Origin of the sequence: Mycolicibacterium vinylchloridicum, assembly GCF_013404075.1 — a bacterium.
Classification (GTDB): Bacteria; Actinomycetota; Actinomycetes; order Mycobacteriales; family Mycobacteriaceae; genus Mycobacterium; species Mycobacterium vinylchloridicum.
On record NZ_JACBJQ010000028.1, the window covers coordinates 1 to 85,264 of the forward strand.

Sequence of the window (85,264 nt, forward strand, 5' to 3'; positions counted from 1 at the left end):
CTTCGTCTCCGGCTTCCTTCCCACCCCACCTCACAGTGACGCAGTTGCCATCGACTCGGAGTTAAACCACCTTCACCTCCAGAGGACTCACACCTCCAAGCGAATGCCCATGCTGGGCGTACAACGAAAACCCCGCGGGCGCACGCCCGCGGGGTTTCGCTTACTGCTGATCCTTTAGACGTCGAACCGATCGGCGTTGGACACCTTGGCCCAGGCCGCGACGAAGTCCTTGACGAACCTCTCCTTGTTGTCGTCCTGGGCGTAGACCTCGGCCACTGCACGCAGCACCGAGTTCGAGCCGAACACCAGGTCGGCAGCGGTCGCCGTCCACTTGGCCGCACCCGTCGCGCGGTCAGTGCCTTCGTAGACGTTCTCGGAGCTTTCCGACGGCTTCCACACCGTGCCCATGTCGAGGAGGTTGGTGAAGAAGTCGGTCGACAGCACGCCGACCCGGTCGGTGAACACGCCGTGCTTGCTGCCACCGTGGTTGGCACCGAGCACCCGCAGGCCGCCGATGAGCGCGGTCAACTCCGGTCCGGTCACACCCACGAGAGAGGCCTTCTCGATCAGGAGTTGCTCCAGGGGAGCCTTCTCGCCGGCCCGCGCGTAGTTGCGGAAGCCGTCGGCCCGCGGCTCGAGCACCGCGAACGACTCGACATCGGTGTCTTCCTGGGTGGCGTCGCCGCGGCCCGCGGTGAACGGCACCGTGATCTCGACGCCGCCGTCCTTGGCGGCCTTCTCGATCGCGGCATTGCCCGCGAGCACGATGACGTCGGCCAGCGAAACCTGGTTGCCGCCGGCGGCATTGAAGTCGGCCTGGATCTTCTCCAAGACCGGCAGCACCTTGCCGAGCTCGGACGGCTCGTTGGCCTCCCAGCTCTTCTGCGGCTCCAACCGCAGCCGCGCGCCATTGGCGCCGCCGCGCTTGTCGGTGTTGCGGTAGCTCGACGCGGACGCCCACGCGGTCTTGACCAACTGCGGCACCGACAGGCCCGCAGCCAGAACTGCGCTCTTGATCTTGGCGGCGTCAGCGTCGTCGATCAGCGCACCTGTGGCGGCGGGAACCGGATCCTGCCACAGCTGTGGCTCGGCAACCCACGGCCCGAGGTAGCGGCTGATCGGACCGAGGTCGCGGTGCAGCAGCTTGTACCAGGCCTTGGCAAACGCCTCGTTGAGCTCCTCGGGATGATCGAGCCAGCGACGCGTGATCGCACCGAACTCCGGATCCTCACGCATCGAGACGTCGGTGACCAGCATCGTGGGCTTGCGGTTCGGACCGCCGAAGGGATCGGGAATGATCGCCTCGGCGTCCTTGGCCTGGAACTGCCACGCACCGGCCGGGCTCTTGACCAGCTCCCACTCGTAGCCGTAGAGGATCTCCAGGAACGAGTTGCTCCACTTGGTCGGCGTGGGGGTCCAGACGACCTCGAGACCGCTGGTGACGGTGTCGCCGGCCTTGCCGGAACCGAACGGGCACTTCCAGCCCAGGCCCTGCTGCTCGATCGGGGCACCCTCGGGCTCGGGGCCCATACCCTCGTCGGAGCCGGCACCGTGGGTCTTGCCCAGCGTGTGGCCACCGACGATCAGCGCGGCGGTCTCCTCGACGTTCATCGCCATCCGGCCGAACGTCTCCTTGATGTCGACGGCGGCCTTGATCGGATCTGGATTACCTTCGGGCCCTTCAGGATTGACGTAGATCAGACCCATCGTGGTGGCGCCGTACGGCTGGGCCAGGTCGCGCTCACCGGAGTAGCGCTTGTCGGTGCCCAACCACTCGCCTTCTTCACCGAAGAGGATCTCCTCGGGCTCCCAGACGTCGGGGCGGCCGAAACCGAAGCCGAAGGTCTTGAAGCCGGCCGATTCCAGTGCGACGTTGCCTGCGAACACCAGCAGGTCGGCCCAGGAGATCTTGTTGCCGTACTTCTTCTTCACCGGCCACAGCAGCCGACGGGCCTTGTCCAGGTTGGCGTTGTCCGGCCAGCTGTTCAGCGGGGCGAAGCGCTGCATGCCCTGCCCGCCGCCACCGCGTCCATCGAAGATCCGGTAGGTGCCTGCGGCGTGCCAGCTCATCCGGATGAACAGGCCGGCGTAGCTGCCGTAGTCGGCGGGCCACCAGTCCTGCGAGGTGGTGATCACCGAGAGCACATCGGCCTTGAGCGCCTCGGGATCGAGCTTGGCGAACTCGGCGGCGTAGTCGAAATCGTCACCGAGCGGGTTGGAGTACGGCGAGTGCGGATGCAGCTTGGAGACGTCGACCTGATCCGGCCACCAGTCCTGGTTGGTCAGCGGCGCATGCGCTTTCGGCGTCGGCGCGTCGATGACCGGATTTTCGCTCTCGGACACTTTTTACCTTTCCATTCCATATCTCATTGGTGATTTGGGCTGTGATCACTGGCGTGATCAAGAAGGTTCTTTCGTCGTGCAGTCGGGACACAGGCCCCAATAGACGACCTCGGCCTCGTCGAGGACGAAACCGTTGTGATCGGACGGCGTCAAACACGGTGCCTCGCCGACCGCGCAGTCGACGTCGCCGATGACACCGCAGGAGCGGCAGACGACGTGATGGTGGTTGTCGCCGACGCGGGATTCATAGCGGGCCACTGAGCCCGACGGCTGGATGCGCCGCACCAGACCTGCGGCGGTCAGCGCGTGCAGCACGTCGTAGACCGCCTGGCGCGAGACATCGGGAAGGCCAGCGCGGACGGCCCCGAAGATCGTGTCGGTGTCGGCGTGCGGGTGGGCGTGCACCGCCTCGAGTACCGCAACGCGGGGCCTGGTCACCCGCAGCTGCGCTGTCCGCAGCTGGTCGGCGATATCCGACATCGAGGTCACGGTGAGATCGTCGTCCCTTTTCTGGAATCAGTCAAGAGTTGACCGAAACCATATCCGAAAACGCTGGTCAGGGGTTTTTAGTCGGCTGATTGCTCGGGTTCACAGTGGGGTTCATCGGGGTCACCGGTCCCGGGCTGAAGCTGTTCCCGCCGGGCAACGAGCCCTTGCTGGTCGGCGAGAGCGAGGGTCCGGTGGTCGTGGTAGAAGCCGGCTCCTGACTCTCGGCTCCGCACGCGGTGAACACCATGACGCCGGCAGCGGCCGACGCCACCAGACACATCGCCCGGATTCGATTCCGACCCCTCATCGCTGACCCCTCGAACGCGTACGCACATAGTCGCGGTACCAACCGAAAGTTACCCTCTCACGGCTGTGCGCAACGCGCTTTGCGCGCCGCGCTCTCGGCGCGACGTGAGCCGCCGACCGGGCTTTCTGTATGGTGATCGGCGGATCGCGTCCGGCGGCCATCCCGGCTCGAACCGGGGATCCAGTCGTCTCGTCAGGAGCAGTTTCGTGCCCCTCAACACCGTCGCGCTCGAACTCGTGCCGCCCAATACCGATCGCACCCCGGACGAGGTCCTGGAGGAGGCGCACAAGGTCGTGCTGCTGTCCTCGGAGACCGGCCTCGACGGCCGGATCGGCCACGTGATGATTCCCGGGATGATCGAGGAGGACGGCGACCGCCCGATCGAGATGAAGCCCAAGCTCGACGTGCTCGACTACTGGTCGCGCATCTCGCCGGTACTGCCTGGTATCCGCGGCCTGTGCACCCAGGTCACCGCGTTCATGGACGAGCCGACCTTGGTCAGCCGGCTGACCGCCCTGTTGGACGCGGGCATGGAAGGCGTTGCCTTCGTGGGTGTTCCCCGCACGATGAACGACGGTGAGGGCGCGGGCGTCGCGCCCACCGACGCGCTGACGATCTTTTCCGGCCTCGTCCCCAACCGGGGCGCGATCCTGATCCCGACCCGCGCCGAGGAAGCCGGCCGGTTCGGCTTCAAATGCGGCCGCGGCGCCACCTATGGCATGACGCAACTGCTGTACTCCGACGCGATCGTCGGGTTTTTGACCGAGTTCGCCGCCACCACCGACTACCGCCCGGAGATCCTGCTCTCGTTCGGCTTCGTGCCGAAGGTCGAGACCCGGGTGGGCCTGATCAATTGGCTGATCCAGGATCCGGGCAATGCGGCCGTCGCAGCCGAGCAGGATTTCGTGCGTCAGCTCGCCGACAGCGACCCGGCGGTCAAGCGGCGCCTGCTGGTCGACCTCTACAAGCGGGTCGTCGACGGCGTCGCCGATCTCGGGTTCCCGTTGAGCATTCATTTCGAAGCCACCTACGGCATGTCCCGGCCGGCCTTCGAGACCTTCGCGGAGATGCTGGCCCACTGGTCGCCGGCGGGGTCTAACTCGTAGTCCGGTGAAGGCACTGATCGATTTCGACCGCGCACGGGTTTTCGCGATCCCGGCACGCGAGGACTATCCCGGCTTCCCCGCTTGCGAGGGGATGCTCATCGAAGGCCCGCAAGGGTGGGGTGAGTTCAGCCCGCCGCGCGCGAGCGACGACCTGATGGCGGCGCGCTGGCTGACGTCGGCCATCGAGGGCGGCACGGTCGGCTGGCCCGATCCGGTTCGCGGCCGGGTCGCCGTGGCAGTGGCGATCCCCGCGGTGGACCCGCAGGTGGCGAGCGAGATCGCCGCAGGCAGCGGGTGCGGAGCGGCGGATGTGCGCGTCACCGGGCAACCCGGCGATCTGTCCCGTCTGGAGGCCGTTCGCGCGGCGCTGGGCACCTCCGGCTCGATCCGCTGTGTGGTCGAAACAGCCTGGGACGTCGATACCGCGGCCGAGCTGATTCCGGAGCTGGACCGGGCGGCTGCCGGGCTGGAGTTCGTGCAGCAGCCGTGTGCGACGACGGCGGAGTTGGCGGCCCTGCGTCGCCGGGTCGATGTGCGGGTGGCGGCCGACGTATCGACCCTCGGAGCCGACGGGCCGGGGCTGCCGGAGATCGCCGATATCGCGGTCCTGACAGTCGGCCCGCTCGGCGGTGTGCGGCGGGCGTTGCGGTTCGCCGAACGCATCGATCTGCCGTGCGTGGTGTCGGCGGCGGTCGGGGCGTCGGAAACCAGCATGGGGCTGGCCGGGGGACTGGCGCTGGCCGGTGCGCTGCCTGAGGTCTCCTTCGCCTGTGGGCTCGGGACCGCCGCGGCACTGGTCGGCGATGTGGTGTCGCCGGGCCGGGTCCTGACCCCGGTCGAGGGTTATCTACCGGTGGCCCCGTCGGCGCCTGGCCCCGACGCCGAACGCGTTGCGGAGTTCGCACTCGACGATCCCGAACGGATCACCTGGTGGCGGCGGCGCCTGAGTGCCGCGCGAGAGCTTCTCTAGAAAGCGGCGCAGCCACCGGGCGAGACGGCGGCGTTCTGACTCGCTCCGCTCAACGTCGCGGACGCCACGCCGCGACGGCCAGGCCGATTCCGATCAGCGCGATGATCGGCCCGAGCACCGACCACGTCGTGGTGTTGCTCATCGGGCTGCCCTGGACCGCGCCAAAACCCTGCAGCGTGAACAGCAATCCGAACAGCGTGACCAGCACGCCCACTACACCGACGACATGTCGCATGGTCAATTCCTCTTTCCGGTCGGCATGGCCGCGGACACCGCCCGCATGACGGCCCGTTTCATTTTCGCCGCACCAGATCCGGCGGTGGCACCGAGAGTGGATCGATTCGGCGGATCCAGTTGCAGCGCATCACCTTCGGTGATCCGACCGGCTCGGGTGATGTTGCCGTAGGCACCGAGGCAGCGTCGTGAATGGGCGGCGATGGTGCGGGTGATCTCCTTGTCCCGCTTGAGTTCGGGCTGTTCGTGGGACGGCATGACGCAGCGGATGGTGGGGATCAGCGGCTGCAGTTCGGCGCGCGGTGCGTGCAGCGTGCCGCCGCACCAGTCCCACTCCGGATGCGGCGATGCGCCGGGGGAGTCGACGACGATCGTCGGGCGGAATCGCCGGACGTCGAAATCGGAATCCGGCGCCAGCGCGGCCATGGCGGCCAGGCTCTGCTCGGTGATGATGTGGATCGGGTAGGCGTCGACGTAGCTGCCCACGGGCGTGGCGTAGCGGCTGATCTCGGCGAGCTTGCGGACCGGGAACATCGACAGGTCGGGCAGCGGTTCGCCGTCCTCGAGGCCGAAGACGGTCCGCAGGTCCGTTTTCGTGGCCATCGGCCCACGGTATTGGTCACGGCGATCGATCGGCGGCAGTGGCCGAAGTTCGACCTCCCGGTCGAGGTAGCGCGAGAGTGCTTGATGGACAACGGGATCGGAGCTGGTGACCTCGGTGCCGTCGGGGAAAGTGATGACGACTTCCGGGGCGTTGCCCGGTCCGGCGTCCGGTGGCGGTGCCTGCGCGTAGCGCGCCGTGAGCCAGAGCAGACCGGGCAGCCGCTTGGCGCTGGTGGTCGCGTCGAGTTCGACGTCGCGAACGGCCCACGTGCGGTCGGCGTGCAGACCGAGCTCGTCGATCTCCGCCTCGGCGAGCTGCTCGCCGAGCATCGATTTCACCGGATAGCGCCAGATCGAGGTGATGCGGCCGGCAGGGATCATCCACCCAGAGTAGGACTTCACTGCGCCGGAGAGCGATGCAGCGCACGCGACGCGACGACCGCCGCGACCAGGCTGCCCACCAGCCACACGGCGAGCACGATGAACGGCAGCGGTCGCTGGTTGTGCGGGAAGTAGGTCGCCGCATGGATCGCCGACACCGTCGCGCCGCTGGGCAGCGCGTGATTGAAGAACGCGAACGGCTGGGGCAACAGCGAGGCCGACACCGCACCGCCGGACGAGGTGTTGCCCAGCAGGATGAACACCAGCCAGGTGGGAATGATGGCCCAGCGGTGGATCAGCACCAGCATGGCCGAGTTGAACGACGCGGCGATTGCGATCTGTATCGAGGTCAGCAGCCACAACTGGGGGAACGGTGTGCTCAGCGCGCCGAGGACCGGCCCGGTGACGGCCGACAACGCCAACCCACCGACGACGGCGAGCGCCGCCAGGCAGGCCAGCCAGCGCCGCAAGTTCAGCGTCTTGACGTTGGCCCGCAGCTGGAACATCGTGATGAAGCCCAAGATCGTGGCGGCGATGACGAGATAGAACGTGGCCAGCCCGGCCGGATCCGACGGCGGCAGCGGATGCAGGTCGACGATCGGCAGGATGAACGGTCCGGGCTGGGTCTGGTCGAGCTGAATCAGTGCGCGGGTACCCGACGGGTCGCTGGCACTCGACAGCAGCAACTCCGGCCTCGATGCCGTGGCATCGATGGCGGCGATGATGCGCTGCTGGTTGATGGCGGTGACGGCTTCGTCGCGGGTTGCGTACTGATGGACGTCGAACTCGCCGGAATTCTTGTGCAACGCAGCCACGAACGGCGCCGTGACAGCCGTCGAGCCGACCACCCCGACCGGAAGGTTGCGCGGGGAGGGACGGCCAAGCGCGACGGTGTAGGCGGCGGCGAAGCTCGACGCCAACACGATCGCGATCGCGATGACGGTGGCGGCCTTGCGGATCTCCATCGGGATGCGCGCAATCGAGGGCCCGGCCACACGGGCACTCTACGGTTTGACCGCCTGCAGCGTGTAACTCAGCGGCAGCCGGTCGCCGTACTCGTCGAGTCGCCACTCACCGTCGTCGCCGGTGTGCATGCGCCCCGGTAACGCCTCCCAGGGCACCGAGTCATGTTCGACGAACATCGTCAGTCGCAGACCGGTATCCAGCAGTGCGGTGATGATCTCGCCCACGCCGTGGTTCCACTCCCGCGATTCGGTCGTCGCGAAGACGGCGTCGGTCTGCACATACGTCTCGGATGCGTCGAACCTCATCGGCTCGGCGTGTTCGAAGTACGGGTAACCGAGCGTGATCACGTCGGTGCGCTGCTCGTCGACCGCCCACAACACCGGGTGGCCCTCACGCAGGAACAGCCGACCGCCCGGCCGGAGCAGATCCGCGACTACCCGGGCCCAGCGCGCCACATCGGGGAGCCATACCAACGCCCCCACGCCGGTGTACACCAGGTCGAAACCGCCCTGACCGAGAACGCTTGCGGCGCTGTACACATCGGACACGACATAGTCGACGTCGAGTCCGGCCCGCGCGGCGATCCCGCGGGCGATGGAGATCGATGCCGGGGAGAAGTCCAGGCCCGTCATGCGTGCGCCGAGCCGGGCCAGCGACATGGTGTCCGTGCCGATGTGGCATTGCAGATGCACGGCCCGCGCGCCGGTGATGTCGCCGAGCCGGGGCAGATCGAACCGCACCACCTCCGACAAGGCAGCGGGGTCGCCGATCAGCTTCTCGACCGCGTAGTCGGGCGAACTGGCGTGCGCCGGGGCGCGCTCGTCCCACAGCGCGCGGTTTACCTCGCGGTGTTCGCCGAAGCCGTCCGCAGGCACGCCCGACAGTATCGCCGAGTTACAGCTTCACCGGCATCGCCCCGACATGCCAGATCTCGTCGGAGTATTCAGCGATCGCCCGATCCGAGGAGAACTTGCCGCTGCGGGCGGCGTTGAGAATCGACATCCGCGACCAGGCATCGGAGTCCTGCCAGGCGGCACTGACCCGTGCCTGGCAGTCCACGTAGGAGCGGTAGTCGGCGAGCACCAGGAACGGGTCGTGGTGAAGCAGGTTGTCGACCAGCGGCCGCAGCACTTCGGTGTCGCCGTGGGTGAAGGTGCCATCGACGATCAGTTCGAGAACTTCGGCCAGTTCGGGGTCGCGCTCGACGAAACTGGTCGGCCGATAGCCGTCGGCCTTGAGTTGCTCCACCTCATCGACCGTGAGGCCGAACAGGAAGAAGTTCTCGGGGCCGGCTTCCTCACGAATCTCGACATTGGCGCCGTCGAGCGTCCCGATCGTCAACGCGCCATTGATCATGAACTTCATGTTGCCTGTGCCCGAGGCTTCCTTGCCCGCGGTGGAGATCTGCTCGGAGAGGTTGGCCGCCGGATAGATCAGGTGGGCGTTCTTGACGTTGAAGTTGGGCAGGAAAACCACGCGCATGAAGCGGTTGACGTCGGGATCGTTGTTGACGGTGGCGCCGACGGCGGTGATCAGCCTGATCATCCGCTTGGCGATGAAGTAGCCGGGTGCGGCCTTGCCGCCGAAGATGAACGCGCGCGGCGCGATCGCGAAGCCGGGGTTGCGCTTGAGCCGGTTGTACAGCGTGATGATGTGCAGCACGTTGAGGTGCTGGCGCTTGTATTCGTGGATGCGCTTGACCTGGACGTCGAACATCCAGGTCGGGTCCAATTCGATCCCGGTCGTGGAATGGACATACTCCGCGAGTCGACTCTTGTTGGCACGCTTCATGTTTCGCCAGCGCTCCCGGAAGGCGGGGTCGTCCACATAGGACTCCAATTGGCGCAGCTGCTCCAGGTCGGTCAGCCAGCCGTCGCCGACGGTCTCGTCGAGCAGGGTCCGCAGCCCCGGATTGGACAGTGCCAGGAAGCGCCGCGGGGTGACCCCGTTGGTCACGTTGCCGAACCGCTCCGGCCACATCTCGTAGAAGTCTTTCAGCACACTGGCTTTCAGCAGTTCGGAGTGAAGCTCTGCCACGCCGTTGACGGCGTGGCTACCGACTGTGGCCAGGTGTGCCATCCGCACGCTCTTGCCGCCGTCCTCGCCGATCAGCGACATCCGCGCGACGCGCTCCTCGTCGCCGGGGAACACCGCACGCACCTCGTCGAGGAAGCGGTTGTTGATCTCGTAGATGATTTCCAGGTGCCGGGGCAGGGATTCGCCGAAAATCCCCAGCGGCCAGGTCTCGAGCGCCTCGGGTAGCAGCGTGTGGTTGGTGTAGGCGAACGTGGCGACGGTGATCTCCCACGCTTCGTCCCAGCTCATATGGTGTTCGTCGATCAGCAGGCGCATCAGTTCGGCGACCGCGATCGACGGGTGGGTGTCGTTGAGCTGGATGGCCCACTTGTCGGGCAGGGCGCTCAAGGGCAGCCGGGCCCGCTCGGTGTGGATGCGAAGGATGTCCTGCAGCGAGGAGCTGACGAAGAAGTACTGCTGCTGCAGCCGCAGCCGCTTGCCCGCTTCGGGCTCGTCGTTGGGGTAGAGGACCTTGGAGATCTTCTCCGAGAGCACCTCGTCCTCGACGGCCTTGTAGAAGTCGCCGGTGTTGAACGCGTCGAGCGCGAAGGACGACACCGACCGGGCGCTCCACAGGGTCAGCGTGTTGCAGGTGTTCACGCCGTAGCCCTGGATGGGGGTGTCATACGAGACGCCCTTGATCACCCGCCGGGGGATCCAGCGGACCCGATGGTTGCCCGCGACGTCCTCGTACTGCTCGGTGTGGCCGCCCCAGTTGACCAGGTAGCTCGCGTCGGACTTGTCGATCTCCCACGGGTTTCCGGCGACCAGCCAGTTGTCGGTCTTCTCGACCTGCCAGCCGTCCTGGATCTCCTGGTCGAAAATGCCGAACTCGTAGCGGATTCCGTACCCGATCGAGGGCCGCTGGAGCGTGGCCATCGAGTCCAGATAGCAGGCGGCCAGCCGGCCCAGGCCACCGTTGCCGAGGCCGGGTTCCTCCTCGCAGGCCAGGATCACGTCGAGGTCTTGACCGAGGGCCGCCAGGGCTTCGCGCGCTTGCGCCTCGATGCGCAGGTTGAGCAGGTTGTTGCCGAGTTGCGGTCCCATCAGGAATTCGGCGGACAAGTAGCACGTCACTTTCGCGGGGCCGTGCAACAGATCCTGGGTGGTGGCCATCCATCGCTGCTGCATGCGGTCGCGCACCGCCAGGGACAGTGCCCGGTAGTAGTGCTCGGGGGTCAGCACGCTGGGCGGCCGGGCGATGGAGTAGGCCAGGTGGTCGGCGATCGCGCGGTGCAGCGCGTCCGCGGAAAGCCCGGTGCGGCTGTGCTCGTGCGGTCGCGTCTCGCCGGCGACGTCACCCGGGACGTTGTTCACGACATCCGTCATTGTCTACTCCTGCTCCCAGACCGCTTCTCGATCCGCCACGAGGACACGAAGTCTGACACCGCCGTATTTCGGCAAGGCGAGGGCAACGAGTCGCTCCCGTGAACTATCGCGCATCAACGTGTGCGCCGCGCGCCGAGCAATCTCTACGATCGCGGGCATGACCACACTCGCGAACCGGCCGAACACCGCGCTCCTGGTTGTCGACGTGCAGAACGACGTCGTGGCCCGCGCCCACGCCCGCGACCGGGTCGTGGCGAAGATCGCCGGGCTGGTGGACGGTGCGCGCCGAAGCGGGGTTCCGGTCGTCTGGATCCAGCACGCCGACGCCGATCTGCCGACGGGAAGCGAAGGGTGGCGCATCGTGGCCGAACTGGTGCCCGCCGACGGCGAAGCCCTGGTGGCCAAGAACTACGGCGACGCCTTTGAAGACACCACCTTGGAGCCGACGCTCGCCGAGCTCGGAGTCGGGCATCTGGTGGTGGTCGGGGCCCAGACCGATCAGTGCGTCCGGTCGACGATTCACGGCGGGTTCACGCGCGGGTACGACGTCACCCTGGTGGCCGACGCACACACCACCGAGGACCTGTCGCAGTGGGGTGCGCCGCCACCGGTGCAGGTGATCGCCCATACCAACCTCTACTGGTCGCACCAGTCGGCGCCCGGACGAACGGCGCGCACGCCGATGACCGCCGAGGTGGTTTGGTAAACCGTCATCGCCGATCGAGCCAGCGCTATACAGTTTCTCGAAGTTGTTCACTGCCCTGCGTTGCGGCCACCGCAAGATCGGAAATGACAATGACGTCGACAGTGCAATCGGGCGACCAGCTCGCCGGCTTGGCGCGCGGAATGCGCGAGCTGGTGGTGGCGCAGGCCGGTGAATCCGAGCAGCTGCGCACCATCGCCCCGGCGGTGGTCGACGAGATGTGGGCCAGTGGTCTGATGTCGTCGTTCAACCCCGTCGCGGCCGGCGGTGTCGAGCCGTCGTTCGCCGAGATGATCGAAACCTGGATCGAGATGGCCTGGCAGGACGGGTCGTTCGGCTGGATCGGGATCGCCAACCTGCCGTCGTCGTTCGCCGCCGGCGCCTACCTGCCCGACGAGGGTTTCGCCGAGGTGTTCACCGCCAACGACAACCGCGTGACGATGGGCGGCCAGTTCTTCCCCAACGGCCAGGGCGCGAAGGTCGACGGTGGTTACCGGCTGACCGGCTCGTGGAGTTTCGGCTCGGGCACCGGCCATTCGGAGTACGTCTGCGCCGGGTTCTTCCCGATGGTGGACGGCCAGCCGGTGATGGGCCCCGGCGGACTGCCCGACATGCAGGTGGCCGTCATCCCGCGCGACGAGATCGTGTTCAAGGACGGCTGGCATGTTCAGGGGCTCAAGGGAACCGGCTCCTACGACTACGGCGTCGAGGATGTGTTCGTGCCGTCCGGCCGGACGTTCCCGCTGTTCTCTCACGTGCCGTACCGGGGGAGCTCACCGGCCACCCGGATGGGCCTGATGCCGGTGACGGCGGCCGGCCACGCGTCGTGGGCGCTCGGGGTCGCCAAGAGCATGCTCGACGATGTCGAGGAGCTGGCGGCCACCAAGTTCCGGATGAGCGATATGGCCTCGCTCGCCAGCCGGCCGACGTTCCAGAAGGGCCTGGCCCACCACGTCGCGGCGTGGCGGGCGGCGCGGCTGCTGGTGCTGGACGCGTTCGGCACCGCCGAGGCCGCGGTGGCCGCCGGGAACGATCTCACCCCGGCCCTGCGCGCCGACATGCGCGTGGCCGCCGTGTATGCCACCGACATCGCACGCGAGGCCGCCGAATGGGCGCACCTGGCGGCGGGCACCACGTCGATCCGGGAGGGCAGCCGTCTCGAGCGCGCGTTCCGCGATATCTACACCGGCACCCAGCACGCCTTCATCAGCGAGAAGGTCGCCATCGACGTCGCCCAGATCTGGCTCGGCATCATCGACGACCAGCCGGGGCTGTGAGGCCGCGCTCGGCGTTTCGCGCGCGGCGCCGCAGCGGCCGCATTACAGTCCAAAAGTTATGACAGGTTGGTCCGATCCACGGCTGCCCAGCGCCCAGACGACCAGCCCGCGACAGCTCAAACGGATGAGCCGCGACTTCGCCGGCGTCGGGGTCGGGATTCCGCCGGAACGACTGCAACAGATCGCGATGGGCGGCACTGCCACCGACGACGAACTCGTCGACGTCAGCTTTGCGCTGACCGCGACGGCCCTGCTCAGCGAGAAACGCCGATCCAAACGCGGCCGCGCACAACGCATGTGCGTACGCGGGTTCATTCTCGTCGTCACGATCCTCATCGCGATCAACGTGCTGCTGTGCCTGGGGTGGATGCTGTTCGTGCTGACCCAGCACACCACGCCCTACTAGGCCGCCGGGCCTGCTCTCAGCCGGTCACAAACCCGTCGGCGACATCCAGCGCCTTGTCCAGGATGGCCAGGCCCTCAGCCACCTGCGCGTCGCTGATGTTGCATGCCGGGACCGCGTGGATCCGGTTGAAGTTGGCGAACGGCAGCAGACCGCCGGCCTTACAGGCGGCCAGCACGTCGTTCATCGCGGGGCTCGAGCCGCCGTAGGGTGCCAGCGGTTCACGGGTCTGCGGATTGGCCACCAGCTCGATGGCCCAGAACACACCCAGTCCACGGACCTCGCCGACCGACGGGTGGCGGGCCGCCAGCTCGCGCAGACCCGGGCCGAGCACCTGCTCGCCCAGCCGGGCGGCGTTGTCCACCATGCCCTCGTCTTCCATCGCGTTGATCGTCGCGACCGCCGCACCACAGGCAAGCGGGTGCCCCGAGTAGGTCAGCCCGCCCGGGTAGGCACGCTCGGCAAACGTCGAGTAGATCGCGTCGTTGATGGCCACGCCGCCCAGGGGCACGTAACCCGACGTCACGCCCTTGGCGAAGGTCATCAGGTCCGGAACCACGTCAAAGTTCTGGATTGCGAACCACTTTCCGGTCCGACCGAAGCCCGCCATCACCTCGTCGGCGATGAACACGATGCCGTGGCGATCACAGATCTCCCGCACGCCGGCCAGGTATCCGGGCGGGGGCACCATGATGCCGGCGGTACCCGGCACCGATTCCAGGATGATCGCGGCGATCGAGGCCGGCCCCTCGTGGGCGATCAGCCGCTCGAGGTAGTCCAGGGCGCGTTCGGATTCCTGCTGTTCGTTCTCGGCGAAGAACGACGACCGGTACAGAAACGGCCCGTTGAAGTGCACGACACCGGAGCTGGCGTAGTCGTTCGGGTAGCGCCGCGGGTCACCGGTCAGGTTGATCGCGGTATCGGTGCCGCCGTGGTACGAGCGGTAGCGGGAGAGCACCTTGTAGCGGCCGGTGCGCAGGCGCGCCATCCGCACGGCGTGCTCGACGGCGTCGGCGCCGCCGTTGGTGAAGAACACATGGTTCAGGTCGCCAGGGGTGCGCTCGGCGATCAGCCGCGCCGCTTCGGAGCGGGCCGCGTTGGCGTGCTGCGGCGCGATCGTGCAGAGCTTGGCCGCCTGCTCGGCGATCGCGGCGACAACCTTCGGATGCTGGTGACCGATGTTGGTGAACACCAGCTGCGAGGAGAAGTCGAGCAGCTTGTTGCCGTCGCCGTCCCAGACGTAGGACCCCTCCGAGGCGACGATCGTCATCGGCTTGATCTGCGCCTGCGCCGACCATGAGTGGAAGACGTGCGCCCGGTCGAGCTCATAGGCCCGGGCGGCTTCGGCACGGGCGCCCTCGAGGTCCAGCCCGTTGGGCAACAGGTGGGATGCAGTGGTCGTCATGCGTGCCTCTTTCGAGCTCAGTGGTTCTGCGGGAAGCCGAGGTTGATACCGCCATGGGAGGGATCGAGCCACCGCGTGGTGACCACTTTGCCACGGGTGAAGAATCCCACGCCTTCGGTTCCGTGGGCGTGGGTGTCACCGAACAGTGAACTCTTCCAGCCGCCGAAGCTGTAGTAGGCGGTCGGGACCGGGATCGGCACGTTGATGCCGACCATGCCGACCTCGACTTCGTTCTGGAAGCGCCGCGCCGCGCCGCCGTCGTTGGTGAAGATCGCGGTGCCGTTGCCGTACGGGTTGGAGTTGATCAACTCCAATGCTTCGTCGTAGGTGTCGACGCGCACCACCGACAGCACCGGACCGAAGATCTCGTCGGTGTAGACGCTCATCTCCGGGGTGACATTGTCGATCAGCGTTGGGCCAAGCCAGAATCCGGCTTCGTCTCCGTCGACCGCGGCGCCGCGGCCGTCGACGACGATCGTGGCCCCGTCGGCCTCGCCGGCGTCGATGTAGGACGCCACCTTGTCGCGGTGCGCCTTGGTGACCAACGGGCCCATGTCGGTGTTGCGGGTGCCATCGCCGATCTTCAATGTCGTTGTGCGCTCGGCGATCTTGGCAACGAGTTCGTCTGCGATCGGGCCGACAGCGACGGCTGCCGAGATCGCCATGCAGCGTTCACCGGCCGAGCCGAAACCGGCGTTGACCATCGCGTCGGCGGCCAAGTCCAAGTCGGCGTCGGGCAGGATCACCGCGTGGTTCTTGGCTCCGCCCAGGGCCTGAACACGCTTGCCGTGCAGGGTCGCGGTGGAGTAGATGTACTGTGCGATCGGGGTGGAGCCCACGAAGCTGACAGCCTTGATCGCCTTGTTGGTCAGCAACTCGTCGACGGCGACCTTGTCGCCCTGCAATACGTTGAAGACGCCGGCCGGCAGTCCGGCCTCGGCCCACAAGTTCGCGATCCACAGCGCCGCCGACGGATCCTTCTCAGAAGGCTTGAGCACCACGGTGTTTCCGGCGGCGATGGCGATGGGGAAGAACCACATCGGCACCATCGCGGGGAAGTTGAACGGGCTGATGACGGCCACCGGGCCCAGCGGCTGGCGGATCGAGGCGACGTCGACGTTGGTCGAGGCGTTCTCGGTCATCCCGCCCTTGAGCAGATGAGATATGCCGCAAGCGAATTCGACAACCTCCTGGCCGCGGCTGACTTCACCGAGGGCGTCGGAGAGCACTTTGCCGTGTTCGGCGGTGATGATCGCCGCCAGCTCCTCCTTGCGGGTGTTGAGCAGCTCACGGAAGGCGAAGAGAATCGTGGTGCGCTTGGCCAGCGAGGTGTCGCGCCAGGCCGGGAACGCCGCGGCTGCGGCGTCGATGACCGCGCGAGCGTCATCGACATCGGCCAGCGCGACCTGACCGGTGATCTGGCCGGTGGCCGGGTTGGTGACGGCGGCGGTGCGGTCGCTGCTGCCGGCGAAGTTCTTCCCGCCGGCCCAGTGGCCGATGGTGCGGACGCGGGTATTGGGCGTGGTGAGAGTCATACCTGCGATTGTGTGGGCGGCGAGACCCGATCTGGCCCGACGCATTGTAAGCAATCGACGCTGAACCCATACACTATGTAAATGCAGCTGACGCTCGCCGACATCCTCGAGCTGCCCTCGCTTCGCGGTGGTGAGCCGGAGGTGGTGTGCGCCGGACCGATGGATCAGCCGGTGCGCTGGGTGCACGTCAGCGATCTGGCCGACCTGTCCGGGCTGCTGACCGGCGGGGAGCTGGTCCTGACCACGGGTCAGGCCCTGGCCGATCCGGCGCGGCGCGACGAATATCTGCCGGGCCTGGCCGAGGCCGGGGCCACCGGGGTGGTGGTTGAACTGGGGCTGCACATCGACGCACTTCCGGAGTCGGTTCGAGCGGTCGGCGCGGCGTTGTCGCTGCCGGTGGTCGTCCTGCACCGGCCGGTCCGGTTCATCGACGTCACCGAGGAGGTGCACCGCAGGATCGTCGCCGAGCAATACGCCGAAGTGGCTTACGGCCAGCGGGTGCACGAGGCATTCACCGCACTGAGCATGCGCCGTGCCTCGGTGGACCAGATCGTCAGCGCCGCCGCGGACATGCTGGACACCCCGGTGGTGCTGGAGGACCTCAACCGACAGGTGCTGGCGTTCGACGGGCGGGGGATGTCGGCCGCGGTGCTCTTGGCGGATTGGGAACGACGCTCCCGACTGACCGCCGCCGGCGCGTGGACGGCATGCCCGGTCGGCCCGTACCGCGAGGAGTGGGGCCGGTTGATCGCCCCGCGCGTCGCCGCCGACGCGCGGGCGGTGATGACCCTGGAACGGGCGGCGCAGGCACTGGCACTGCACCGGATGGTCGAACAGAACCGCAGCTCGCTGGAACTTCGCGCGCAAAGTGGCCTCATCGATGATCTGCGCCGGGGCCGGATCACCGACGAAGCCGAGGCGACTGCGCGCGCCCATGCGCTCGGACTGCGGCCGGCGCTGACGTATGTGCCGATGGCGGTGCGGTTGAGGGAGAGCGCGGCCGCCGATCAGGTCGCGGTCGCACAGCGGCGGGTCCGGATGCTCGACGCGATCATGCACACGGTGCGCGCCGCCGGCCACACCGGTCTGGCGACCACACGCGACGACGGGCTGATCGAGATGGTGCTGGCACCACAACGCACCCACACCTTGGATGAGGTCTGTGCCGCGATCCGCCAGTCGGTCATGCGCCTCGACGGCGTGGACGACTGCGTCATCGGCGTCGGGCCCGAATCCAGCCGGCTGGTCGATACGGTCGGCGGCCTACGCGAGGCGGGCCACGTTGCCGAGGTTGCGATGTCGATGCCTTTGCGCACCTTGCCTTTTCATCGAGCCTCGGATGTTCGACTGCGCGGCTTGCTGTCACTGATCCGAACCGACCCGCAGGTGCAGGCATTCGCCGAGACGGAACTGGCCGGACTGCTCGCACACCGCGCCAAGCACGGGGACGAGGCATTCGATCTCTTGCGCCGATATCTGGACGCCGGCGGCAACAAGGCCGAGCTGGCCAGGACGCTGCACATGTCGCGGCCGACGCTGTACGCGCGGCTGGAGACCCTGCAGCGGATCGTTGGTCTCGACCTCGACGATGCGGAGTCACGGACGTCGCTGCACGTCGCGATGCTGATCCTCAATCCGGCGGGGCAGACTTAGGACGCGCCGCAGCGTTGCCCGCCGGGTCCTCCGCTTCCCGCCGCTCATCCTTGAGCCGCTCCTTGCTCCGCAACAGGCGCAGCAAGGTCACCAGCACCAGCCCGCCCGCGATATTGCCGACCAGGGTGTACCAGAACCAGGCCAGCCAGTCGAGATATCCGAACGGCGCCTCCCCGGTGGACAGCGCGCCAAAGATCAACAGCGAGTCCAAGATCGAGTGGAACAGCCCGAGCCCGGCCAGCACGAACGCCCCCGCCACCGCGGCGGCGATCTTGCCAGGCATCGAGTCGGTGCCGTGCTGCATGCGTGTCATCAGCGTGATGACCATCCCGCCCAACACCGCCAGCGCCACGCTCTGCACCGACAGCGGCGCAGCGACGAAATGCTCTGCAGCCTCGATGGTTTGCGACCGCAGCTTCGGGAACGCCGCGATGATCAACGCCATGATCACCCAGCCACCGACGAGGTTGGCCACCAACGTGCCGCTCCACAGCTTCGCCAGCTGGCCCACGCTGGCCCGCTTGGCGACCACGGTCGTCACCGGCACCAGAAAGCCCTCGGTGAACAACTCGCTGCGGCCGAGCAGCAGCGCCAGAAAACCGATCGCGAATGCCAGGCCGGCCAGCAGCTGGTTATGGGTTTCGTGCAGCACCGACAGGTACGCGAGCACGCCGATCGCGACCTCGGTTCCGCCGAAGAACCCCGTGACCAGGACCTCGCGCCAGCTGCGGTGCAGGCGTTGACTACCTTCGTCGACCATCCGGTTGAAGGCCGCTTCCAGCTCGTCTTCGATCGGACTGTCGGAGTCGCCCAGCTCACGCTGGCTCGTTGAACTCACGAGTGGGGGTACCCGCCGGCGACAAACCCAACCCCGGGGACGCCGCTGAGCACTTGCCCAACGCCCGCCCATACACTGGGCGACCGTGGGCATTCTCGTTGGCTTCGCGCCGTGGATCGTCTATTGGGTACTGGTCGGCAACGTCCCGTTCGAAACGGCCGTGCTGGTCGCTCTCGGTATCGCCGTCGCCGGGCTGGCCGTCGGCCGCGTCAAGAAGGCGCCCGGGCTGACCTTCGAAATCGGCGCCGTCGCAACGTTCTCGGTGTTGGCGGTGCTGACCTTCGTGACGGACCAGGCATTCATGGAGCGGTGGATGCAGCCGCTGAGCAACGCCGGGATCTTCCTGATCGCCTTGGTGGGCGCGCTGATCGGCAAGCCGTTCGTCCGGGAGTTCGCCGCGGCCGGCCGCCCCGACGAGGTGACCAAGAGTGAGCTGTTCAAGAAGATCACCTCGCTGCTGACCTGGATCTGGGTCGCCGCCTTCGCCGGTATGACGGTGTCCTCGGCGATCCCGCCGATCGTGCAGGGCGACGCGACGATCCTCGACACCAAGACCCCGTTGTCGTTCGTCTGCTACTGGGTCATCCCGTTCGCCTTCATGGGTTTGGCGGCGCTCGCGTCGCGCATCCTGCCCGACCGGATGACCCCCGGCGACGACGTGGTGCGCGAGACCTCGTTCGTCGCCTACAGCGAGGCTGCCATCGACGAGCTGTACTACCTGGCCCAGGAGCACGCGAACCGCGAGGTGGGCGCCGGGAAAGAAGCCTACGACGTCAAGGTCGGCGGCATGGGCATGGCGCTCACTGGCGACGACTCCCGTAAGTCGTGGCCCTCGACGTACCGGGTGCGTGACCGGCGCCACTGAGCGTTGCTGGGGGCCGTCGGCGACGGCAACCGATCGGGCAAGGATGCACACCGCTTCGGACACTGTTACATCACGGTTTGGCTAAAAGGCCTGGTCGCGCTTGAAGCCCGGTCGGCGGCTGTCCGCTCTTTGCTGTAGAAGTTACAGAAGTGACCTCTGTCAACAGGATGGAGCTTTGCTCAGAGGTGTCCGAGAAGGTGGAGATGAAGATGATGAAGAAGCGCCTGTATGCCCTCGCGGTCAGCCTGATGATGCTGCTCGCCGTCCCCGGCCTGCTGGCCCCGGCGGCGACCGCGGCGCCGGTGAGCCGCGACCAGTACGTCAACATGGTGATCCAGCGTGGACTCGCCCAGCGCGGCGTGCCCTACGCCTGGGCCGGCGGCGACATCAACGGCCCCACCCTGGGCAAGGGCCCGAGTGCGGCAGTCGTCGGCTTCGACTCCTCCGGCCTCATCCAGTACATCTACGCCGGCGTCGGCGCCAAGCTGCCGCGTTCGTCGGGCGACATGTACAAGGTCGGCCAGCACGTGACTGCCGACCAGGCGCTGCCGGGTGACCTGATCTTCTACGGGCCGGACGGCACTCAGAGCGTCGCGATGTTCCTCGGCAATCAGCAGATGCTCGAAGTCACCGACACCGTTGTCGCGGTGTCCGCGGTGCGCACCAAGGACATGGCGCCCTACCTGGTCCGCGTCATCGCTTGAGGCCAGTCAGCGGAGCGCTGTTCAAAGTTGTTGTTACCCAAACAGATTGCTGACGACAGCGCCACCTGACCCCGCCCGATCCGGCCGCGACCGTCGCGGCCGGATCAGGCGCAGTCGGTGCAGATCATGCTCGACGCGTCGGCCAGCCGGCTGCGGTGATGGACCAGAAAGCAGCTGGTGCAGGTGAACTCGTCGGCTTGCTTGGGGATCACCCGAACCGTGAGTTCCTCGTCGGACAGATCCGCGCCGGGCAGCTCGAAGGAATCAGCGGCCTCGGCCTCATCAACATCGATGACGGCCGTTGCTGTGTCTTTACGCCGGCCCGCCAGATCTTCGAGGGACTCCTCCTCAGGCTCGGCCTGGGTACGGCGGGGTGCGTCATAATCAACCGACATGGTCCGTGCCTTTCGTTCCTTCCGCACTTGACGTGGCGTCAACGCGGTCGAATGCGAGTTTGTTCCCGTAGCCGCTCTTGGCTAAACACCGTTGTTTCGGCCCGGCTGAGCTGATGCCCGGGACGGGCGCTGACCTGCGAATTCCACCGCCGGGCGAACCGGAGCACGCGGGGTCAAATTCGCCAGAGCGATTCCTGGGCGACGCTGGCGACGAGAGTACCGTCATCGCGGTGAATTGACCCTCGGGCCAGGCCCCGCGCGTCGCTGTGACTTACCGCAAAGGCGTCGTAAAGGTGCCAGTCATGGGGGTCGGTCGGCCGGTGCAACCACAGCGCGTGATCAAGGCTGGCCGCGCCACCGGGGCCCGGACGGCCACCGCCCGGCGGTCGGGCCGAGGACACCAAGCCGAGGTCAGAGATGAATGTCAGTGCGCAAGCTCGCAATATCGGGTCGTCCTCGACCGGCTCCCGGGTGCGGAACCAAAAGGGTTGAACCGGCCAGTCGTCGTGGCCGTACTGTCCCGGTGCGACTCGGATCTCGAAGTGATCGGCCCACCGAACGGGCAGCTTTGTGATGATCGTCGCGTCAGCGAGCTCGACGGCGAGTGGCTCTGGGCGCTGCCAATCCGTGGTGGTCTCCGGCTGGTGGAACGACGCCATCATCTCGAAGATCGCCGCCCCGTCCTGCACGGCGGTGACCCGGCGAGTGTTGAACGACCGGCCGTCACGGGTGATCTCGACGGTGAACTCGATGTCGACGCCGATCCGCCCGCCCTTGATGAAGTAGGCGTGCAGCGATTGGGGCAGTCGGCCCGGCTGCACGGTGGCGGCCGCGGCGGCCAACGCCTGCGCGGCGATCAACCCGCCGAACAACCGGGGACCGACCCCGGATGTTGCCGAGGTGCGAAAGGTGGTTCCGCTGCGATCGCGTTGGACGCCGCCGTTGAATCGGACCAGGTCGGCTATCCAGCTCGGCATACTCTCCCCGCGATTTGTCGTGGTCGAAATCGAACTCACGATAGCCCGCTCAGCGGCCCTTCCACTGCGGCCTACGCTTCTCGCGCCAGGCCTGCAGTCCTTCGGTGACGTCCTCGGTGGCACCGGCCACCTTGCGCATGACCTCCCCGAACCGGACCGACTCGACCCAGCCCATATCGGCGGTGCGCCAGGCCACCTCCTTGGTGGCCCGCTGCGCCAGCGGCGCGGCCTGGGCGAGGGTTTTGGCCCATGCCTGCGCTTCTGACTGCAGGTCCTCGGGTTCGACCAGCTTCCACACCAGGCCGATCTCCTTGGCACGCTCGGCGCTGATCGGCTTGCCGGTCAGCAGCAGCTCCATGGCGTTGGCCCAGCCGACTCGGTGAGGCAGCCGGATCGCACCGACGATGGTCGGAACGCCCAGCGACACCTCCGGGTAGTGGAAGGTGGCCTCCGTCGAGGCAATCACGAAGTCGCAGAACAACACTCCGGTCAGGCCGTAGCCGACACACGGTCCATGCACGGCGGCGATCGTCGGCTTGAACAACTCCATGCCCGACTCGAAGCTGTTGATGGTCGGCTTCTCCCAGAAGGTGCCGCCGAAGGTGCCCACCGCGCCTTCGCCGTCCTTGAGGTCACCGCCGGCGCAGAAGACGTCACCGGTGGCGGTCAGGATGCCGACCCAGGCCTCTTCCTCGTCGCGGAACCGGTCCCACGCGGCGTTGATCTCCTGCCGAAGCGCGCCGTTGATGGCGTTGCGCGCCTCCGGACGGTTAAGGGTGATCGTGGCAACGTGATCGTCGAGCTGGTAGGTGACAAGGCTCATTGCTGCACTCTAGTGAGGCTCGGTGCCGCAGCGCGGTTGGCCAATATCCGGTGACGCGCGTGACGCCGCCATTGTTTGCTAGTTCTGCACGATCATGAAACTTATCGAGCAAATTGCCGCTATTTGATTCAGCACAATTGTCGCCTACTTCTTCCTGGCAAATATCCCGACATTGCCAACCGGAAAAGCCATTATGCGATCTGTCTGAACAGCAAGACGCGGAGCAAAGGAGTTGGTAATTTTCGCTTGCGACAACAGAAGTCGTGACGGGCAATGCCTTTCGGAATTGCCCGCCCACGGCCGGGGCGATTGGGGGGTCACGGATGTCGATCGACGACGCTCTGCCGTATTCACTGCGATCGGTAGCTCCCGCGAAATCGAATGCTGTCGCGAGTTCGTACGCCCCGTATGTGGGTCGTATCGGTGCCTTGGCGCTCGCATTGGGAATCGGGTCGGCAATGATGACCGCAGCTGTTGCCCATGCCGATTCCACCGGCTCCGAATCGTCGGCGGGCACCGCAACATCGCAGGCCGGCTCGGCGCGCTCGGCGCGCCGGGCGACGACCCCGCGTTCCACTGCCCGCCCGGATACGCCGCGTTCCGGATCCCGCACCGACTCGCCGTCGCCGGCCGCCAAGCCCGTCGCGGCGCCGCGTAAGGCCGCAAGCGCCGCCACTGCGGCCGTGGACCAACCCGCCGATCAGAACTCCTCCGTGGTGGCGCTGTCGGCCGCGGTCACGCCGGGGGACGTGTCGAAGGCGCAGACTGTCACGGCGGCCCGCACCACGAACCCTGCGACCACGGTCAACGCCGTCATCACTGCGGCACGGTCGACACTGGAAAGCCTTGTACAGAGCGTCAAGCCGCCGGCCTTCCCGTCCGTCACCCAGCTGCTGGCGTCACTGCTGGCCTGGACACGCAAGGAATTCGAGGCGCTCTTCGGTGCCGCGCCCGACACCGAGGCGGCGGCCACACCGGGCACCGGAAGCGGGAACGTCGCCACCGGCACCACGACGGTCACCATCGAGGGCGAGACGCTGATCATCACACCGGCGAAGGCCGGCAGCACGTACACCGACACCGCGGCGTCAGGCCGTAAGGCACTACTTCTGTCCACGAATGGGACTGCGTCCAAGACACTTTCGCTGCCGTCGGCGACGAGCCTGGTGATTCGCGCCCGCGGTGACCAATACAACGGCGCTCCGGTGATGACGGTGTCCATCGACGGACAGGTGGTCTCCACGACGCAGGTGGCGTCGACGTCGTGGGCCGACTACACGATTCCGGTGTCGCTGTCCGCAGGGACCCACACCATCAGCATCGCGTTCACCAACGACCTCAAAGTCTCAGGGGCGCGGGACCGCAACCTCCGCATCGACAAGATCACCGTCGTTGCCGGCACCGCCACGCCCACACAGACCTCGTCGTATTTCCAGGCCGCGGATTGGTTGTGGAAGCCGATCGTGGCCAACCCCGTCATCGCCGCGAACAGCGCGACCTGGGTGAGCTACCTGGCCGCTGCCAACGCCAAGCGGGTTGCCGACCTGTACGAGTACGGCGTCACCATGGTCCAGGCCACCGCGTCGACACCGCGCTACGACGTGACCTTCACCGAGCCGTGGGGCAACGACCCCATGGGGTCCTACACCGTGGCGATCCCACTCGGCCTGAACCTGCCGGGCGGCTCGGACCGGCAGATCGCGATCCTGGATCCCACCACGGGTAAGGCCTACGGCCTCTGGCGAGCCAGCTACGACAGCGCGACCGACACGTGGACGGCCGCCTGGGGCGGCATCACCGAACTCAACGGCAATGGCGTCGACACGTCCGGTTCAGCCACCGGGACGAACATCGCGCGCTACGCCGGCGTGATCACCACCGCGGAGTTCAGCGCGGCGATCGCCGCCAACACCGGCGTCAACCACGCGCTGTTCATCTCCAGTGACCTGGCGAGTTCGCTGTTCACCGGCCCGGCCACCAAGTCCGACGGCACCAATATGGCCGGTGTCTCGACCCCGATCCCCGAGGGCACCCGCATCCAGCTGGACCCGTCCATCAATGTCGATGCGATTCCCGGTATCTCGGCCGCCGAAAAGGTGATCGCGAAGACCCTGCAGACCTACGGCGCCTATGTCGGCGACCAGGGCGGCGCCAGAATGGCCTTCATCTTCGAGGTCGCCCCCGACGCGACCTCGACCAATCCGGGCGCTGTCTATTCCAGCGCCGGCCTGGAGTGGGACTACTACGACATGACCGACATCCCGTGGTCGAAACTGCGGGTGCTGGCCAACTGGGACGGGTCCTAACCGCGGCCGCTGACCTCCATCCGTGCCGCCGGATTGGCCATTGCGGTCACCATGCTGCTGCCGAAGGCACCGTCGTCGTCGAACAGGGTCGCGCTGCCCACTGACACCCCGTTCTCGGAGAAGTGGGTGTCGGCCTGCACGCCGATGTACACCCCGCGTGGCAGGCGCGCCAGAGCCACGGTCAGGTCACCGTTGATGTAGCCGATTCCGTTGGCGCCCAGATCGGTCACCAGATTGGCCGCCGCCTCGGCGACCACCGCGGACCGGACGAACGGTGTCGCAGGCAGGCCGGCCACCGCGTCCAAACCGCCGTAGTAGGCGCGCTTGCGCCCACGGTTGTGGTGCCGCAAGCCCATCGGGCTCCACCCGGTTCCGTCGTCGTCGACGTGCAGGTTCTCGGCGCTGTCCGGCGCCACGACGCTCATCGCGGTTTCCCACGGTTCGTCGACCGCGCACTGGGCCTGGCGGTACTGCAGCACTGTCGCCCGCGCCACGATCCAATCGTCTTGGATGATGTCGCATTCGGCCGTGCGCATCCGGTGCCCGTGCCGAACCAGCCGGGTCTGGGTGTGCGTCGCGACGGCCCGGGCCGGCTTGAGCAGATCGAGGGTCAGCCGGGCGGGCAGGTATCCGACGGCGCCGTACTTGCGCTCCAGCGTCGACGCCGCGAGGCCGGCGATCGCCTGGCCGCTGAGCACGCCGTCGCTCCAGGAGGCCGCGGCCGATGTCGTCGGCCGAAAGCTCCCGTTCGATTGCTGGACGAAATAGGCGGGGCGGATGCCGATCGCGCTGGAGGCCGCTGCGGTATGTTCCGACAAATCCATGCTGCTGTTCACCGTTGCCATCCTTTGGTTGGGGGGAGCCGCCGCTTGCTTGACGGCTCACCAGGCAACTATGACGCGCGGCGTCATCTCCGACCGTCCGCCGATCGGCTGGAATACCGGATGAATCAGGGGTCCACCGATTGGGGGACAGCGCGGGACAGCTCAGGCCTCCAACCGGGCCCGTACGGTGGAAAGTCGTTGCTGCAGTTCAGCTTCGGTGATGACACCCCTTGCCAGCAGCGAATGAGCCAGCGCAACGAGCTGGTTTTCCGGGTAGGGAAGCGTGGGGTAGACGGCCGCCGACAACTCGTCTTCCTCGTCGCGCCGCTCCTTGAAGTTCGGCACGTCGGCGTCACACGCGGCGTGGTCGAGCGCGTCACACAGCCCGTCGAGGCTGGTCTTCCAGGGCGGGACCGGGTTCTCCACCCCGTATTTGGCGGCCATCACCGACCAAACCTGATTGCGCTCGACGATCTGGCGCAGCGTGTCGGGGTTCATTCGCCGACCGGATGCATGGCGGGACGGGTGTCGGTGATCACGTTCGTCGTCACGCCGGCCTTGGGCAGCGCGACGCCGATCAGGCAGTCCCGGGTGATGATCTCGGTCAGCTGGTCCTCGGTCCAGCCGTCGGTGCCTTCGGGCCGCATCGGCATCACCATGAAGCGGTGCTTCTGGTTGGAGTCCTGCACCCGGACCTCGATGTCGTCGCCCAGATAGAGGCCGAACTCGGCGAGGACCTGTCGCGGCCAGCGGACCAGCCGGCGGCGATAGTTGGGCGTCCGGTACCACTCGGGGGAGTTCCCGAGGATCGGGCGCGGATAGCAGGAGCAGAGCGCGCAGACGATCACGTTGTGCACGGTGGGGGTGTCCTCGAGGATCTGGAAGGCGGTGAAGTCGCTCGGTGTGCCGAAGCCGGTCGGCTCCAGCCAGTCGACACCGACCTCCTTGCTCGCCGTCATCGGTTCGGCCAGGGCGAGCGCCTTGAAGTCGGGATCCAGCCAGGCGCGGGCGACCAGCCGGGCCGCCGGCGTCGGGCCGATCTGCTCGGCGAACTCGGTGAACCGGCGGTGCTCTTCGGCGGTGAAAATGCCCTTCTCGATGCACAATTCGCGTAGCGCGATCTCGAGGACCTCGAAGTCGGTGATCTCGTCGACCATGGGCTTGACGGTGCGGTCGTGGTCGTGTTCGTGGTCGGTCATATCCGTCCGTTTCTGCTAGGCCGGTCGCAGCCAGTGCTCGGGGATCTCGGTTCGCAAGCTGTCGGTCTCCGGGCCGTTGAAGTCGTTCCACAGCTCGGACATGCTGAATTTGACGACGTAAAACCATTCGGGCTTGGCGTCGGGGATGTCCCAGGTCTCATCCTCGGCGGCTGGGCTCTCGTAGGCCACGGCGTCGATGACACCCTTCGCACCGCGGACGTACTCGGGGGTGCGCGTATAGAACAGCACGGGCAGCTCACGGACCACCACCGGGTCGCCGACCGTGAATCGCGGCTCTCCGGCTTTGCCCGCGTACACCTGCGGATCGCCCTTGCCCTGCGCGTGAACGATGTGGCTGTTCCGCTTGACCTGCGATCCGTCGCCCTCGTACTTGGGCTCGGCCTTCAGCGTTTTCCCGTCAAGACCGCCGGCGTAGCGCTCCTTGACCTCGGCCATGCGTTCGGTGAGCTCGGTCAGACCGATGTGATGCTTCTCGATCAGGACCCGCGCCACCGACAACAGCCAGCGGCCGTAATAGGGGAACCCGAGATAGACGGCACGCTGGACGTCGACGTTGCCGATGCGGCGGCGTTCCTCCGAGAGCCAGATGCCCCGCCAGGCGAGGACCTCGCAGATGACGTACGTCATGTGCTCCCAGTACTCGTAATCCTTGTTCTCGTACTTCATCGGAGCATCGGGCTCGCCGCCGACGTCGTGCACGGGCTTCATGTAGGCGACGAACCTGGCGTGGTCGAGCAGATCGGGTGTCGGCGCGTCCGGCAACTCGGGATAGGCAGACTTGAGTCGTGCCACCAGAGCAAGCTGGTCGGCGCGTTCGGCAGCAGTGCTCATTGACGGCCCCTCGATGTGGCTGTGCACAACCTCAACGGATCACAACGTAACACCGGTTACGAGTGCCGGCACCTGAAATGAGCTGTGAATATGGTTGCGGCTCCGTCAAACTCAGGCGTAACCGAGTGCCGCGTTCTCGGCACGGATCCGAACGGTGAGCACCAAGGCGTTGGCGATGCTGAACACGATGGCCGTCACCCAGGCGGAGTGCACCAGGGGCAATGCCGCCACTTCCGCGGCAACGGCCGTGTAGTTCGGGTGGTGCAGCCACCGGTAGGGGCCGCGGTCGACCAGGGGCGCACCCTTGATCACGATCAGCCGCGGATTCCAGTGCTTGCCCAGAACGGACACGCACCACCAGCGCAGAGCGGTACTGATCGCGACGACCCCGACCATCGGCCACCCCAACCACGGCAGGAACGGACGGTGCATCGTCGCCACTTCCACGATGCACGACACCAGCAGCAGGGTGTGCATCCCGACCATCACGGGGTAGTGGCCGCGGCCGAATTCGTGGCCGCCCTGAGCGAAAGACCATCGGGCGTTCCGCCGCGACACCACCAGCTCGACGAGCCGCTCGACACCGATCGCAGCGATGAACAAGAAATAGAACATGGCGATCTCCTTCACCAGGCCAGCAGCAACAGTTCGAAGCTGAAGCCCGGCCCCATCGCCAGCATCACTCCCAGTGAGCCTGCCTCCGGTGGCTCGGCAATGGTCCGGTCGAGGACATCGAGCACGGACGCCGAAGAGATGTTTCCGTTGTCCCGCATCGACTGCCAGCTGTGCCGCAGCCCTTCCGGCGGAACGCCGACCGCATCGGTGATCGCGTCGAGCACCTTGGGCCCACCGGGATGACACACCCAGGTGGCGATATCGGCGGTCGTCAAACCGTGGTCAGCGAGAAACCTATCGACTTCCTCACCCAGGTGGTCTTCGGCCATGTTGGGGACCTCGCGCGACATCACCAACTGGAATCCGCTGGAGCTGACATTCCAGCCCATCACGTCGACGGTGTCGGCGAACAGCCTGCTGCGCGTTGCCAGTACGCGCGGACCGGGATGCAGGGGGAGTCCGGCCGGAGCCCGATCGGCTCCGGTGCCGACGACGGCCGCCGCGCCGTCACCGAACAGGCAGACGCCGATCAGTGCGGGAATCGACGTGTCATCGCGCTGCAAAGTCAGGGAACACAGCTCGACCGAGAGCAAGACCGCGATGTGGTCCGGAAAGCCGCGCAGGTAGTCGTGCACCCGCGCCAACCCGGCCGCGCCGGCGACACATCCGAGCCCGAACAGCGGAATGCGCTTGATATCTGGTCGCAGTCCGACCTTGGCTGCGATCCGGGCATCGATGGTCGGCACCGCCACTCCCGTGCTCGAGACGGTCACGATCGCATCGACCTCGTCGGGGCGGACGTGCGCGGCGTCCAGTGCTCGGCGCAGTGCCTGCTCGCCGAGTTCGGTGGCCACCTCCAGGTAGGCGGCATTGGCTTCGGTGAAGCCGGTCATCTTCGGGTAGCGCTCCAGCGGTAGCGCGAGGTTGCGATATTCGACCCCGCTGGTTCGGGCGAAGCGGGCGAACGCGGGGTCGGCGAACTCGGTGAGCGCCGCTGCCACCTCGTCCTGGTTGTGGCGGTTCTGCGTGAACGCGACGGCGGTGCCCGCGATGCGTGGGTCACCTCGCTGGGGAACGCCAATTGAGTTGAGCGAGCGGTAAAACGCGGTATCTGTCATGCGCGCTGCAACGTCGACGCCGCGTCGAAAAAATTCCGTTCAAGCTGCCAGGTGAGGTTTTACACAGATGCGTGCACTGGCCGACGCCTGCCGGTATAAGTTCACCGCGGCGGCGAATTTATGAAATCTGAAGTAGCACAACATAAATGAGAGCTGAGAATTCCCAGGAATGTCGCCCATTCTGGCAATTGGTTGCACAGCGGCTGCCTGCCGGCTGCGCGAATGCTGGCAATCACCGCTACCGGTGAACGACTGCCACCGGCATTTCGTGCACCGCATTACCTAGCGGCCGAAACCGGCGTCTCGTAAGGCTTGCGCCATCGAACCTGACGACCCGCTGCTCTCACGCCGGCCACCATCGCCGCCGCCACGGGTCGGCTGACGGCGCTCGCCGCGGCCGGGATTGCCACCACCACGCTCAGATCTCTTGGCTTGCCGGGACTTTGGCTCATCGCCAAGGCGAAGAGTGAGCCCGATCCGCTGGCGGTCCACATCGACCTCGAGGACCTTCACCCGCACCACCTGACCGGACCGCACCACCTCGTGCGGATCGGAGACGTAACGGTCCGACATCGCCGACACGTGAACCAGACCGTCCTGATGGACCCCGACATCGACGAAGGCGCCGAAGGCCGCGACATTGGTGACGACACCTTCCAGCACCATGCCGACCTTCAAGTCGGCCACCTTCTCCACCCCGGCGGCGAAGGTCGCTGTGGAGAACGCCGGCCGCGGATCGCGGCCCGGTTTCTCCAACTCGGACAGGATGTCGGTCACCGTCGGCACACCGAATCGGTCGTCGGCGAAATCGGCTGGCCGAAGCGACCGCAGCGAGCGCTCGTTGCCGATGAGCTCGGCCAGCGCGATGCCCGAGCGGTCCAGGATTCGCCGGACCACCGGATAGGCCTCAGGGTGGACACCCGACGCGTCGAGGGCGTCGTCGCCACCGCGGATTCGCAGGAATCCCGCACATTGCTCAAAAGCCTTGGGGCCCAATCGTGCTACATCCAACAGCGCGCGGCGGCTGCGGAACGGCCCGGTCTTCTCCCGGTGGGCGACGATCGCCTCGGCCAGCGACTCCGACACCCCGGACACCCGCGCCAGCAGCGGTACCGACGCGGTGTTCAGATCCACCCCCACAGCGTTGACGGCATCCTCCACCACGGCGTCGAGGCTGCGCGCGAGCGTACCCGGCGTGACGTCGTGCTGATACTGGCCGACACCAATCGATTTGGGCTCGATCTTCACCAGTTCGGCAAGCGGATCCTGCAGCCTTCGCGCGATCGACACCGCGCCGCGCACCGTCACGTCCAGGCTCGGCAGCTCGCGCGCGGCATAGGCCGATGCGGAATACACCGAGGCGCCTGCCTCACTGACCATCGCCTTTGCCGGCGCCGTCGTACCGGTGCCGCGGATGTCATTGATCAGTTCGGTGGCCAGAGCATCGGTCTCACGCGAGGCGGTGCCATTGCCGATCGCGATCAGCTCGACCCCGTGGCGACTGACCAACGCTGCCAGTGTGGCCTTCGCCGTATCCCATTGCCGCTGAGGCTGATGGGGGTAGATCGCACAGGTCTCGAGCACCTTGCCGGTGCCGTCGACGACGGCGACCTTCACACCGGTGCGGAAGCCGGGATCCAGGCCCAGCGTGGTCCGATTGCCTGCCGGGGCGGCCAGCAGAAGATCCTTGAGATTCTTGGCGAACACCGCGACGGCGTCGTCCTCGGCGCGCTGGCGCAACCGCATCCGCGCATCGACCGCCCCGGAGATCATCAGCCGGGTCCGCCACGCCAACCGGACGGTGGCGGCCAGCCAGGGCGTCGCCGCCGCCTTGGCGGTCAGATCGACGCCGAGCGCCCGTGCCACCATCACCTCATAAGCGTCGTCGCTGCCGCCGTCGAAGCGCAGCGCGAGGGCCTGTTCCTTCTCACCGCGCATCACCGCGAGCACCCGGTGTGACGGCATGTCCTCGAGTCGCTCAGAGAACTCGAAATAGTCACGGAACTTCTGTGCCGCTTGACTTTTCGCGGCCTCTTCGGAGTAGGGCGTTGTGCGCAGCGCGCCTTCGGCCCAGAACTTGGTCCGGATCGCGCCGACCAGCTCGGCATCTTCGGCGGCACGTTCGATGAGTATGTGCCGGGCGCCGTCCAGCGCCGCCGCGGCGTCGGCGACGTCGCCGTTCAGGAACGCGACGGCCACGATCTCGGGGTCGACGGCAGGGTCGGCGAGCAGCCGATCAGCGAGCGGCTCCAAGCCGGCTTCGCGAGCGATCTGAGCCTTCGTGCGCCGCTTCGGTTTGTACGGCAGGTAGATGTCCTCGACCCGGGACTTGGTCTCGGCGCTCAGCAGCGCGATCCTCAGCTCGTCGGTGAGCTTGCCCTGCTCTTCGATCGACGCCAGCACCGCGTCCCGCCGTTCGTCGAGCTCGCGCAGATACCGCAACCGCTCCTCAAGGTCGCGCAGCTGGCCGTCGTCGAGGCTGCCGGTGACTTCCTTGCGGTACCGGGCGATGAACGGCACGGTTGCGCCTTCGTCGAGCAGCCGGACTGCGGCCGTCACCTGCGCCTCGGCTACCGCGAGTTCCTCAGCAAGACGGGCGTTTACGGATTTGAGGGTTGGGCTCGAAGTCACCCGGAGACCCTACCCAACGATGTCGCGCACACCGGTGAACGGGCGACGAGTTGCCAGTGCGCGCCGCGATTCCGCCGATCCCGGTTCCGGTTCGGAATAGCCCGCGAGAGTCGGAGGTTGGCCGGTGTATGCCCAGAGAACTGACCGAGTCCGAGCGGCAGGAGTTCCTCGCCGCCAAACATGTGGCGGTCCTGTCCGTCGCCGCCGAAGACGGCCGTCCGCCGGCCAGCGTTCCGATCTGGTACGACTACGCGCCGGGTGGCAATGTCCGGGTCACCACGGGCGCGGCGAGCCGGAAGGCCCGGCTGATCAAGAAGGCCGGGGCGGTGGCATTGGTGGTGCAGAACGAGGAGCCGCCCTATGTATACGTGACCGTCGAGGGAACGGTGGTCGACGCCACCACACCCACCCCGCCGGAGATCCTGGAAGCGATCGCCGTGCGCTATCTCGGCGACGAGGCCGGCAAGCAGTTCGTTCAGTCGATGGAAGGGCACGAGAACGTGCTGTTCACCATCCACCCGGATCGATGGTTGACGGCCGACTTCTCGGAGTGAGTTGGGATCGGTAGGGGGTTGTCAGTTCTTTACTTCTCGCAACGACGCCATGGAGGCGGCGAGTAACGAGAGGAAGAACCCATGAAGATCGTCCCGACCCCCATCGCTCAGCAGATCGACCGCGTCGATCGGCAATACAGCCTCTACATCGGCATCAGCACCGGCCTGTTGGCGTTCTGGTCGATCTACCGCGTCATCTGGTCGCTCTACCTGGCGCTGACCTACGACTTCATCTTCGGCTCGCTGGTGTTCCCGATCGTGCTGTGGGGTGTCATCGGTGTCGTCGCGGCGATCGTTTCGCTCGGCTTCGTCACCCGCTATCTCAAGGGATCGGCGACCGGCACCACCGGAACCGGTACCCCGACCACTCAGGTCTGACTGCGGCCCTGGTGCCCGCCGGACGTGCGGGCACCAGGGGGAATGCTGAAACGGCCCGCGTCGTAGCGGCGATAGCAGGGGTACACGGGTTCGCCCCGGGTACGCCCATCGCCGATGTGTGCGACGATGCCCCTACGCCGAGGGGCCAATGAGAGGACTGCCGGATTCATGACTGAAGGTCACCGCACCGCGCCGTTCCTCCGCGCAATCCTGGTCGCAGGCTTGACCGCCGGCGCGGCATTCGGCGGGGCAGCCACCGCATCGGCCGACCCGATGACGCCGACGCCGATTCCGGTTCCGTCGGATCCGGCAGCCGTGCCACCAGGCCAGCCGGTGGCCATGCCCGTCGATCCCGGTGCCGCTCCCGCGCCTGCGCCGCCACCGCCCGGCGCGCCGCCGTCGGTCCCCGAGATCGCCAACCCGACGTACGGCTCGCAGAACACCCCGGGCGTCCTCGGGTCGCTCAAAGACATGTGGCATCAGGTCCGCGACCCGTACTACGGGCCGCAGGACGAGGCGTATGCCGGCGGCTCCGTCGCGCCGCCACCGGGGGCGGGAGCCCCGCCGCCGCTGCCGCCCGGGTTCACGTCGTACACCGCGCCCGGCTCGGAGGCGCCCCCGGGGGAGTACGGCCCGGGTAAACCGCCGCCGCCCGGGACCCCGGCGCTGCCGCCGGGCTACTACTCGCTGAGCGGGCCTCCGCCGCCGGGCTACGAATACAACGCGCCCGGCCAGCCGGCGCCGATCACTGCCACACCCGCGCCGGCACCCACGCCATAGCGACTCGGCTCACCATCTTTCGGGGTAGGGGATTGCCCGCGCCGTCTGCTGGTTATATTTGCTAAGTATCTCGATGACGTCTGAACGCTGGAGTCGTGCTCATGACCTTGATCAGAACCGCGCTGACCGCTGTCGGCGCACTCGCGGTTGGACTCGCGATCGGCATCGCGCCGGCCAGCGCCGACCCGCCACCGCCGGACCAGAATGTCGGTGAGCCGGTGCCGGCCTGGGCGCCGGGCAAGCCGGCCGAGACGTGGGCCGGGCGCCCTGTCGTGTGGACCCACATGTGGGGCGGCCGCTGGGGCGTGTGGATCAACGACGGCTTCATCACACTGTCGTCCAACCCGGTCACCAACGGCGGCTGAACGGTCCCTGGCAGCGAGTCTCACTCGTCACAAATGCAGTCCGCGGCAGACCTAGGGGTGGATACTGCCCAGTGGACCGCTATATAGTTAGTCCGCTTAAGGTTTTAGGGATGAGGGCAGGAGAACGATGACCGGGTTGAAGCGTCGCGCAAAGCTCGCGGGAATGGCGTTGAGCGCCGTGGCGGCCGCGAGTGTCATCTCGGCCGGCCCGGCGGCCGCCGATGCCACCGATGACTATCCGATCCCGCACCGCATCATCATCACCCAGTGCGACACCGAGCAGTACATGGCCGCCGCGCGCGACACCAGCCCGGTGTACTTCGAGCGCTACATGATCGACCGGAGCAACCGGCCGCCAGAGGTGCAGCAGATCGCCTTCGACCGCATCCACTGGTTCTTCTCGCTCGACCCGGTGGCTCGCCGTCAGTACTCCGAGGACACCGCGACCAACATCTATTACGAGTTCGTCGCGACCCGCTGGGGCAACTGGGCAAAGCTGTTCTTCAACAACAAGGGCGTGGTCGCCAAGGCCACCGACGTGTGCATGAACTACCCCAAGGGCGACATGTCGGTGTGGGACTGGGTGTAACTCCGGAGTTGTTTTCTGGCGAGCTAATCTCCGGACCGCGGTAACAAAGGCGTCAATTCCACCTATATACAGGCATCAATGGTGATGCCCGGATACACAGGTGGACGATGAAGCAAACTCAGTCGACGGTCCTCGATCCCATACGCCTCGGTTCCGCCCTGGCGGCAGCCGTGACCTGCGCATCGATCGGCTTCGCGCCGGCAGCCGCGGCCGACCCGGTTCGCGTGCCGTGCGTCGTGCTCGATCAGGTTCGCGAGAGCCTCGACAACGACATCAACGCCGGCATCGGCGGGGTTCGGATCGTCATCAGCTCGCCGTACGCGAGCGGGGCCGCCCAGCAACGCGACACCAACGTCAAGCTCGCCATGATCAGCCACGGTGTCCACTACATGGAGGATGTGAACGGTCCCGGCATCGTCCCTGGACTGGCGCCGGCGCTTGTCGACCTGCGCCGCGCGAGCGACGACATGCGTGACGCGGTCGGGGCGCTGTTCGTGATCTCGGGTGGCGGGTTCGGGTACGGGTACGGCGGGTACGGGCCGACGGTGTCGAACGCGTGGCCGCAGCCCTCGACGTGGACGGCGATCGACTGGGCCGACCAGAAGAAGGATGACATCTACGCGCTGGTGAACGGCCTTCAGCCGACCTGCCAGCCTTAGCGGTTACGAGGCGCTGAGGATTTTGATCGCGAAGACCAGGGTGTCGCCGGGCAGGATGCCCGCCCTGGGCTGACCCTCCGGGTAGCCGTCGGCGGAGACCATGGCGACCGCGACCGTGGATCCGACCTTCTGACCCGCGATGGCCTTCTGGAAGCCGGGCACGACGCCGTCGAGGGGGAAGTCCGCCGGTTCGCCACGCTGGTAGCTGCTGTCGAACACCGATCCGTCCCGCCCGTTGACGCCCATGTAGCAGACCGACACCATGGCGTTCGGCGCGACAACCGGTCCGGTGCCGGCCTGCAACGTCTGCACCTGGGTGGCGGCGACGCTGAACGGCGCGGTCACCGTGACGAAGGGTGCGGCGGTGTCCGTGGATCCGGTGACCGCAACGCTGCCGGTAGCCCCGGGCAACGTCCATTCGGGGGTGCCCGGATTGGCGGGCGGTGTCGTCGGGCACGTGCCGTCCGGGCCGGCCGCTTGGGTCACCGTGGAAGCGACGGCTGGAGCGCTGGAGGCCTTGCTCGCCGACGGGCTACTGGTCTCGGAGCCGCATGCGGCCACCGTCAGAGCGATCGATGCGGCGCAGGCTACGAGTGCGACGGCGGAGGGCACGCGAGAGGAATTCACGGTCGCCACGCTACAGCCGCATAGGCCGGGTCGGGCCCAACGGCACCCATTATTGACCCGATAAAAAGTCTTGGCTCACGTTGAACCAATTCTCAGCAAAGCTTCAGACACCGCAGGCAGCCTGCATTCAGGCGCTAGCTGGCGCAAACATTAATTTGTCATGAGAAAGAGAAGTCCAACGCGATGAACTACCAGTCAGGGAATGCGCCGCACGACCGCCACCACCAATGGCGACCGAAAGATGCTGTTGATCAATCTAACTCGAATCAGTGGGACCAGGCCCGGTATCAATCGCATTACGATACTTCTTATACGACACAGATGTACCCGCCGAGCTACGGACCGCACGGCGATATGCGCAGTCAATTTGTGAGACCACCGTCACAGCAAAATCCAAAACCGCGATCGAAAGCTCGGGCCGGAGTGTTGGTGGCCGGTACGGCCGCGGTCGCCATGGTTGCCGGCGCCGGCGCCGTCGTCGTGGTCGACCACCTCGGGCAGCCGGCCGCCACGGTCGCCGCACCCAAGCCCGCCGCCGGAATGTCTGCGCCGAAGGCCGGGCCGGTCTCCGGCCAGCCCGCTGCCCAGGCTCCCGTCGGATCGGTCGAGCAGGTCTCGGCCAAGGTGTTGCCCAGCGTGGTCAAACTCCAGATCAGCATGGGCCAGGGACGTGAGGAAGGATCCGGAATCGTTCTGAGCTCCGACGGGCTGATCTTGACCAACAACCATGTCGTGGCGGCGGCCGCGCAGGCCGCGGACGGCCAGGACCCGACGGCGGACGGTCCGGGGGTGCGACCGTTCGGCCGCTCCAGCGGCGGTGTCGAGGCCACCGTGACCTTCTCCGACGGCCGCACAGTGCCGTTCACCGTCGTCGGCACCGATCCCGCCGACGACATCGCGGTGGTGCGTGCGCAGAACGTCTCGGGGCTGACGCCGATCACCATCGGTTCGTCCAAGGACCTCAAGGTGGGGCAAAACGTCGTCGCGGTCGGCTCGCCGCTGGGCCTGCAGGGCACCGTGACCACCGGCATCATCAGCGCGCTCGACCGTCCGGTGGCCACCGGTGACGGGCAGACCGGCCAGCATTCGGTCATGAACGCGATCCAGACCGACGCCGCCATCAATCCGGGCAACTCGGGCGGGGCGCTGGTGGACATGAACGGTGATCTGATCGGCGTGAACTCGGCGATCGCATCCCTTGGCGGCGGCCAGGATTCGCAGGCAGCACAGAGCGGGTCGATCGGCCTCGGCTTCGCCATCCCCGTCGATCAGGCCAAACGCCTTGCCGACGAACTGATCTCCACCGGAACCGTCCAGCACGCCTCACTCGGTGTCCAGCTCAGCTCGGACGACAGCGCGCGCGGCGCGATGATCGCGGGCGTCGCGGACGGCAGCCCGGCGGCATCGGCCGGCTTGCCGCAGGGTGCGGTCATAACCAAGGTGGACAGCCATGTGATCGACGGCCCGGAGTCACTCGTCGCCGCCATTCATTCCAAGGCACCCGGTGACAACGTCACCGTGACGTACGACGATCCGTCAGGCGCGTCCCATACGGTGCAGGTCACGCTCGGCCAGATGCAGTCGTAGGCAAACTGATCTGCCGCACAAGATAATTGGAGCGATGCTCCGATTATCTTGTGCGGCGGTCGCTATAGTCGCTCAGCGTGAACCGTACTGTGCGCCGGCTCGGCATCGTCATGGCACTCGGTGGTCTCGCCGCTGCGAGCCTGCCGGCATGCTCATCATCGGACTCGACCTCGACCTCCGTTTCGGCGGCCGACTGCACCAAGACCGGACTTGCCGACGCGGCCACCAAAGCGGTTCAGGCCGTGGCCCAGGACAACATCTACCGGATCGACGATGTCAAATGTGCTGCCGGCTGGGCGGTGACAAGCGGCCTGTGGTCCAGTACCGCCAATCCCGACATGGGTGCACCCACCACTCTGGTCTTCCAGCAGCAGGGCCTGCAGTGGGTGAACCAGGACAAACAGAAGGTGTGCGGCACGAACGCGTCGACAACGCCCGCACCGGCCGACGCCACGATTCCCACCGACCTGTACGAGTTTGGCTGCCTGACCGGATAGCGCTGATGTTTCGGGTGGGTATGCACTAGCTTTGTGCGATGTGTCGAGGGGAGCACACGCGCTGATGGGACGAACCGCACGGCCACTGCGTGTTTCGCTCGCGGTGGTCACTATCGCAGCACTGAGCCTGATCGCGATCGACCTGCGATCCCACTCGGATTGGCAGCTGCCGCCACCCATTTCGGGTCCCTTCGCCACTCTGCTCGCGATGTCGACGAATCTTGGTGAATCGCAGGCACAATCCGTCGAGCTGACCGCCGAGCTCACCACCCCGGACCGTCCCGCGCGGCTCGAATCATGGGCAGCCGCCAACGGTCTGTCGGTTCGGTGGCGCTCCGGCGACAAGTGGGCCGTCCTCCACGGGCCGGCCGGCCAGGTCGCCGCGGCCCTGCGGGTGGCGGTCCGCGACTATCGCGGCCGGGCGGGGCAGGTGTTCTACGCCTCGCCGCAGCAGCCCGCCGTTCCCGCCTCGCTGACCGACACGGTGGCCGGCCTGGGCCGGATCCTCAGCTACACGCCGTACCACTCGAACAGCCCGTCGTTCCGGCCGTTGGATGTGCCTGACCACAGCCTGCCCCCGGACTCGCTGCGGACCACGTACAACGTCCGTCCGCTGACCGAAGCCGGCTACACCGGCAAGCGCACCACGATTGCGGTATTCGGTTTCGACGGATTCGATCAGGCCGACCTGGATATGTTCACCGCGACATACGGCCTGCCCAAGTTGACCCCTGAGGTGGTCGGCGGGATGCCGGAACAGCGCAGCGGCGAGTCAACGATGGATCTCCAGGTCGCGCACGCGATCGCACCCGATGCCCGCAAGGTACTGGTCAATGCGCGCACGACGGTCGCAGGCGGAAGCACCTACGTCAAGATCGCCGAACTGATGCAATCGGTGGATCGCCAGTTCCCCGGCGCCATCTGGAGTTTGTCCATCGGCTGGGGGTGCGACCGGATGATCACCGCCGCCGACCTCGCCCCGATCCGCGGCGCGATATCCATCGCCCTCGCCCACGGCACCACGGTGTTCGACGCCAGCGGCGACTTGGCGGGCCTGGAATGCAAACGAGGGCATGACTGGGCGGCGCCACCCGGCCCGGCCGACGTCGGGCTCGATGCCGTCGCGTCGTTGCCCGAGGTGACCAGCGTCGGCGGTACGACCTTGTCGACCGACGAGAAGTACCGGTGGCTGGGCGAGCAGGCGTGGAGCGACGGCCCGTTGACCCAGGGGAGCGGCGGCGGGGTGTCCAGCCTCTTCGACCGGCCACCGTGGCAGGCCGGGGTGACGACCACGACCAACACCGTGCGCAGACTGACTCCCGATGTGTCGGCGGTGGCCGACAATTCGACGGGCGCCGTCATCGTGCAGCACCAGCAGTTGGTGGTCGGTGGCGGCACATCGATGGCGGCCCCGATCTGGGCCGGTATCGCAGCGGTGATGAACCAGTTCCTGGTCGCCAACGGCGGGCGGCCACTGGGAGAACTCAATCCGATGTTGTACCGCCTCAAGGCCGGTGCGTCCCGGCCGGGGTTCCACGACATCACGTTGGGCACCAACGCCGTCGCGATCTCCCAACCCGGCTACGACATGGTGACCGGCTTGGGTAGTCCCAACGTCGACAACCTGGTACGCAACATCCTTGACGTGCAGCGGGGTCCGCGATGAGCGATCAACCCGACGCCGACATCGACATCGCGACGATGCCGTGCCCGGCATGCCGTCACGACGTTCCTGCGGGCCGGTTCTGCGCGCGCTGCGGCGCACATTTGTCGCAGCCTCCTGGCCGGCGCCCCGGTCTGCTGCGCGTGCGCGATTTCGCCGCCGCCCCGGGGGAAAACGTTCTCCAACCCTCGATCGTCAGCTCGATGTTCCCGCAGCTGCCGAGCAGGTCGCGGGTCGCATTCCGCTTCGCACTCGCCCTGGTGGCGGCGGTGCTGATCACCTTCTGTCTGCTGCAGTGGTATGTGCCGATGCTGGCGTTGGCCATCTTCGCCGCACCGACCCTCGTCGCGATCTACCTCGTCGAATCCCGGCTGCTGGCCGATCTTCCTGCATGGGTCTGGGTGCTTACGGCAGCCCTCGGACTGGCCGTCGGGGTGGGCTGGGCGACGTTGACCGATGCGATCGTGGCCGAGACGTACAGCCTGGGTCTTGGCTCACAGATCCCGACGACACGTCTGCTGCGCGACGCGGTGGTGATCCCATTCGGAGCTCTGCTGGCGATGCAGCTGCCGGCCATCCTGGTCCGTCTCATCAGGACACCAGTTCGAGAATCGTTGCACGGCTTCACAATCGGCGTGGTCGGTGCCACGACGTTCACTCTCGCCACCAACGTCACCAGGATGATTCCGCAATTCGGCGACAGCACAGTGACCGGCGATCTGCCCATTGCGGACATGTTGCTCCAGGGCGGGGTGCGCGGGATCGCCGAACCGTTGACGGGCTTGGCTCTGGGCGGCCTTGTCGGTGCGGGCCTCTGGTATGCGCGCCGCGACGGGCCTGACCGCCGCGGCGTGCTCGCGGTCGGCGGCCTCGGTCTGGTTGTCGGCGCCGCCGCATATGCGTCCGTCGGCCTCGCCGAGGCCTACCGGCTGCCGCCGTATCTGCAATTCTCGGTACACGTCGTACTCGCGCTCGCGGCGATCATCGCCCTGCGGGTGAGCCTTCAGCTGACGGTCCTTCGGGAGGAGCACGCGGTCACCTATCCGGAGCTCCCGATTCTCTGCGTCTGGTGCCAGCACGTGGTACCCGACACCAAGTTCTGTCCGGCCTGCGGGGTTGCCGGCCATGCGGCGTCGCAGACGTCGCGGGCCGCCCGCAGGCAGAACCGGCCACAGCCCCACATCGAGATGGCGGAGCAATGAGCGCCGCCCCCACCACCGCGCAGCCTGTCGAGTTGTTTCCCGGTTACTCGGTGCCGTCAGGCTCCTATACGGCTGGGCCACAACGGTTTACCTCATTCCCGCGCATGCTCATCCCGCTCATCGCCACCCTCGCAGTATTGATCGGAGCGTCGACGGCGTTGTGGAACGTGGCGGGCGGGCCGACAGTGCGCTACAGCTGCCCGCCGGATTGCGGGCGACCACCGACGGGTGTGCCGGTTCAGGCGAGCCCGCGTTACGTGGCGGCCGACGGCGGATTTTCGGTGTCGTACCCGGCGCCGGGTTCGGCGTACGACGTCAGCCTGGAAGACGACGGCGTCTCGGCGACGTACACCGGCGGAGACGGCGGGGTGATGGAACTCTTCGCGGTCCCCGCCGGGGGCCGATCGGCCGAGGAGGTCATCGACGACCTTCTGAAGGAGAAGCAGCCGGACGCGACGGTGGCCTACGTGCTCCCCAACACCACTGTCGGATACCAACTCGGTTTCGGTGAAGTCCTCGACGTCTACCCGCAGGGGGGTGCGACGGTCACCCGCACCCGCCTCGTCGTGATGGCCGCCGTGAAGAACGACCTGGCACTGGTCGGCGCCGCGATCGGGCCGTACCGGAAGTTCGCGCCCGGTGACGGACCCGGCGTCCCCTCTGGCGCGAACCTCGAACTCGCCCAGGATCTGGGCAAGTACGTCAACAGTTTTCTGTGGAAGGGCGACCCGCCCCGGTGAGGAGTTGTCGCCCAGCGCTCGTCAACACCGTTGCCCGGGATCGGGCGCCCGAAGATCGATCAGAAACGCATCACCCGCCGCGCGCACACACGGCGTGCCGGGAATGAATGCCGTGTGTTGGGTGCCCTCGAACGTCAGCAGGGGAGCGCCGAGTTCAGCCGCGACCTCGACGCCGACCTGATAGGGCGTGGCCGGATCGCCGGTCGTCGAGATGACCATCACCTTGCCCGGTCCCGGCCAGGATGCCGGTTGCGGGGCCGCTGCCGGCCTGACCGGCCAGAAGACACACTGGTCGCGAGGAGCGAAACCGGTGAACGAGCCGTAACTCTCGAAGGGCGCCGCTTCGCGCACCCGCCGGTCGAAGTCGACCCACACCGCGGGATCGCCGGGGTAGGCGGCGTCGACGCATTGGGTCGCCGCCAGCACATTCCACTCCGGGCCGTAGTGCCCGGCGGTGTCGCGTCCCAGGAACACGTCGGCGAGTTCGAGCAGATCGTCGGCGGGCTTTCCGTCGCGCAGCGCCCGCAGTCCTGCGTTCAGCGCCGGCCAGTCGTCCTGGCCGTATAGGGCATACTCCGTCGCGGCGATGGCATCCGAATAACCCAGTCCCCGTGGATCTTTGGTATGTCCACGGTGATTCACCAACGGGTCGATCAGGTCGTGGAACCGCGCCACCGATCGCGCCGGGTCGGCACCGAGCGGGCAATCGGGCAGCTGCGCGCAGCTCCGGGCGAATTCGTCGAAGGCTTGCTGGAATGCCGTGTCCTGGGCGAGATCGTCGGCGATCGGGTCGACCTGGGGGTCCTCCACTCCGTCGAGCAGAGCGGCCCGCACCCGGTTGGGAAACATCTCGCCGTAGACGATGCCGAGCATGGTGCCGTAGGACATCCCCACATAGGTGATCTGCTCCTCACCGAGAGCTGCGCGCAGCGCATCCATGTCGCGCGCGGTGGTCGCCGTGCTCATGCCGGCCAGGAACGCGGCCCCCATATGGTCCAGGCACGCCTGAACGAAGCGGCGGCGCTGATCTTCGATATGTGTCACACCGGCCGGGCTGTAGTCGACCTGGGGATCGCGTCGCAGTGCGTCGCGCTCGGCATCGGTCAGGCAGTCGAGACCGGGTTCGGAGAAGCCGACGCCGCGCGGGTCGAAGCCGACGATGTCGAAATGTTGCAGCAGTGCGGAATTCGGGGTGCGCGCGATGTAGTCGCGGACGAACTCGACGGCCGAGGCCCCGGGACCACCGGGATTCATCATCAGAATGCCGAGCCGCCGTCCTCGAGCCGGCACCCGGATCACCGCCAGGTGTGCCTGTGCGGCTTGCGGATCAGCCGCGCCGTCCCAGTCGACCGGAACCGTGAACGTGCCGCATTGAGCGGTGGGGGCGTCGCTGGTGTCGAGCCACTCGGCACAGCTGCCCCACGCCAGCGGCTGCGCCGTTGCCACCGGCATGGCCACCGTGGCTGCGAGCCCGATCGACAGTGCACCGACCGACGCCGCGAACACTCGTCCGGACCTGCTCAACATGGCCAACATCCTTGCAGGGAGCCGTACGCTCATGGCGATGCTCGACAAGTCCGAGATTCGTTTTCTCCCCGTCGGTGCCCGCCGGCTGGCGTACGAGGTGCGCGGCGACGGCCCGCCACTGGTCGCGCCCGCTTGGTGGGTGAGTCATCTCGAACTGGACTGGCAGAGCCCGGATGTCCGCCGATTCTGGGAAGGCGTCGCCGAGGACTACACCCTGATCCGCTACGACCGGCTCGGCGTCGGGATGTCGGACCGCATTGTCGAGCAGGCCGACCTCACCCTCGACGGCGAGGTCACCGTCCTGTGCGCGCTGCTCGACGAACTCGGGCTCGAGCGGGTTTCGCTCATCGGCGGCTCGTCCGGCAGTTGCACCGCCGTCGCGTTCGCGGCGGCGTTCCCCGAACGCGTCGAACGTCTGGTCCTGTACGGGTCGTATCCGCACGGCGATGCGCTCACCGCGCCGGGGGTAGGGGACGCGATCGTCGCGGCGGTGCGCGCTCATTGGGGCCTGGGCGCGCGCATGCTCAGCGACATCTTCCTCGGCAACGCCGACACGGCAGAACACGACCGTTTCTCCCGGCTGCAGCGCGAGTCGGCCACCGCGGAGACCGCCGCCGCGCTGTTGGAGATGGTCTATCGCCTCGACGTCCGTTCGCAGCTGCCCCTTGTCCGGGCGCCGGCGACGGTCGTGCACCGCCGCGACGACCGCGCCGTGCCCTACCGGCTGGGGCGTGAGGTCGCGGCCACGATCGGTGGCGCCACCTTCATCCCGCTGCCCGGCCAATCGCACTTCCCCTGGCACGGTGACGTCGATTCGGTCGTCCGAGCCTGCCGCCAGGGCCTGGCGCCGCAGCGGCCGCTAGCCGCGGGCGCGGATCAGCCCGGGCCAGTCCCGCTGTCGACGCGCGAACGCGAGATCCTCGCCTGCGTCGCACACGGTCTCGGTGACCGTGAGATCGCCGGACAGCTCCAGCTGAGCCCGCACACCGTGCACCGCCACGTCGCGAACATCCGGCGCAAGCTCGGTGCGGCATCGCGCACGGCCGCCGTCGCCCAGGCCGCACGACTCGGTCTCGTATAGCCGAAACCGGCCATCACCGAAGAATGGCCGCTCTTGGGGAGGCGCCGGCGGTCGTGCGACTCGTAGATTGCCGGCATGACCGAAACCGCTGCCAACGAAACAGGCACCGAAACCCCGACGAGTGCGTCGTATTCAGCTTGGCTGCGCGTATTCGCCGTGCTGTACGACCCGGTCCTCTGGATCGGGGAGGTGGCGGGCATGCGCCGCCGCCGGCGGGCGCTGGTGGCCGAGGCGTGCGGACGCGTCGTCGAGATCGGGGCGGGCACCGGGCTGAACGTGAAGCATTATCGCGACGGGCTGGACGACCTCGTGCTCACCGAGCCGGAACCCGGCATGCGGCGCAAGCTCGCCGGCGCGGTGAGCCGGCGGGGTTTGGCCGCGCGGATCGTCGACAGCCCGGCCGAGAGCCTGCCGTTCACCGACGCATCCGTCGACACCGTGGTGTCGACGCTCGTCCTGTGCACGGTCGACAACCCGGAACGGGCCCTGCGGGAGATCGCCCGCATCCTGCGCCCGGGCGGACGGCTGCTGTTCATCGAGCACGTCCGGGCAAGGTCGCGTTTCCTCGCCGCGTGCCAGGACACGCTGTTACGCCCGTGGCGCGGGTTCGCCGGCGGCTGCGTCTGCAACCGCCCCACCTTGGAGCTGATGCGCGCCAACGGCTTCACTGTCACCGCCGACGATCAGGTGTGGCGCGGGATGCCGGCGATCGTCCGGCCGCTGATCGTGGGATCGGCGACCGTCCACCCGTAGCCGGCGCATCGCCGCGAAACGCACCCCGAATGACACGCCCACGATGCATGCTGGGGGCATGCAGGTCAGTATGTTCGGGCAACTCAGTGGATCCGGCACCGGATCGCCCATCGATGCGACGATCGCGAACCTCACGATGCTGCGCGACGAGGGCTTCAAACGGGTATGGATGAGCCAATTGCCTTACGAGCCAGACCTTCTCACAGTTCTGGCGGTCGCGTTGCATGAGGTTGACACGATCGAGGTGGCCAGCGGTGTGGTGCCCATCCAGAATGTGCATCCGATGCTGATGGCGCAGCGCGCCCTGACCGTGAGCCTCGCCTCGGGTGGCCGATTCATCCTCGGGCTGGGCATGACCCATCAGGCGGTCACCGAGGGGATGTGGGGCATCCCGTGGGACAAGCCGGTACGCAGACTCAACGAATACCTCGACGGGCTGCTGCCGCTGCTGGAGGGTCAGCCGGCCGCCGCGGAGGGGGAGACAGTGACCACCCGGGGTGCCCTGATGATCGCCGGGGCACCGCGGCCCGACGTCTATATCGCCGCACTGGGTCCGCAGCTGCTCAAGATCGCCGGACGGCGCACGGCCGGCACCTGCACCTGGATGACCGGACCCAAGACGCTGGCCGACCATGTCGGGCCTGCGCTGCGGCAGGCCGCCGCCGATGCCGGACGCGAAGGCGCGGTGCGCGTGGCCGCCTCGCTGCCGATCAGCGTCACCGACGACGTGGACACCGCACGCAAGCAGGCGGCCGAACAATTCGCCATGTACGGCCAGCTGCCGTCGTATCGCGCCATGCTGGACCGTGAGGGTTATGCCGGTCCCGCGGATGCCGCCATCATCGGCGATGAGGACACGGTCCGGGGACGGCTCGACGAGCTTCGGACCGCCGGGGTCGACGAGTACGTGGCGGCGCCGTTCGACCCGTCATCGGAGGGCCGGGCCCGCACCCGGGCACTGTTGCGTTCGTACGACGCTTAGCTCCTGCGTTGGCGCGGAAAGCGCCACTGAAATACCGGTTTTCACGCCGGCTCGGCGGCCAAAGCCCTGGGGTACGGCCGCGTTACCAACGCGTCACGAGCCGTCGGCCATCCCGGGAATGGCTTTTCGCGCCGGTGAGATAGATCACTTGACATCGGCGGAATCGCAGGTAGGGGATCACGGCTTTAAGCAGGCATGAGCACAGCATTGTTGGGCCGGGCGGCAAAAGTCACGCAGTCGGCGATCTTCGCGGCACTCGCACTAGGCGCCGTCGTCGCGGGTCCCGTGGCAACCGCCAACGCCGCCGACGACTCGTGTGCCGCCGTCGAGGTCGTCTTCGCCCGCGGCACCTTCGAGGCGCCGGGGGTCGGCGCGACCGGGCAGTCGTTTGTCGACGCGCTGAACGCCCGGTTGCCGGGTAAGACGGTCGAGGCATACGGGGTCAACTATCCGGCCTCGTTGAACTTCGGGCAGGCGGTCGACGGTGTCGCCGACGCGGCCAACAAGATTCAGGCGGTCGCCGCCGAATGCCCGGCGACCAAGATCGTGTTGGGCGGTTACTCCCAGGGAGCTGCGGTCGCGGGCTACACGACGTCGAGCACGGTTCCCGCGGGAGTAACGCTGCCCGCCAGTATCTCCGGGCCCCTGCCCGCGTCCGTCGCCTCCCATGTCGCCGCGGTTGCTCTGTTCGGCACGCCGGACGACTGGTTCCTGGGACTGGCGGACCGCAGCGCGCCGCCGATCACCATCGGCGATCTGTACGCCGGTAAGACCATCCAGCTGTGCGCCCCAGGCGACCCGGTCTGCTATCCGGGCGGCCTGGACCGTTCTGCTCACAGCGCGTACAAGATCAACGGTATGGCCGATCAGGCGGCTGACTTCGTAGTGAGCAAGCTCGGCGGTCCCGCACCCGAAGCGGTGCTGGTGCAGGCCTCCGCCGACGTCGCCACCGGCAACTGAACGCGTCGGTCGAGAAATCACAATCGAGTGCGACTGCTCGGGATCTCGGTCACCATGTCGAGGTGATCGCATCCCGTTCAGTCGCCTCGATTGTTTCTGTTGTAGCCCTTGCCGTTGGCACTGCGGTCACGTCGTGTAGCGCAAGTGAGACCCACGAGCCGCCGGCCGTGGATTACGCGGTCTATGCCGAGTACTCACTGACGAGCAAGCCGATGGTCGCAGGGTGGAACACACGGGCGTTCAACAAACGCGAAGTCGAGGAAGGCAAGAACATCAGCCTCGATGACCAGACCGGCGTGGTGACCCTCAAGCCTGGTCGGTATCGCGTCACGGCCATGTCACTCGTCAACTATGCCGATCCGGCGAATCCGACCGTCATCCCGACAGTGTCGGCTCCGCCGGCGGGCTATGCGCGCCTTCGGTATCTCAACGACGCGCTGCCGCCCGACACCGTCCCGACCGCTGACGTGATCAATGCCAGCAACGCCAAGGCGCTGTCGGTGGGCACGGGAAGCGACGCCAATGCGCTCCCCAGCTTCATGGATACCTTTCTCACAGTCACCGACGAAGCCAAACTCGTTGTCGAACACCAGGTCGGCGAAGATGTCAAGGGCCTCTACTTGCAGGTCAACGAGAACAACTCGGTGTGGCACATCAACGCGCGCATCACAATTCAGCGCATCTCCTGACGCTGGCCTGCGGCTCGGGCACCGCGCGAAATCGACGGTAAGCGTTTGGCGGCCCGCCGAATGGGGCAGGCTCATCTGCATGAGGAAGCTAATCCGTCGCTCAACAATCCTGACGGCCGCCTTCGCGCCGATCGCCGCCCTGTCGCTGGTGGCTCCAGCACCCGGTTCAGCGGACCCACTCAACTGCCAGAACGGGGAGTGGTGGGATCCGGTCGCCAACGTCTGCCAGCCGCCGGTGGCGCCCGTCCCGTTGAATTGCCAGAACGGCGAGTGGTGGGACCCGGCCGCCAACGTCTGCAGGCCGCCGGTCTCGCCGGTACCGCTCAATTGCGACCCCGGACAGTATTGGAACCCGATCACCAATGTCTGCCGGCCGCTTGGTCAGTACTAGGGCCGGGATTGCGGTCTGCGCGGCCGCCGGCGTGGTGGCCGCGAGTGTGATCTGGCCACTCGCCTCGGTGCACGTACGAGCCGGGTCGCCGATGCGGATCGGCGTCGGGAAGCCCAGGCAGGATCCAAACTTCCCGACTGTCGACCCGGTATCTGGCACGCCGGACGCATGGATTTCGGTGGTATGTGCACCGCGTCTCCGTCAGGAGCATATCGGAGGTGACCGATTACCGGCGGCGGGGACCGTATTGCTTTCACCCAATACGACATTCGACGTACCTCGAGCGACCTACAGCGCAGTATGCCTGGCAACCGATGATTCGGCTTCCGACCCGGTTCTCTTGGCGGCTCAGTACCTCGACGAAGATTCGATGCAGCTCGATCTCGCCGACAATGGCATCGAGTGGTACTGCTTCGCGGGGCATCAGGGGCGGCTCGTGGTGATTGCCACGCGCGCCGATGAGCGCGAGGCGGGACCGAATGGCTTCACCGTCTCACCGGTTCTGCGGCCGCTGACCTCGTACGGATTCAATGTCTACAGCGACCCGGGGTTGTAGCAAGAGCTCGGAAAAGCGTTGGACTTGAGCCCGTTCCCGTTGATAGCGTGCGCGAGACCGTGACTTCACACGAGGAGGTGAGACCCATGAACGCAGTAGCCAGGTGGGTGCTCCCACTCGTGTTCGCGGTCGGCCATCAGGCGTAGGTGTCACCGGGAGCGCCCGAAACAGGCACTCCCGAAAGGCAACACCATGCAATTCACTTCTGAGACAACGTCGCACGGCGTCGTCGAACGTCATTTCAATCTCGGCGAGATCACCGGCGTGCTCTGGTCGCCCACGTCCGGCACAGCCGGCTCGCCGCTACTGCTCATGGGCCATAGTGGCGGCATGCACAAAAGGGCACCGGGGCTGGTGGCGAGTGCACTCCACGGCGTGGCCACCTATGGGTTCACCGTCGCCGCCATCGATGCGCCCGGGCACGGTGACCGGCCGCGAAATCGTGAAGATCAGCGGTGGGCTGACGCGATCCATCGGGCCCGGGCAGCGGGGGAGCCGATCGCCGAGATCGTCATCGATTACAGCTGGTCGCTCGCGCAGCGCGCGGTACCGGAATGGCAGCGAACTCTCGACGCCCTGCAGGCGTTGCCCGATATCGGCCTCGGACCGGTCGGCTACGGCGGCATGACGCTAGGTGTGGTGACCGGTGTGCTGTTGGCGGCCGCCGAACCCCGCATCAGAGCCGCGAGCTTCGGTGCGGCGTTCGTCGATGACGCGCTGATTGAGGCGGCCGGGCGGGTCACCATCCCGATCGAGTACCGGATCCCCTGGGACGATGAAGAATTCAACCGCGACTGCGCCGTCGCGCTGTTCACCGCTTTCGCGTCGACGGAGAAGTCGTTGCACGCGCGATCGGGCGGGCACTATCCCGTACCCGACGATGAGCGCGACAGCTCGGCTCGGTTTTTCGCACGCAACGTCGGGCGACTCGGGGCGAACTAGAATCGGACAGCATGGTTGACGAGCCTGGGGCCCGTGAGATCGCCGAAGGGAAATTCGACGGCAAGGACGTGCTGCTCGGTCCCGCCCAAGAGCTGAACGACGGATGGTTCTTCCCGTGCGTGGCGAAACGAACCGACTTCGTCGCCGGTGTCATCGTGAACAAGAAAACCGGGCAGCCCCTGCGGATCTTGACCGACTCCGCGCTGGACCGCGACCCGGCCTTGTACGACCGCGGCTACCACTTCCACATGTACGACCTGGTGGTTCTGACCGTAACGAGCGTGGAAGAGACCGTGCGAGTGCTGCATGCCCTCAATGAAGTCACCGAGGACAAGTACTACAAGAACGATCGGGTTTACCGTGTCGGGCGCGCCCTCACCGAAGCCGAAGTACGAGAACGCATCTCGAATCTCCCGTGCGTCTTCAGCGGCAGATTCGAGCTCCATGTCGACACGCTCGAGCAGGCTCGCGAAGCCGGCTGGTTCTCGTTCAAGACCTTCGAGTATCGCGGCAAGAAGTGAGCCACGCTGGCATGACCGCCATGCCACAACTCACCGGCCGCGCCTCATGGATCAACCCGGACGCCGCCGTAGGCGGTGCCCTCGGGCAGCAGGTGCTGCCGCACGAGCCTGTGCCACCGCCGTTGGCGGTACCGGAAGATGACGTTGGCCACGGCCACGGCCAGGGCGGTCGCGCGTCCCGCGTCGATGTCGACGGTGTCGCTGTAGCGACAGGTCCTGTCGTCGATCGCTTCGACGTGCAGGGTGTGATTCCAGGCTTTGAGCAGTCCGCCGCGCTCGTGCGTCCGCACCGTGTGCGTGGCCGCGTCGACGTCGAGGACTTCGATCGTGTGCCGATAGGCGGGAACGATGTGCAGGACGAAGAGCCACCCGGTTCCGCTTTCACCCGCACGGAACGGCTCGACCCGTCCGGCGAGTGCGGGCATTGTGAACAGGCCCTTGCACAGGTAGAGGAACGTCGCGGGAGAGAGCATCGCCGGCCACACCCGCTCGGCGTTGGTGGGCAGGACCGTGTGATGGTGGATGGTGCGCATTTCCGGCACTCCTTCGCGCGAGTTAGGTTACCCTAAGCCTGCCAGTGCCCGGACCGGCTGACTACTCGCTTTTCAGGGGAGGACGACGATCGCCCCCTCCGACCGCTTCCGACAGCGCAAGCAGCCGAAACAACTCAGGTCCGCCGAGACCCGGCAACGCATCGTGGATGCGGCTGCTCAGATTTTCGCCGAATACGGCTACGCCGCGGGAACCACCAACCGCATCGCCGAGCGCGCCGGCATGTCGATCGGCTCCGTGTACCAGTACTTCCCCAACAAGGACGCAGTGCTGCGGGCCTTGATGCAGGCGCACGCCGACGCCGGGGCGCGATTGATCGCCGAGCGGACCTCCAACGGACTGCCTCCGGCGCTGGATGACGCCCTGCGGGTGTTCGTCCGCGCGACGATCGACAATCACCGCGACGATCCACGGCTTCATCGCGTGCTGTTCGAGGAAGCGCCGCGCGCACCGGAGTTCCTGGCCTACATCCACGACATGGAGCGGCAAGCCGTCGAGGCCGCCGCAGTCCTACTCGACGCGTATCCGAGCACTCGGGCCAGTCGCCTCACCGCTCCTGTCGTGGTGACAACCATCGAGTCGCTCGTGCACCGGCTCGTGACGACGCAATTACCGGTCGATCTCGATGAACTCGAAAATGAAATCGTGCTCCTTCTCGGGCGATATCTACGAGACGCCGACCAATAGTCGTTGCACCGCAGGCACTTTCGTACTCGTCCAGCACCGCGCCGATGGGCGGCGCATTTAGTTGGGTGATAACGGTCCAGCGAGCAAACTCTTCTGCCAGGATATGGACGTCAACGCCGCGGGCTGGAGGGGACGCGTTGCCGTTTGCGAGCCGCCGCCTGCGTAGCGGATTATCTGCCGCCGTTGTCGCCGCGGCAGGGTTCAACGCGCTCGGTCTGTGGCCAGTGGCGACGGCGCAACGCGTTCAGTTCGTCATCGAAGCAGTCCTGTGTGTGACCGCGTTGGTTGTCGGGTTGGTGGTGGTGCGCCGGGTGACCGGCCTGTCGCGCTGGTGGAGAGTCACCCTGCTCGCGGCGATCGCCGTGTACCTGGCCGCTGAGTACCTCTCCCGGTTGGGCCACGCTCCAGACCTCAGCCCGACCGCGCCGGCAGCGGCCGTTGCCGGCTACTTTGTCGCCGGCCTGTTGTTCGCCTCATCGATGGTGCTTCTGGTCCGAGCCGGCCACAACGACGACAGCACAAGATCGGTACGGACATGGCCGGGGGTCATCACCACCGTCCTCGACGGTCTACTGGCGGCGCTGGCGTTCTCCCACCTGGTGTACGTCGCCAGGTTGGGTGCCATGGACGGCGCGGCGCTGCCCCGGTCGACCAACTCCGTCGTCGTGTTCGGCATCGCCGCGGTCGAGCTCGTCACGGTCGTGGGCGCAGTCCTGCTTGCGATGTGGTATCCGCCATACCGGCCGGGCCGGACGAACTACATGCTGCTCGCGGGCTCGGTGATCACGCTGACATCCGCCGACCGGTTGCTCGCCTATTTCCGCAGCGTCGCAGTAACGGGAACGGAATTGTGGATCGGCGTCGGATTCGTCATCGCTCCGCTGCTGATCACGTTGAGCCTGCTCGAATATCCGCCGCGACCGCGGCCGCCCCGCGATGAGACGGAAGAGCCGACCAACTGGGCACAGCTGACCCTGCCCTATGTGGGTTTCATGGGCAGCACCGCTCTGCTGACGTTCCATGTACTCATCGGAGCCAGGGTCGACCCGGTCTTCATCAGCACCTACCTTGCGATGGCGTTGCTTGTCGCAACGCGCTATGTGGTCGCGATGCGGGTGCAGCGGATGTTGACCAAACAGCTCCTCGACGCCAAGCGCCGGCTGGCCCATCAGGCGCACCACGACGCCTTGACCGGCCTGCCCAATCGATTGTTGTTGGCGCAACGGCTCGACGAGGCAATACGCGACGGGCCATTCGTCTTGATCTTCGTCGACATCGACGACTTCAAAGTGGTCAACGACAGATTCGGGCACGCCGCCGGCGACGAGCTGCTGTGCGCGATCAGCGCACGCCTGCAGAATTGTCTCGGTCCGGGGGACACGCTGGCGCGCATCGGCGGAGACGAGTTCGCGATCCTTATCGCCGGGGCGGTCGGGCCGCCCGAGATCGTGGCGGACCAGCTGCGGGTGGCGCTGCGGAGCCCGTTCTCGGTGCACGGTACTTCGGTACGGGTGCGAGCCAGCATGGGCCTGGTCAGTCCCGGATCTGATGGTGTGCCAGCAACATCCGACGATCTACTGCGGCAAGCCGACAACTCGATGTACACCGGAAAGCGGCTGGGCAAGGACACCGCAGTGGTGTATCGGCCGCCGTTCAGTGTGTCGGAGGATTTTCCGACTGCCCTTCGGCAAGCGAATGGCGATGCTCCACCAGGGTTCCAGCTCAAGTATCAGCCGATAGTCGCTCTGCCACATGGCAATCCGATCGCCGTTGAGGCACTTGCCCGGTGGACGGCACCCAGCGGAATACAGATCCCTCCGCAGACCTTCGTATCGCAGGCCGAAGCCAACGGGATGGGGGCCCAACTCGACGCCCTGGTCCTCGATCAAGCCTGCGCGCAGATCAAAGCGGCCGGCCTGGATCTCGACGTCCACATCAACATCGGCGCGGCGCGGCTCGGCAGCGTGGAGTTCGAGCATGTCGTGAGCCGCACGCTCGCGCGGCATCTGCTACCTCCACACCGGCTCGTCCTGGAGATCACCGAGACAGTGCCGATCGTCGATCTCGCCGAGGGAGCCGCCGCCATCAGGCGGTTCAACGCACTCGGCGTGCGGGTTGCCCTCGACGATTTCGGCGCGGGGTACAACTCGCTGACGTACCTGCACGAGCTGCCCGTTCAGATCGTGAAGCTCGATCGCGGGCTCGCTATGGGCGTCGAGCCGGAACGAAACCTGTTGCTGTACCGCTCGGTCACCGGTCTCTGTGAGGCATTGGGCCTCAACGTGATTGCTGAGGGAATCGAAACCGCCGACCAGGCGGAGACGATCTATATGGCCGGATGCGGACTGGCACAGGGTCACCTCTTCGGGCCGGCATCCACGCTCGCCGACATCGCGGACGCGGCTGTCAAACCTTATTGAGGCGGATCGAGTTTGGGGTGATGTGCGTGGTGCACCGGCGATTCCCACGTGTAGGGTTCGTGACGATGTCCGGAGCCACCCAGGATGAACGTCCGGTCACTGCGGTCGCCCCGAGCGATGCTCGCGATCCACGTTCCGACTGTGCTGAATCGGTTGCGTACGCCGGTGAGGAAGGCGATGTGGATGAAGGCCCAGCCCAACCAACCGGCGATGCCCGTGAGCTTCACCGGCCCGGCCTGCAGCAGGGCATGTCCACGACTGATGTAGGCCGCCGACCCGAGATCGCGGTAGCGGAAGTCCTTGCGGGTGGTCCCGCCGAGATCGCGCTTGATGCTGGCAGCGGCGTGCAAGCCGCCCTGCATGGCGTTCTCCGCAACACCCGGTAGTCCGTCGCGCCCGGCGAGGTCGCCGATGACGAACACCTCGGAACGCCCGGGCACCGACAGATCAGCGTCCACCGAAATGCGACCCGCCCGGTCGGTCTTGGCGCCCAGCATCTCGGCGGCATGCCGGGCGAACGGTACGGCTTCGACACCGGCCGTCCACAGCACCGTCCGGGTGGCGTAGTCCTTCGCGGGTCCACCGTCTTTCGGAGTCACAGTCACCCCATCGCGCCGAACGTCGGTCACGTGGACGCCCAGGTTGAGCTCGACGCCCAGCTTCTCAAGCACCCGTGACGCTTGTGTGCACAGGCCTGGTGCGAAGCCCTTGAGAATTCGGTCGCCGCCGTCGAACAGCAACACCCGGGCTTCCTGCGGTTCGATGCTGTGGAATTCGTTGGCCAGCGCACGGGTCGCGAGTTCCCTGATCTGCCCGGCCAATTCGACGCCGGTCGGTCCCGCGCCGGCGACGGCGAAGGTCAGCCATGGGTCCCGGTCAGGGCCAGGCGGGAGGGTCTCGGCGATCTCGAAGGCGGCGAACACCCGACGGCGGATACTGAGCGCATCATCGAGTGTTTTCATGCCGGGCGCCCAGGCGGCGAACTGTTCGTTGCCGAAGTAGGACTGGCGCATGCCGGCCGCGATCACCAGGTAGTCGTAGTCCAGGTGGAAGGTCGTCTCATCGGGGCGGCGGGCCGTGACGCGACGCGACTCGGCGTCGAGATCGATGGCTTCGCCGAGCAGAGTGGTCACGTTGCGGTGGTGTGCGAGTTCTTCACGCAGTGACCGGCTGATCTGCCCGATACTCAACGTTCCCGTCGCACATTGATAGAGGAGCGGCTGGAACACGTGGCACGCAGCGCGATCCAGAAGCGTCACGTCGACGTCGACGCGCCCGAGGCGCCGAGCACAGAACAGGCCACCGAACCCACCGCCGATGATGAGTACCTTGGGGCGTTCATTGCCCATGTCGAATCAACCCCTCTTGGTTTCCATCTGATGAGTCCGTACCCGCGCCCATACGGCGATACTCACACGGTTCCGGCCGGAGGCGTCGGCGCGGGGGTCTTTTGCCGGCGCCCCGGCCTTCCCGCTGGACAGGTTCGCTGAGACAGTCGCCGTCGGTGTTAAACCGCACACGAACCCATACTCGGGTGTAATGACCGCCGTCGCGGACGATCCAGCAAATTCAGCCAGCTGGTTTGCGCGTGGCTGAACTGCGCAAAATGTGATTCTGTTAAAACACTGTGAATCTCGGTGCGCCGCTTGTGTAAGCGCGGTGAGGACCCTGTATATCCCATGTGAACGTTTCCGATCACAAGTAGCGAGGGCCTGACGTGGTGACTCGATTGATCCTGAGCGGTGTACGCGCGCTCATCGTGGTGCTCATGTCGTTGGCCGCTTTCCTGGCCGTTCCGCCCGCCAGTGCGGATCCCGCCGGGGGAGCGCGCATCACCGATATTCAGCACGTCACCGACCGCTGGGACAAAGTATCGGTGTACTCGCCGTCGATGAACGCGGTGATCGTCAACGACGTGTTCAAGGCCCCGAAATCCGGGGCGCCCACCTTCTACCTGCTGCCCGGTATCGACGGTGGTGACAACCTCGACCCCGGTGTCAGCTTCGCTCCCGGCACCAAGAGTTGGTTCGGCATGACCGACATCCAGGGCTTCTTCGCCAACAAGAACGTCAACGTCGTGTCTCCGCTCGGCGGGCAGTTCAGTTGGTGGACCGACTGGGTGAACGATCCGACCAGGCAGTACCAGACTTATATGACCAAAGAGCTTCCACCGCTCATCAATGCGCAATACAAGGCCAACGGCAGGAACGCGGTCGGGGGATTGTCGAGCACCGGCGGCACCGCAATCGATTACGCCGTTCAAGCACCCGGTACGTATCGAGCCGTCGGTTCGTACAGTGGATTCCTCACACCGTCGGATCCGCAATCGGCACAGCAGATTTCGCTGACGTTGTCCACCGGCGGCCTCAGTGGCGAGAACATGTGGGGGCCGTTGGCCGGGCCGGGTTGGGTGCAGCATGACCCGACGCAAAACGTCGGTCGCTTGAAAGGTGTCGCGGTCTATGCTGCCGCCTCCGACACCGGCGACGTCGGTGCCGTCGACCGACTGCCGGATGGGTTCGGCCCCAACATCACTGGCGGCTTCATCGAACGCATCGTCGCCGACAGCACCCGGCGATTCGCCGACACTGCCAAGGCTGCTGGAATCCCGGTCACCTACGTCGCTCGCCCACAGGGCTCCCATACCTGGGGCCTGTTCGAGTCGGAGATGCAGGAGTCCTGGAACTCCACCATCGGGCCCGCATTGGGGGCATAGCGGAGATCAGGCCGCGGACTTCTCCAAAATATGGACACCGCAGGCTGATCCGAGGCCGATGACGTGCGCCAGGCCCACTGTGGCGTTCTCGATCTGGCGATCACCGGCCTCGCCGCGCAGGTGGTGACAGATCTCCCAGATGTTGGCAATGCCCGTCGCGGCGATGGGATGCCCCTTGGACTGCAGCCCGCCCGAGACGTTGACCGGTGTCGAGCCATCGCGCCACGTGGCGCCGGAGTTGAAAAAGTCCGCGGCACCGCCCTGTTCGCACAGCATCAGGTTGTCGTAGTGGACCAGCTCGGCCGTGGCGAAGCAGTCGTGCAGCTCGACGAGGTCCAGATCGCTCGGGCCGACGCCGGCCTGCTCATAGGCGGTGGCGGCAGCATTGCGGGTCAGGGTGTTGACGTTGGGCAGTACCTGACAGCCTGCTTCGTAGGGATCGGTGGTCAGCACCGAGGCCGACACCTTCACCGCACGCCGACGCTGGTCGAGCGACAGGGATTTCAACGTCTCACCGTTGCAGACGATGGCCGCGGCCGCGCCATCGCAGTTGGCTGAGCACATCGGGCGGGTGTTGGGGTAGGCGATCATGACGTCGTTCATGATCTGTTCCAGCGTGAACCGCTTCTGGTAGGCGGCAAGCGGATTCAACGTCGAATGGGCATGGTTCTTCTCGCTGATCTTGGCGAAGAGTTCGAAACTGGTGCCGCCGTATTTGTGGCCGTACTCGTTCCCGATCTGAGCGAACACGCCGGGCATGGACTCGGTGCCGATCCGCCCGTCGATGGGTGCCACCGCGCCGTAGCGGCCTGACGGCTCCCACACCGCGGCATCGTCTTTCTTGCGGCCACCGGCACCGAGAAGGCCTGCGCCAGAGAGCTTTTCCACCCCGACGGCCATGCCGTAGCGAACCTCGCCGGCCTTGACGGCCATGATCGCCGTTCGCAGTGCGGTGGCGCCGGTGGCGCACGCGTTGGCCACGTTGTACACCGGGATGCCGGTCTGGCCGATCTGCTTCTGCAGCTGCTGGCCGATTCCGGCACTGGCATTCATCAGGTTGCCGGCGGCCAGCACCCCGATGTCGGCCATGGTGATGCCGGCGTCGGCAAGCGCGCCCGTCGCAGCCTCGGCGGCCAGGTCGATCGTGTCCTTGTCGGCGTGTTTGCCGAATTTGGTCATTCGGATACCGAGGATCCAGATCTCGTCACTGGCACTCATCGCATCTCCTTGGCAGGGCTCGGGTAGTGGGGCAGTCAGGCGACGGGCTCGAAGCCGAAGCCGATGGCCTCGGTGCCGTTTGCGTCGGCGCCAAGCGAGTAGGTGCTCAGGCGCACCTTCATCCCGTCGCTTACGTGTTCGGGATCAGGCTCGACGTTGACCAGGTTGGCGCGCACCTGGGTACCGTCGCAGTCCACCACAGAGGCCACAAACGGAACCGGCACACCGGGTGCGGCGAAGGTGACGATGGTGAACGTTCGTACCGTGCCGTGCGTGGCGACGGGGACGGTCGTGAAGTCAGTGCCGAAACAGCCCGCGCACGCATTGCGCCGATCGAAGAACCGAGCGCCACAGCCGGTGCATTCGTGGGCGACGAGGTGAGGTTCACCATCGTCGAGCACCAGGTAATCGACCATGGGTATCTGCTCGGCCATGTGAACCTCCGTTCGTATGTCTCAGTGACGCTAGCGAGTGCTCAGCGGGGGTGATAGGCCGGGGTGGAATTCGCCCACCCACGTGCCAGTTGCGCGGGCGGGAACCTGGAGCGCATGCTTTCCGATCATGCCGGTCACCATCATTGACGCGGGACCCAACCAAGTCAGCCGCTCCACAGAAGTCAATGCCTCCGCGGCCGAACTGTACGCCATGGTCGCCGACCCTCGCCGCCACCACGAATTGGACGGTTCCGACACCGTCAGCGACAACATCAAGTGTCCAGACAACATCGCCCTTGGTTCGCGATTCACGACCGGGATGAAAATGTTCGGGGTGCCCTACCGGATCACCAGCACCGTCACGGCTCTCACACCCGACGAACTGTTCGAGTGGCGCCACCCGTTCGGACATCGCTGGCGTTGGGAGTTCGCTACTCTCACACCCACTCTCACGCGGGTGACCGAGACATTCGACTACCGCGACACCGGCCCCATCAAGGACACGCTGAAGTACTACGAGCGCATGGGTTTCGCCAAAGCCAATGCGAGAGGTATCGAGGCGACGCTGACCAAGTTGGCCGCGCGCTACAGCCGTTGAGGGCATGTCGCTGCGCACGAGGTGCGGACTCGCCAAGTTATTGAGAAGGTTCATTGACAATTGCGGCCGCACAGGTCAGAGTGCTAGGCGTCGACGGCACGAGAGGCAATCCATGAGCACTGCTCCGCAGCTCAACGAACTCGGTTATTACGCCGTGACCAGGCACCCCGCCGATGTCCGCGTGGCACTCCCTGAGGCTCGCGCGGCAGAGGCGCTCGGCCTGGGCTCCTGCCACATCGGTGAACGCTTCACGGTCAAGGACGCCGCGGTGCTTTCCGGTGCGCTCGCCGGTTGCAGCACAACCCTGGGCATCGCCCCATCGACGAACTACCAGACCCGCCATCCCACCGTCACCGCGACAGTGGGATCGACGATGCATGCGCTCACGGAAGGCCGTTTCGCCATGGCCTTCGGGCGCGGGATGGCCGCATATTGGCAGGCGATCGGTCTTCCGGTCGTGACCGAGGCCCGGCTGCGTGATTTCTTCGGAATCCTGCGCCGGATGTGGGCCGGCGAAACCATCGTCGACCATGACGGCCCGGCAGGAAGGTGGCCGCTACTGCGCCACGTGAGCGGATTGCCTGACGGGCCACCCATCGGGTTGGTGGCGGTTGGCCCCAAGACCATGGAACTCGCGGGCGAGATCGGTGATTTCGTTGTGTTGCATACTTTTTTCTCCGACGAGGCGACGACGGCGTCGGTTGCGGCAGTGCGCCGGGGAGCCGAGCGCGCGGGTAAGGATCCCGACAGCGTCCGGATCTGGGCTTGCCTGGCAACAGTTCCCGACGCGTTGTCGCCCGAAGACCAGATGCGCCGTGGGGTCGGGCGGCTGGCGACGTACCTGCAGGCCTACCCGGACGTGCTGGTTTCCGCCAACGGCTGGGATCGGACCACGTTCGACCGCATCAGGCAGTCCGCGCTGTTCACCGACGCTGCGGCCGCCGGACCCATCGATGCAAGTGCGTCGTATGAGACACTGCAGCGGATCGCCGAACTGATTCCGGCCGATTGGCTGGACTCGGTGGCAAAAGGATCGCCCGAAGAATGCGCGAAAACCATTGCTCGACAATATGACCTGGGCGTGCATTCGGTCATCATGCACGGTGCCAGTCCGCACGAGATCGCACCTGTGGTTCAGGCATACCGAGGCGCACGCCCGACGCTGCGACGGGTGGTCGCACCGAATCCGGGGAGGTTCGCCTGACCGGCCCCGGCAGGCCCGTGCAGGCCGACCGCGCCCGAAAGCAGTGGGAAGCCAGGGTTCCCAGCGAAGTGCCCCAGTCGGCGGCGGGTACCCGACTGAACAAGCGGGGACGTCAGACCCGGGCGCGTCTGCTCGACGTTGCCATCCGGTGCCTGGCCGACAGCGGAGGCGAGCCGGTGTCGGCGAACCGCATTGCCAAAGACGCAGCCGTCACCTGGGGCACAGTGCAACACCAGTTCGGTGATCTTGACGGCCTTTGGGTGGCGGTGATCACTGAAATCCACTCCCGCAGTTGGGATTTCAATTCGAATACCTGGCCGGAACACGCCCCCACGTTGCGCGAACGGGTGGAGACCGTCATCGACTCGGTGTGGAACTACCTGGACACCACCGAGGGCAAGGCGCTCACCGCGCTGCGCACCTCGTTACCGGCGCGCCGTTCCGATATCGCCGCCGAATATCCGCGTACGGCAGCCGCATTCGCGGCCCGCGAACTCGACTGGATTCAGGGCTTCGACTATCTGATGGACGGACTCGATCTCGATCCGGACAGGCTCTACCGGGTCCGGTGCCTGCTGCCCGCCGCGATCCGGGGTCTGAGCAACGAACGACAGATCGGCTTCACCTCGGATCTCGACATTGCCCGTGCGACGTTGGCCGACGCAGTGGTGGCATTGCTGGCCTAGCGGCCAACCGCAGCACATCGTCAGCCGAGAGCGGCACGCTGAAGTAGAAACCCTGTACGACGTCACAGCCGAATTCGGTGAGTTGCGCGGCGACCTCGGCCTCCTCGACTCCCTCGGCAACCACGGTCAGGCCCAGCTCGTGAGCCAGCGCGATCACCGCGCGGACCACCGTCGCGACGCGGGCGTCTTCCAAGATGGGCATGATCAGCCGCCGATCCAACTTCACCTCATCGACAGGCAGTTCACATAGATAGGCCAGGGTGGAGTAGCCACTGCCGAAGTCATCGATAGCAATCCGGATTCCGCTGCGGCGCAGCTGGTTCAATACATCTCGGGTGCCTTCGATATTGCCGAGCACCAAGTCTTCGGTGATCTCCACAGTCAGTGTGCCGGCCGGTAGATTTCGCGCGGCCAATGCCCGACGAAGACGAGCAGGGAGGTGTGGGTCAGCGAGCAGAGGTGCCGACATGTTGACTGCGACTGGCAGCGGCAATCCCTGCCGGTGCCACTGCAGCGCCGCGTTGAGCGCGGTGTTGACGACCAAGTCGGTGACCGGGCGCATCAGATCGTGGTGTCGAACCAGCGGCAGGAACTCGTCGGGGCTGAGCAGGCCGCGCCGGTGATGCGGCCAGCGGACCAGCGCCTCGACCCCGACCATGGTGTTGGTGAGAAGGTTGAACTTCGGCTGGTAGAGCAGGGTCAGTTCGACGGAATCGATGGCGTGGCGCAGCTCGCCAAGCAGTTGGATCGCGGCGGCATCGCCGGCCGAATGGGTGCCCTGCGACTGCGGAAGGACCTCGCCGAGCGGGGCGGCCACCTCCAAGTCCGGCGTGAACCTGTGGACGCCGGCGGTGCGCGCCTTCTTGGCGGCATACATCGCCAGGTCGGCCCGCTTGACCAGGTCTTCGGCCGATACCCCCGGTTCGTCCGCGCCGGCCACCGCCAGCCCGACGCTGGGCCGAACGAACAGTTCGTGGCCCTCGATGGCGAACGGCTTGTCGAACGACTTTGTCACCCGGTGAGCGATGTGATCGGCGTACTCTTCTGCAGCGTCATCGTCTACGAGCACGACGAATTCGTCGCCGCCGAGGCGCGCCACGGTGTCACTGTTTCGTACACATCCCAGGATCCGTTCCCCGACCCGGTTCAACAATTCGTCGCCCGCGGGATGCCCCAGGGTGTCGTTGACGACTTTGAAGTCGTTGAGGTCCAAGATGATCAAGGCCACCGACACATGGTCGCGCTCGCGGCGCCGCATCGCCTCCTCGAGACGGTCGGAGAACATCGCACGGTTGGCCAGGCCCGTCAGCGGGTCGCGCAGCGCCTGTTCGGCCACGGCGGCCAGCAGCCGACGGTTCTCCGTGACCGCCAGGTACTGGCGGCCCAGCACCGCGAAAATCAGCAGCGCTCCGACGAGCTCCACCACCGGGGTTTGAAAGATCGTCGCCGGCTCGGCTGCCGCGACGATACCCGCCAGGAGCAGTGGGGTATAGGGAAACCAGACGGGTGCCCAGCTTGTCGAGGCGGGTAGCTTCTTTGGCGGACCTACCTCATCGCGGCTGACTGTTGCAGCCAACATGATGAGTAGCAACCCGGCTACCCATCCGATATCGATCAAACTGCCGCTGGCGTAAGCGTTCTCCACCGAAAGGTAGGTGAAAGCGCTGTCGGACAAGGCGATGCAGGCCACCGCGATCGTCAGCATCGCCAACACCAGGCGTTGATCTCTCGCCGCTCGCAGCCACGCCATCGCTGCGACGGTGAGGATCACCACGTCCGAGATCGGATACGCCAGTGAGATGACCATGGCCGCGGCGCTTTCGGAGCCGGCGGCATACATCGGGCTCAGGATGGTCACCCAACTCACAACGAAGAGGGACCCGGCAACGACCAGCCCGTCGAGCAGGGTCCGTCCTCGCGACTGCCCGGTGTCGGCAGGGAAGAGGAGCAGACCGACACAGAACCCGACCGGCATGACCAGGTAGGCCGCATCGGCCAACGAGGGAAACGGGGGCTCTTCGAGCGCGAGTTCGTAGTAGGTCCAGAGCACCTCACCGAGCACCCAGCCCACCATCCCGATCGTCATCGCGACCCATGCGGCCCGCAGCCTGCCGTGTACCGCTCGCGCCGCCAAGGCGGCGAAGATCGCCCCTGCAGCGCTCAGAACCACGAACACGAGGTCGTTGACGGCTTTGATCGATGTGCCAGATGACCAAGCGCTGAAGGTCCACAGCACGAAGGCCGTGAAAACGGCCGTGGCACCCGTCGCGACGTAGGCGGTTTTGGGCATCGCCGCCCCTTCCTGCACCGCCCGGGGCACCACGTCCGGGGACAACATAAAACCAGCCAAGGATAGCGGACACGCAAACCAGAACCACGGCAAACTAGCGGCTAGGGCCTGGAATTAATTCCAACTGGACGCGCGACCAGCAATGTTTGGTGTCGCCGGCCCTGACCATACCGACCCGCGCGATCCGCGAACGGCCGGTACGACGCCCAGGCGTCCGTTAGACATGTGGCCGTGAACATCGACGGATCGGTGGCCGTAGTCACCGGAGCAGGCTCGGGTATCGGCAGGGCAGTTGCGGCAGCTCTCGCCGCGGCGGGCGCCGCGGTGGTGGTCGGGGACATCGACGCCGCTTCGGCGGCGAAGACCGCGGCGATGATCGACGGTGTCTCGGCGGTGTCGGACGCCTCGAGCACCGAGGGCATCGCGGCCCTGCTCGACACCGCGCGGCGTGCCTTCGGCCCGGTGGACATCTACGTCGCCAACGCCGGCATCACCGGCGAACCCGGGCTCGGCGACGACGAAGCGGCGTGGGACCGCATCATCGACATCAACCTGCGCGCCCACATCCGCGCCGCCAAAGCTGTGCTCCCGGAATGGGTCGAGCGTGGTCGCGGTCATTTCGTTGCCGTCGCCTCCGCCGCCGGCCTGCTGACCCAGATCGGTGCCGCACCCTACAGCGTGACCAAGCATGCCGCCGTCGGGTTCGCGGAATGGTTGGCAATCACATACGGCGACAGGGGGATTGGCGTGAGTTGCGTCTGCCCGATGGGCGTGGACACCCCGCTGCTGCGCGGCATGTCCGACTCGCCGGACGAAGAGATCCGGGTGGCCGGCGCTGCTGTCAGCAGTGCCGGTGCGGTGCTCGACCCGGACACCGTGGCCGCGCTCACGATCCAGGCCATCGCCGACGGGTCATTTCTGGTGTTGCCGCACCCCGAGGTGTTGACCATGTATCGACAGAAAGGCTCCGACTACGAGCGGTGGATCGCCGGGATGCGCCGCTTCAAGCGCACGCTGGGGTAGGCGTTTCGATCGGGACGGCGCGGGGTAACAAAGGCCCAACGTCGAGAATGCCGGCGTCGGACTTGGACGAAGGAGAGCTCATGATTCCGTTCATCTGCCTGAGCTGCGGGGGTTTCGACATCGACAATCCCGACTGTGTATCGTGCGCCGGCACCGCCAACGACGACGCGGCGGCGTGACGCCGAGGATGTAGGTTCCACAGCCTCAGCGCGTTCGCCGGCGCACACTCGCCGGGATCGGCGCACCCGCCACCATCGTGAACGGTACCTCGAGCGGGAAATCGGTTGCCGAAGAGCGTATTTCGACGCGGCGGATAATGGTCGCCAAGGCCAGAGTGGCTTCCAACATGGCGAAGTGATCACCGATGCAGGTCCGCGGGCCGGCTCCGAAAGGTATGTACTGCCAGCGGTCCAGGCTTGCGAAATTCTCCGAGCTGAAGCGGTCGGGGTCGAAGTCCAGCGGGTTCTCCCATAGGGCTGGATCGCGCTGCATGCCGAAGACGCCGACCAACACCATGCTGTCGGCCTGCACCCGGTAGCCGTCAACCTCGATATCGCGCATGGCTGTGCGCCCGGCGACCACGACCGGCGGACACAGCCGCAGCGCCTCGCGCAGTACCTGCACGGTGTAGCCCAATTGGCGAACGTCATCGGGCGTGAGGGCGCGATCACCGAGTGCCGCGACTTCAGCGGCAACTCGGTCCTGCACCTCTGGGTGCCGGCCCATGGCCCACAACGCATAGGCCAGGGTCGTCGCCGTGGTGTCGTGGCCGGCGACCATGAATGCGATCAAGTCGTTGCAGATGTCGGTGTCAGACAGTGCGCGCCCGGTGTCGGGATCCGTGGCGTTGATCAACGCATGCACCAGCGGCGCGTCGCGATCAGGGTCGGCTCGGCACGCCTTGAGCACGTCCGCGGCGAGTCCGCGAAGCGTCGCTCCCGCTGCCCGGGCCCGGGCCCTTGCCGGGGTGGGTAGCCACCACGGCGCACGCACAGGGCGCATGCCCCGGTCAGCGACGTACTTCAGCGCCACGTTGAGCGGCTCGGCGAGCGCTTCTGCGCGCTCATCGAGGTCCAACCCGAGCACTGATCGGCCCAGGACACGCATCGTCAGGCGGCGGGCCTCGAGGTCGAGGTCAACGGAGGCGCCATCACCCCAGCTTTGGGCGATCATCTCGGCGACCTCGGCCATGTGACCACCGAATTTCGCAACCTGCTGCGGGGTGAAGACCGGCTGCAAGGTCCTCTTGCGCGAACGCCACGGAATGTTCGGCAAATCGGCGAGGTTATCGCCCAGCAATCGCCGGATTTCCTGGTGGACCAGGGTCCGATCACACGACTCATTGTTGCGTGCCAACACATCTCGCGCGCCGGTGGGCGACATGACAAAGACGATGGTCGGGCTCTTCAACCAGCGCGGGCCGAGCGCCACCCGGGTTACCTGGCCGCCGGCCTCCCGGAGCTTGACTTGGCCCGTGTGGTACTGGCGAGCCCACTTCATCTTGTCCCGCAACGGCAGCGGATTGGCCGGTACCAGTGGAAGTTCGGTGCTGGTCATCGATCCCGCTGCACGTGCATGATCACTGGCCCCTCCCTGCGCTCCGCGTCGGAGCCCCCTTGCGCAAAGCCTAGCGGTCGTCGGGAAGAACCGACGTCATGGATGCAGGTTCCACTGGCCGACGTCGGAGGCCAGGACGTCGTTGACGTCGACTTCGAGGCCACCTACCAGCGGGCCTGGATTCGACGCGGTGGCCACCACGCGCTGGTAGAGCGCAGCGCCCGGGTGCACCCGGTTGCCCGACCAGGCTTTCGTCTGCCAGGCCCACCAGCGGCCGGGCGTGCTCGACCTCCCGATGACCCCATCGGCCGCGGCCCATTCACACACATCGATGCCGCCGTAGACGCCGGTGCGCTGGACGCCGATGACCGAGTTGATACCGCGAAACCACTGCAGGGCCACCCGATTCCAGGTGTCGCGGTTGATGTCCTCGTCGATGGTGAAGTAGATCGGTGCGCTCTGGCCGCCGCCTGCGGCGGTGTGCAACTGCCAGGCCGTGCGCGCGTCGGCGATACCGCCGGCGTAGCCCCGCAAGAAATCCGACGGTGCCGTCCCGCCGGGCTTGCCGTACTGGAAGTTACTGACGATCACCAAACCCGCCGCGGTGAGCGACTCGGCGTAGGGCCGGGTGATGGGTTTGGCGCCGAACGACGACCCCGGACGCGACGTTGACACGTAGTTGACCACGCCGGAATGACCGGCTGCCCGGATGTACTGCGCGGGGATCTGTTTGGCGGCGAAGTCGATCAGCGTGGGAGCGGCCGCCGCCGCGGTGGGGATACCGCTTGCCACCGATGCCGCCGCACCCAGGCCGGTCAACGCCGCGGCGTAGCGCAGCGCATCACGCCGGGTGACCGGACGTGACGGCCGGACGCGGGCAGCCGGGAGCCAATCGTGCATCGCGTGATGTTAACGATGTGACTGTTGTTAACGGTGTATCCACGCTGGCCGTGTCCGGTATTGAACCGAGATGAGTCCCGGCCGTTACCCGATGCCGGCGGGGGAGGGGCACGCGATGTGCGCCGAGAGCATCTCGCGTTAGCGTGAAGCGGTGGACTGGGAGTTCGAGGCTGAGGTGTTTCAGTGGCGTGGGCCTGCACCGTACTTCTTTGTCGCCACGCCCCCGCACGTTGATGACTTCCTGCATGCTCACATCGGCGAGCTGACGTACGGCTGGGGCGGTATTCCCGCCGGGGTACGGATCGGCGCGACCGAGGTGACGACGTCGCTGATGCCGAAGGACGGTGTGTATCTCGTACCGCTGAAAGTGGCGCTACGCCGGTCCGAGGGGATCGACGACGGCGATACCGTGCGGGTGCGGCTCCACGTCGGCGGGCAGAACATCGCTGCGGCGTCCCAAGGAGCTGAGATGACCACCTTCGTCATCGACGCACAGGTGGCCGTCAACCTCGCCGCTACCGGAGCGAACATTCCACCGCGACACAGCCTCACGGCTCCCACGCTGTTGCGCTCGCAGGTCCTGGCCCTGGTGTACGAATCGGTGCGCCGCGGCGAAATCGACGACCGGGCCGGCCGGCAAATCCTCGACGATATCCGCGCGCTGCGGATCCGGTTCCTCGGCGACCGATCGCTGGAGGATCATGCGTGGCGACTGGCCGCCGAGCTGAATTGGCCGGACGTCCACCAGGTCCAGTACATCGCGCTGACCCAACTGCAGGCGGATGCCCTGGTGACCGCGGATACCGAACTGGCAGCCGCAGCGCGCGGGTTCGTCAGGATCGCGTCCCCGGCCGACATCCTCAAGGCCTAGGAGTCCAGGCGACAGGCAGCCGCTTGATGCCGTGGATGAACGCCGAGTGCAGGATGGCGGGTTCCTCGACGGCGACGATATCGGGGACGCGGTTGTTCAACTCTTCGAACATCACCCTGATCTCCCGGCGGGCGAGATTGGCGCCAAGACAGAAGTGGGCTCCGCCACCGCCGTATCCCAAGTGCGGGTTGGGATTTCGGGTCACGTCGAACGACCAGGGGTTGGCGAATTTGGTCTCGTCGCGATTGGCCGAGTTGTACCACATCGACACCTTTTCGCCGGCCTTCATCGTCACGCCACCGAGTTCGACGTCGTCGGTGAGATTGCGGCGCATGAAGATCACCGGCGTGGCCCAGCGCACGATCTCCTCGACCGCGGTAGTGGCGACACCGTCGAAATCGGACCACCAGGTATCCCGGGCTTCGGGATACCTGCTCAACGCCACCATGCCGTGACTGATGGCGTTGCGGGTCGTCTCGTTGCCTGCGGCCGACAACAGCATGAAGAACGAGGCGATCTCCGCAGACGACAGCCGCTCACCATCGACCTCCGCCTGGACCAGATTGGTGGTCAGGTCGTCGGCAGGGTCGCAGCGGCGAGCCTCGGCCAACTCCATGCCGTACGCGGCGATGTCGAGGACCGCCTGGATCACCACGTCGTGATCGGAGGCCACCTCCTTGTCACCGACGCCCAACGCGACCGACGTCCAGTGGAAGATCTTCTGTTGGTCGGCTTCGGGGATGCCCATCATGTCGCAGATGATCTGCAGCGGAAACGGGCCCGAGAGGCACTGCACGAAGTCCGCCTTACCGTCGGGATGGTTGGCCACCATGTCGCTCACCAGTTGCTGCGCCCGGTGACGCACGCTCTCCTCGATGCGGGCCACCATCTTGGGGGTGAACGCGCGGTTGACGATCGACCGCAGCCGCAGATGGCGCGGGTCGTCGAGATTGATCATCGATCCGCCGAACTCCGCGACCGCGGGGTCGATCTCACTCAGCGACACGCTCGTCGGAACCGAACTGAACACCTCGGGGTGCCGGCTCGCATGGTGCACATGCTCGAACGACGTCAACGCCCAGTGCCCGGGACCCGATTCGAATCCGGGCACCGTGGGGGCCTCGAAGAACGCGACCGGCGCCTCACGACGCAGCGTCGCGAACGCCCCGTCTCGCCGATCGTCGTCCCACCCCCAGAACTCGAGCGAGCCCAGGTCGATATCGCTCAATGGCACGTCCGGTGGTGGTGTGCCGTTTGCGCAGTGCGTGATACCCGATTCGAGCGTTGTCATGGTGACCTCCCGAGCCGACCGCGTCCGCCATATCCATGATCACGCAGGCCGCAGCCACGGGCACCGGTATTGCACTACCTAACTTCGGGCATGTGGTCGATGATTCGGTCCAGTTCGCTGACCCGCTCTTGGCGGCTACCGGTCAGCTCGGCGAATCGGCATGTCAGGGGAGCCCGCCGGGGGAGTTCCTCGTGATACAGCCTCTTGAAGGCCCGATCGATCCAATTCCGGTAAAACCATTCCACCGAGCGAATCCCGTCATCCTCCATCGCCGGGTCGATCGCCGGATCTCCGGTAAGAGGAAGGAAGACAATCAGGTCGTAGCTTCCTAGAGCGTTGCTGTGCAGAACCACTGACCACAGCTCGTCGATGTAGGCAGTCGTGATATCGGACGGGAACCGCAGATCGGCTTTCTCCTGCATGTCAGCGCGAACTTCCACCGTTCTGTGCCTTTGGTTTTCGGCAACGCCGTGATCGCTTCCCATTGCCAGCGCGTACTCCGAGTAGGGGATGAAGTCCAGACAGCTGCGATCGCAGATCACGTCAACATCGGGGTGGTTTGCCCTGGCATCGTTGATGCGATCGATCGCGTGCCGCGTCATCAAGGTGTTGCAGCGCTGGCTTGCGCGCTCCGCGAAGTGGATACGTTCACCTCGTGCCGCCAGATAGCGGTAGGGCTCGTCTTCGACCAGGAATTCGGGATGCGCGGTGTGAAAGTCCCGCACAAGAGTGGACTTGCCCACGCTGTGAGTGCCACTGATGGCGATTCTCATCGCGTGAACTTACATCGCCGCGTCGAAACCCTGTCAACGTTCGGCCGGCAGCGAGCACATTGTGTAGCCCGAAGGGAAGTCGTCAGGCCGGCGTGATTTCAACCGGGTGCTCGCTCAAAGGTTCAATGACGATCCGCACGTCTTTCATCAGTTCGATGGAGCGCATGGTGTCCGACACGCTCGCTACATCGCCCTGAAGCACCACATAACCGGCGCGGTTGGCCTGTTCGTAGAACGCCTTCATGGAGTCCAGGCTTCGAAACACCGGGAAGTACGACACACCGTCTCGCTGGAGTAAGAACAGCTTCTGCCCGCCGTCTCTTGTGTCGCCAAAGGGCGTGGAGTAGTAAACATTTGCGTCGACGGGAGCATCGTCATCATGCGTGTTCTTTCGAAATAGCCCCATGGGATCTCCTCTCCGGCGGCCGCCGCCTGGGCCCTGCGGCACGGAAAACTCACATTGCCAGATGCGCGGATGGCCGGAAAGTCACCCTGTCGGGCTAGGTTGACGCCTGCGGATAGCCTCGTCGCACGGCCCGGTCGAGGATGCCCAATGTCGCACGCAATGCCGCTTCGCCGACGATGGGGAAGATCTTGGCATCGCGCCAGTGCTGATCGATCTCGGACCAGTCGTAGAACGACGTGACCGCCGTGCCGCCGTCCGCGGGCTCGAGTCGATAGCCGTACACGTGCCCGATGTCGGGCTTCAGTTGGCCGAAGATCGTCCACGCGATCAGTCGGTCCGCTTCGAACTGCGTGATCGACACAGTGACGTCGTACTTGCCCAACGGATAGTCGTTGAGCGACTCGCGGTCCATGTGCACGACGAAGCTGTCGCCAATGGCACGCACGGGCTGCCCGTCAGCGTCCTGCAGCATGCCGGTCGCGTCAATCGCGACATGGCCCTGCGGATCGCACAGTACCGCGAAAATGTCTGCGGCCGGCGCGGGGATGATTCGTTGAACCTCGATGCGTTCACTCACGCGTCGATCCTGCCACGGTTTGCCCTTCCATTGTGGTGGATACCGTTGGCAAACCAGCAGATTCATCGCCGCGCTGGCGCCGATCCCTACATTTGGCGTCAACCCGGCAGGTCGATGGTCCGACATGGGCCGCCCGGTATGCAGGCGATACCCCCGCCGGGACCGGCTTGTGCCCAAGGGCCACCGGGGATACCGGCCGAAACCCGGCCGTCAGAGCCGGCCTGAGCCCCGGGTCCACCCGGAATCTCGGCACCGGCGCCCTGCGGTCCTGCCGATGGCGTACACGGCGTGCCGTCGGGGTTGTAGCACCCCGGGGCCGGAGGCGCCGGCGGCGGCGGGCCCGGCTCAGCGAAAGCGGTTGGTGCAGCTGCGATTCCTGCGGCGGCGACACCGGCGAACAGAACTGGTGTGAGCTTCGAAAGTTTCGCGCTCGTGCCAAGACGCCTACCCGCGCACACGGAAAGCTTAAACTGGCTCGACAAATTCTTCGTCGCTGGCGGCGCACACGGGACTTATCCCAGGATCGCTCGCGCAGCGCGCTCCGCGATCAGCATGACCGGCGCGTTGGTGTTGCCGGACGTGATCGTGGGCATCGCCGAAGCGTCGGCAACTCGAAGGCCGGCGACGCGATACACCCGGCAGTCAGTGTCGAGTACCGTGGCCGTCGACTGCGGAAGACCTTGTGTGTCAAAGGCTCCCATCGCACAGGTGCCCACCGGGTGGAAGATGGTGGTACCGAGTTCCCGGGCTGCCTTCTCCAGGTCGTTGTCGCTCACCAGTTGCGGGCCGGGAAGCAACTCTTCCGGACAGTAGCGGGCCAGGGGAGACGCCGCCATGATCTGCCTGGTCATCCGGAGACCGCGAATGGCGACGTGACGATCCGCGTCGGTGGACAGGTAGTTGCACAGGATCTTTGGGTTGGTCAGCGGATCCGGACTCGACATCCGCACATGACCCCGCGAGGTGGGGCGCAGATTGCAGACCGAGGGAGTGATTGCCCCGAACGGATGCAGCGGTTCGCCGAACTTGGGCAAGGACAGGGGTTGCACGTGCCATTCCATATCGGGACTGGCCAGCGCGGGATCGCTCTTGGCGAAAGCTCCCAGTGTGGAGGGCGGCATCGTCATCGGACCTGAGCGCAAGAGCAGATATTGCAGGCCCATGCCGCCGCGGGTGATCCAATTCCGGTACAGCGTGTTGACGGTCCGGGCGCCGCGTACCCGATAGACCGTTCGCAGCTGCAGATGGTCCTGGAGGTTTTCACCAACGCCGGGCAGATCGACGGCCACCGGTACGTCGTGCCGGGTGAGCAGCTCGGCCGGGCCCAGCCCCGAAACCTGCATGAGATGTGGCGAGCCAATCGCTCCGGCAGTCAGGATGACCTCCCGGTGAGCACGCACGTCGACGATGCGGCCTTCCCTGAGTAACTGCACACCGGTGGCGCGGTGCGCAGCCGTGGTCCAGGCACCGCGACGTTGACCTTCGTGGACCTGGTCGTCCATCAGCAGCCGCAAGGCCTGGGTGCGGGTGTAGACGGTGAGATTGGGCCGGTGGGCAATGGGATGCAGGAAAGCGTCGGCCATCGACCATCGACGACCACGCCGTTGGTTGACGTGGAAGTAGGCACTGCCGGAGTTGTCGCCCCGGTTGAACTCGTCGATCGGGGCGATACCCACCTGAGCAGCGGCGGCCTGCCAGGCGTCCAAGATTTTCCACCGCACCCGCGGCCGCTCGACGCGGATCTCGCCGCCGACACCGTGCCAGTCGTCCGCCCCGCCGAAATAGTCTTCCAATTGCTTGTAGATCGTCAGTGTCTCGCCCGGATCGTCCTGGCCACCCCAGAGCCATCTCTCGTCGCCGGTGGCCCGCGCCCAGAGGTCGTAATCGGAGGCCTGGCCGCGCATGTGGATCATGGCGTTGATCGACGAGCAGCCGCCGATCACACGGCCCCGCGCGTAGATGATGCTCCGGCCGCCAAGACCTGGGTCGGGCTCCGTCGTGAAACACCAGTCGGTGCGCGGGTTGGCAATCGTGTACAGATAGCCCACCGGCACCTTGATCCAGAACCAGTCGTCGTTGCCGCCGGCCTCGACCAACAACACCCGGTGGTCAGGGTTGGCGCTGAGCCGATTGGCCAGCAGGCAGCCTGCACTGCCCGCTCCCACGATGATGAAGTCGAACTCGGCGACGGGGTTGATATCCGGCATAGTCGGGAGAGACTAAACCGTCAAGGCGTCTAGTTGTCCGACTTGGCGGTCTCAGCAGCTGCGGGCTCGCCTGACCAACTTGCGGTCCCATCCACTCAGTTATTCACTGGATGCGGGGTGTCTGCATTTAAGTTGTTCTGATGGGCGAGCCCACTCCCAGATAATCGTCAGGAAACGTTCAGGCGGATCTCTTCCGCGGGATCGCGGGGTGCGGCTGAGCGCGAACGCAGAGGTGTGCGCATGGCAGCCGTCAAACGCGACGAGGCGGCGCGGCGTGCTCTGTCCCGCATCGAGTTTCCCTTGCGCGGTCGATCCGATGAACTCGTGGTGGTCGACGATGTGATCGCCCGGTTGAAGAACGGGACCGGTTCCTTGCTGTTGGTGGAGGGGCCGCCGGGGATCGGCAAGTCTCGCCTTCTTTCTGAGATAGGCGCAAAGGCGCTGTCGTGCGAGGTTCGCCCTCTCCTTGGAAAAGCGTTCGAGGATCAGCAGGCAGCGCCGTTCGCACTGCTCTTTGCTATCTTCCTCGGCGCCGAACCCCCGATCGGTGACGTTGAGGCGATGAGGAGGCTCAGCACCGGACCAGATCACCACTACTGGCTGGTCAGCGAAATGCACTCAGCGATCGCATCCGCAGCGGTGGCGACGCCACTTCTGGTGCTCGTCGATGACGTCCAGTGGGCAGATGCCGGAACCTTGATGGCTTTTCGGGCCCTGATGAATGATCTGGCGTCCTCGCCGATCGCGTGGGTCCTGACAGCGAGGTCCGGGGAAAAAGCTCCGATGGTCCGAGACGCCACCGAGGCGATGATGACGGCGTGGGGGCCGGACGCGCGGCGGCTTCGACTGGACGCTCTCGGCGCGAACGCCGTCGCGGACATCGTGCGCGACGTGCTGCGTGCCGACCTCGACGACAATCTATTACGACTGACGTCGATGGCGCGCGGCAATCCTTTTCTGTTACTGGAGCTCACGCAGGGGCTTGAGGAAGAAGGCCGCATCCGAGTCGACCGCGGCAGAGCCTCGACGGAAGGGGAGCGCGTGCCCCGGCGACTCACCGACACCATGGTGCAGCGTCTCGATCGGCTCTCGCCGGCCACGCGCCAGCTTGTTCACGTGGCGGCGGTGCTCCCGGATCATTTCTCGGCGAGCTTGTTGGGCAGGATGGTTAAGCGGCATCCTTCCAGCCTCATTGAGTTCGTCGGAGAGGCGGTACGTGCCGATCTTCTCAGCGAGGCGGGTGACCGTCTGCGCTTCAAACATGACTTGGTGCGGCATGCCGCTCGCGATGCGGTTCCCGCCGCGGTGCGCCGTGCGCTCGAACGCGAGTCGGTCGAGGTACTGCTCGACGCCGGCGCGACGGCCGAGGAGGTCGCGCCGCAGCTCGCGCGCAGTGCTGACATCGGTGACGACAAAGCCGTCGCCATACTGCTGACGGCGGTGGAATCGTTGTCCAGGACCGATCCGTCACGCGCTGCGGACATGAGCTGCCATGCGATGAAGCTGATCCGCTCCGATGCCTCCCAGCGTAATAGTGTTGTTGCACAATCGATCTGGCTTTTGAACCGGGCGCAGCGCTACGACGAAGCGAGACAACTGTTTGACGACTCCCTTACCACAGAGCTATCCGACGAGTGTGAAGCCCGGATACGCCTGAGCATGTCGAAGCTTTCCGATCGCGTCGCAGGGCAGCGCGCGGAAGAAAATGTGCAGTCGCTCGCTCTCCCTGGAATCACACCGGAGATGCGCGCGCAGCATCTTGGCTGGCTGGCATACAACGTCATGATGGACGGCCAGACCGATCGCGCACGGTCCGCGGCCATCGAAGCGCAGGAAGCGTCGTCGACTGATGCCAGTGTCGGGGTGTTGGCGGGCTTGACGCTGGCCAATGTGGAGTGTGCCGCCGGATTCGGATCACGAAGCCTCGCGACCCTCGCGGACGTGCGCAGCCGGATTCGGGCCAGCGATGGCGGCACTGCCGTTGCGCATCTGGCGAACTTCCATTACGCGAGCATCACTCTGACGCTTGGGCGATTCGACGAAGCGACACAAGCGATCACCCGCGGCGTCGATGCGGCCCGTCGGGGCGAAGACACCGTCATCGCGCAGAACTTCGTGCACCTGGCGGCGATTCGCGCGGTAATCCACGGCAGGCTGGATGAGGCGCGGAGCACGGTGGAGTCGCTGCCCGACGGTGTCCGGTTCATGAACAACGGCGTGTCGGGCCTCATCCACGTGTCGGTGCTCTCTGAGCTGGCTGCCCGTACCGAAGACCGAAACTTGGCCAGGATCGCCGGTCTCGCCGCCGAGTACCTGATGGATCGCGGGCCGGCCCGTCGCCGGGCCGCCTGCGGCGCACAGGCTTTCATCGCCTGGCAACATGGCGACGCCGCCCGCGCTGCACATGCCCTCGAACAGGGAGGCGAGCTGCTCGGCACTCCTCTGCTCGCCCTCGATCTTGACCGCACCGTGTTGGCGGCTCGGATTGCCGCAGGTGCGAACCACGGTCCACTGCACGACCTCGTGACGTCGGCGATCCAGATCTTGGACCGCGACCGCGACGCGGCACCGCTGTTCGCCGCAGTGTCAGCGCATGCTCGAGGGCTGCTCGACGACGACACCGCCAGCCTCGGCGCAGCAGCCGACGCGTATGCGGGATGTGAGCGCCCATTGCTCTTCGCAGCCGCATCGGAGGACCTCGCCCTGGCGCTCCACGAGAACGGCGACGCGCAACGCGCCGTGGCTCATCTGTCCGACGCTTTTGACACGTTCAGTCAGGCGCAGAGCAAGGCGGACGCTCGTCGCGTCGGACGTGCGCTGGCCGATCTCGGCGTGCATCGTCGAATCGTTCGCATGCGCGAAACCACCGGATGGGCCAGCCTGACCAGGATGGAATGGCGCGTCGTGGAGCTCGTCGCGGAAGGGGCAACCAACCGCGAGGTCGCCGAGTATTTGTCGTTGTCACCGCATACCGTGAACACTCACCTGCGAAACGTGTTCGCCAAATTGGGGATTCGATCACGCGAACATCTGCGGCGCAAATTTTGGGAGACAGAGCCGACCGGCGGCGGCGACTCCGAAACCGCGCCGCCCCGGTGACCTGGGTCGCATTCGGGCTACAAGCTCGATGTCTCGCGCCATAGGTCGATTCCGCCCTCCTGCGCGTACTGATCGATTTCCGCCAGCTCGCCGGAAGTGAAGTCCAACCGATTCAGTGAATTCAGCGAGTCATCGAGCTGTTCGACTGTCCGCGCGCCGATCAGGGCGGAGGTGACTCCCGCGTCACGCAGGACCCAGGCGATCGCCATCTGCGCCAGCGATTGACCTCGGCGTCGCGCAATGTCTGCCAGCGCGCGCACCCGGCGAAGATTGTCCTCGGACAGGAATTCCGCGCTGAAGGAGCTCCGTTCGGAGGCGCGGGCCGTTGACGGCGTGCTGTCGATGTATCTGTCGGTGAGCAGACCCTGCGCAAGCGCAGAGAATCCGATGCAACCCACTCCCAGTTCGCCCAGTGTGTCGAGCAAGCCGGCTTCGATGTGCCGATTGAACATCGAGTACGACGGTTGATGAATCAGCAGGCGCACGCCCTCGGATCGAAGCAGTTCGGCCGCGCGGCGCGTGCGCTCTGGGCTGAACGAGGAGACGCCGACATAGAGCGCCTTGCCGTGGCGAACGATGTCCGCCATCGCGGCCATCGTCTCCTCCATCGGGTCGTCTGGCCAGGGGCGGTGGGCGTAGAAGATGTCGACGTAATCCACGCCGAGCCTGTCAAGGGTTTGATCGATCGACGCGATGAGGTGCTTGCGGGAGGCTCCAATCCCATATGGCCCCGGCCACATTTCGTATCCGGCTTTGGAGGAGATGATCAGCTCGTCGCGGTGCGCCGAGAAGTCCGTCCGCATCATTCTGCCGAGATTGACCTCAGCGCTGCCGCCCGGCGGTCCATACATGTTGGCGCAATCGAAGTGGGTCACGCCGCGATCGAAGGCGTGCCGCAGCACTGCCCGCCCGTCCTCGAAAGCATTCACACCACCGAAGTTCTGCCAGAGACCCAACGAGATCAGTGGCAGACGCAGCGCGCTGTCCCCGCATCGACGGAATCGGTTTTGATGGTATCGATTTGGCTCAGGACAGTAAGTCACGATGGTGTCTCCAACATCTTGAGGCGATGTGGTATCTGAATCAGGCGTGTGCGTCGACGGGAAGGGGAGCCAGTGGAGACACGAGGTTGTTGGCCCGCAGCGCGTGCCAGAAATCGTCAGGCACGTGGGTGGCCAGCGCCGTGTGGTCCTCCATGATCCGTTCCGGTCTGCTGGCACCTGGAATCGCCGCAGCTACTGCGGGATGGGCCAACGAGAATTGCAGTGCGGCAGCCTTGATCGGGATGTCGAACTTCGCGGTGAGATCACGGATCTTGGCGACTCTCGCCACGATGTCAGCAGGGGCTCGCTGATAGTCGAAGTGGTCCCCGCCGGCAAGGATTCCCGAGCTGTAGGGGCCACCTACCACGATGTCGACGCCTGACTCTTGTGCTGCCGGCATCACCCGCTGCAGGGCGTGCTCGTGGTCGAGAAGTGTGTAGCGTCCAGCCAGCAAGCTGGCATCGGGTTTCGGCTCTGAAAGTCCCAGGGCCAGCTCGATCGGCTCAGCGCGGTTCACACCGAGTCCCCACGCCTCGATGACACCTTCGTCTCGCAGTTCGGACAGGGCGCGAAACGCACCGGTTCGAGCCGCTTCGAAGGCTGCCAACCATGAATCGCCGTGGAAATCCTCGGCGATGTCGTGTACCCACACGAAGTCCAGTCGGTCGACACCGAGTCTGGACATGCTGTCGGCGATCGACTTGAGGGTGCCGTCGCGCGAGTAGTCGTAGACCCATGCGTTGGGCCGTCCGTTGGCGAAAATGTCCTCCTCGTCTACGTGCTGGGACGTACTGGTATCCGGTATGTCGAGGATGATGCGGCCGACCTTGGTGCTGAGGACATAGTCGTCGCGCTCATACCGGGCGAGTTCACGCCCCAGACGCATCTCCGAGAGCCCTGCGCCATAGAACGGTGCGGTATCGAAGAATCGGGTGCCTGCTTGCCATGCAGCATCGACTGTCGCCGAAGCCTCGTCCTCCGGGATGTCTCGAAACATGTTGCCCAGTGGTGCTGATCCGAATCCGAGGGGACCGTTCTTCAGATGGTCTCGCACGCTCATGTTGGCTCCATTCCAAGCGTTCGAACGGTCAGTGTGTCGGGGATGCCGATTCGCCGATCCACACTGTCTTGACGTTCATGAATTCCTTCATTCCGACGTCGGACAGTTCACGGCCGTAGCCGCTGCGCTTGATGCCGCCAAAAGGGATTTCGGGATAGCTGGCCGTATGGCCGTTGATGAACGCCATGCCGGATTGGATGTCACGGATGAACGCCACGCGCTCGGATTCGTCCTCGCTCCAGAGATTCGAGCCGAGCCCGTACGGATGCTCATTGGCCAGATCCACAGCCTCGGCGAGTGACGACACCGGGAAAACCTGGGCGACCGGGCCGAACACTTCCTCCCTGAACATGCGCATGTCGCGGGTCACGTCCGTGATCACCGTCGGTGGAAAGAACCACCCGGCCCGCTCGAGTCTCGTGCCTCCGGCGAGCACGGTGGCTCCCTTGTCGACGGCGTCGTCCACATACGCCTCGACGTCATCGCGGCCCGCCCTAGTTGCCAGCGGGCCGATATCGGTGCCCGGCTCCATGGGATCGCCGACCACCAGCTCTTTCATCTTCGTCACGAACGCTTCGAGAAACGCGTGGTAGATGTCAGTGTGGATGAAGAAGCGTTTGGCATTTACGCAGGACTGCCCGTTGTTCAGTGTCCGCGCTGTGACGGCAACCTCGGCAGCCCGCTCGACGTCGGCCGACGGCATCACGATGAAGGGGTCAGATCCGCCGAGTTCGAGTACCACTCTTTTGATTTCGTCACCGGCGATCGCAGCGACCGACCGTCCCGCGGGCTCACTGCCGGTCAATGTGGCCGCCTTGACCCGTTCGTCACGAAGCACCTGCTCCACGGTTCCCGAGGAAATGAGGAGGGTCTGGAACACGTCGTCGGGGAAGCCCGCCTCGCGGAAGAGCTGCTCCATGTAGAGGGCGGTCTGCGGCACGTTGGAGGCGTGTTTGAGCAAGCCGACGTTGCCCGCAGTCAGGGCGGGTGCAGCGAATCGCATCGCCTGCCACAGAGGGAAATTCCATGGCATGACCGCCAGCACCACGCCGAGCGGTTGATAGGTGACGTACGTTCTTCGGGCGCCTACCGCGCTGTTGGCGCCGCCGACGTCACTCAAGAACTCCGCACCGCGTTTGGCATAGAACCGCAGCGCAGCAACACATTTGCCGACTTCATCTCCGGCCGACCGAAGGGTCTTGCCGATCTCGGTGGTGATCAGCTCGCCGACAGTGCCGGCATCGCGTTCGAGTACATCGGCCGCCGAGCTCAACCAGCCGGCCCGCTGCTCGATCGTGGTCCGACGATAGGAGGACGCTGCTGCGGCCGCTCGGGCGAGCTTGTCCTCGAGCTCTCCGGGCGAGAGCTCATCGAATGTCTTGAGGACCTCGCCGGTAACGGGATTGGTGGTCGCGATGGCCATGATCGAACTCCTGTCCTGAGTAGTCGAATGTCGTGATCAGCCGTTATCTAGGTCTGACTGTCCGACGTCAACGGCTTCGAGGAAGTGCACCTGCCGGTCGGTCAGTAGCGGACGTATCCGCTCGGCGACCAGCTCCTGATAGTGCGCCGATCTCGTATGGGCATCGAGTGCGGCCCGGTCGACATAGCGCTCCACCAGGACGAGTTGTGTTGGCCCGTCCACGCTTTCGAAGATCTCGTAACCGACGCAGCCCGGCTCGGCAAGTGATCGGGCCGCCAGGTCCCCGACGAGACCAAGGACTGCGGCACTTGATTCTGCCGACATCTGCCAATGCGCTATGACGACAACAGGTTTGGACATTGAACTCAGTGCCCGCTGCGTAGAGCGTCGACCAGCGCTTCCCCGACAAGGGTCCCCGACTGGGGGTTCTGTCCCGTGATCAGACGTCCGTCCACCACGAGCTTCGGCTGCCACGGATCTGTGGACTCGTAGAGTGCGCCTTCGTCGCGCAGCGCCTTCTCCAGGTCGAACGGCACGTCATCGGCGGCGTATCCGTCTTCTTCGGCGGCCGAGAAGGAGGTGAGTTTGCGCCCCTGGACCAGCGGCGTGCCGTCGTCGAGTGTCACACCCAGGAATGCGCACGGGCCGTGGCAGACGGCGCTGACGATCATGCCGGCGTCCCATGCCCTCTTCACCATTGCCTGGATGTGGGGGTTGCCCGTGATGTCGACCATGGGTCCCAATCCGCCTGGGATGAAGACCGCGTCGTAATCCAACACATCGACCTCGGCCAAGTGGCGACTGCGGGAGAGCCGGCGGTAGGCCTTCGAATCGCGGAAACTGGTCTGCACCGGGTCGGTGGAATCGAATCCGTCTTCAGGCGGCTTACCGCCGGCCAGCGAGGTGAACTCGACCGCGACACCGGCGTGATCGAGTACGTCGAAGGGGTGGGCGATCTCGGGAAAGAAAAACCCTGTCTGCCGATTGTTGGGGCCGATCACGGCGGCGTTGGTCGCGACCACGAGAACGTAGGGGACGCTCATCGTTGTGCCTTCCTGTTGTCGGGAATGAACTCAGTCGAAGACCACGACCGCGCGGCCGACGATGTCCCCACGGCCCAACGCTTGCAACGTGTCGTTGATGTCATCGAGCTTCACTGTGTTGATGTGGTGCTTGATGTGTCCGTCACTCGCCAAGGCGAGGACCTCCTGCAGGTCGTTGTGGTTGGCCCAGAAAGATCCGAAGTAGGACTTCTCGCCACTGACGAACGGGAATATCGGAAGTTCGACCGTGTCACCCATCAGGCCCACCTGAGACAGGGCGCCTTCAGGGCCGAGGATGGCTGCCGCCAGACCCAGCGAATCGGCTGATCCGGCGCAGTCGAGAACCGCGTCCACCGTGCGGCGCCCGGTCTTGTCCTCCAGCGCACTCTGGACGTCGTCGACAGACTGATCACGGACGTTGACCGTGTGGTGGGCGCCGTATTCGCGGGCTAGATCGAGCTTTTCGTCATTACGCGCGAAGGCCACCACCGTGGCGCCCGCACCGAGCAGCCGGGCGTATTGGACGCCATACCCGCCGAGGCCGCCGATGCCGGTGACGACGACGGTTCGTCCGGGTCCGAGCTTGCCGGCCTCCCGTAGTTTCTTCATGCCACGGTAGGGCGTGGCGCCGGCGTCGGTGAGTGGTGCGAGAAATTGCGGTTGCTGGTCGGGTTGGCCGGCCATGCGCAGGACGTGGTCGTACGGGGCGAGCATGTACTCGGCAAAACCCCCGTTGGGGCCGAATCCGACAAGTTGTCCGTCGCTGCAGAGTTGTTGGTTGCCTTCGTTGCACTGCCGGCAAACGCCGTCGCCCCAGTTCGGGTCGACGATCACCAGATCGTTCTCGGACAGTCCCGCTGATTCTGGGACGTCGGAACCGATGTCGGCGATCGTGCCCGCCACCTCGTGGCCGGGGATGAATGGGAAGGCGATGGGAAGGCCTGTCCGGAAGTAGCCGTCCAACAGTTGGTAGTCACTGCGGCACATGCCGGTGGCGGCGACCTTGATCAAGACCTGGTTGCGCCCGACCTCGGGCACGTCTACTTCCTCGATCTCCAGCGGCCGGTCATAGCCATGCATACGCGCGGCTCGCATCTTCATGTTGTGCTCCAATCGAATAGCGGACGGATACTTGGCGGTGACGATTAACGCTGCTCGTAGAGACCGTGGATGACCGCGCGCGCGATGGCGGATCGAAAGAGTGTGAATCCCAGGTATGCGGGCGTCGAATCAGCTGATATGTCGAGTGGTTCGGGGCCCACGGCATGTACGGCCACGTAATACCGGTGCGGACCATGCCCGGCAGGTGGTGCTGCGCCGACATAGCGCCGGTATCCGGCGTCGTTCTTCAGCGTGACAGCGCCAGGCGGCAGACTGCCAGGGGCGCCGTCGCCGACGCCGGCGGTGAGTTCGGTGACGTCGGGCGGAATCTTGGCGACTGCCCAGTGCCAGAAACCCGACGCCGTCGGCGCGTCGGGATCGAACACACTGACCGTGAAGCAATGCGTATCGGACGGAAATCCGGACCAGCTCAGATGGGGAGAAACGTCCTGACCGCCGGCGCCCATGATGCCGCCGACCTGGGGGTTGGCGAGCATCTGACCATCGGTGATGGATCGAGATGTCAAGGTGAACGCGGGTAGGTGAGGTAGCGCGTCGTACGGGGAGTCCATCCGATGTCCCTGCCCTTGCCGGATCTGTCGGTCAGCTCAAACCTGGCAGCATTCGTCGTGATCTTCCATCGCATGGCACGCGATATTTAGCGGGTGCTCACTTTGCCCGTGGGCCGACGGCTGCTGTGTTCCCTACTACTGGTGATCGCCGTATTCGATTCCGCCGAATCCCTTCGCCTGTGACAGCGAGGATCAGTTCCCCCGGGGGCGGTGACTACTCACCGACGCCGTGGCCTTCGCTGGACATCTGGCCGCTGCAGTCCCCCTGAACGCGAGTGGTGTCGAAAGACTAACGGCTGAAGTACTTTTCGATGTCCTCAACTCCGATCTGACCGACGACTCCCGCTCTCCGTGCGTAGCGCGGCCTCAATGTCGGCAGCCTTGACGGAATGTCCTTTTTCGCAACGCACGTCGACCTCGATCGGCGCTCCACAATCCCTGTGCGACAGGCCCACTCGACCGCCGTCGCTTCGCACCCACCTGTCGCCCCAGCGCATCAGGGCAAGGATGGCCGGCATCAGGTCTTCCCCCTTCTCCGTCAGGTGGTAATCCTCACGACCGCGTTGGCCGGGCTCGTGATATGGCCGTTTCTCGAGGATCCCTTCGTCGACGAGTTCCTTGAGTCGGGTGGCGGTGATCTTCTCGCTCAGTTGTGCGCGCCGGGAGAACTCGTCGAACCGGTGCGCGCCGTAGAACGCCTCACGTAGCAGCAACAAACTGGCGCGGCGACCGACGACGTCGAGTGCAGCCGCGACAGAACAGTCGTCGGCCCGCCAGGAGTCGCGATCACTGAGCCTGCCGGTGAGCGTGAGAGAGGGCATAGGTCCATACTGACACGCTGACTTGCCTTAGGTAAAGTCAGGGTTCTACTATCTGACTAGACAAAAACACAGCCAGATAGGCAAGCTCGAACTGAGGGGCCTGCTCCCGAACTGACCCACACCCCAATGACGACGTTAGGAAACAATTCGAATGGAAACTACACGACCGGTCGCCCTCGTCACCGGAGCCAACTCAGGTCTCGGCAAGTACGCCGCCCGCGGATTGGTCGACGCAGGATTCGAGGTGGTCGGGACAAGTCGCAACATCGGGGGACTGGACCACGGCCGGGGAATCACGTTCCTCGAGCTTGACGTCACGCGCGACGAATCCGTCACTGCCGCAGTCGAGGCCGTGATCGCGCAGTTCGGGCGGATCGACGTACTGGTCAACAACGCCGGCATGGGACTGGCGGGAGCCAGCGAGGAGAACTCGATCGTGCAGGCTCAAAAACTCTTCGACATCAACGTCTTCGGCGTCATGCGCATGACGAATGCCGTTCTACCGCACATGCGCAGACAGGGCAGCGGGCGCATCATCAACGTCTCGTCGATATTCGGATTGATGCCCGCGCCATACATGGCTGCCTACAGTGCGACCAAGTACGCCGTCGAAGGCTATTCCGAGTCGGTGGACCACGAGGTCCGCGAGCACAACATCCGGGTACTTCTGGTCGAGCCCGGCGGCACGAGAACCGGTTTCGACGACAACACGGCAAAACCGGACAACGCGCTCGCGGCATACGAGCGCCAGCGAGAGCGGTCCAACCAGGCAGTGGCCGACCAGGTCAACAACGGCGACGATCCTGCCGTCGTGGCGAAGGCCATCGTCGCCGCCGCAACGGACTCCGCGCCGAAGCTGCGCTATCCCGCAGGCTCAGCCCGCCGACTCAGCGCGATGCGCCGCTTCGCTCCTCGCGGAATCTTCGACAAGCAACTGCGCAAGTCCCTCGGTGTGTCGGGGTGATGAGCCCGTCAGCGTTCCGGCCACAGCCGGGCGCGAAGCGTGGTCATCTGTTGGAGTCGCTCGCTGTGAGAATCGGCGGCGGGGCTGACCAATAGGCAGCTGACTCCTGCCTTCGCGTACACCTCCAACCGCTCGCGGACGAAGTCCGCGGTGCCGATGAGGGCCAAGCGCCGTGCGAAGTCGATCGGAACCGCTTGCGCCGCATCCACCTTACGGCCCGCGAGATAGAGGTCTTGGATCGTCTCGGCGGCGGTGGCGTAGCCGTAGCGCCGCATCAGCGTGTTGTAGAAGTTCCTGCCTCGGGCACCCATGCCGCCGACGTACAACGCGGTGTGGTGGCGTACCGCGTCCAGTGCCGACGCCTCGCGAGCGGGGTCATCGGTGATCAGGAGAGTTGTTTGTGCGGCGATTCCGAGCGGCGGAAGTGTCGGGTCACGCTTGGCGCGGCCGGCATCGAGTGCGGCACCGAATGCCTCATCGACGAGGTCGGGGACGAACAGGAACGGCTGCCATTCGTCGAATACTTCGGCAGCCAACGCCACATTGCGCGGCCCGATAGCCGCCAGAGCCATCGGGATTCGCTCACGAACCGGATGATTCAGGAGCTTCAGTGGTTTCCCGAGGCCGGTTCCAGATGCCGACGGCAACCGATAGTTCTCGCCGATGTATTCAGACCGCTCTCGGCGCCAGATCAGCCGGCAGATCTCGACGTGCTCCCGTGCGCGTTGCACGGGAGAGTCGAACGGCACACCGTGAAATCCTTCGATCACCTGCGGTCCGGACGCGCCGATTCCCAAGATGCATCGTCCGCCGCTCACGTAGTCGAGGCCTGCTGCGGTCATCGCGAGGTTCGTCGGTGTCCGACTGAACATCGGCAGGATGCCGAATGCCAGTTCCAGCGTGGAGGTCCGAGCCGCGACGAATCCCATTTGCGTGACGGCGTCAAATCCATATGCCTCGGGAATCATCACCCGTTCGAGGCCGGCGTTCTCGAACTGGACCAGCTGCTCGATGGTCTGCGCGAAGTCCTCGCCGTAGGTGATCGGCATGCCGAGCTTCACTGACGCCTCCCGGAGTCGGTTTAATAGAGAATAGAAACTGTGCCTCTGGGTAGTGGAACATGCTGGTGTGCCACTGCCTTGATCGCGGAAATTATTTTAACCTAGATACGAAAATGCGTGTCGCCGAGGTGCATGGTGCCGCCCTCGGATGGCCTGGGCCTCGATAGGGTGCGCCTTCGGTAGCGCTATGCGGTGACTTGCTACACCTACAGATCTTTGAGTGCCGCCGCCGTGTCGGACAGGATGTCATCGGATAGACCGGCGTCGCCGACGGCTCGCGCCATGGCGATCGCGCCGACCATCGCGCTGAGCGCCAAGCATGCGCGACGGCGATCGGCAGCTCGGTCCGAGCTCGGCGTGAGGCCGGCGAAATACTCGAGATATTGCTCGACCTTGAGTCACCCCACGGGTTCACCGGACATCCGACGGCAATCGCCAAAGAGGCCCTCGGCGGCATCAGTTCGTGGCTGCTTGACCGAATCGCCGCCGCCAGGGGCTGATTGGTGCGGGGGCAGTGGCACCGAAGTCGACGTCGTTCCTGTGTTGTACGAGGGCGACGAACACGATAGTTCACTGGATATCGGTGTTATCAAGAAGTGTCGAATTCACCCGCGCCTGTGCCTTGTGAGCCTCAAGTCGAGGTCGGCAACTGAAGCGTCGTCGGCTGCGTTGAGGTGTCGCTAGCGTTGCCGTGCCG

At 65.8% G+C, this 85,264-nt stretch carries 82 protein-coding genes and 1 pseudogene; 40 read left to right on the forward strand and 43 right to left on the reverse strand.

Annotation, left to right across the window (positions count from 1 at the left end):
• Nucleotides 1-174: 174 nt before the first annotated feature.
• Both katG and HPC46_RS21620 read right to left on the reverse strand, forming a co-directional pair.
• Entirely contained in the window at nt 175-2,343 is a 2,169-nt protein-coding gene (gene katG, locus HPC46_RS21615; protein WP_179473704.1) for a catalase/peroxidase HPI, read from the reverse strand.
• A 57-nt stretch (nt 2,344-2,400) separates the two neighbouring features.
• Entirely contained in the window at nt 2,401-2,823 is a 423-nt protein-coding gene (locus HPC46_RS21620) for a Fur family transcriptional regulator (RefSeq protein WP_218894512.1), read from the reverse strand.
• Between the two features lie 98 nt (nt 2,824-2,921).
• On the opposite strand from HPC46_RS21620, the gene HPC46_RS35580 reads away from it, so the two are divergent.
• The 3 genes from HPC46_RS35580 (at nt 2,922) to HPC46_RS21630 (ending at nt 5,215) form a co-directional block, all read left to right on the forward strand.
• A complete protein-coding gene (locus tag HPC46_RS35580) occupies nt 2,922-3,050 on the forward strand; it encodes a hypothetical protein (protein WP_267909936.1) in 129 nt (42 codons plus the stop codon).
• A 295-nt stretch (nt 3,051-3,345) separates the two neighbouring features.
• Nucleotides 3,346-4,245 carry a mycobacterial-type methylenetetrahydrofolate reductase gene (locus HPC46_RS21625; RefSeq protein WP_179473708.1) on the forward strand — a complete coding sequence of 300 codons (900 nt, stop codon included), beginning with the start codon at nt 3,346-3,348 and terminating at the stop codon, nt 4,243-4,245.
• Nucleotides 4,246-4,249: 4 nt separating this feature from the next.
• The gene (locus HPC46_RS21630; protein WP_179473710.1) at nt 4,250-5,215 is read left to right on the forward strand and encodes an enolase C-terminal domain-like protein; all 966 of its coding nucleotides are present in this window, start codon (nt 4,250-4,252) and stop codon (nt 5,213-5,215) included.
• A gap of 49 nt (nt 5,216-5,264) precedes the next feature.
• Here the strand turns inward: HPC46_RS21630 and HPC46_RS21635 are convergent, their stop codons facing one another.
• From HPC46_RS21635 to HPC46_RS21655, 5 genes are read right to left on the reverse strand one after another with little or no spacing between them, the layout of a single operon-like run.
• The gene (locus tag HPC46_RS21635; protein ID WP_179473713.1) at nt 5,265-5,450 is read right to left on the reverse strand and encodes a hypothetical protein; all 186 of its coding nucleotides are present in this window, start codon (nt 5,448-5,450) and stop codon (nt 5,265-5,267) included.
• A 2-nt stretch (nt 5,451-5,452) separates the two neighbouring features.
• The gene (locus HPC46_RS21640; protein WP_179473715.1) at nt 5,453-6,433 is read right to left on the reverse strand and encodes an MOSC domain-containing protein; all 981 of its coding nucleotides are present in this window, start codon (nt 6,431-6,433) and stop codon (nt 5,453-5,455) included.
• Between the two features lie 17 nt (nt 6,434-6,450).
• Entirely contained in the window at nt 6,451-7,428 is a 978-nt protein-coding gene (locus HPC46_RS21645) for a DUF3533 domain-containing protein (RefSeq protein ID WP_325096726.1), read from the reverse strand.
• A gap of 9 nt (nt 7,429-7,437) precedes the next feature.
• Complete coding sequence (locus tag HPC46_RS21650) at nt 7,438-8,274, reverse strand: class I SAM-dependent methyltransferase (RefSeq protein ID WP_179473717.1); 837 nt, start codon at nt 8,272-8,274, stop codon at nt 7,438-7,440.
• 19 nt (nt 8,275-8,293) lie between these two features.
• The gene (locus tag HPC46_RS21655; RefSeq protein ID WP_179473719.1) at nt 8,294-10,804 is read right to left on the reverse strand and encodes a glycogen/starch/alpha-glucan phosphorylase; all 2,511 of its coding nucleotides are present in this window, start codon (nt 10,802-10,804) and stop codon (nt 8,294-8,296) included.
• A gap of 157 nt (nt 10,805-10,961) precedes the next feature.
• Here HPC46_RS21655 and HPC46_RS21660 point away from each other — a divergent pair, with 157 nt between their 5' ends.
• From HPC46_RS21660 to HPC46_RS21670, 3 genes are all read left to right on the forward strand, one after another.
• Nucleotides 10,962-11,510 (forward strand): cysteine hydrolase family protein, encoded by a 549-nt coding sequence (locus HPC46_RS21660; RefSeq protein WP_179473720.1) that lies wholly within the window; start codon nt 10,962-10,964, stop codon nt 11,508-11,510.
• A gap of 89 nt (nt 11,511-11,599) precedes the next feature.
• A complete protein-coding gene (locus HPC46_RS21665) occupies nt 11,600-12,784 on the forward strand; it encodes an acyl-CoA dehydrogenase family protein (RefSeq protein ID WP_179473722.1) in 1,185 nt (394 codons plus the stop codon).
• Between the two features lie 58 nt (nt 12,785-12,842).
• Nucleotides 12,843-13,190, forward strand: a complete 348-nt coding sequence (locus HPC46_RS21670) for a hypothetical protein (RefSeq protein WP_179473724.1) — start codon at nt 12,843-12,845, stop codon at nt 13,188-13,190.
• A gap of 16 nt (nt 13,191-13,206) precedes the next feature.
• Here the strand turns inward: HPC46_RS21670 and HPC46_RS21675 are convergent, their stop codons facing one another.
• Together HPC46_RS21675 and HPC46_RS21680 are read right to left on the reverse strand one after the other, a co-directional pair.
• Nucleotides 13,207-14,592, reverse strand: coding sequence for an aspartate aminotransferase family protein (locus tag HPC46_RS21675; protein ID WP_179473726.1), 1,386 nt, complete (start codon nt 14,590-14,592; stop codon nt 13,207-13,209).
• A 17-nt stretch (nt 14,593-14,609) separates the two neighbouring features.
• On the reverse strand, nt 14,610-16,127 hold the full coding sequence (locus HPC46_RS21680) for a CoA-acylating methylmalonate-semialdehyde dehydrogenase (RefSeq protein ID WP_179473728.1): 1,518 nt from the start codon (nt 16,125-16,127) through the stop codon (nt 14,610-14,612).
• Between the two features lie 81 nt (nt 16,128-16,208).
• Here HPC46_RS21680 and HPC46_RS21685 point away from each other — a divergent pair, with 81 nt between their 5' ends.
• Nucleotides 16,209-17,780, forward strand: coding sequence for a PucR family transcriptional regulator (locus tag HPC46_RS21685; protein ID WP_179473730.1), 1,572 nt, complete (start codon nt 16,209-16,211; stop codon nt 17,778-17,780).
• Here HPC46_RS21685 and HPC46_RS21690 read toward each other — a convergent pair.
• A complete protein-coding gene (locus HPC46_RS21690; RefSeq protein ID WP_179473732.1) occupies nt 17,758-18,618 on the reverse strand; it encodes a formate/nitrite transporter family protein in 861 nt (286 codons plus the stop codon). The genes HPC46_RS21685 and HPC46_RS21690 overlap by 23 nt on opposite strands.
• Before the next feature lie 85 nt (nt 18,619-18,703).
• On the opposite strand from HPC46_RS21690, the gene HPC46_RS21695 reads away from it, so the two are divergent.
• Complete coding sequence (locus HPC46_RS21695) at nt 18,704-19,483, forward strand: hypothetical protein (protein WP_179473734.1); 780 nt, start codon at nt 18,704-18,706, stop codon at nt 19,481-19,483.
• Between the two features lie 212 nt (nt 19,484-19,695).
• Nucleotides 19,696-20,181, forward strand: a pseudogene (ripD, locus tag HPC46_RS21700) (NlpC/P60 family peptidoglycan-binding protein RipD); the annotation flags it as partial.
• A 110-nt stretch (nt 20,182-20,291) separates the two neighbouring features.
• On the opposite strand, the gene HPC46_RS21705 reads toward ripD, so the two are convergent.
• The 3 genes from HPC46_RS21705 to HPC46_RS21715 all read right to left on the reverse strand — a co-directional run bounded on the left by HPC46_RS21705 (nt 20,292) and on the right by HPC46_RS21715 (nt 22,382).
• Nucleotides 20,292-20,582 (reverse strand): DUF4193 domain-containing protein, encoded by a 291-nt coding sequence (locus HPC46_RS21705; RefSeq protein WP_005148161.1) that lies wholly within the window; start codon nt 20,580-20,582, stop codon nt 20,292-20,294.
• Between the two features lie 173 nt (nt 20,583-20,755).
• Nucleotides 20,756-21,559, reverse strand: coding sequence for an acyl-CoA thioesterase (locus HPC46_RS21710; protein ID WP_179473737.1), 804 nt, complete (start codon nt 21,557-21,559; stop codon nt 20,756-20,758).
• A 49-nt stretch (nt 21,560-21,608) separates the two neighbouring features.
• Complete coding sequence (locus HPC46_RS21715; protein WP_179473739.1) at nt 21,609-22,382, reverse strand: enoyl-CoA hydratase/isomerase family protein; 774 nt, start codon at nt 22,380-22,382, stop codon at nt 21,609-21,611.
• Between the two features lie 323 nt (nt 22,383-22,705).
• Between HPC46_RS21715 and HPC46_RS21720 the strand changes: the two genes are divergently transcribed.
• On the forward strand, nt 22,706-24,688 hold the full coding sequence (locus HPC46_RS21720; RefSeq protein WP_179473741.1) for a carbohydrate-binding domain-containing protein: 1,983 nt from the start codon (nt 22,706-22,708) through the stop codon (nt 24,686-24,688).
• Here the strand turns inward: HPC46_RS21720 and HPC46_RS21725 are convergent.
• The 7 genes from HPC46_RS21725 to HPC46_RS21755 all read right to left on the reverse strand — a co-directional run bounded on the left by HPC46_RS21725 (nt 24,685) and on the right by HPC46_RS21755 (nt 31,927).
• Nucleotides 24,685-25,524 (reverse strand): acyl-CoA thioesterase domain-containing protein, encoded by an 840-nt coding sequence (locus HPC46_RS21725; protein WP_218894506.1) that lies wholly within the window; start codon nt 25,522-25,524, stop codon nt 24,685-24,687. The genes HPC46_RS21720 and HPC46_RS21725 overlap by 4 nt on opposite strands.
• A gap of 150 nt (nt 25,525-25,674) precedes the next feature.
• Entirely contained in the window at nt 25,675-26,010 is a 336-nt protein-coding gene (locus HPC46_RS21730; RefSeq protein ID WP_179473743.1) for a thiocyanate hydrolase, read from the reverse strand.
• Nucleotides 26,007-26,711 (reverse strand): thiocyanate hydrolase subunit gamma, encoded by a 705-nt coding sequence (scnC, locus tag HPC46_RS21735; RefSeq protein ID WP_179473745.1) that lies wholly within the window; start codon nt 26,709-26,711, stop codon nt 26,007-26,009. Before scnC ends, HPC46_RS21730 begins: the two co-directional genes overlap by 4 nt.
• 15 nt (nt 26,712-26,726) lie before the next feature.
• A complete protein-coding gene (locus HPC46_RS21740; protein ID WP_179473747.1) occupies nt 26,727-27,563 on the reverse strand; it encodes an SH3-like domain-containing protein in 837 nt (278 codons plus the stop codon).
• Nucleotides 27,564-27,674: 111 nt separating this feature from the next.
• Nucleotides 27,675-28,178, reverse strand: a complete 504-nt coding sequence (locus tag HPC46_RS21745; RefSeq protein WP_179473749.1) for an isoprenylcysteine carboxyl methyltransferase family protein — start codon at nt 28,176-28,178, stop codon at nt 27,675-27,677.
• A gap of 11 nt (nt 28,179-28,189) precedes the next feature.
• Entirely contained in the window at nt 28,190-29,296 is a 1,107-nt protein-coding gene (locus tag HPC46_RS21750) for a type III polyketide synthase (RefSeq protein WP_179473751.1), read from the reverse strand.
• Nucleotides 29,297-29,578: 282 nt separating this feature from the next.
• Nucleotides 29,579-31,927, reverse strand: a complete 2,349-nt coding sequence (locus HPC46_RS21755) for a Tex family protein (protein ID WP_179473753.1) — start codon at nt 31,925-31,927, stop codon at nt 29,579-29,581.
• Nucleotides 31,928-32,055: 128 nt separating this feature from the next.
• Between HPC46_RS21755 and HPC46_RS21760 the strand changes: the two genes are divergently transcribed.
• The 6 genes from HPC46_RS21760 to HPC46_RS21785 all read left to right on the forward strand — a co-directional run bounded on the left by HPC46_RS21760 (nt 32,056) and on the right by HPC46_RS21785 (nt 35,252).
• Nucleotides 32,056-32,481 carry a pyridoxamine 5'-phosphate oxidase family protein gene (locus tag HPC46_RS21760; RefSeq protein ID WP_179473755.1) on the forward strand — a complete coding sequence of 142 codons (426 nt, stop codon included), beginning with the start codon at nt 32,056-32,058 and terminating at the stop codon, nt 32,479-32,481.
• An 81-nt stretch (nt 32,482-32,562) separates the two neighbouring features.
• Complete coding sequence (locus HPC46_RS21765; RefSeq protein ID WP_179473756.1) at nt 32,563-32,859, forward strand: hypothetical protein; 297 nt, start codon at nt 32,563-32,565, stop codon at nt 32,857-32,859.
• Nucleotides 32,860-33,027: 168 nt separating this feature from the next.
• Nucleotides 33,028-33,639, forward strand: a complete 612-nt coding sequence (locus HPC46_RS21770) for a hypothetical protein (protein WP_179473757.1) — start codon at nt 33,028-33,030, stop codon at nt 33,637-33,639.
• 101 nt (nt 33,640-33,740) lie between these two features.
• Entirely contained in the window at nt 33,741-34,004 is a 264-nt protein-coding gene (locus HPC46_RS21775; RefSeq protein WP_179473758.1) for a hypothetical protein, read from the forward strand.
• A 127-nt stretch (nt 34,005-34,131) separates the two neighbouring features.
• A complete protein-coding gene (locus HPC46_RS21780) occupies nt 34,132-34,593 on the forward strand; it encodes a DUF5078 domain-containing protein (RefSeq protein WP_005148188.1) in 462 nt (153 codons plus the stop codon).
• A 107-nt stretch (nt 34,594-34,700) separates the two neighbouring features.
• Complete coding sequence (locus HPC46_RS21785; RefSeq protein WP_179473759.1) at nt 34,701-35,252, forward strand: hypothetical protein; 552 nt, start codon at nt 34,701-34,703, stop codon at nt 35,250-35,252.
• 3 nt (nt 35,253-35,255) lie between these two features.
• On the opposite strand, the gene HPC46_RS21790 is transcribed toward HPC46_RS21785, so the two are convergent.
• Complete coding sequence (locus tag HPC46_RS21790) at nt 35,256-35,888, reverse strand: FKBP-type peptidyl-prolyl cis-trans isomerase (RefSeq protein WP_179473760.1); 633 nt, start codon at nt 35,886-35,888, stop codon at nt 35,256-35,258.
• 345 nt (nt 35,889-36,233) lie between these two features.
• On the opposite strand from HPC46_RS21790, the gene HPC46_RS21795 reads away from it, so the two are divergent.
• The 5 genes from HPC46_RS21795 (at nt 36,234) to HPC46_RS21815 (ending at nt 41,568) form a co-directional block, all read left to right on the forward strand.
• Nucleotides 36,234-37,466: a S1C family serine protease gene (locus HPC46_RS21795; protein ID WP_233716563.1), complete on the forward strand. Its 1,233-nt coding sequence runs from the start codon at nt 36,234-36,236 to the stop codon at nt 37,464-37,466.
• Between the two features lie 77 nt (nt 37,467-37,543).
• Complete coding sequence (locus HPC46_RS21800) at nt 37,544-37,963, forward strand: hypothetical protein (protein WP_179473762.1); 420 nt, start codon at nt 37,544-37,546, stop codon at nt 37,961-37,963.
• A 64-nt stretch (nt 37,964-38,027) separates the two neighbouring features.
• Nucleotides 38,028-39,629 carry a S53 family peptidase gene (locus tag HPC46_RS21805; RefSeq protein WP_179473764.1) on the forward strand — a complete coding sequence of 534 codons (1,602 nt, stop codon included), beginning with the start codon at nt 38,028-38,030 and terminating at the stop codon, nt 39,627-39,629.
• The gene (locus tag HPC46_RS21810; RefSeq protein ID WP_179473766.1) at nt 39,626-40,828 is read left to right on the forward strand and encodes a zinc ribbon domain-containing protein; all 1,203 of its coding nucleotides are present in this window, start codon (nt 39,626-39,628) and stop codon (nt 40,826-40,828) included. The genes HPC46_RS21805 and HPC46_RS21810 overlap by 4 nt, the downstream gene beginning before the upstream one ends.
• Nucleotides 40,825-41,568 carry a hypothetical protein gene (locus tag HPC46_RS21815; protein ID WP_179473768.1) on the forward strand — a complete coding sequence of 248 codons (744 nt, stop codon included), beginning with the start codon at nt 40,825-40,827 and terminating at the stop codon, nt 41,566-41,568. Before HPC46_RS21810 ends, HPC46_RS21815 begins: the two co-directional genes overlap by 4 nt.
• 21 nt (nt 41,569-41,589) lie before the next feature.
• Here the strand turns inward: HPC46_RS21815 and HPC46_RS21820 are convergent, their stop codons facing one another.
• On the reverse strand, nt 41,590-43,104 hold the full coding sequence (locus HPC46_RS21820) for an alpha/beta hydrolase (RefSeq protein ID WP_407665544.1): 1,515 nt from the start codon (nt 43,102-43,104) through the stop codon (nt 41,590-41,592).
• 28 nt (nt 43,105-43,132) lie between these two features.
• On the opposite strand from HPC46_RS21820, the gene HPC46_RS21825 reads away from it, so the two are divergent.
• The 9 genes from HPC46_RS21825 (at nt 43,133) to HPC46_RS21865 (ending at nt 49,970) form a co-directional block, all read left to right on the forward strand.
• Nucleotides 43,133-44,176: an alpha/beta fold hydrolase gene (locus HPC46_RS21825; RefSeq protein ID WP_179473770.1), complete on the forward strand. Its 1,044-nt coding sequence runs from the start codon at nt 43,133-43,135 to the stop codon at nt 44,174-44,176.
• A gap of 75 nt (nt 44,177-44,251) precedes the next feature.
• Nucleotides 44,252-44,929 carry a class I SAM-dependent methyltransferase gene (locus HPC46_RS21830; protein WP_179473772.1) on the forward strand — a complete coding sequence of 226 codons (678 nt, stop codon included), beginning with the start codon at nt 44,252-44,254 and terminating at the stop codon, nt 44,927-44,929.
• A 58-nt stretch (nt 44,930-44,987) separates the two neighbouring features.
• The gene (locus tag HPC46_RS21835) at nt 44,988-45,911 is read left to right on the forward strand and encodes a TIGR03564 family F420-dependent LLM class oxidoreductase (RefSeq protein ID WP_179473774.1); all 924 of its coding nucleotides are present in this window, start codon (nt 44,988-44,990) and stop codon (nt 45,909-45,911) included.
• 195 nt (nt 45,912-46,106) lie between these two features.
• Complete coding sequence (locus tag HPC46_RS21840; RefSeq protein ID WP_179473775.1) at nt 46,107-46,871, forward strand: cutinase family protein; 765 nt, start codon at nt 46,107-46,109, stop codon at nt 46,869-46,871.
• Nucleotides 46,872-47,038: 167 nt separating this feature from the next.
• Nucleotides 47,039-47,560 carry a hypothetical protein gene (locus tag HPC46_RS21845; RefSeq protein ID WP_179473776.1) on the forward strand — a complete coding sequence of 174 codons (522 nt, stop codon included), beginning with the start codon at nt 47,039-47,041 and terminating at the stop codon, nt 47,558-47,560.
• Between the two features lie 79 nt (nt 47,561-47,639).
• Nucleotides 47,640-47,951 (forward strand): hypothetical protein, encoded by a 312-nt coding sequence (locus HPC46_RS21850; RefSeq protein WP_005148199.1) that lies wholly within the window; start codon nt 47,640-47,642, stop codon nt 47,949-47,951.
• Between the two features lie 91 nt (nt 47,952-48,042).
• Nucleotides 48,043-48,507 carry a hypothetical protein gene (locus HPC46_RS21855; RefSeq protein WP_179473777.1) on the forward strand — a complete coding sequence of 155 codons (465 nt, stop codon included), beginning with the start codon at nt 48,043-48,045 and terminating at the stop codon, nt 48,505-48,507.
• Nucleotides 48,508-48,699: 192 nt separating this feature from the next.
• The gene (locus HPC46_RS21860) at nt 48,700-49,449 is read left to right on the forward strand and encodes a dienelactone hydrolase family protein (protein WP_179473778.1); all 750 of its coding nucleotides are present in this window, start codon (nt 48,700-48,702) and stop codon (nt 49,447-49,449) included.
• 11 nt (nt 49,450-49,460) lie between these two features.
• A complete protein-coding gene (locus HPC46_RS21865; RefSeq protein WP_179473779.1) occupies nt 49,461-49,970 on the forward strand; it encodes a hypothetical protein in 510 nt (169 codons plus the stop codon).
• 44 nt (nt 49,971-50,014) lie between these two features.
• Here the strand turns inward: HPC46_RS21865 and HPC46_RS21870 are convergent, their stop codons facing one another.
• A complete protein-coding gene (locus HPC46_RS21870) occupies nt 50,015-50,503 on the reverse strand; it encodes an Rv1443c family protein (protein ID WP_179473780.1) in 489 nt (162 codons plus the stop codon).
• An 88-nt stretch (nt 50,504-50,591) separates the two neighbouring features.
• Between HPC46_RS21870 and HPC46_RS35080 the strand changes: the two genes are divergently transcribed.
• Both HPC46_RS35080 and HPC46_RS21880 read left to right on the forward strand, forming a co-directional pair.
• Complete coding sequence (locus HPC46_RS35080; RefSeq protein ID WP_179473847.1) at nt 50,592-51,209, forward strand: TetR/AcrR family transcriptional regulator; 618 nt, start codon at nt 50,592-50,594, stop codon at nt 51,207-51,209.
• 137 nt (nt 51,210-51,346) lie between these two features.
• Entirely contained in the window at nt 51,347-53,629 is a 2,283-nt protein-coding gene (locus HPC46_RS21880; protein ID WP_179473781.1) for a putative bifunctional diguanylate cyclase/phosphodiesterase, read from the forward strand.
• Here the strand turns inward: HPC46_RS21880 and HPC46_RS21885 are convergent.
• Nucleotides 53,623-54,978 (reverse strand): NAD(P)/FAD-dependent oxidoreductase, encoded by a 1,356-nt coding sequence (locus HPC46_RS21885; RefSeq protein WP_179473783.1) that lies wholly within the window; start codon nt 54,976-54,978, stop codon nt 53,623-53,625. The genes HPC46_RS21880 and HPC46_RS21885 overlap by 7 nt on opposite strands.
• A 368-nt stretch (nt 54,979-55,346) precedes the next feature.
• Here HPC46_RS21885 and HPC46_RS21890 point away from each other — a divergent pair, with 368 nt between their 5' ends.
• Nucleotides 55,347-56,345: an alpha/beta hydrolase gene (locus HPC46_RS21890; RefSeq protein ID WP_179473785.1), complete on the forward strand. Its 999-nt coding sequence runs from the start codon at nt 55,347-55,349 to the stop codon at nt 56,343-56,345.
• A 6-nt stretch (nt 56,346-56,351) separates the two neighbouring features.
• Here the strand turns inward: HPC46_RS21890 and HPC46_RS21895 are convergent, their stop codons facing one another.
• Together HPC46_RS21895 and HPC46_RS21900 are read right to left on the reverse strand one after the other, a co-directional pair.
• Nucleotides 56,352-57,563: a thiolase family protein gene (locus HPC46_RS21895; protein ID WP_179473787.1), complete on the reverse strand. Its 1,212-nt coding sequence runs from the start codon at nt 57,561-57,563 to the stop codon at nt 56,352-56,354.
• 35 nt (nt 57,564-57,598) lie between these two features.
• Nucleotides 57,599-57,997 (reverse strand): Zn-ribbon domain-containing OB-fold protein, encoded by a 399-nt coding sequence (locus HPC46_RS21900; RefSeq protein ID WP_179473795.1) that lies wholly within the window; start codon nt 57,995-57,997, stop codon nt 57,599-57,601.
• Nucleotides 57,998-58,124: 127 nt separating this feature from the next.
• Between HPC46_RS21900 and HPC46_RS21905 the strand changes: the two genes are divergently transcribed.
• The 3 genes from HPC46_RS21905 (at nt 58,125) to HPC46_RS21915 (ending at nt 60,485) form a co-directional block, all read left to right on the forward strand.
• A complete protein-coding gene (locus HPC46_RS21905; protein ID WP_179473797.1) occupies nt 58,125-58,595 on the forward strand; it encodes an SRPBCC family protein in 471 nt (156 codons plus the stop codon).
• Nucleotides 58,596-58,707: 112 nt separating this feature from the next.
• Entirely contained in the window at nt 58,708-59,799 is a 1,092-nt protein-coding gene (locus HPC46_RS21910) for a TIGR03857 family LLM class F420-dependent oxidoreductase (RefSeq protein ID WP_179473799.1), read from the forward strand.
• 17 nt (nt 59,800-59,816) lie between these two features.
• Nucleotides 59,817-60,485, forward strand: coding sequence for a TetR/AcrR family transcriptional regulator (locus HPC46_RS21915; protein ID WP_179473801.1), 669 nt, complete (start codon nt 59,817-59,819; stop codon nt 60,483-60,485).
• On the opposite strand, the gene HPC46_RS21920 is transcribed toward HPC46_RS21915, so the two are convergent.
• Entirely contained in the window at nt 60,421-62,823 is a 2,403-nt protein-coding gene (locus tag HPC46_RS21920; RefSeq protein ID WP_233716559.1) for a putative bifunctional diguanylate cyclase/phosphodiesterase, read from the reverse strand. The two genes, HPC46_RS21915 and HPC46_RS21920, sit on opposite strands and share 65 nt — an antisense overlap.
• 183 nt (nt 62,824-63,006) lie before the next feature.
• Between HPC46_RS21920 and HPC46_RS21925 the strand changes: the two genes are divergently transcribed.
• Nucleotides 63,007-63,798, forward strand: a complete 792-nt coding sequence (locus HPC46_RS21925; RefSeq protein WP_179473803.1) for an SDR family oxidoreductase — start codon at nt 63,007-63,009, stop codon at nt 63,796-63,798.
• Nucleotides 63,799-64,002: 204 nt separating this feature from the next.
• Here the strand turns inward: HPC46_RS21925 and HPC46_RS21930 are convergent, their stop codons facing one another.
• Nucleotides 64,003-65,355: a cytochrome P450 gene (locus tag HPC46_RS21930; protein ID WP_179473805.1), complete on the reverse strand. Its 1,353-nt coding sequence runs from the start codon at nt 65,353-65,355 to the stop codon at nt 64,003-64,005.
• Nucleotides 65,356-65,451: 96 nt separating this feature from the next.
• Entirely contained in the window at nt 65,452-66,255 is an 804-nt protein-coding gene (locus tag HPC46_RS21935) for a DUF1906 domain-containing protein (protein ID WP_179473807.1), read from the reverse strand.
• A gap of 151 nt (nt 66,256-66,406) precedes the next feature.
• Here HPC46_RS21935 and HPC46_RS21940 point away from each other — a divergent pair, with 151 nt between their 5' ends.
• The gene (locus tag HPC46_RS21940) at nt 66,407-67,126 is read left to right on the forward strand and encodes a type II toxin-antitoxin system VapC family toxin (protein WP_179473809.1); all 720 of its coding nucleotides are present in this window, start codon (nt 66,407-66,409) and stop codon (nt 67,124-67,126) included.
• Here HPC46_RS21940 and HPC46_RS21945 read toward each other — a convergent pair.
• The 5 genes from HPC46_RS21945 to HPC46_RS21965 form a co-directional block, all read right to left on the reverse strand.
• A complete protein-coding gene (locus HPC46_RS21945) occupies nt 67,116-68,417 on the reverse strand; it encodes a cytochrome P450 (protein ID WP_179473811.1) in 1,302 nt (433 codons plus the stop codon). The genes HPC46_RS21940 and HPC46_RS21945 overlap by 11 nt on opposite strands.
• A 74-nt stretch (nt 68,418-68,491) precedes the next feature.
• Nucleotides 68,492-69,190, reverse strand: coding sequence for an AAA family ATPase (locus HPC46_RS21950; protein ID WP_179473813.1), 699 nt, complete (start codon nt 69,188-69,190; stop codon nt 68,492-68,494).
• An 82-nt stretch (nt 69,191-69,272) separates the two neighbouring features.
• Nucleotides 69,273-69,596 carry an SseB family protein gene (locus tag HPC46_RS21955; RefSeq protein WP_179473815.1) on the reverse strand — a complete coding sequence of 108 codons (324 nt, stop codon included), beginning with the start codon at nt 69,594-69,596 and terminating at the stop codon, nt 69,273-69,275.
• Nucleotides 69,597-69,690: 94 nt separating this feature from the next.
• Nucleotides 69,691-70,173: an SRPBCC family protein gene (locus HPC46_RS21960; protein WP_179473817.1), complete on the reverse strand. Its 483-nt coding sequence runs from the start codon at nt 70,171-70,173 to the stop codon at nt 69,691-69,693.
• A gap of 512 nt (nt 70,174-70,685) precedes the next feature.
• Nucleotides 70,686-72,380 carry a GMC family oxidoreductase gene (locus HPC46_RS21965; RefSeq protein ID WP_179473819.1) on the reverse strand — a complete coding sequence of 565 codons (1,695 nt, stop codon included), beginning with the start codon at nt 72,378-72,380 and terminating at the stop codon, nt 70,686-70,688.
• A 240-nt stretch (nt 72,381-72,620) separates the two neighbouring features.
• On the opposite strand from HPC46_RS21965, the gene HPC46_RS21970 reads away from it, so the two are divergent.
• A complete protein-coding gene (locus tag HPC46_RS21970) occupies nt 72,621-75,479 on the forward strand; it encodes an AAA family ATPase (protein ID WP_179473821.1) in 2,859 nt (952 codons plus the stop codon).
• Between the two features lie 17 nt (nt 75,480-75,496).
• On the opposite strand, the gene HPC46_RS21975 is transcribed toward HPC46_RS21970, so the two are convergent.
• The 8 genes from HPC46_RS21975 to HPC46_RS22010 all read right to left on the reverse strand — a co-directional run bounded on the left by HPC46_RS21975 (nt 75,497) and on the right by HPC46_RS22010 (nt 82,542).
• Nucleotides 75,497-76,525, reverse strand: a complete 1,029-nt coding sequence (locus tag HPC46_RS21975; RefSeq protein WP_325096730.1) for an aldo/keto reductase — start codon at nt 76,523-76,525, stop codon at nt 75,497-75,499.
• 37 nt (nt 76,526-76,562) lie between these two features.
• Nucleotides 76,563-77,582 carry an aldo/keto reductase gene (locus HPC46_RS21980; RefSeq protein ID WP_179473825.1) on the reverse strand — a complete coding sequence of 340 codons (1,020 nt, stop codon included), beginning with the start codon at nt 77,580-77,582 and terminating at the stop codon, nt 76,563-76,565.
• Between the two features lie 28 nt (nt 77,583-77,610).
• Complete coding sequence (locus HPC46_RS21985; RefSeq protein ID WP_179473827.1) at nt 77,611-79,005, reverse strand: NADP-dependent succinic semialdehyde dehydrogenase; 1,395 nt, start codon at nt 79,003-79,005, stop codon at nt 77,611-77,613.
• Between the two features lie 36 nt (nt 79,006-79,041).
• Complete coding sequence (locus HPC46_RS21990) at nt 79,042-79,365, reverse strand: putative quinol monooxygenase (protein ID WP_179473829.1); 324 nt, start codon at nt 79,363-79,365, stop codon at nt 79,042-79,044.
• A gap of 5 nt (nt 79,366-79,370) precedes the next feature.
• On the reverse strand, nt 79,371-80,048 hold the full coding sequence (locus tag HPC46_RS21995; RefSeq protein WP_179473831.1) for a type 1 glutamine amidotransferase domain-containing protein: 678 nt from the start codon (nt 80,046-80,048) through the stop codon (nt 79,371-79,373).
• A 30-nt stretch (nt 80,049-80,078) separates the two neighbouring features.
• Nucleotides 80,079-81,149, reverse strand: coding sequence for an NAD(P)-dependent alcohol dehydrogenase (locus tag HPC46_RS22000; RefSeq protein WP_218894510.1), 1,071 nt, complete (start codon nt 81,147-81,149; stop codon nt 80,079-80,081).
• Between the two features lie 44 nt (nt 81,150-81,193).
• Entirely contained in the window at nt 81,194-81,721 is a 528-nt protein-coding gene (locus tag HPC46_RS22005; protein WP_179473833.1) for a YbhB/YbcL family Raf kinase inhibitor-like protein, read from the reverse strand.
• Nucleotides 81,722-82,038: 317 nt separating this feature from the next.
• Nucleotides 82,039-82,542, reverse strand: coding sequence for a winged helix-turn-helix transcriptional regulator (locus HPC46_RS22010; protein ID WP_179473835.1), 504 nt, complete (start codon nt 82,540-82,542; stop codon nt 82,039-82,041).
• A 151-nt stretch (nt 82,543-82,693) separates the two neighbouring features.
• On the opposite strand from HPC46_RS22010, the gene HPC46_RS22015 reads away from it, so the two are divergent.
• Nucleotides 82,694-83,506, forward strand: coding sequence for an oxidoreductase (locus HPC46_RS22015; RefSeq protein ID WP_179473837.1), 813 nt, complete (start codon nt 82,694-82,696; stop codon nt 83,504-83,506).
• Nucleotides 83,507-83,514: 8 nt separating this feature from the next.
• Here HPC46_RS22015 and HPC46_RS22020 read toward each other — a convergent pair whose 3' ends face one another.
• Entirely contained in the window at nt 83,515-84,567 is a 1,053-nt protein-coding gene (locus HPC46_RS22020) for an LLM class F420-dependent oxidoreductase (RefSeq protein ID WP_325096728.1), read from the reverse strand.
• Nucleotides 84,568-85,264 lie beyond the last annotated feature (697 nt).

Bases quoted from the DNA above. Each gene is read 5' to 3' on its own strand.
- HPC46_RS21770 (WP_179473757.1), top strand. From the start codon at position 33,028: ATGACTGAAGGTCACCGCACCGCGCCGTTCCTCCGCGCAATCCTGGTC.
- HPC46_RS21980 (WP_179473825.1), bottom strand. From the start codon at position 77,582: ATGAGCGTGCGAGACCATCTGAAGAACGGTCCCCTCGGATTCGGATCA.
- HPC46_RS21730 (WP_179473743.1), bottom strand. From the start codon at position 26,010: ATGAACCCCGACACGCTGCGCCAGATCGTCGAGCGCAATCAGGTTTGG.
- scnC (WP_179473745.1), bottom strand. From the start codon at position 26,711: ATGACCGACCACGAACACGACCACGACCGCACCGTCAAGCCCATGGTC.
- HPC46_RS21740 (WP_179473747.1), bottom strand. From the start codon at position 27,563: ATGAGCACTGCTGCCGAACGCGCCGACCAGCTTGCTCTGGTGGCACGA.
- HPC46_RS21765 (WP_179473756.1), top strand. From the start codon at position 32,563: ATGAAGATCGTCCCGACCCCCATCGCTCAGCAGATCGACCGCGTCGAT.
- HPC46_RS21970 (WP_179473821.1), top strand. From the start codon at position 72,621: ATGGCAGCCGTCAAACGCGACGAGGCGGCGCGGCGTGCTCTGTCCCGC.
- HPC46_RS21815 (WP_179473768.1), top strand. From the start codon at position 40,825: ATGAGCGCCGCCCCCACCACCGCGCAGCCTGTCGAGTTGTTTCCCGGT.
- HPC46_RS21895 (WP_179473787.1), bottom strand. From the start codon at position 57,563: ATGAGTGCCAGTGACGAGATCTGGATCCTCGGTATCCGAATGACCAAA.
- HPC46_RS21930 (WP_179473805.1), bottom strand. From the start codon at position 65,355: ATGACCAGCACCGAACTTCCACTGGTACCGGCCAATCCGCTGCCGTTG.
- HPC46_RS21620 (WP_218894512.1), bottom strand. From the start codon at position 2,823: ATGTCGGATATCGCCGACCAGCTGCGGACAGCGCAGCTGCGGGTGACC.
- HPC46_RS21850 (WP_005148199.1), top strand. From the start codon at position 47,640: ATGAGGAAGCTAATCCGTCGCTCAACAATCCTGACGGCCGCCTTCGCG.
- HPC46_RS21855 (WP_179473777.1), top strand. From the start codon at position 48,043: ATGCGGATCGGCGTCGGGAAGCCCAGGCAGGATCCAAACTTCCCGACT.
- HPC46_RS21635 (WP_179473713.1), bottom strand. From the start codon at position 5,450: ATGCGACATGTCGTCGGTGTAGTGGGCGTGCTGGTCACGCTGTTCGGA.
- HPC46_RS21640 (WP_179473715.1), bottom strand. From the start codon at position 6,433: ATGATCCCTGCCGGCCGCATCACCTCGATCTGGCGCTATCCGGTGAAA.
- HPC46_RS21680 (WP_179473728.1), bottom strand. From the start codon at position 16,127: ATGACTCTCACCACGCCCAATACCCGCGTCCGCACCATCGGCCACTGG.
- HPC46_RS21825 (WP_179473770.1), top strand. From the start codon at position 43,133: ATGCTCGACAAGTCCGAGATTCGTTTTCTCCCCGTCGGTGCCCGCCGG.
- HPC46_RS21985 (WP_179473827.1), bottom strand. From the start codon at position 79,005: ATGGCCATCGCGACCACCAATCCCGTTACCGGCGAGGTCCTCAAGACA.
- HPC46_RS21760 (WP_179473755.1), top strand. From the start codon at position 32,056: ATGCCCAGAGAACTGACCGAGTCCGAGCGGCAGGAGTTCCTCGCCGCC.
- HPC46_RS21710 (WP_179473737.1), bottom strand. From the start codon at position 21,559: ATGCCGAGCTGGATAGCCGACCTGGTCCGATTCAACGGCGGCGTCCAA.
- HPC46_RS21995 (WP_179473831.1), bottom strand. From the start codon at position 80,048: ATGAGCGTCCCCTACGTTCTCGTGGTCGCGACCAACGCCGCCGTGATC.
- HPC46_RS21810 (WP_179473766.1), top strand. From the start codon at position 39,626: ATGAGCGATCAACCCGACGCCGACATCGACATCGCGACGATGCCGTGC.
- HPC46_RS21820 (WP_407665544.1), bottom strand. From the start codon at position 43,104: ATGTTGGCCATGTTGAGCAGGTCCGGACGAGTGTTCGCGGCGTCGGTC.
- HPC46_RS21990 (WP_179473829.1), bottom strand. From the start codon at position 79,365: ATGTCCAAACCTGTTGTCGTCATAGCGCATTGGCAGATGTCGGCAGAA.
- HPC46_RS21950 (WP_179473813.1), bottom strand. From the start codon at position 69,190: ATGAGAATCGCCATCAGTGGCACTCACAGCGTGGGCAAGTCCACTCTT.
- HPC46_RS21750 (WP_179473751.1), bottom strand. From the start codon at position 29,296: ATGACAGATACCGCGTTTTACCGCTCGCTCAACTCAATTGGCGTTCCC.
- HPC46_RS21715 (WP_179473739.1), bottom strand. From the start codon at position 22,382: ATGAGCCTTGTCACCTACCAGCTCGACGATCACGTTGCCACGATCACC.
- HPC46_RS21840 (WP_179473775.1), top strand. From the start codon at position 46,107: ATGAGCACAGCATTGTTGGGCCGGGCGGCAAAAGTCACGCAGTCGGCG.
- HPC46_RS21705 (WP_005148161.1), bottom strand. From the start codon at position 20,582: ATGTCGGTTGATTATGACGCACCCCGCCGTACCCAGGCCGAGCCTGAG.
- HPC46_RS21835 (WP_179473774.1), top strand. From the start codon at position 44,988: ATGCAGGTCAGTATGTTCGGGCAACTCAGTGGATCCGGCACCGGATCG.
- HPC46_RS22015 (WP_179473837.1), top strand. From the start codon at position 82,694: ATGGAAACTACACGACCGGTCGCCCTCGTCACCGGAGCCAACTCAGGT.
- HPC46_RS21965 (WP_179473819.1), bottom strand. From the start codon at position 72,380: ATGCCGGATATCAACCCCGTCGCCGAGTTCGACTTCATCATCGTGGGA.
- HPC46_RS21670 (WP_179473724.1), top strand. From the start codon at position 12,843: ATGACAGGTTGGTCCGATCCACGGCTGCCCAGCGCCCAGACGACCAGC.
- HPC46_RS21830 (WP_179473772.1), top strand. From the start codon at position 44,252: ATGACCGAAACCGCTGCCAACGAAACAGGCACCGAAACCCCGACGAGT.
- HPC46_RS21860 (WP_179473778.1), top strand. From the start codon at position 48,700: ATGCAATTCACTTCTGAGACAACGTCGCACGGCGTCGTCGAACGTCAT.
- HPC46_RS21945 (WP_179473811.1), bottom strand. From the start codon at position 68,417: ATGACAACGCTCGAATCGGGTATCACGCACTGCGCAAACGGCACACCA.
- HPC46_RS21720 (WP_179473741.1), top strand. From the start codon at position 22,706: ATGTCGATCGACGACGCTCTGCCGTATTCACTGCGATCGGTAGCTCCC.
- HPC46_RS21805 (WP_179473764.1), top strand. From the start codon at position 38,028: ATGGGACGAACCGCACGGCCACTGCGTGTTTCGCTCGCGGTGGTCACT.
- HPC46_RS21785 (WP_179473759.1), top strand. From the start codon at position 34,701: ATGAAGCAAACTCAGTCGACGGTCCTCGATCCCATACGCCTCGGTTCC.
- HPC46_RS21675 (WP_179473726.1), bottom strand. From the start codon at position 14,592: ATGACGACCACTGCATCCCACCTGTTGCCCAACGGGCTGGACCTCGAG.
- HPC46_RS21955 (WP_179473815.1), bottom strand. From the start codon at position 69,596: ATGGGGCTATTTCGAAAGAACACGCATGATGACGATGCTCCCGTCGAC.
- HPC46_RS21900 (WP_179473795.1), bottom strand. From the start codon at position 57,997: ATGGCCGAGCAGATACCCATGGTCGATTACCTGGTGCTCGACGATGGT.
- HPC46_RS21920 (WP_233716559.1), bottom strand. From the start codon at position 62,823: ATGTTGTCCCCGGACGTGGTGCCCCGGGCGGTGCAGGAAGGGGCGGCG.
- HPC46_RS21780 (WP_005148188.1), top strand. From the start codon at position 34,132: ATGACCGGGTTGAAGCGTCGCGCAAAGCTCGCGGGAATGGCGTTGAGC.
- HPC46_RS21745 (WP_179473749.1), bottom strand. From the start codon at position 28,178: ATGTTCTATTTCTTGTTCATCGCTGCGATCGGTGTCGAGCGGCTCGTC.
- HPC46_RS21885 (WP_179473783.1), bottom strand. From the start codon at position 54,978: ATGGGCAATGAACGCCCCAAGGTACTCATCATCGGCGGTGGGTTCGGT.
- HPC46_RS21870 (WP_179473780.1), bottom strand. From the start codon at position 50,503: ATGCGCACCATCCACCATCACACGGTCCTGCCCACCAACGCCGAGCGG.
- HPC46_RS21775 (WP_179473758.1), top strand. From the start codon at position 33,741: ATGACCTTGATCAGAACCGCGCTGACCGCTGTCGGCGCACTCGCGGTT.
- HPC46_RS22000 (WP_218894510.1), bottom strand. From the start codon at position 81,149: ATGAAGATGCGAGCCGCGCGTATGCATGGCTATGACCGGCCGCTGGAG.
- HPC46_RS22010 (WP_179473835.1), bottom strand. From the start codon at position 82,542: ATGCCCTCTCTCACGCTCACCGGCAGGCTCAGTGATCGCGACTCCTGG.
- HPC46_RS21905 (WP_179473797.1), top strand. From the start codon at position 58,125: ATGCCGGTCACCATCATTGACGCGGGACCCAACCAAGTCAGCCGCTCC.
- HPC46_RS21685 (WP_179473730.1), top strand. From the start codon at position 16,209: ATGCAGCTGACGCTCGCCGACATCCTCGAGCTGCCCTCGCTTCGCGGT.
- HPC46_RS21655 (WP_179473719.1), bottom strand. From the start codon at position 10,804: ATGACGGATGTCGTGAACAACGTCCCGGGTGACGTCGCCGGCGAGACG.
- HPC46_RS21665 (WP_179473722.1), top strand. From the start codon at position 11,600: ATGACGTCGACAGTGCAATCGGGCGACCAGCTCGCCGGCTTGGCGCGC.
- HPC46_RS21910 (WP_179473799.1), top strand. From the start codon at position 58,708: ATGAGCACTGCTCCGCAGCTCAACGAACTCGGTTATTACGCCGTGACC.
- HPC46_RS21935 (WP_179473807.1), bottom strand. From the start codon at position 66,255: ATGCACGATTGGCTCCCGGCTGCCCGCGTCCGGCCGTCACGTCCGGTC.
- HPC46_RS21660 (WP_179473720.1), top strand. From the start codon at position 10,962: ATGACCACACTCGCGAACCGGCCGAACACCGCGCTCCTGGTTGTCGAC.
- HPC46_RS21865 (WP_179473779.1), top strand. From the start codon at position 49,461: ATGGTTGACGAGCCTGGGGCCCGTGAGATCGCCGAAGGGAAATTCGAC.
- HPC46_RS22005 (WP_179473833.1), bottom strand. From the start codon at position 81,721: ATGGACTCCCCGTACGACGCGCTACCTCACCTACCCGCGTTCACCTTG.
- HPC46_RS21795 (WP_233716563.1), top strand. From the start codon at position 36,234: ATGCGCAGTCAATTTGTGAGACCACCGTCACAGCAAAATCCAAAACCG.